This is a genomic window from Mycobacterium sp. SMC-4, assembly GCF_050205565.1.
Taxonomy (GTDB): domain Bacteria; phylum Actinomycetota; class Actinomycetes; order Mycobacteriales; family Mycobacteriaceae; genus Mycobacterium.
The window spans coordinates 1-112,569 of record NZ_JBNMQU010000004.1; the positions used below are offsets into that span (position 1 = coordinate 1).

The 112,569-nt window shown below is 68.4% G+C and carries 111 protein-coding genes, 1 tRNA gene and 1 pseudogene (1 of these 113 only partly in view); 57 read left to right on the top strand and 56 right to left on the bottom strand.

Annotated elements, in window-relative coordinates:
* Nucleotides 1–585, top strand: a pseudogene (locus tag ACQI46_RS08740) (DNA polymerase III subunit gamma/tau); the annotation flags it as partial.
* Between the two features lie 9 nt (nucleotides 586–594).
* Here the strand turns inward: ACQI46_RS08740 and ACQI46_RS08745 are convergent.
* Together ACQI46_RS08745 and ACQI46_RS08750 are read right to left on the bottom strand one after the other, a co-directional pair.
* Nucleotides 595–1,893, bottom strand: a complete 1,299-nt coding sequence (locus ACQI46_RS08745) for a class I SAM-dependent methyltransferase (protein WP_427093595.1) — start codon at nucleotides 1,891–1,893, stop codon at nucleotides 595–597.
* Complete coding sequence (locus ACQI46_RS08750; RefSeq protein WP_427093596.1) at nucleotides 1,890–3,269, bottom strand: FAD-binding oxidoreductase; 1,380 nt, start codon at nucleotides 3,267–3,269, stop codon at nucleotides 1,890–1,892. The genes ACQI46_RS08745 and ACQI46_RS08750 overlap by 4 nt, the downstream gene beginning before the upstream one ends.
* Nucleotides 3,270–3,336: 67 nt before the next feature.
* Between ACQI46_RS08750 and ACQI46_RS08755 the strand changes: the two genes are divergently transcribed.
* Nucleotides 3,337–3,801: an SRPBCC family protein gene (locus ACQI46_RS08755; protein WP_427093597.1), complete on the top strand. Its 465-nt coding sequence runs from the start codon at nucleotides 3,337–3,339 to the stop codon at nucleotides 3,799–3,801.
* Here ACQI46_RS08755 and ACQI46_RS08760 read toward each other — a convergent pair.
* Nucleotides 3,798–4,535, bottom strand: coding sequence for an Rv3717 family N-acetylmuramoyl-L-alanine amidase (locus ACQI46_RS08760; protein WP_427093914.1), 738 nt, complete (start codon nucleotides 4,533–4,535; stop codon nucleotides 3,798–3,800). The genes ACQI46_RS08755 and ACQI46_RS08760 overlap by 4 nt on opposite strands.
* A 115-nt stretch (nucleotides 4,536–4,650) precedes the next feature.
* Between ACQI46_RS08760 and ACQI46_RS08765 the strand changes: the two genes are divergently transcribed.
* From ACQI46_RS08765 to ACQI46_RS08775, 3 genes are all read left to right on the top strand, one after another.
* Entirely contained in the window at nucleotides 4,651–4,983 is a 333-nt protein-coding gene (locus tag ACQI46_RS08765; protein ID WP_427093598.1) for a YbaB/EbfC family nucleoid-associated protein, read from the top strand.
* Between the two features lie 4 nt (nucleotides 4,984–4,987).
* The gene (recR, locus tag ACQI46_RS08770; protein ID WP_427093599.1) at nucleotides 4,988–5,599 is read left to right on the top strand and encodes a recombination mediator RecR; all 612 of its coding nucleotides are present in this window, start codon (nucleotides 4,988–4,990) and stop codon (nucleotides 5,597–5,599) included.
* A gap of 365 nt (nucleotides 5,600–5,964) precedes the next feature.
* Nucleotides 5,965–6,852, top strand: coding sequence for a hypothetical protein (locus ACQI46_RS08775; RefSeq protein WP_427093600.1), 888 nt, complete (start codon nucleotides 5,965–5,967; stop codon nucleotides 6,850–6,852).
* Here the strand turns inward: ACQI46_RS08775 and ACQI46_RS08780 are convergent.
* Together ACQI46_RS08780 and ACQI46_RS08785 are read right to left on the bottom strand one after the other, a co-directional pair.
* Nucleotides 6,833–8,155: a cytochrome P450 gene (locus ACQI46_RS08780; protein ID WP_427093601.1), complete on the bottom strand. Its 1,323-nt coding sequence runs from the start codon at nucleotides 8,153–8,155 to the stop codon at nucleotides 6,833–6,835. The genes ACQI46_RS08775 and ACQI46_RS08780 overlap by 20 nt on opposite strands.
* Nucleotides 8,152–8,532 carry a hypothetical protein gene (locus ACQI46_RS08785; RefSeq protein WP_427093602.1) on the bottom strand — a complete coding sequence of 127 codons (381 nt, stop codon included), beginning with the start codon at nucleotides 8,530–8,532 and terminating at the stop codon, nucleotides 8,152–8,154. The genes ACQI46_RS08780 and ACQI46_RS08785 overlap by 4 nt, the downstream gene beginning before the upstream one ends.
* A 133-nt stretch (nucleotides 8,533–8,665) precedes the next feature.
* Here ACQI46_RS08785 and ACQI46_RS08790 point away from each other — a divergent pair, with 133 nt between their 5' ends.
* Together ACQI46_RS08790 and ACQI46_RS08795 are read left to right on the top strand one after the other, a co-directional pair.
* Nucleotides 8,666–9,880, top strand: coding sequence for a sensor histidine kinase (locus ACQI46_RS08790; protein WP_427093603.1), 1,215 nt, complete (start codon nucleotides 8,666–8,668; stop codon nucleotides 9,878–9,880).
* Nucleotides 9,877–10,536: a response regulator gene (locus tag ACQI46_RS08795; protein ID WP_427093604.1), complete on the top strand. Its 660-nt coding sequence runs from the start codon at nucleotides 9,877–9,879 to the stop codon at nucleotides 10,534–10,536. The genes ACQI46_RS08790 and ACQI46_RS08795 overlap by 4 nt, the downstream gene beginning before the upstream one ends.
* Before the next feature lie 211 nt (nucleotides 10,537–10,747).
* On the opposite strand, the gene ACQI46_RS08800 is transcribed toward ACQI46_RS08795, so the two are convergent.
* Together ACQI46_RS08800 and ACQI46_RS08805 are read right to left on the bottom strand one after the other, a co-directional pair.
* Complete coding sequence (locus tag ACQI46_RS08800) at nucleotides 10,748–11,464, bottom strand: type 1 glutamine amidotransferase (protein ID WP_427093605.1); 717 nt, start codon at nucleotides 11,462–11,464, stop codon at nucleotides 10,748–10,750.
* Nucleotides 11,461–12,684 carry a MurT ligase domain-containing protein gene (locus ACQI46_RS08805; protein ID WP_427093606.1) on the bottom strand — a complete coding sequence of 408 codons (1,224 nt, stop codon included), beginning with the start codon at nucleotides 12,682–12,684 and terminating at the stop codon, nucleotides 11,461–11,463. The genes ACQI46_RS08800 and ACQI46_RS08805 overlap by 4 nt, the downstream gene beginning before the upstream one ends.
* A 79-nt stretch (nucleotides 12,685–12,763) precedes the next feature.
* On the opposite strand from ACQI46_RS08805, the gene ACQI46_RS08810 reads away from it, so the two are divergent.
* Nucleotides 12,764–13,765: a DEDDh family exonuclease gene (locus ACQI46_RS08810; protein ID WP_427093607.1), complete on the top strand. Its 1,002-nt coding sequence runs from the start codon at nucleotides 12,764–12,766 to the stop codon at nucleotides 13,763–13,765.
* Between the two features lie 46 nt (nucleotides 13,766–13,811).
* Here the strand turns inward: ACQI46_RS08810 and ACQI46_RS08815 are convergent, their stop codons facing one another.
* The 9 genes from ACQI46_RS08815 to ACQI46_RS08855 all read right to left on the bottom strand — a co-directional run bounded on the left by ACQI46_RS08815 (nucleotide 13,812) and on the right by ACQI46_RS08855 (nucleotide 21,515).
* Nucleotides 13,812–14,312 (bottom strand): flavin reductase family protein, encoded by a 501-nt coding sequence (locus tag ACQI46_RS08815; RefSeq protein WP_427093608.1) that lies wholly within the window; start codon nucleotides 14,310–14,312, stop codon nucleotides 13,812–13,814.
* Nucleotides 14,309–14,794: an NADPH-dependent FMN reductase gene (locus ACQI46_RS08820; RefSeq protein WP_427093609.1), complete on the bottom strand. Its 486-nt coding sequence runs from the start codon at nucleotides 14,792–14,794 to the stop codon at nucleotides 14,309–14,311. The genes ACQI46_RS08815 and ACQI46_RS08820 overlap by 4 nt, the downstream gene beginning before the upstream one ends.
* 246 nt (nucleotides 14,795–15,040) lie before the next feature.
* Entirely contained in the window at nucleotides 15,041–16,219 is a 1,179-nt protein-coding gene (locus ACQI46_RS08825) for a 3,4-dihydroxy-2-butanone-4-phosphate synthase (RefSeq protein WP_427093610.1), read from the bottom strand.
* A 1-nt stretch (nucleotide 16,220) separates the two neighbouring features.
* A complete protein-coding gene (locus tag ACQI46_RS08830; RefSeq protein WP_427093611.1) occupies nucleotides 16,221–16,364 on the bottom strand; it encodes a hypothetical protein in 144 nt (47 codons plus the stop codon).
* Between the two features lie 122 nt (nucleotides 16,365–16,486).
* Complete coding sequence (leuA, locus tag ACQI46_RS08835; protein ID WP_427093612.1) at nucleotides 16,487–18,298, bottom strand: 2-isopropylmalate synthase; 1,812 nt, start codon at nucleotides 18,296–18,298, stop codon at nucleotides 16,487–16,489.
* Between the two features lie 158 nt (nucleotides 18,299–18,456).
* On the bottom strand, nucleotides 18,457–19,929 hold the full coding sequence (locus ACQI46_RS08840) for an NAD-dependent succinate-semialdehyde dehydrogenase (protein WP_427093613.1): 1,473 nt from the start codon (nucleotides 19,927–19,929) through the stop codon (nucleotides 18,457–18,459).
* Nucleotides 19,926–20,450: a flavin reductase family protein gene (locus tag ACQI46_RS08845; RefSeq protein ID WP_427093614.1), complete on the bottom strand. Its 525-nt coding sequence runs from the start codon at nucleotides 20,448–20,450 to the stop codon at nucleotides 19,926–19,928. Before ACQI46_RS08845 ends, ACQI46_RS08840 begins: the two co-directional genes overlap by 4 nt.
* A complete protein-coding gene (locus tag ACQI46_RS08850; RefSeq protein ID WP_427093615.1) occupies nucleotides 20,450–20,875 on the bottom strand; it encodes an ester cyclase in 426 nt (141 codons plus the stop codon). Before ACQI46_RS08850 ends, ACQI46_RS08845 begins: the two co-directional genes overlap by 1 nt.
* Complete coding sequence (locus ACQI46_RS08855) at nucleotides 20,865–21,515, bottom strand: 3,4-dihydroxy-2-butanone-4-phosphate synthase (protein WP_427093616.1); 651 nt, start codon at nucleotides 21,513–21,515, stop codon at nucleotides 20,865–20,867. Before ACQI46_RS08855 ends, ACQI46_RS08850 begins: the two co-directional genes overlap by 11 nt.
* A gap of 215 nt (nucleotides 21,516–21,730) precedes the next feature.
* Here ACQI46_RS08855 and ACQI46_RS08860 point away from each other — a divergent pair, with 215 nt between their 5' ends.
* On the top strand, nucleotides 21,731–23,218 hold the full coding sequence (locus ACQI46_RS08860) for an aldehyde dehydrogenase family protein (protein WP_427093617.1): 1,488 nt from the start codon (nucleotides 21,731–21,733) through the stop codon (nucleotides 23,216–23,218).
* Here ACQI46_RS08860 and ACQI46_RS08865 read toward each other — a convergent pair.
* A complete protein-coding gene (locus ACQI46_RS08865) occupies nucleotides 23,191–24,231 on the bottom strand; it encodes an Lrp/AsnC family transcriptional regulator (RefSeq protein ID WP_427093618.1) in 1,041 nt (346 codons plus the stop codon). The two genes, ACQI46_RS08860 and ACQI46_RS08865, sit on opposite strands and share 28 nt — an antisense overlap.
* 89 nt (nucleotides 24,232–24,320) lie before the next feature.
* Between ACQI46_RS08865 and ACQI46_RS08870 the strand changes: the two genes are divergently transcribed.
* From ACQI46_RS08870 to ACQI46_RS08890, 5 genes are read left to right on the top strand one after another with little or no spacing between them, the layout of a single operon-like run.
* Entirely contained in the window at nucleotides 24,321–25,391 is a 1,071-nt protein-coding gene (locus ACQI46_RS08870; protein WP_427093619.1) for an LLM class flavin-dependent oxidoreductase, read from the top strand.
* A gap of 22 nt (nucleotides 25,392–25,413) precedes the next feature.
* Nucleotides 25,414–25,572, top strand: a complete 159-nt coding sequence (locus ACQI46_RS08875; protein ID WP_427093620.1) for a hypothetical protein — start codon at nucleotides 25,414–25,416, stop codon at nucleotides 25,570–25,572.
* The gene (locus ACQI46_RS08880) at nucleotides 25,569–27,026 is read left to right on the top strand and encodes a cytosine permease (RefSeq protein WP_427093621.1); all 1,458 of its coding nucleotides are present in this window, start codon (nucleotides 25,569–25,571) and stop codon (nucleotides 27,024–27,026) included. Before ACQI46_RS08875 ends, ACQI46_RS08880 begins: the two co-directional genes overlap by 4 nt.
* A gap of 14 nt (nucleotides 27,027–27,040) precedes the next feature.
* A complete protein-coding gene (locus ACQI46_RS08885) occupies nucleotides 27,041–27,334 on the top strand; it encodes an EthD family reductase (protein WP_427093622.1) in 294 nt (97 codons plus the stop codon).
* The gene (locus ACQI46_RS08890) at nucleotides 27,331–28,968 is read left to right on the top strand and encodes an amidohydrolase (protein ID WP_427093623.1); all 1,638 of its coding nucleotides are present in this window, start codon (nucleotides 27,331–27,333) and stop codon (nucleotides 28,966–28,968) included. Before ACQI46_RS08885 ends, ACQI46_RS08890 begins: the two co-directional genes overlap by 4 nt.
* A 1-nt stretch (nucleotide 28,969) precedes the next feature.
* Here ACQI46_RS08890 and ACQI46_RS08895 read toward each other — a convergent pair whose 3' ends face one another.
* From ACQI46_RS08895 to ACQI46_RS08930, 8 genes are all read right to left on the bottom strand, one after another.
* Nucleotides 28,970–29,638, bottom strand: coding sequence for a helix-turn-helix domain-containing protein (locus ACQI46_RS08895; RefSeq protein WP_427093624.1), 669 nt, complete (start codon nucleotides 29,636–29,638; stop codon nucleotides 28,970–28,972).
* Nucleotides 29,639–29,649: 11 nt separating this feature from the next.
* Nucleotides 29,650–30,855, bottom strand: coding sequence for an NAD(P)/FAD-dependent oxidoreductase (locus tag ACQI46_RS08900; protein WP_427093625.1), 1,206 nt, complete (start codon nucleotides 30,853–30,855; stop codon nucleotides 29,650–29,652).
* Nucleotides 30,852–32,207 (bottom strand): FMN-binding glutamate synthase family protein, encoded by a 1,356-nt coding sequence (locus ACQI46_RS08905; protein ID WP_427093626.1) that lies wholly within the window; start codon nucleotides 32,205–32,207, stop codon nucleotides 30,852–30,854. Before ACQI46_RS08905 ends, ACQI46_RS08900 begins: the two co-directional genes overlap by 4 nt.
* Nucleotides 32,207–32,902 carry a protein glxC gene (locus tag ACQI46_RS08910; protein WP_427093627.1) on the bottom strand — a complete coding sequence of 232 codons (696 nt, stop codon included), beginning with the start codon at nucleotides 32,900–32,902 and terminating at the stop codon, nucleotides 32,207–32,209. Before ACQI46_RS08910 ends, ACQI46_RS08905 begins: the two co-directional genes overlap by 1 nt.
* Entirely contained in the window at nucleotides 32,890–33,795 is a 906-nt protein-coding gene (locus tag ACQI46_RS08915; RefSeq protein ID WP_427093628.1) for a glutamine amidotransferase, read from the bottom strand. The genes ACQI46_RS08910 and ACQI46_RS08915 overlap by 13 nt, the downstream gene beginning before the upstream one ends.
* A 38-nt stretch (nucleotides 33,796–33,833) precedes the next feature.
* Entirely contained in the window at nucleotides 33,834–35,144 is a 1,311-nt protein-coding gene (gene glnT, locus ACQI46_RS08920; protein ID WP_427093629.1) for a type III glutamate--ammonia ligase, read from the bottom strand.
* 116 nt (nucleotides 35,145–35,260) lie between these two features.
* Nucleotides 35,261–36,514: an ammonium transporter gene (locus ACQI46_RS08925; RefSeq protein ID WP_427093630.1), complete on the bottom strand. Its 1,254-nt coding sequence runs from the start codon at nucleotides 36,512–36,514 to the stop codon at nucleotides 35,261–35,263.
* Between the two features lie 103 nt (nucleotides 36,515–36,617).
* A complete protein-coding gene (locus tag ACQI46_RS08930) occupies nucleotides 36,618–37,208 on the bottom strand; it encodes a nitroreductase family protein (protein ID WP_427093631.1) in 591 nt (196 codons plus the stop codon).
* An 86-nt stretch (nucleotides 37,209–37,294) separates the two neighbouring features.
* Here ACQI46_RS08930 and ACQI46_RS08935 point away from each other — a divergent pair, with 86 nt between their 5' ends.
* The 10 genes from ACQI46_RS08935 (at nucleotide 37,295) to egtE (ending at nucleotide 47,384) form a co-directional block, all read left to right on the top strand.
* Nucleotides 37,295–38,560, top strand: a complete 1,266-nt coding sequence (locus ACQI46_RS08935) for an aspartate kinase (protein WP_427093632.1) — start codon at nucleotides 37,295–37,297, stop codon at nucleotides 38,558–38,560.
* Between the two features lies 1 nt (nucleotide 38,561).
* Nucleotides 38,562–39,611, top strand: coding sequence for an aspartate-semialdehyde dehydrogenase (locus ACQI46_RS08940; RefSeq protein WP_427093633.1), 1,050 nt, complete (start codon nucleotides 38,562–38,564; stop codon nucleotides 39,609–39,611).
* Nucleotides 39,612–39,672: 61 nt separating this feature from the next.
* Nucleotides 39,673–40,725: a DUF4185 domain-containing protein gene (locus ACQI46_RS08945; RefSeq protein ID WP_427093915.1), complete on the top strand. Its 1,053-nt coding sequence runs from the start codon at nucleotides 39,673–39,675 to the stop codon at nucleotides 40,723–40,725.
* Nucleotides 40,726–40,872: 147 nt separating this feature from the next.
* On the top strand, nucleotides 40,873–41,301 hold the full coding sequence (locus ACQI46_RS08950; protein ID WP_427093634.1) for an organic hydroperoxide resistance protein: 429 nt from the start codon (nucleotides 40,873–40,875) through the stop codon (nucleotides 41,299–41,301).
* Nucleotide 41,302: 1 nt separating this feature from the next.
* Nucleotides 41,303–41,950 carry a sensor domain-containing protein gene (locus tag ACQI46_RS08955; RefSeq protein ID WP_427093635.1) on the top strand — a complete coding sequence of 216 codons (648 nt, stop codon included), beginning with the start codon at nucleotides 41,303–41,305 and terminating at the stop codon, nucleotides 41,948–41,950.
* A 102-nt stretch (nucleotides 41,951–42,052) separates the two neighbouring features.
* Nucleotides 42,053–43,315 (top strand): ergothioneine biosynthesis glutamate--cysteine ligase EgtA, encoded by a 1,263-nt coding sequence (gene egtA / locus ACQI46_RS08960; RefSeq protein WP_427093636.1) that lies wholly within the window; start codon nucleotides 42,053–42,055, stop codon nucleotides 43,313–43,315.
* Nucleotides 43,312–44,640: an ergothioneine biosynthesis protein EgtB gene (gene egtB, locus ACQI46_RS08965; RefSeq protein WP_427093637.1), complete on the top strand. Its 1,329-nt coding sequence runs from the start codon at nucleotides 43,312–43,314 to the stop codon at nucleotides 44,638–44,640. Before egtA ends, egtB begins: the two co-directional genes overlap by 4 nt.
* Nucleotides 44,633–45,322 carry an ergothioneine biosynthesis protein EgtC gene (gene egtC / locus ACQI46_RS08970; protein WP_427093638.1) on the top strand — a complete coding sequence of 230 codons (690 nt, stop codon included), beginning with the start codon at nucleotides 44,633–44,635 and terminating at the stop codon, nucleotides 45,320–45,322. Before egtB ends, egtC begins: the two co-directional genes overlap by 8 nt.
* Nucleotides 45,322–46,296 carry an L-histidine N(alpha)-methyltransferase gene (egtD, locus tag ACQI46_RS08975; RefSeq protein ID WP_427093639.1) on the top strand — a complete coding sequence of 325 codons (975 nt, stop codon included), beginning with the start codon at nucleotides 45,322–45,324 and terminating at the stop codon, nucleotides 46,294–46,296. The genes egtC and egtD overlap by 1 nt, the downstream gene beginning before the upstream one ends.
* The gene (gene egtE, locus ACQI46_RS08980) at nucleotides 46,293–47,384 is read left to right on the top strand and encodes an ergothioneine biosynthesis PLP-dependent enzyme EgtE (protein ID WP_427093640.1); all 1,092 of its coding nucleotides are present in this window, start codon (nucleotides 46,293–46,295) and stop codon (nucleotides 47,382–47,384) included. Before egtD ends, egtE begins: the two co-directional genes overlap by 4 nt.
* Here egtE and ACQI46_RS08985 read toward each other — a convergent pair.
* Both ACQI46_RS08985 and ACQI46_RS08990 read right to left on the bottom strand, forming a co-directional pair.
* Complete coding sequence (locus ACQI46_RS08985) at nucleotides 47,362–48,672, bottom strand: aspartate aminotransferase family protein (protein WP_427093641.1); 1,311 nt, start codon at nucleotides 48,670–48,672, stop codon at nucleotides 47,362–47,364. The genes egtE and ACQI46_RS08985 overlap by 23 nt on opposite strands.
* 3 nt (nucleotides 48,673–48,675) lie before the next feature.
* Entirely contained in the window at nucleotides 48,676–50,241 is a 1,566-nt protein-coding gene (locus tag ACQI46_RS08990; RefSeq protein ID WP_427093642.1) for an APC family permease, read from the bottom strand.
* Nucleotides 50,242–50,491: 250 nt separating this feature from the next.
* On the opposite strand from ACQI46_RS08990, the gene ACQI46_RS08995 reads away from it, so the two are divergent.
* The 3 genes from ACQI46_RS08995 to ACQI46_RS09005 are packed head-to-tail and all read left to right on the top strand — an operon-like array spanning nucleotide 50,492 to nucleotide 53,063.
* Entirely contained in the window at nucleotides 50,492–51,514 is a 1,023-nt protein-coding gene (locus tag ACQI46_RS08995) for a phosphotransferase enzyme family protein (protein WP_427093643.1), read from the top strand.
* 7 nt (nucleotides 51,515–51,521) lie between these two features.
* Entirely contained in the window at nucleotides 51,522–52,298 is a 777-nt protein-coding gene (fabG, locus tag ACQI46_RS09000; protein ID WP_427093644.1) for a 3-oxoacyl-ACP reductase FabG, read from the top strand.
* A gap of 3 nt (nucleotides 52,299–52,301) precedes the next feature.
* The gene (locus tag ACQI46_RS09005; protein WP_427093645.1) at nucleotides 52,302–53,063 is read left to right on the top strand and encodes a GntR family transcriptional regulator; all 762 of its coding nucleotides are present in this window, start codon (nucleotides 52,302–52,304) and stop codon (nucleotides 53,061–53,063) included.
* Here the strand turns inward: ACQI46_RS09005 and ACQI46_RS09010 are convergent.
* The 3 genes from ACQI46_RS09010 to ACQI46_RS09020 all read right to left on the bottom strand — a co-directional run bounded on the left by ACQI46_RS09010 (nucleotide 53,005) and on the right by ACQI46_RS09020 (nucleotide 55,566).
* Nucleotides 53,005–54,231 carry a cytochrome P450 gene (locus tag ACQI46_RS09010; RefSeq protein ID WP_427093646.1) on the bottom strand — a complete coding sequence of 409 codons (1,227 nt, stop codon included), beginning with the start codon at nucleotides 54,229–54,231 and terminating at the stop codon, nucleotides 53,005–53,007. The genes ACQI46_RS09005 and ACQI46_RS09010 overlap by 59 nt on opposite strands.
* 3 nt (nucleotides 54,232–54,234) lie before the next feature.
* On the bottom strand, nucleotides 54,235–54,807 hold the full coding sequence (locus ACQI46_RS09015; RefSeq protein WP_427093647.1) for a TetR/AcrR family transcriptional regulator: 573 nt from the start codon (nucleotides 54,805–54,807) through the stop codon (nucleotides 54,235–54,237).
* An 87-nt stretch (nucleotides 54,808–54,894) separates the two neighbouring features.
* Nucleotides 54,895–55,566, bottom strand: a complete 672-nt coding sequence (locus tag ACQI46_RS09020) for an SAM-dependent methyltransferase (protein WP_427093648.1) — start codon at nucleotides 55,564–55,566, stop codon at nucleotides 54,895–54,897.
* Between the two features lie 206 nt (nucleotides 55,567–55,772).
* Between ACQI46_RS09020 and ACQI46_RS09025 the strand changes: the two genes are divergently transcribed.
* Nucleotides 55,773–56,333 (top strand): hypothetical protein, encoded by a 561-nt coding sequence (locus ACQI46_RS09025; protein WP_427093649.1) that lies wholly within the window; start codon nucleotides 55,773–55,775, stop codon nucleotides 56,331–56,333.
* Nucleotides 56,330–57,346 (top strand): PrsW family intramembrane metalloprotease, encoded by a 1,017-nt coding sequence (locus ACQI46_RS09030; protein WP_427093650.1) that lies wholly within the window; start codon nucleotides 56,330–56,332, stop codon nucleotides 57,344–57,346. Before ACQI46_RS09025 ends, ACQI46_RS09030 begins: the two co-directional genes overlap by 4 nt.
* On the opposite strand, the gene ACQI46_RS09035 is transcribed toward ACQI46_RS09030, so the two are convergent.
* Nucleotides 57,337–58,821, bottom strand: a complete 1,485-nt coding sequence (locus ACQI46_RS09035) for a glutamate--cysteine ligase (protein WP_427093651.1) — start codon at nucleotides 58,819–58,821, stop codon at nucleotides 57,337–57,339. The two genes, ACQI46_RS09030 and ACQI46_RS09035, sit on opposite strands and share 10 nt — an antisense overlap.
* 112 nt (nucleotides 58,822–58,933) lie before the next feature.
* On the opposite strand from ACQI46_RS09035, the gene ACQI46_RS09040 reads away from it, so the two are divergent.
* On the top strand, nucleotides 58,934–60,595 hold the full coding sequence (locus ACQI46_RS09040) for a catalase (protein ID WP_427093652.1): 1,662 nt from the start codon (nucleotides 58,934–58,936) through the stop codon (nucleotides 60,593–60,595).
* Between the two features lie 3 nt (nucleotides 60,596–60,598).
* Here ACQI46_RS09040 and ACQI46_RS09045 read toward each other — a convergent pair whose 3' ends face one another.
* Complete coding sequence (locus tag ACQI46_RS09045) at nucleotides 60,599–61,294, bottom strand: class I SAM-dependent methyltransferase (RefSeq protein WP_427093653.1); 696 nt, start codon at nucleotides 61,292–61,294, stop codon at nucleotides 60,599–60,601.
* A gap of 17 nt (nucleotides 61,295–61,311) precedes the next feature.
* On the opposite strand from ACQI46_RS09045, the gene glpK reads away from it, so the two are divergent.
* A complete protein-coding gene (gene glpK / locus ACQI46_RS09050) occupies nucleotides 61,312–62,829 on the top strand; it encodes a glycerol kinase GlpK (protein ID WP_427093654.1) in 1,518 nt (505 codons plus the stop codon).
* 3 nt (nucleotides 62,830–62,832) lie between these two features.
* Here glpK and ACQI46_RS09055 read toward each other — a convergent pair whose 3' ends face one another.
* Together ACQI46_RS09055 and ACQI46_RS09060 are read right to left on the bottom strand one after the other, a co-directional pair.
* Nucleotides 62,833–64,467, bottom strand: a complete 1,635-nt coding sequence (locus tag ACQI46_RS09055) for a peptide chain release factor 3 (RefSeq protein WP_427093655.1) — start codon at nucleotides 64,465–64,467, stop codon at nucleotides 62,833–62,835.
* Nucleotides 64,468–64,617: 150 nt separating this feature from the next.
* Nucleotides 64,618–65,475 (bottom strand): oxidoreductase, encoded by an 858-nt coding sequence (locus tag ACQI46_RS09060; RefSeq protein WP_427093656.1) that lies wholly within the window; start codon nucleotides 65,473–65,475, stop codon nucleotides 64,618–64,620.
* A gap of 107 nt (nucleotides 65,476–65,582) precedes the next feature.
* Between ACQI46_RS09060 and ACQI46_RS09065 the strand changes: the two genes are divergently transcribed.
* Nucleotides 65,583–66,914 carry a carotenoid oxygenase family protein gene (locus ACQI46_RS09065; protein WP_427093657.1) on the top strand — a complete coding sequence of 444 codons (1,332 nt, stop codon included), beginning with the start codon at nucleotides 65,583–65,585 and terminating at the stop codon, nucleotides 66,912–66,914.
* A gap of 1 nt (nucleotide 66,915) precedes the next feature.
* On the opposite strand, the gene ACQI46_RS09070 is transcribed toward ACQI46_RS09065, so the two are convergent.
* Nucleotides 66,916–67,734, bottom strand: coding sequence for an RDD family protein (locus tag ACQI46_RS09070; protein WP_427093658.1), 819 nt, complete (start codon nucleotides 67,732–67,734; stop codon nucleotides 66,916–66,918).
* A 27-nt stretch (nucleotides 67,735–67,761) separates the two neighbouring features.
* On the opposite strand from ACQI46_RS09070, the gene ACQI46_RS09075 reads away from it, so the two are divergent.
* Nucleotides 67,762–68,754 carry a stage II sporulation protein M gene (locus ACQI46_RS09075; RefSeq protein WP_427093659.1) on the top strand — a complete coding sequence of 331 codons (993 nt, stop codon included), beginning with the start codon at nucleotides 67,762–67,764 and terminating at the stop codon, nucleotides 68,752–68,754.
* A gap of 72 nt (nucleotides 68,755–68,826) precedes the next feature.
* Here ACQI46_RS09075 and ACQI46_RS09080 read toward each other — a convergent pair whose 3' ends face one another.
* The 6 genes from ACQI46_RS09080 to ACQI46_RS09105 form a co-directional block, all read right to left on the bottom strand.
* Entirely contained in the window at nucleotides 68,827–69,714 is an 888-nt protein-coding gene (locus ACQI46_RS09080; RefSeq protein WP_427093660.1) for a hypothetical protein, read from the bottom strand.
* A gap of 166 nt (nucleotides 69,715–69,880) precedes the next feature.
* Nucleotides 69,881–71,212: a DUF58 domain-containing protein gene (locus ACQI46_RS09085; RefSeq protein ID WP_427093661.1), complete on the bottom strand. Its 1,332-nt coding sequence runs from the start codon at nucleotides 71,210–71,212 to the stop codon at nucleotides 69,881–69,883.
* Between the two features lie 11 nt (nucleotides 71,213–71,223).
* Nucleotides 71,224–72,144, bottom strand: coding sequence for an AAA family ATPase (locus tag ACQI46_RS09090; protein ID WP_427093916.1), 921 nt, complete (start codon nucleotides 72,142–72,144; stop codon nucleotides 71,224–71,226).
* Between the two features lie 38 nt (nucleotides 72,145–72,182).
* Nucleotides 72,183–73,334: a DUF4350 domain-containing protein gene (locus ACQI46_RS09095; RefSeq protein WP_427093662.1), complete on the bottom strand. Its 1,152-nt coding sequence runs from the start codon at nucleotides 73,332–73,334 to the stop codon at nucleotides 72,183–72,185.
* On the bottom strand, nucleotides 73,331–73,978 hold the full coding sequence (locus ACQI46_RS09100; RefSeq protein WP_427093663.1) for a DUF4129 domain-containing protein: 648 nt from the start codon (nucleotides 73,976–73,978) through the stop codon (nucleotides 73,331–73,333). Before ACQI46_RS09100 ends, ACQI46_RS09095 begins: the two co-directional genes overlap by 4 nt.
* 1 nt (nucleotide 73,979) lies before the next feature.
* Complete coding sequence (locus tag ACQI46_RS09105) at nucleotides 73,980–75,143, bottom strand: hypothetical protein (protein ID WP_427093917.1); 1,164 nt, start codon at nucleotides 75,141–75,143, stop codon at nucleotides 73,980–73,982.
* A gap of 85 nt (nucleotides 75,144–75,228) precedes the next feature.
* Here ACQI46_RS09105 and ACQI46_RS09110 point away from each other — a divergent pair, with 85 nt between their 5' ends.
* Genes ACQI46_RS09110 through ACQI46_RS09120 form a run of 3 tightly spaced genes read left to right on the top strand, consistent with a single transcriptional unit; the run spans nucleotide 75,229 to nucleotide 77,595 of the window.
* Nucleotides 75,229–76,215 (top strand): LLM class F420-dependent oxidoreductase, encoded by a 987-nt coding sequence (locus ACQI46_RS09110; protein ID WP_427093664.1) that lies wholly within the window; start codon nucleotides 75,229–75,231, stop codon nucleotides 76,213–76,215.
* Nucleotides 76,216–76,225: 10 nt separating this feature from the next.
* Nucleotides 76,226–76,360 carry a hypothetical protein gene (locus tag ACQI46_RS09115; protein WP_427093665.1) on the top strand — a complete coding sequence of 45 codons (135 nt, stop codon included), beginning with the start codon at nucleotides 76,226–76,228 and terminating at the stop codon, nucleotides 76,358–76,360.
* A gap of 8 nt (nucleotides 76,361–76,368) precedes the next feature.
* A complete protein-coding gene (locus ACQI46_RS09120; protein ID WP_427093666.1) occupies nucleotides 76,369–77,595 on the top strand; it encodes a TerC family protein in 1,227 nt (408 codons plus the stop codon).
* Between the two features lie 36 nt (nucleotides 77,596–77,631).
* Here the strand turns inward: ACQI46_RS09120 and ponA2 (ACQI46_RS09125) are convergent, their stop codons facing one another.
* The 5 genes from ponA2 (ACQI46_RS09125) to ponA2 (ACQI46_RS09145) form a co-directional block, all read right to left on the bottom strand.
* On the bottom strand, nucleotides 77,632–80,133 hold the full coding sequence (ponA2, locus tag ACQI46_RS09125; protein ID WP_427093667.1) for a transglycosylase/D,D-transpeptidase PonA2: 2,502 nt from the start codon (nucleotides 80,131–80,133) through the stop codon (nucleotides 77,632–77,634).
* 119 nt (nucleotides 80,134–80,252) lie between these two features.
* A tRNA-Pro gene (locus ACQI46_RS09130) sits at nucleotides 80,253–80,326 on the bottom strand.
* Nucleotides 80,327–80,478: 152 nt separating this feature from the next.
* Entirely contained in the window at nucleotides 80,479–81,645 is a 1,167-nt protein-coding gene (locus ACQI46_RS09135; protein ID WP_427093668.1) for a PLP-dependent cysteine synthase family protein, read from the bottom strand.
* Nucleotides 81,642–82,616 (bottom strand): metallophosphoesterase, encoded by a 975-nt coding sequence (locus tag ACQI46_RS09140; protein ID WP_427093669.1) that lies wholly within the window; start codon nucleotides 82,614–82,616, stop codon nucleotides 81,642–81,644. The genes ACQI46_RS09135 and ACQI46_RS09140 overlap by 4 nt, the downstream gene beginning before the upstream one ends.
* A gap of 48 nt (nucleotides 82,617–82,664) precedes the next feature.
* Nucleotides 82,665–85,118, bottom strand: coding sequence for a transglycosylase/D,D-transpeptidase PonA2 (gene ponA2, locus ACQI46_RS09145; protein ID WP_427093670.1), 2,454 nt, complete (start codon nucleotides 85,116–85,118; stop codon nucleotides 82,665–82,667).
* 296 nt (nucleotides 85,119–85,414) lie between these two features.
* On the opposite strand from ponA2 (ACQI46_RS09145), the gene ACQI46_RS09150 reads away from it, so the two are divergent.
* Nucleotides 85,415–85,771, top strand: coding sequence for a WhiB family transcriptional regulator (locus ACQI46_RS09150; RefSeq protein WP_427093671.1), 357 nt, complete (start codon nucleotides 85,415–85,417; stop codon nucleotides 85,769–85,771).
* Nucleotides 85,772–85,790: 19 nt separating this feature from the next.
* On the opposite strand, the gene ACQI46_RS09155 is transcribed toward ACQI46_RS09150, so the two are convergent.
* Both ACQI46_RS09155 and ACQI46_RS09160 read right to left on the bottom strand, forming a co-directional pair.
* Nucleotides 85,791–86,927 carry an ArsA family ATPase gene (locus ACQI46_RS09155; RefSeq protein ID WP_427093672.1) on the bottom strand — a complete coding sequence of 379 codons (1,137 nt, stop codon included), beginning with the start codon at nucleotides 86,925–86,927 and terminating at the stop codon, nucleotides 85,791–85,793.
* 13 nt (nucleotides 86,928–86,940) lie between these two features.
* Complete coding sequence (locus tag ACQI46_RS09160) at nucleotides 86,941–87,984, bottom strand: ArsA family ATPase (protein ID WP_427093673.1); 1,044 nt, start codon at nucleotides 87,982–87,984, stop codon at nucleotides 86,941–86,943.
* 48 nt (nucleotides 87,985–88,032) lie between these two features.
* On the opposite strand from ACQI46_RS09160, the gene ACQI46_RS09165 reads away from it, so the two are divergent.
* Genes ACQI46_RS09165 through ACQI46_RS09175 form a run of 3 tightly spaced genes read left to right on the top strand, consistent with a single transcriptional unit; the run spans nucleotide 88,033 to nucleotide 89,446 of the window.
* Nucleotides 88,033–88,194 (top strand): hypothetical protein, encoded by a 162-nt coding sequence (locus ACQI46_RS09165; RefSeq protein ID WP_427064629.1) that lies wholly within the window; start codon nucleotides 88,033–88,035, stop codon nucleotides 88,192–88,194.
* Nucleotides 88,191–88,652: a RidA family protein gene (locus tag ACQI46_RS09170; protein ID WP_427093674.1), complete on the top strand. Its 462-nt coding sequence runs from the start codon at nucleotides 88,191–88,193 to the stop codon at nucleotides 88,650–88,652. The genes ACQI46_RS09165 and ACQI46_RS09170 overlap by 4 nt, the downstream gene beginning before the upstream one ends.
* A gap of 8 nt (nucleotides 88,653–88,660) precedes the next feature.
* A complete protein-coding gene (locus ACQI46_RS09175) occupies nucleotides 88,661–89,446 on the top strand; it encodes an MBL fold metallo-hydrolase (RefSeq protein WP_427093675.1) in 786 nt (261 codons plus the stop codon).
* Nucleotides 89,447–89,548: 102 nt separating this feature from the next.
* On the opposite strand, the gene crp is transcribed toward ACQI46_RS09175, so the two are convergent.
* The gene (crp, locus tag ACQI46_RS09180) at nucleotides 89,549–90,223 is read right to left on the bottom strand and encodes a cAMP-activated global transcriptional regulator CRP (protein WP_005138643.1); all 675 of its coding nucleotides are present in this window, start codon (nucleotides 90,221–90,223) and stop codon (nucleotides 89,549–89,551) included.
* Nucleotides 90,224–90,327: 104 nt separating this feature from the next.
* Nucleotides 90,328–90,672: a hypothetical protein gene (locus tag ACQI46_RS09185; RefSeq protein WP_427093676.1), complete on the bottom strand. Its 345-nt coding sequence runs from the start codon at nucleotides 90,670–90,672 to the stop codon at nucleotides 90,328–90,330.
* Nucleotides 90,673–90,884: 212 nt separating this feature from the next.
* Here ACQI46_RS09185 and nth point away from each other — a divergent pair, with 212 nt between their 5' ends.
* From nth to marP, 4 genes are read left to right on the top strand one after another with little or no spacing between them, the layout of a single operon-like run.
* Nucleotides 90,885–91,565 carry an endonuclease III gene (gene nth / locus ACQI46_RS09190; RefSeq protein ID WP_427093918.1) on the top strand — a complete coding sequence of 227 codons (681 nt, stop codon included), beginning with the start codon at nucleotides 90,885–90,887 and terminating at the stop codon, nucleotides 91,563–91,565.
* A gap of 13 nt (nucleotides 91,566–91,578) precedes the next feature.
* Entirely contained in the window at nucleotides 91,579–92,229 is a 651-nt protein-coding gene (locus ACQI46_RS09195) for a TlpA family protein disulfide reductase (RefSeq protein WP_427093677.1), read from the top strand.
* Nucleotides 92,226–93,008: an NUDIX hydrolase gene (locus ACQI46_RS09200; RefSeq protein ID WP_427093678.1), complete on the top strand. Its 783-nt coding sequence runs from the start codon at nucleotides 92,226–92,228 to the stop codon at nucleotides 93,006–93,008. The genes ACQI46_RS09195 and ACQI46_RS09200 overlap by 4 nt, the downstream gene beginning before the upstream one ends.
* Entirely contained in the window at nucleotides 93,005–94,195 is a 1,191-nt protein-coding gene (gene marP / locus ACQI46_RS09205) for an acid resistance serine protease MarP (RefSeq protein WP_427093679.1), read from the top strand. The genes ACQI46_RS09200 and marP overlap by 4 nt, the downstream gene beginning before the upstream one ends.
* A 28-nt stretch (nucleotides 94,196–94,223) precedes the next feature.
* Here marP and ACQI46_RS09210 read toward each other — a convergent pair whose 3' ends face one another.
* Both ACQI46_RS09210 and ACQI46_RS09215 read right to left on the bottom strand, forming a co-directional pair.
* Nucleotides 94,224–95,183 (bottom strand): alpha/beta fold hydrolase, encoded by a 960-nt coding sequence (locus ACQI46_RS09210; RefSeq protein ID WP_427093680.1) that lies wholly within the window; start codon nucleotides 95,181–95,183, stop codon nucleotides 94,224–94,226.
* Complete coding sequence (locus ACQI46_RS09215; RefSeq protein ID WP_427093681.1) at nucleotides 95,183–95,686, bottom strand: phage holin family protein; 504 nt, start codon at nucleotides 95,684–95,686, stop codon at nucleotides 95,183–95,185. The genes ACQI46_RS09210 and ACQI46_RS09215 overlap by 1 nt, the downstream gene beginning before the upstream one ends.
* Nucleotides 95,687–95,883: 197 nt before the next feature.
* Between ACQI46_RS09215 and ACQI46_RS09220 the strand changes: the two genes are divergently transcribed.
* On the top strand, nucleotides 95,884–96,540 hold the full coding sequence (locus ACQI46_RS09220; RefSeq protein WP_427093919.1) for a serine protease: 657 nt from the start codon (nucleotides 95,884–95,886) through the stop codon (nucleotides 96,538–96,540).
* Here the strand turns inward: ACQI46_RS09220 and acs are convergent, their stop codons facing one another.
* Complete coding sequence (acs, locus tag ACQI46_RS09225) at nucleotides 96,541–98,502, bottom strand: acetate--CoA ligase (RefSeq protein WP_427093682.1); 1,962 nt, start codon at nucleotides 98,500–98,502, stop codon at nucleotides 96,541–96,543.
* A gap of 87 nt (nucleotides 98,503–98,589) precedes the next feature.
* Between acs and ACQI46_RS09230 the strand changes: the two genes are divergently transcribed.
* Complete coding sequence (locus ACQI46_RS09230; RefSeq protein ID WP_427093683.1) at nucleotides 98,590–99,381, top strand: oxidoreductase; 792 nt, start codon at nucleotides 98,590–98,592, stop codon at nucleotides 99,379–99,381.
* Nucleotides 99,382–99,862: 481 nt separating this feature from the next.
* On the opposite strand, the gene ACQI46_RS09235 is transcribed toward ACQI46_RS09230, so the two are convergent.
* Complete coding sequence (locus tag ACQI46_RS09235) at nucleotides 99,863–100,717, bottom strand: HAD-IB family hydrolase (RefSeq protein ID WP_427093684.1); 855 nt, start codon at nucleotides 100,715–100,717, stop codon at nucleotides 99,863–99,865.
* A 430-nt stretch (nucleotides 100,718–101,147) separates the two neighbouring features.
* On the opposite strand from ACQI46_RS09235, the gene ssd reads away from it, so the two are divergent.
* From ssd to ACQI46_RS09275, 8 genes are all read left to right on the top strand, one after another.
* A complete protein-coding gene (gene ssd / locus ACQI46_RS09240) occupies nucleotides 101,148–102,245 on the top strand; it encodes a septum site-determining protein Ssd (RefSeq protein WP_427093685.1) in 1,098 nt (365 codons plus the stop codon).
* Nucleotides 102,242–103,417 (top strand): TadA family conjugal transfer-associated ATPase, encoded by a 1,176-nt coding sequence (locus ACQI46_RS09245; protein WP_427093686.1) that lies wholly within the window; start codon nucleotides 102,242–102,244, stop codon nucleotides 103,415–103,417. Before ssd ends, ACQI46_RS09245 begins: the two co-directional genes overlap by 4 nt.
* A complete protein-coding gene (locus ACQI46_RS09250) occupies nucleotides 103,414–104,199 on the top strand; it encodes a type II secretion system F family protein (protein WP_427093687.1) in 786 nt (261 codons plus the stop codon). The genes ACQI46_RS09245 and ACQI46_RS09250 overlap by 4 nt, the downstream gene beginning before the upstream one ends.
* Nucleotides 104,196–104,762 carry a type II secretion system F family protein gene (locus tag ACQI46_RS09255; protein WP_427093688.1) on the top strand — a complete coding sequence of 189 codons (567 nt, stop codon included), beginning with the start codon at nucleotides 104,196–104,198 and terminating at the stop codon, nucleotides 104,760–104,762. The genes ACQI46_RS09250 and ACQI46_RS09255 overlap by 4 nt, the downstream gene beginning before the upstream one ends.
* A gap of 25 nt (nucleotides 104,763–104,787) precedes the next feature.
* Nucleotides 104,788–104,988: a DUF4244 domain-containing protein gene (locus ACQI46_RS09260; RefSeq protein ID WP_427093689.1), complete on the top strand. Its 201-nt coding sequence runs from the start codon at nucleotides 104,788–104,790 to the stop codon at nucleotides 104,986–104,988.
* A gap of 68 nt (nucleotides 104,989–105,056) precedes the next feature.
* The gene (locus ACQI46_RS09265) at nucleotides 105,057–105,314 is read left to right on the top strand and encodes a TadE family type IV pilus minor pilin (RefSeq protein ID WP_427093920.1); all 258 of its coding nucleotides are present in this window, start codon (nucleotides 105,057–105,059) and stop codon (nucleotides 105,312–105,314) included.
* The gene (locus tag ACQI46_RS09270) at nucleotides 105,277–105,645 is read left to right on the top strand and encodes an Rv3654c family TadE-like protein (RefSeq protein ID WP_427093690.1); all 369 of its coding nucleotides are present in this window, start codon (nucleotides 105,277–105,279) and stop codon (nucleotides 105,643–105,645) included. The genes ACQI46_RS09265 and ACQI46_RS09270 overlap by 38 nt, the downstream gene beginning before the upstream one ends.
* Before the next feature lie 37 nt (nucleotides 105,646–105,682).
* Nucleotides 105,683–106,885 carry a serine/threonine-protein kinase gene (locus ACQI46_RS09275; protein ID WP_427093691.1) on the top strand — a complete coding sequence of 401 codons (1,203 nt, stop codon included), beginning with the start codon at nucleotides 105,683–105,685 and terminating at the stop codon, nucleotides 106,883–106,885.
* On the opposite strand, the gene ACQI46_RS09280 is transcribed toward ACQI46_RS09275, so the two are convergent.
* A complete protein-coding gene (locus ACQI46_RS09280; protein WP_427093692.1) occupies nucleotides 106,886–107,947 on the bottom strand; it encodes a PAS domain-containing protein in 1,062 nt (353 codons plus the stop codon).
* 9 nt (nucleotides 107,948–107,956) lie between these two features.
* Nucleotides 107,957–110,317, bottom strand: coding sequence for a DEAD/DEAH box helicase (locus ACQI46_RS09285; protein ID WP_427093693.1), 2,361 nt, complete (start codon nucleotides 110,315–110,317; stop codon nucleotides 107,957–107,959).
* A 299-nt stretch (nucleotides 110,318–110,616) separates the two neighbouring features.
* Here ACQI46_RS09285 and ACQI46_RS09290 point away from each other — a divergent pair, with 299 nt between their 5' ends.
* From ACQI46_RS09290 to topA, 3 genes are all read left to right on the top strand, one after another.
* Nucleotides 110,617–110,820 carry a cold-shock protein gene (locus ACQI46_RS09290; RefSeq protein WP_006243848.1) on the top strand — a complete coding sequence of 68 codons (204 nt, stop codon included), beginning with the start codon at nucleotides 110,617–110,619 and terminating at the stop codon, nucleotides 110,818–110,820.
* Between the two features lie 119 nt (nucleotides 110,821–110,939).
* Nucleotides 110,940–111,530, top strand: a complete 591-nt coding sequence (locus ACQI46_RS09295) for a hypothetical protein (RefSeq protein ID WP_427093694.1) — start codon at nucleotides 110,940–110,942, stop codon at nucleotides 111,528–111,530.
* Nucleotides 111,531–111,669: 139 nt separating this feature from the next.
* Nucleotides 111,670–112,569, top strand: the beginning of a protein-coding gene (topA, locus tag ACQI46_RS09300; RefSeq protein WP_427093695.1) for a type I DNA topoisomerase. Its footprint extends 1,917 nt past the window's final position; the window shows 900 of its 2,817 coding nt (coding positions 1–900); the start codon lies at nucleotides 111,670–111,672; its stop codon lies off the right edge, out of view.

Below are 112,569 nucleotides of genomic sequence, written 5' to 3' on the forward strand. Positions count from 1 at the left end.
CCCCAGCGCGCCCCAGAGCCGCCGCGCCCAGCACCGGAACCCGTTGCAGCCGAACCGTCTTCACCGCCGCCGGTCCGTCCCCCGGCCGCCCCGGCCGTGGAAGCGCCCGCCACCACACCGGCGGCCGCCGTCGCGGCCGGTCAGCCCAACGCAGCCGCTGTGCGCAGCATGTGGTCGACGGTTCGGGAGAAGGTGCGCGAACGCAGCCGCACCACCGAGGTGATGCTCGCCGGAGCGATCGTGCGCGCCGTCGAGGACAACACCCTGGTGCTCAGTCACGAATCGGCACCGCTGGCCCGTCGTCTCACCGAGCAACGCAACGCCGAGGTCATCCGGGAAGCACTCAAGGACGCGCTCGGAGTCAACTGGACCATCCGCTGCGAAGCGGGCGCTGCGCCGACCCCTGCGGCACCGGCCGACGAGCCGCGCCGTGCCCCGGCCGAGCCTCCACCGCCGCCCGAGGAGGACGTGGAGGACATGCTCGCCGAGGCCAGCCACGCCGAAGCCGCGCCGCGCCGCGATCCCGAGGAAGCGGCGCTGGAGCTGTTGCAGAACGAACTCGGGGCGCGTCGCATCGAGGGCTGAGCGGCCGCGTCAGGGCGTCCACCACGGGCGCAAGGGCAAGCCGCCGTCACCGCCACGATCGTCGAGCTTGACGCCCAGCACCTGGTGCAGCTGAATCGCGTTCTGCTCGAAGCCCACTCGCGAGGCCGCCAGATACAGCCCCCACACCTTGGCAGTGGCCAGGCCGACCTCGGCGACCGCTTCGTCCCAGTGCTCGACGAGGTTGCGGTTCCAATCGCGCAACGTCAACGCGTAGTGGTGGCGCAGGTTCTCCTCGTGCAACACCTCCCACCCGACGTCCTGCATCTCGGTGATGATGCGCCCCGACCCTGTCAGTTCGCCGTCCGGGAACACGTAGCGGTCGATGAATCCGCCGGCAGAGGTGTTGTGCCGATTGTTGTTTCGGGTGATGCAGTGATTGAGCAGCAGGCCACCCGGCCGCAGCCGAGACTTCAGGAACTCGAAGTACGCCGGATAGTTGGCCACCCCGATGTGCTCGGTCAGACCGATCGAGGACACCGCGTCGAACTGCGTCTCCGCCACATCGCGGTAGTCCATGTGGCGGACCTCGCCCAGGTCGCCCAGGCCCTCCTCGGCGATCGCCTTCTGCGCCCACTCGGCCTGGTTCTTCGACAGCGTCACCCCGATGGCCCGCACGCCGTGCCGAGCGGCGTACCGCACCATCCCGCCCCAGCCACAGCCCACGTCGAGCAACCGGTCGCCGGGGGAGAGGTTCAGTTTCTCGAACACCAACCGGTACTTGTTGTCCTGGGCCTCGTCGAGGGTCGCGTCCTGGTCCGGATACGTCGCGCAGGTGTAGGTCATCGACGGGCCCAGGACCCACTCGTAGAACCTGTTCGACACGTCGTAGTGGTGATGGATCACCTCGGCGTCACGAGTCTTGCTGTGCCGCAACCCCTCTGCAACGCGACGCCAGCGGGGGAGGGCCTCCTGTGGCGGCGGTGCGACCGGCTTGAGGCGCTCCAGCCCGATCGACCGGACGATATTGGCCAGCACCCGTGCCGGCGGCCGCTTGAACTCCAGCCGGTCGGTCAGTGCGGTCAACACCGGGTAAGGGTCGCCCGGATGCACGCCGTGCAGCGCCAGGTCCCCGGAGATGTACGCCCGCGCCAGCCCGAGGTCGTTCGGTGCGGTGGCCAGGTACGTGGTGCCCCGCGGGGTCAGCAGCTCCAGTCCGAGCTCGGCGTCCGGTGCCCCGGCGCTGCTGCCGTCATAGGCGCTGAAGCGCAACGGGGATCGTCCGCCGGCCAGCAACTCGAGAATCTCGGCGAGGGTGAGTTTGCCGCTGGTGTGATGAGCCGTTGTCATTGCCGTCGCACCGCTTTCGCATACAAATCGAGAAACCGGGAGTCTGGGTCGTAGGTCTTCTTCACGGTGTTGTAGACCTCGCCGCCGTAGAGTTCGTCGAATTCCTCCCGCGAGTAGAACGAGTCGGAGTACAACGACTTGTGCCCGTCGAGGTCGCTGACCTTGCGCTCGATCAGTTTGTTGGTGTGCCCTTCCTCGGGTCCGACGGGCACCGACGACCAGAAACCCACGTTGACGTACGTCTGCTGCGGCCGGATCGGGTACAACGGCCAGCCGGCGTCGTCACGGAGTCGCAACGGACACAACCACATCGGCTCGATGGGCACGTTGTCCAGGAACCACTGCAGGAACTCGACGGTCCGGCCGGTCGGTACCTCGATGTCCTGCACCACCCGCTCACGCGGTGGGCGGCCGTTCCGCTTCTCGATGCGGTCGGCGATGTCGAAGCGCTGATCGTAGGCGATCAGCTTCCAGTAGACACTGCTGCGCCGGTACCGGCGCGGCCACCAGCGGCGGATCCGCGGGTTCTGTGCGCCGAACGCACGCGAACACCAGAACCAGTCGGTGTCCCACCGCCACAGGTAGTCGTGCACGGTGAGCCGGTCATGCTTCTCCCCGTCGGAATGCTGGATGGAGCGGTAGTAGATGTCCTGTCCGGTGTAATCGCTGACCGGGCCCGGGGCGGCCGTCCGCACCCCGAGGCACAGATAGCTCTCGTCGGCGCTGAACACCACCCCGTCGACGTAGTCCACGGGATCGCCGTCCAGACCGCGGGTTTCGACCACCCGGGCCATGGTCTCCATCAGGGCGTCCAACGAGTGAAAGCGGATGTGGCGCAATGCCACGAACGGCTCGACCGGCTCCAGCTCGATCTTCAGCCGCACGGAATAGCCGAGCGTGCCATAGGAATTGGGGAACGACCGGTACAGGTCGGTGTTCTCGTCGGGCGCGGCGCGCACGATCTCGCCGGTGCCGGTGAGGACGTCCATCTCCAGCACCGACTCGTGCGGCAGGCCGTTGCGGAACGACGCCGACTCGATGCCCAGCCCCGTGACCGCGCCGCCGAGGGTGATGGTCTTCAGCTGTGGAACCACCAGTGGCGAAAGGCCGTACGGCAGTGTGGCAGCGACCAGATCCTCGTAGGTGCACATGCCGGCGACGTCGGCGGTGCGGGCGTCGGCGTCCACCTCGATCACACCGGTCAAACCGGACACATCCAGTCCCGGCGCGTCGGTCTTGGCGCGGGCACGAAACAGATTCGACGTCGGTTTGGCGAGACGGACGGTGGCATCGCCAGGGATCGCGCGGTAGCTGGCCAGCAGCCGCTGTACCCCCTGCGCATGCCCAGCCCGTGATTCAGTCCAGGCAGCAGGCACACATATACGCTAGTCCGCAGAGACACGGGATGCGACTGCATCCGCAACTGACGAGGAGTGTGCACCGATGGGACAGGTCAGCGCGACGAGTTCGGTTCTGATCGATGCCGATCCGGCGACGGTGCTGGCCGCCGTTTCGGACTACGAGGCGATGCGCCCGAAGATCCTCTCCGAGCACTACAGCGGTTACCAGGTGCTCGAAGGCGGTCAGGGCGCCGGCACGGTCGTGCAGTGGAAACTGCAGGCCACCAAGTCACGCTCCCGCGACGTCAAGGCCAACGTCGACGTGGCCGGCCGCACCGTCATCGAGAAGGACGCGAACTCGTCGATGGTGACCAACTGGACCGTCGCCCCGGCAGGCCCCGGATCGTCGGTGACGGTGAAGACGTCCTGGCAGGGTGCCGGCGGCATCGGCGGGTTCTTCGAGAAGACCTTCGCCCCGATCGGGCTGCGCAAGATCCAGACCGAGGTGCTCGGCAACCTCAAGCGCGAGGTCGAGGGCACCATCGGGATCGAGGGCGTCCAGGGCTAGCCCTGGGTGCTCAGGAACGCCACGATCCCGCGCACCACCGCGTCGGCGTATTTCTGCCGGCCCTCCGGCGTCTTCATCAGCGCCGAGTCGGCAGGGTTTTTCATGTTGCCCAGCTCGACGAGGATCGACGGGAATTGCGCGAGATTCAGCCCCGCGATGTCCGAGCGCGGGTTCAGGCCTGAAGAGCCGATGTAGGTCGACGGCGGAATGCCCGATGCCTGCAGCTGGTCGCGCATCACACGCGCGAACTGCACCGACGGACCGGCTTGGGCCGCGTTGAGCGGCGGCGACGAATACAGCACGTGGAATCCGCGCCCGGTGGGCGGACCACCGTCGGCGTGGATCGAGACCACGGCATTGGGACGCAGGGCGTTGGCCATCGCCGCGCGCTCGTCCACGCAGGGCCCGGGCCCGGAGTCGTCGCCGCGGGACATCGCGGTGCGCACGCCAAGCCCGGTCAGGGCCTGGCGGATACGCAGCGTGGTGTCCCAGGCGAAGGAGTGCTCGGTGAGGCCGTCCGCGGCGGAGGTGCCGCTGGCCTGGCAGTCCTTGGTGCCACCGCGGCCGGTGGGCACTTGACGGCTCAGGCCTGCCATCGAGGCCTGATGACCGGGATCGAGGAACACGATCTTTCCGGCGACGGCGGACGGGGCGGCGTGTGCGGGAACAGAGACTGTGGCGGCGGTGACGAGCGCGGCCACCGCAGCGGCCCCGACACGCAGGAGGGCTGGCACGGGCACGGCGACACCGTAGCCGTGGGCCGGACTACCCTGGAAGTCCGAAGTGCCGCTTGTGGACGAGCGCAACCAAGTCGAGACCGATACGCAACCAAAGCAAAGAGGATCAGTCATGCAGCCCGGTGGCCAACCCGATATGTCCGCACTGCTCGCCCAAGCTCAGCAGGTGCAACAACAGCTGATGGAGGCGCAGGAAGCCCTCGCCAACGCCCAGGTGCACGGCCAGGCCGGCGGCGGACTGGTGCAGGTGACCATGCGCGGCAGCGGCGAGGTGGTCGCGGTGTCGATCGACCCGAAGGTCGTCGACCCGTCCGATGTGGAAACGCTGCAGGACCTCGTGGTCGGTGCGATCGCCGACGCGGCCAAGCAGGTCACCATCCTCGCCCACGACCGCCTCGGTCCTCTGGCCGGCGGCATGGGTGGCCTGGGCATCCCAGGGATGTGACTTTTTGTTCGAAGGACCTGTCCAGGATCTGATCGACGAGCTGGGCAAGCTACCCGGCATCGGCCCCAAGAGCGCTCAGCGCATCGCGTTCCATCTGCTCTCGGTGGAACCGCCCGACATCGACCGGCTGACCGCGGTGCTCAACCGCGTTCGCGACGGCGTCACGTTCTGCGCGGTGTGCGGCAACGTCAGCGACGAGGAGCGCTGCCGTATCTGCAGCGACCCGCGCCGCGACGCGTCGCTGGTGTGCGTGGTCGAGGAGCCCAAGGACGTCCAGGCCGTCGAGCGCACCCGCGAGTTTCGCGGCCGCTACCACGTGCTCGGCGGTGCGCTGGACCCGCTGTCGGGTATCGGTCCTGATCAGCTGCGTATCCGCGAGCTGCTCAACCGCATCGGTGAGCGTGTCGACGGCGTCGACGTCGCCGAGGTGATCATCGCGACCGATCCCAACACCGAGGGCGAGGCCACCGCTACCTACCTGGTGCGGATGCTGCGCGATATCCCCGGGCTGACGGTCACCCGCATCGCGTCCGGCCTGCCGATGGGCGGGGACCTCGAGTTCGCCGACGAGCTGACTCTGGGCCGGGCGCTGGCGGGCCGCCGCGCGATGGCGTAGCCGCGGGTCTGGGGTCGCGTCAGTCCGGTTGGGTCTGGGGTCGCGTCGGTCCCGTCCGTCCCGTTGGGTCTGGGGCCGCGTCGGTCCCGTCCGTCCCGTTGGTCACCTATCCGCTTTTTGCAGGGCCTTACTCGCACTTTCTTTGAGAAAAGCGGATAGGTGGGGCAGGTGATGCTCCACCGGTGCTGTGTCGGGGGTCGGCCGGTCCGGTTGGGTCTGAGGCCGCGTCAGTCCTGTTGGTCCCACGGGACACACCTATCCGCTTTTTGCAGGCCCTTACTCGCATTTCCTCTGAGAAAAGCGGATAGGTGGGGCAGGTGATGCTCCATGCGCTGCATGTCGGTGGGCCTTGGCACGATACCCGCATGAGTGAGGTCATTCTGGGCGGCGAAGCCGTCAGGGCGGGCGTGGTGACCAGACACGAGCTCGCACGTTGGTACACACCGCTGTACCGAGGGGTGTTCGTTCGCAAGGGTGCCGATGTATCGCTGCGTGACCGTGCGATCGGGGCGTGGCTGACCACCAAGCGCAAAGGCGTGGTCGCGGGGGTGGCAGCATCCGCTCTGCACGGAGCGTCCTGGGTCGATCCCGACATCCCGATCGAGGTGACCGGCGTGAAGAGCCGTCCGCAACCGGGGCTGATCACCCGCACAGATGGGCTTGACGACGACGAGATCGTTCATCGTTGCGGCCTTCCGGTCACCTCCCGCATCAGGACCGCGTTCGACCTAGGCCGGCTGCTGCCCCGTGGCGAGGCACTCGCGCGTCTGGATGCGCTGATGTGGAACCAGGAGTTCTCGACCGACGAAGTGGCCGAACTCGCCGACCGCAGACCCCGGGTCCGTGGGCTGGGCCAACTCCGTGACCTGTTGCCGCTCGTCGATGGAGGTGCGGCCTCACCGCGTGAGAGCCTGATCCGACTGTGGTTGTGCGACTGCGGCTTTCCGCGTCCGCAGACCCAGATTCCCGTCCTCGACGGCTCACGGCCGGTCGCGTTCCTGGACATGGGCTGGCCGCAGTACCAAGTGGCCGTCGAATACGACGGCGATCACCACCGTAAGAACCGCCAACAGTACGTCAAGGACATCGCGCGGGTGCGCATGCTCGAGGAGCTGGGCTGGATCGTCATCCGGGTGATCGCGGAAGATCCGCCGGCGCAGTGGCTCGCCAGAACCGAGGCCGCGCTGACATTGCGCGGCTGCCGTCTGGAAGTCGCCGAGGTGCAGCGGTTGGTCAGGACGCTCGCCGCGTAGCAGTTGTGAGCTGTGCGGCCAGCCGACGGTATCCGTGCAGGTTCACCACGCCGCGACGCTCGGGAGGCTCGTGGAGCCGCAGGTCCGGGTAACGGGTGAACAGCTCACGCAACGCTGTCGCGCCTTCGCTGCGGGCCAGCGCCGCGCCCAGGCAGACGTGGATGCCGGTGCCGAATGCCAGGTGCTCCTTGGCGTTCGGTCGGGTGATGTCGAACCTCTCCGGCCGGTCGAACACCTGCGGGTCGCGATTGGCGCCACCCAACAGCAAGACGATCACCGCACCCTTGGGAATCTCGCGACCCATGATCTCGGTGTCGTGGAGCGCGGCTCGCGCCGCGATCTGGACCGGGCTGTCGTAGCGCAGGATCTCCTCGACGGCCGTCGGCCACAAGGCCGGGTTCTCCTGCAACAGCGTCAACTGGTCAGGATGGGCGAGCAGCGCCGCGATGCCGTTGCCGATCAAGTTCACTGTGGTCTCCACCCCGGCGCCGATGAGAAGCGCTGCATTGGAGATCAATTGGCGTCCGGACAGGTGGCCGTTTAGTGCGAGCCGCCGCAGCGGTGTCTCGGTCGCCGGCGGAGCCAGATCGGGATCCGAGCCCTCGACATGCATGCGCCGGAAATGCTCGCGCAGATAGTCATCGACGTCGACGAGCCCGTCGATCGCGGCGCGGAACGGCCTCCACCCAATGCCGATGTCGAGCATCGCGGAGACCGTGTTGCCCCAGTGCAGGATCCGCGACCTGTCCCCGTCCGGTACCCCGAGCATCTCCGAGATCACCGCGGCCGGCAGGGGCGCCGCGTAGTCGGCGATCAGGTCCACACTCGCGTGCCGGCCGAGGCCGTCCAACAGGCTCGAGGTCAGCTCGCTGATCCGCGTCTCCAGGCCCGCGATCGGCTTCGGAGCGAAACTGTGCGCGACCAGACGTCGCAGCTCGGTGTGCTGCGGTGGGTCGGCCATCAACATCGACGGCGGCTCCACCGGGTTCGGCAACGCCGGGTCGACGCGTCGCACGAGCCGGAGCAGCCAGTCGGGCAGTCCCGTCTCCGACGGATCCGCCACACCGAAGGCACGGTCCCGCAACACTGTTCGACACACCTGGTGATCGGCGCTCGCCCACACCACCGGTGTTCGCAGCAACGGGCCCGCGTCGCGGACCTCCTCGATAAGTGACAGGCGGTCACCGTGTCCGAGCACGAGCCGGGCCAACGGCTCACCGCCGCGCGCCCGCATCGTCAGGAATGCCCGCGGTACGCCGTGCACGGCGGCCCAGCGCAACCAGACCGCCGGCCGGGACCTCATGCGACGGTCAGTCCGCCCGGATGCGGACCAGCGTAGTAATCGACCATCTGCTGCTCGCCGCGGTCGAGAGCTCGCACCCGCACCGATCTGCGGGCGGCGATGTCGAGGATCGCCCGCAGCCCGGGATGCGCCGCCGCGAGTTCGGCGCGCGCCTGTTCGGCGGGAACGTCGTCGTAGGCCGCCTGGTCGAGCTTGGCGGCCAGCATCGTGATCCATCGGTGCCGCAGCGCCAGCAGCAGGCCCTCCTCGTCGCCGAAGAGTCGACGTACTTCGACGGATCGTGCCGCGTTGTCCAGCGCGCGGGGGGCGTCGGTGGCGGCGTGTTCAACCATGTCGGCCATGAAGGCCATTCGCTCGTGCAACTGTGACCATGTCATGGCTCGACGCTATGAGGATGGGCCGCGGGAATCGTCGTGCCGCGGTCCGATCTTGAACTCCTACCGTGGTAGGAGGCCTGTTGCCTACCGCAGTCTGATGTCACCGAGGGCCCCGCGACCATAGACTGACACGATGCTGGCTGCGGTGAAGCGCCGTTTCCGGCGCTATGTGCGCCGGAAGGGCGAGATGATGCCGGGCGGCTTCTCCTGGCGCATCGTGGTGAGCATCGACGTGACCCTGTGGGCCGTCGCCGTGGTGGCGCTGCTGCAGCGACCCGCATCGCAGTGGTGGATCGGTGTCCTCGGACTCGTCGTCGCCTACGCGCCGTACATCGCGTTCTTCATGCTGGACGTCACCGTGGAGCCCCCGTTTGAGGCCTTCGCGCTCGGACTCGCCTGGATGGTGGCGATCTCGGTCTGGCTTTTCGCCATGTCGGCACCGATCGAGGGCGACTTCGCCCCCGTGCTGCTCGGCCTGGTGACCGGAGTAATCGGTTCGATGACATCGTTGCGGGGCGGAATGGTGGCTGCAGGCACTGCGGCCGCGATACTCGGCGCGGGTGTCGCGCTGGACCGCATCGACACCCCGTGGCTGTATCTCAGCTTCATCGGGATCGGTTGGCTCGTCGGGTATCTGATGCGTATTCAGCAGCAACTGCTGATGGAGCAACGGCAGGCGCAGCAGCAGCTGGCCGAACACGCCGCCACCGACGAGCGCCGGCGCATCGCCCGCGAGGTCCACGACGTCATCGCGCACTCACTGAGCGTCACCCTGTTGCATGTCACCGGAGCGCGCCGCGGTCTGCAGCAGGACCGCGATGTCGACGAAGCAGTGGACGCGCTCGAGCAGGCCGAGCGGCTGGGGCGACAAGCCATGGCCGACATCCGCCGCACCGTCGGCTTGCTCGACGACGCTGTGGGAAAGGTCGCGCCGGAGCCCGGTGTCGCCGACATCCCGCTGCTCGTCGACGACTTCGTGCGAGCGGGCCTCGACGTCGATGTCGAATTCAGGGGTTCGCAGGAGCGCATCTCGGCGACGGTGGGGCTGGCCTTGTACCGCATCGCGCAGGAATCACTGGCCAACATCGCCAAGCACGCACCCGACGCGCACGCGCAGATGATGCTGGCCGTGTCATCGTCTTCAGCGACGCTGACGGTGACCAACCGGCTGCCGGTTCCAGTGGCCACGGTGACAGGCAGTGTCGGCCGTGGGATGCACGGAATGCGCCAGCGCGTCGAACAATTCGGCGGCACGATCAGCGCCGGCCCGTTGGACGACCATTGGCTCGTCCGGGCGACGATCCCGTTCGACGACGGATCATGCATGTTCCGGGGCTGCAGCGTATGACCGGCGACACCATCGGAGCGCTACTGGTCGACGACCAGGAGTTGGTCCGCTCCGGACTCAGGCGGATCCTGCGTCGCAAGGACGGTATCGCCGTGGTGGGGGAGTGCGCCGACGGGGACGAGGTTCCTGCTGCTGTCGCCGAGTACCGGCCCGATGTCGTGGTGATGGACCTGCGAATGAAGCGGGTCAACGGAATCGAAGCGACGCGCCGGCTCACCGAGGCAGGCGGGCCGCCGGTGCTGGCGCTCACCACGTTCAGCGATGAAGAATTGCTCTCCGGTGTGATACGCGCGGGCGCAGCGGGTTTCGTCCTCAAGGACTCACCTGCTGAGGAGTTGATCCGTGCAGTGCATGCGGTGGCACGCGGTGACGGCTTTCTCGACCCGTCCGTCACAGCGCGGGTGCTCGACACCTACCGGACAGTGGCCGAGGAACCCGTCGGCGTCGAGGTCGACGACCTGACGCCGCGCGAGCTGGACGTGCTGCGGCTGATGGCCAAGGGTCGGTCCAACGCCGAGATCGCCGATGAACTGGTCATTTCGGGAGTCACGGTCAAGAGCCATATCGGCCGAATCTTCCTCAAACTGCGGTTGCGCGACCGTGCGGCAGCGATCGTCTACGCATACCAGCACGGGATCGTGGCACCGCGCGCGTGAGCCCGTCTGTGGATCCGCCTGCGCGCGGGCCCGCTAGGACTCGTCGATGCGCCGAACCGTCACCGGGAACTCGTCGGCCACCGCCCACGCTGTGCACTCACACCGCCGCCAGAACGTCCCGTCCCAGACGTCGTCGTACCAGCGCACCATCATCGGGCACCGTTGCCCGTGATCACAGGTGCCCGCAGCACAGGCGGTGCACTCGACCACCTCACACCCGCCGAGGTGCGGCCAGCCGTTCCCGACGCAGCTGCGTGACCTCCGGCAGATCCAACGGGGCCAGCGGCCCGACCACCTTCGCCAGCAGATGGTCGGCCAACTCCGGGTTGCGCGCCAGGCAGCACCCGTGCAGGTAGGTCGCGACCACCGAGCCCTGCACGGCACCGTCGTAGCCGTCACCGGCGCGGTTGCCCGCACCCTTGGTCACCGCGCCCAATGGCCGGGCTTCGGGTCCGAGAACTGTTCCGCCACGGTGGTTTTCGAAGCCGGTGAGTGGTTCGGTCAGGCCGTCGATCAGCGGTGTGGCTGCGACCTCGCCGATGCTGCGCTGCTCCTGCGGTGACGTGGTCGCGTCCAGCAGTCCGACGCCGTCCACGCGCTCACCGGCCGAGGTTTCATACCAGTGGCCCAGCACCTGGATGGCCGCGCAGATCGCCAGCACCGGAGCGCCGCGCGAAACCGCTTGCTGCAGACCGGGATAGCGGGACAGATGCTTGGTGGCCAGGCGCTGAGCATAGTCTTCGGCGCCCCCGAGGGTGTAGAGGTCCAACTCGGCGGGCACCGGATCGTCCAGCGTGATCTCGACGATCTCGGCGCCGATTCCCCGCAGCCGCAGGCGCTGTCGCAACACCAGCGAGTTGCCGCCGTCCCCGTAGGTGCCCATCACGTCGGGGAGCACCAGACCGATCCGCACCGTCGACTCACTCATTGAGGCAACCGCCTGTTCAGTTGCAGGAACGCCGTGTAGTTGGCCAGCACCTCGACGTGGCCGGGCGGGCACGACGCGATCGCGGCCATCGTGTCGTGTACCAGCGTGTGCTCGACGCCGGCGTACCCGAGGCGCACGGCCAAATCGGTGCCGCGCTCCCCGGCAGCCACGACCGGGACATTCTCGAAGTCTTCGAACCGCACATCCCACAACCAGGACAGATCTTCTCCGTCGGGCACCTGCCCGTTGACCGAGATGACCACGCCCGCGGCGTCGCGGTCGAGCATTGACAGCGCTTCCTGCCACCCGGCCGGATTCTTCGCCAACAGCAGCCGCACGGTGTGCGGACCCACCTGCACGGTCCGGTAGCGGCCCGCGACCTCGTCGACGGCCGACACCGCGGCCACCGCCGCAGCGGGATCGGCGCCCAGCGTCACCGCGGCAGCCACCGCCTGCGCGGCGTTGCCGCGGTTCACCGCGCCGGGCAACGTCAGCGTCATCGGCAGCTTCAGCCCGTCAGGCCCGTAGAGGTGGGTGTCGTCGAACCACCAGTCCGGGTCGGGCCGCTTGAAGTCGCTCCCGGTGGAGTGCCAGTGCCTGCCGTCGCGGACGATCACCTCGCCCGAGCGGGGACAACTCACCGAGTCGCTGGCCCAGCTGCCGCCCGCGGCTACCCAGACCGTGTGGGGGCTGTCGTAGGCCGCCGACGTCATCAACACGTCGTCGCAGTTGGCCACCACCACCGCAGCGGGATGACGGGCCAGCCCGGCCCGCAGGGTGCGCTCGATGTGGTTGATCTCACCGACGCGGTCGAGCTGGTCGCGGGACAGGTTGAGAAGGACGATCACCGACGGGGTCACCGCGTCGCTGACGTGGGGGACGTGCATCTCGTCGACCTCGAGCGCGGCCAGCGGCGCGTCCGGGGACAGCGCCAGCGCGGCGACCAGACCGGCGTCCATGTTGGCACCCTCGGCGTTGATCGCGACCTCGCCGAGCGTGCCCAGGGCGGCGGCGGCCATCCGGGTGGTGGTCGACTTGCCGTTGGTGCCGGTGATGACGATCGTGCGGCGGTTCCGGCCCAGCTGCGCCAGCAGCGAGCGGTCCAGCGTCATCGCGACCAGCCCGCCGATCATCGCGCCCGCTCCGCGACCGGTGACCCGCGAGGCCCACCGCGCCGCAGCACCTGCTGCGAGCGCGACCCGTCCGCGCCGTGTGACCATTCCCGGCAGTCTAGAGAAGCGTCCGACACGCGGCCTGATGGAGCACGGCTTGTCAGCGGCGCGTGCCATCCTCGGGGGTGTGAGCTCAACTGTGGCGACCCGCTGGGGCAGACCAGCAGATGAGCCCGGCTCAGGTTGGGCGGTCGTCGACGTCGAGACCAGCGGTTTCCGTCCCGGCCAGGCGCGGGTGGTCAGCGTCGCCGCGCTGGCCCTCAGCGACGACGGCAACGTCGAGAACAGCCTGTACACCCTGCTCAACCCGGGTGTCGACCCTGGCCCCACCCACGTGCACGGTCTGACGGCCGAGATGCTCGCCGGTCAACCCACTTTCGGTGACGTCGTCGCCGACCTCGCCGAGGTGCTGCGCGGCCGCACCCTGGTTGCCCACAACGTCGGGTTCGACTACGCGTTTCTGGCGGCCGAAGCCGAGCTGGTGCACGCCGAACTGCCGGTCGATTCGGTGATGTGCACCGTGGAACTGGCGCGCCGGTGTGACCTGGGCCTGGACAACCTGCGTCTGGAGACGCTGGCCGCGCACTGGGGTGTCACGCAGATCCGGCCGCACGACGCGCTCGACGACGCGATGGTGCTGGCACAGATCCTCAAGCCGGTCCTGGTGCGTGCCCACGAACTGCGCAAGTGGCTTCCGGTGCATCCGGTGACGCGGCGCCGGTGGCCCAACGGCCGCGTCACCCACGACGAGCTGCGCCCTCTGAAGGCGCTGGCCGCACGGATGCCGTGCCGGTACGCCAACCCGGGACGCTTCGTCGCGGACCGGCCGCTGGTGCAGGGCATGCGCGTGGCGCTGGCCGCCGAGGTCGACCACACCCACGAGGAACTCGTCGAACGCATCGTGGCCGCCGGGCTCGCCTACACCGACGCGGTCGACGCCCACACCTCGCTGGTGGTCTGCGACGACCCCGTGCCGGCGCAGGGCAGGGGCTACCAGGCCGGCGAGTTCGGTGTCCCGCTACTGGGCAGCGACGAGTTCCTGCAGCGGCTCGACTCGGTGATCGGCGGTTCGGCCATCGAGGAATTCGTCGAGCAGTCGCCGGCGGGCGACCAGTTCGCGTTGTTCTGAGCGTCCACCGGGTGACGTGCCACGTCGCCTCCGGCAGTTCAGACCGTCAGGCAGTGGGCGCCAACCCGTGGAAGCCGCTGCGGTGGAACACCATCGGGGCCACATCCGGGTAGATCGCCAACGCGACGATCTGCAGTACCACGATCTCGTGGTCGCCGGCCTCGACCCGCTTGAACGGCGCGCACTCCAACCACAGCGTCGAGCCGTGCACGAACACCGCACCCGTCTCGGTCGCCTCCCAGGCGACACCGCTGAACCGGTCCCCGGTCTTCGCCGACAGCGACCGTGCGACGGTCCCGTGTTCACTGGCCAGCACACTGAGCCCGAGGCGGGGTAGCCCCGCCAACTTAGGCCAGGTGGTCGACGTGTTGGCGACGCAGACCGACACCAGCGGGGGATCCAGGGACACCGATGTGAACGAACTCGCCGCCATCCCCTCGGCGACGCCGTCGACCAATCCGCAGAACGCCGTCACACCGCTGGGAAAGCACCCGAAGGCTTGACGCAGCACCGCCTGGTCGAACTGTCCTTCCACGGCGGGAATCATGCCGGCACCTTCGGCACGAACCGCCGCGCGATCTCGAGCCACACGTCGAGTTCCGGTGCCGTCTCGTACTCGGAGTCGATCAGATAGAGGCTTGGGGCGGGGCAGCTTGCACCGATCTCCACCAGCACCGGCCGCAACGTCAGCTCGGGGGCCAGCGCGTGCGTGGGGGAGCCGCCGAGCATCAATGGAAACGTCGTGATCTGGTTCAGCTCGCCCTGCCCGAACTGGTCGAGGAACAGCTTGAGAAGTCCGGTGTAGGTGGCCTTGAACGTCGGGGAAGCGATCACCAGGCAGTCCGCCGACTTGACGATGTCCTTGGCCTGCGCCACGTTCGGATCGCCCCAACCCAGCAGGCCCGCCCCGAGGTCGACGACGTCGATCACATGGTCGGGGGCGGTGCCGGTCAGCTTCTCTGCGACCAACTCCGCGGCGGCCCGCGTCCGAGACATCGGCTTCGGGTTCCCTACGACAACGACGGGCATACATTCACCTTTCCGGTCACCGGCCATTCGGCGCGCACTTCAGCAGTCAAGGTGAGACACATTTCCATGATCTGCTGACCGGGTAAACCCTGCGTTGCGCCGAGGCCGACCCGGAATCGCGCGCGGTGGCGCACCATCGTCACGCGCTGCGATAGGCGGTGGCGGAAAAGGAGATACGGTCGCTGCGTAACCGCAGTGGGGAAGGTCTCGCGCCTGTCCCGTTACGCGGCACAGTTCGCCGGCCTCTCAGAAGACAGCCTGCAGGTGTCCACCATGTCCCTGGCCGCCCGACAGCGGCAGGGTCTCGGTGATCTCGAGTCCGTACGACTCCAGTCCCACTCGCTTGACGGGATTGTCGGTCAGCAGCCGCATTCTCCGGATGCCCAGTTCACCCAGGATCTGCGCGCCGACGCCGTAGTCGCGCGCGTCGGCCCCGGACCTTGTTCCGCATCCATGGTGGCTGCACAACTTCTGCAAGAGGGCTGTTCCCGTAGCCTCGTGGCCGCGCAGGTAGACCACGACACCGCGGCCTTCGGCGGCGACCAGCTGCAGGGCGCCGCGCAGCTGGGCGCCACAGTCACAGCCAAGGGATTGGAAGACGTTGCCAATCAAGCATTCCGAGTGCACCCGCACCAGAGCGGGGGTCGGTTGCAGACCCGATACGTCCCCCATCACCAGCGCGACGTGTTCGCGGCCGTCGAGCACCGACCGGAATCCGTGCGCCTGGAACTCGCCGTGTTCGGTGGGCAGCCGGCTGACCGCCTTGAACTCCACCAGACGCTCGGTCCGGCGGCGGTTGGTGATCAGGTCGGCGACGGTGACGAGGTGAAGATCGTGGCGCGCCACGAATGACCGGAGTCGCTCACCGCAGGCCACCGTCCCGTCGTTGTTGAGGATCTCACCGGTCACCGCGACCGGCGACAGACCCGTCATGCCGACCAGATCAACCGCCGCTTCGGCGTGTCCGGCGCGCTGCAGTACCCCTCCGTCGGAGGCTCGCAACGGGAAGACATGACCGGGCCGGCTGAGGTCGCCTGCGCACGTTGCGGGATCGGCCAGCAACGCGATCGTCGCGGCGCGGTCGGCCGCCGAGACGCCGCTTCCGACAACGTTTCTGGCGTTGACCGAGACGGCGTGGTCCACGCCGCGGACGTCGTCGGTGACGGCGATCATCGGAGGCAACTGCAGACGGTCCAGCTCGGCCGAACGCATCGGGACCGACAGAATCCCTCCGGTATGGCGGACCATGAAGGCGATCCGTGCGGAGTTCGCGTGGGCTGCGGCGAGCAGGAGACTGCCCGGTTCGTCCGGGTTCTCCCCGTCGACGACGACGATCATGCGGCCACCGCGCAACGCCGTGACGGCGTTGTCGACCACCGCGTGCGGGCCGTCAGTGCCGTGCCCGCGCAACCTGATCAGTGACATCTCAGAACCCGCGCAGGTGGTCGCGCGCCATCTCGACGTAGAAGTCGCCGGTGAGGTCCCTACCCCCGTCGCCCCACGGTCCGTTCCACTCGTCGGCGACGAAGTTCAGGAACCACGCCAGATGGAACTTCCCGCTGCCGGTCATCGATTTCTCCCCTCACCGTGTTGCCCGCCAAGGCAAACAGGGGAGCGTTACTGCGCGGTGACGTCGCAGTACCACCGGTGTTGCGCGGGATCAGCCCGCCGCATGAAGGCCGAACGGGCCGGTCAGCTGCGGGCGGCGCGGTTAACCGCCGACACCACAGCCCGCAGTGAAGCCGTGGTGATGGAGGTCGCGATGCCCACACCCCAGACGATCTTCCCGTCGATCTCGGCTTCCACGTAGGCCGCGGCCTGGGCTTCCTCGCCAGCCGACATCGCGTGTTCGGAGTAGTCCAGCACGTTGACCCGAATGTCCAGCGCGCCCAAAGCATCACAGAACGCCGCGAGCGGGCCGTTGCCGGCGCCGACGATCTCCCGCTCCTCGCCGTCGACCTTGACGACCGCGGTGATGCTGTCGGTTCCGCCGTCGATCTCGGCGGCGTCGACGCGCTGACGGATCCGTTCCAGCGGGCGCACCGGTGCCAGGTACTCCTCGTAGAACGCGTCCCACATCTCCTTGGGCGACACCTCGCCGCCCTCACCGTCGGTGATCTTCTGGATCGCCTGGGAGAACTCGATCTGCAGCCGACGCGGCAACGCCAGGCCATGGTCTGCCTTCATGATGTAGGCCACGCCGCCCTTGCCGGACTGCGAGTTGACCCGGATGACGGCCTCGTAGGTGCGGCCGACGTCCTTCGGGTCGATCGGCAGGTAGGGGACCTGCCACAGGATGTCATCGACGTCCGAACCTGCCTCGTCGGCAGTGACTTTCATCGCGTCCAGACCCTTGTTGATGGCGTCCTGGTGGCTGCCGGAGAACGCCGTGTACACCAGATCGCCGCCGTAGGGGTGACGCTCGGGTACGGGCAGCTGGTTGCAGTACTCGACGGTGCGGCGTATCTCGTCGATGTTGGAGAAGTCGATCTGCGGGTCCACACCGCGGGAGAACAGGTTCAGGCCCAGCGTCACCAGGCACACGTTGCCGGTGCGTTCACCGTTGCCGAACAGGCAGCCCTCGATGCGGTCTGCTCCGGCTGCGTACCCCAATTCCGCTGCAGCGACGGCGGTTCCGCGATCGTTGTGCGGGTGCAGGCTCAGGATGATCGAGTCCCGCGGAGTCAGGTGGCGGTGCATCCACTCGATCGAGTCGGCGTAGACGTTGGGGGTGGCCATCTCGACGGTCGCGGGCAGGTTCACGATCAGCGGCCACTCCGGCGTCGGCGCGATGACCTCGGCGACGGCGTTGCACACGTCGACGGCGTACTCCAGCTCGGTGCCGGTGTAGGACTCCGGTGAATACTCGAAGCGCCACAACGTGTCCGGGTACTTCTTGGCCTCCTCGACGCACATCCGCGCGCCGTCGGTGGCGATCTTCTTCACGGCGTCGCGGTCGGCACGGAACACCACGCGACGCTGCAGGATCGACGTCGAGTTGTAGAAGTGCACGATCGCGCGCGGGGCGCCCTGGCACGCCTCGAAGGTGCGCTCGATCAGCTCGGGACGACACTGCGTCAGCACCTGGATGGTGACATCGTCGGGGATCGCACCCTGCTCGATGATCTCGCGGACGAAGTCGTAGTCGGTCTGGCTGGCCGACGGGAACCCGACCTCGATCTCCTTGTAACCCATCCGCACCAGCAGGTCGAACATGCGGCGCTTGCGCTGCGGGCTCATCGGGTCGATCAGCGCCTGGTTGCCGTCGCGCAGGTCCACCGCGGCCCACATCGGCGCGGTGTCGATGACCTTGTCGGGCCAGGTCCGGTCCGGCAGGCGGATGGGTTCGACTTCCTCGGTGAAGCTGCGGTACCGGCCCACCGGCATCGACGAGCCGCGCTGCGTGTTCCAGGAGGGTTGGCCGGGATTCGGCGCTCCGGACGGGGTGGTGATGGTACGTACCGAGCTGTAGGCGTCGGTGCTCGGATTGAAGTTCTCAGTCATGTCGGTGCTCCGGGGTTTCGAGAAGGACTTCAGACCGGCGCATCGCGAACACCCGCGACGGGAGGCCGGTCTGGATCAGACCCCGTCGCGGCGTCCGAGAAGGAGCACCCGCTGCACCCGAAACACTGTACTCGCGCCGGTCGCGACGGCCAAACCGGTCAGAACCTGGCGCGAATCGGCGTCGTGACCAGCTTGGTGACCAGGTATTCGTCGATGCCGGCGTGGCCGCCTTCCCGTCCCAGACCGGATTCCTTGACGCCGCCGAACGGGGTCGCGGGGTCGGACACCAGGCCGGTGTTGAGCCCGACCATCCCCAGTTCGAGGGCATCGCTGACGGCCATCGCGGTGTCCAGATTCTCGGTGAACAGGTAGCCGGCCAGACCCCAGGGTGTCGCGTTGGCTGCCGCCACCACCTCGGCGGTGTCGGTGAACGGCCGCAGCGCCGCGACGGGACCGAAGATTTCCTGACGGCAGATTTCGCTGTCGTCGGCGACCCCGGTGAGCACCGTGGGCGGATAGAAGAAGCCGGTATCGGGGACGTCGGGTGCGGTGACGGCGCGGGCGCCCAGGGCGACGGCGCCGTCCACGAGGCCGGCGACCTTGTCGCGGCTGGCGGCGTCGATCAGCGGCCCGACCTGGGAGGCCGGATCGAGACCCGGCCCGACCACCTGCGTGGTCATCGCCTCGGCCAGCCGGGCGGAGAACTCGTCGAGCACATCGGCGTGGACGAAGAACCGGTTGGCCGCGGTGCAGGCCTCGCCCATGTTGCGCATCTTGGCGCGCATCGCCTCGGCCACCACGAGGTCGAGGTCGGCGTCGGGGAACACGATGAACGGCGCGTTCCCGCCGAGTTCCATCGAGGTCCTCAGCACTGTCGAGGCGGCCTGCTCCATGAGCTTCTTGCCGACCGCGGTCGAGCCGGTGAACGACAGTTTGCGAACGGTGCCGCTGCGCAGCAGAGGCTCGGTCAGTTCACCGGCGCGTGACGTCGGCAGCGTGTTCAGCACACCGGGCGGCAGTCCGGCCTCGCGGAGGATGTCGGCGAGCAGCAGCGCCGTCAACGGTGTCTGCGGGGCCGGCTTGTGGATCATCGTGCAGCCCGCGGCGACCGCGGGGGCGATCTTGCGAGCCGCCATGGCCAGCGGGAAGTTCCACGGCGTGATGAGCACGCACGGGCCGACTGCGGAGGCAGACACCACCGAGCGGCTGTTGCCATCCGGGTTGGTCTGGTAGCGGCCGTCGATACGAACGGCCTCCTCGGCGAACCACCGCAGATACTCCGTGGCGTACCGGACCTCGCCCCGGGCTTCCTCGATCGGCTTGCCCATCTCGCTGGTGATCACCACAGCGACATCGTCGATGCGGGCCAACAGGATTCGGCGCGACTCGGTGAGGATGTCGCTGCGCTGCCTCGGAGAGGCATGCCGCCAGGTGCTCTGGGCGCGCACCGCGGCCTCGAGAGCGCGCCTGCCGTCGGCCGGCGATGCATCGGCGACCTCCGCGATGATCCGGCCGGTCGCGGGGTCCTGCACCGACATGGTGCGCTCTTCCTCGGCGGGTATCCAATCACCGCCGAGGAAGAGCAGTCTGGGGGCCGCATCGATCGGACCGGCCTGGGATACGTTGCTCACTGGGGTTTTTCCTGTCCGGTCGTGGCGAGTTGCAGGGCGGAGCCGTCGTAGAACCGAGCGTCGGCGTAGATCAACGGCGCCGAGTCCGCCGCCTGCGCGCTGAGCACATCGCCGAAGAACACGGTGTGCGAGGAGGTTCGCACCCGGGTACTGATCTCGGCCTCCAGATGTGCACAGGAGCCGGCGAGGACCGGCATGCCGTGCGGTCCCGGGTGCCACGCCAGGCCGGCGAACTTGTCGTCGGACTTGGTCGCGAATCGGGCCGCGACGTCGATCTGATCGTGCGCGAGCAGGTTCACCGCGAACCTGGTCGCCCGGAACAGCACGTCGTGAGTGGACGAGGACCTGGCCACGCACACCAGGATCGTCGCCGGAGAGACCGTGACGCTGCTGAACGCGTTCACCGCGAGCCCGCGCGGGCGGCCGTCGTCCATCGTCGTGACGACGGTGACCCCGGTGGCGAACTTGCGGTGGAACGCCTTGATCTGTTGTTCGGGCGATACCTCGGTGTCGGTGGTCATCACGCCTCCCATAGGTTCACGACGCCGAGACTGGCGAAAAGGTCTGTGTGGTCCCAGTTCTCCCACTCCTCGGCGATGCGGCCGTCGGCTACCCGGGAGAACGTCATGCCCGTGACCACCACCGGTCTGCCGGTGACCGGCAGATCGTAGAAGGGGCCGGAATGAGTGCCGGTGCTGCGCCAGTGGGTGGCGACGAGATCGCCGTCGGCGACGATGTGTTCGATGGTGGTGCGCAGGTCCGGGAACGCTGTGCGTGCCAACAGAATCGACTTCTTGAGGGCCTCCGCGGAGGTGTCGCCGATCCGCCCGTGCCGCACGTAGTCGTGGGTCAGCAGCACGTCGAGCTCATCGACGCGGCCGGTGTTCCAGATGTGCTGGGCGGCGCGGACCGCCAAGTCGACGGATCGAGCTGTCTCAGCGTGCATCTCGGCTCCCGCCGGCTGTGCCGGGTGATATCGCGATGCGGTGGGTGAACCCGAACTCGACGGCGGCATCGCGGGTCAGGATGTCGCCGTCGTCGTCGACGAGGCGGCACGCCATGGCCACCGGGGCGTGACCCGCTGCACGCACGAAGTCCACGGCCAGCTCCCACACCCGTCGGCGACCGGCGTAGCCGTCGTCGCTGCAGCGGATCGGCAGCACGTGCCCGGGCCGGATCAGGTCCGCAGGAGCGGTCCCCGGATCGGCGAGAACCCGGAGCGTGTGCGCACGATCCGCGGCCGAGATGCCGGTTCCGATACCCGCGGCTGCGTCGACCGCGACGGTGAAGCCGGTGCCGCGGTCCTCGATGGAGAGCACCGGCTGGTCGGGGATGCGTAGGCGGTCCAGATCTGCGCTCGGCATCGCTGCGTGGATCAGTCCGCTCGAGTGGCGGATGGCGAAATGCAGCGATGCCGCGGTGACGGTGGCGGCGGGCTGGACGAGCACCGCGCCGCCGGGGTGGTCCAACAGGACCGCCGGTTCGCCCTGTCGCAGGGCGGCGCCGACCGAGTGGCTGAACAGCGGCGCCAGTTCGTTCCGGCCGGCGGGCGCACGGCGTTCCGGCAGGTCGGCGACCATCGTCATGGAGGTTCCCCTCGTCGTCGTGGAGATCGGCCGCCGGCGGGACAGTGAGTCCCAACGCAGGCGCCGGTAAACCGAATGTAACGCATTCCGGTCATGTAAATCATCTGAGATACGAAAAACGGTCTTGATCCAGAGTGATTTAACGCATAACGTGACCGTCGTTCCGAACCGGTGTGGCTCGGGGCGAGATCACGTCGACATCGAGGAGCCAGATCGTGACAACCGCGGCATCCCAGAGCCTCTCCAGCGAGAGCGCGCGCGCTTTCGTGGCCGGCGTTCACGGTGGAGTGGTGCACGGCGAGCGCCTCGAGCTGACAGGCGAGGGTCTGACCACCGTCGACCCGTCAACCGGCCAGGCCATCACCACCGTCGCCGACAGCGGTGCCGGCATCGTGGACGCGGCAGTACGGTCGGCGGCCGACGCGTTCGCCGGTGAATGGGGTGCCCTGTTGCCGGGCCAGCGCGAGGCCGCGCTGAACCGACTGGCCGATCTGATCGAAGCCCACGCGACCGAGCTCGCCGAGTACGACGCGCTCGAGGGCGGCAAGCCGGTGTCGTACGTCGAGGCTGTCGACATCCCGCTGGCCGTCGAACAGTTCCGGTACTACGCGGGTTGGCCGACCAAGCTGACCGGCGCGGTGGTTCCGGTCAACACGCCGGACAGTCACGTCTACACCCGTAAGGTTCCGCTCGGCGTGGTCGCCGCGATCACCCCGTGGAACTTCCCGTTCTGTCAAGCCGCGATCAAGGTCGCACCCGCGCTGGCAGCGGGAAATACCGTGGTGCTCAAGCCTTCCGAGCTGACCTCCCTGTCGTCCCTGCGGCTGGCCGAACTGGCACTCGAAGCAGGCTTGCCCGCCGGAACGTTGAATGTGGTGACGGGCACCGGCGCCACCACCGGTCAGGAACTGATCTCCCACCCCGGGATCGCGAAGATCTCGTTCACCGGATCCGAGCGCGTCGGCCGACATCTCGGCGCGGAGGCCGGGAGGTCGCTCAAGCACATCTCACTGGAGTTGGGTGGCAAGAATCCCCACGTCATCTTCGCCGACGCGGACATCGCGAAAGCCGCCGCGGCAGCTGCGGTGACGGCGTTCTTCTATTCAGGGCAGGTCTGTTTCAGCGGCTCCCGGCTGATGGTCGAACGCTCGGTGGTCGACGACGTGCTCGACATCGTGGCCGGGCACGCCCGTTCCCTCGTCGTCGGGCCCGCACTTGACCGCGACGTCACGATGGGGCCGCTGGTGTCGGCCGAGCACCGTGAGAAGGTCGAGCGTTACCTCGACACCGTCGAGGGGACGACGGGGCATGTCGAATTCGGCGGTTCACGCCTTTCCGGTTCCGGCTACTTCCTCGAGCCCACCGCTGTCGTCGATCCCAGCGACACCGATCCCGTTGTCGCAGAAGAGATCTTCGGACCCGTTCTGGTCATCCAGCCTTTCGATTCCGTCGAGGAGTTGCTGCCCCGTGCCAACGGCGGCAACTACGGTTTGACCGCCGGCGTTTGGACCAACGATGCACGCAAGGCCCACACCGTGGCGCATCGGCTGCAGGCCGGCCTCGTGTGGGTCAACACCTACGCCGACTACAACGCCGCGGCCCCGTTCGGCGGCGTCAAGAGCTCGGGCATCGGGAGGGACTGCGGACCCGAGGGTCTGGAGAAGTACCTCGACACTCAGACCGTCTGGATGTCGTTGTCGTGATCGGCGGTCGAAGCCGGCCGTCGAGGGCGGATGGCTTTGTAGAACAGCGTGAGATACATCCACGACTCGACGGACGCCACTCCTTCGATGAGACGAATCTCGTTGTCCAACACCGACAACAGCGATTCACCCGTCTCGGTCGCGACCTCGGCGAGCACGTCGAACCGGCCGGCGGTGATCGCCACATAGGACACCGCGTTCAGTCGCGTGAGCGCCTCGGCGACGTCTTCGGCACGCCCTCGTACGCCCAGCTTGATTCCCACCCAACTGGTGAACCGGTATCCCAGTCGCAGCGGGTTGACGATGCACATCACCCGCACGGCGCGGGACTCGACGAGCTTGGCGTAGCGCAACCGCACCGTCGCCTCGGACACCCCCAGCCCCGATGCGATGTCGCGGAACGCAGCACGACCGTCGGCCGCGAGATGTGCCACGACGGCGCGGTCGACGGAATCCAGCGGATTGGGACGCACACCGTCGATGGCCGTGCCGCGGTCGGGCCCGGCGAACCTGGCTTGCTGATAGTGCAACCGCAGGTAGGGCAGGATCTCCACGGACCCGACACCGGCCACCGCGCCGATCGCGCCGAAGGCGGTGTCGTACAACTGCTGCTTGTCGGTGCACACCACTTCGGCCTGGATGGCAAAAGGGCCGGAAGTGACTGTGACATAGTCGATCTCCGGCACCGAGACGAGTTCATCGGCGATGTCCATCGGCAGGCGGGTGCCGTCGACGGTGATCAGAACCAATGCAAGGCAATGAAATCCGAGCGAAGCGGGGTCCGTCACCGCGGCGATGGTGATGTAGCGCGAGTCGAGCAGTCGCGAGACACGCCGGCGAACCGTCTTCTCGGTGACCTGCATCCGCCGCGCGAGTTCGGTGTACGGCATCCGGCCGTCGAGCTGAAGCAGGGCGATCAGCTCGAGGTCGGTGGCGTCCAGATCGGTGGTGTGCGTGTCGGATTGCAGCGTCTGGGCGATCTCCAGACCGGAACCACCGCGGACTCCCGTCACCGCCCCGACTTTCGCGACATGCCGAAAACACTACAAGACGTCGCGACACGCGACGGACGCAAACACCACCACCAGGAAGGGACCACGCGATGCGCGTAGGACTACTGCAAGAAGGCGATCTGACCGGAACCACGGCCTATGACCGCTACCACCAGCTCATCGACGAGGTGATCCTGGCCGACGAACTCGGGTTCTCCACCTGGGGCACCTCCGAGCAGCACTTCAGCCCGCCGAGCTTCTCGGTCGCAGCACCCGAGGTGCTCTATTCGGCGATCGCGATGCGGACCAGCCGGATCAAGCTGCGCACCATGGCGTCGGTGATGCTCAAGTGGAACCACCCGATCCTGGTGGCTGAGCGGCTGGCCACCCTCGACATCGTTTCCCGGGGACGGGCCGAGGTCTGCACCGCGCGGTCGAACAACCTCACCACCCTGGGCGCGTTCGGCGTCGACCCGTCCGAGACCCGCGACCAGTGGGAGGACGGGATGGACGTGCTGATGAAGGCGATGACCGCCGAGAAGCTCGAACACGACGGGCCGGTCTGGCAGATCCCGTCGGTCGAGGTCGTGCCCAAGCCGTACACGAAGCCCCATCCGGCGGTGTCGGTGGCGGCGTCGAGCGCGCAGACCCACACCAACGCCGGCGTCCGCGGCATCGGTGCGATCACCTTCGACAACTACTTCGGGTTCGACTATCTGCAGGAGTGCCTGGACGCCTACCGGACCGCCTTCGACGGAGCCGACCACTCGACGGTCGCGGCGCCCAACGACTACCGCGGCCTCTACGTCGCGACCGCCTACTGCGCCGAGACCCGCGAGGAAGCTCTGTCGACGGCCCGCGACATCGCGATGGAATACTTCAAGTTCATCCTGAACCTCTACATCCCGTTGTCGAAGAACCCGGGTTACACCTACCTGGACACTCTCGAGGCCTTGATCGAGCACCAGGACGATCTCGACTGGCTGTGCAGCTACACCCCGTCGGTCATGATCGGCACCCCCGATGATTTCATCGAGCGGATCCGCCGTGTCGAGGCGATGGGAATCGACGAGGTGCTCCTGCGGATCGACGGTGTCGGCCACGAGAACATCAAGCGCTCCCTCGAGCTGATCGGCCACGAGGTCATCCCTGTCGTCGACCCTGCCCACGCAGGCAAGTAGCAAGTCAGAGAAAGCCGACACCATGTCCGACCGATTGCCACCCGAGTTGTTGAGCCGCTGCCAGGCGATAGCCGATGAGGCGAATCAGGGCGCGGCTCTGACCGCGAGCGACTATGCGCTGCTCGCCGTCGTGACCATTGCCATCCCCGCGTTGATCCTCGTGTTCGGCGTCCTCCTGTGAGCGTCGGGGATTACAAGCTGGCCGAGGAGAACGGCTGGCCGCTGTTGCGCAGCGAGCGAGGTTTCGGGAAAGTGGCCATCTTCCTGGCCGCCTTCTCCGCCGCGATGGCCACCTGGTGCTTCAGCATCGGGGGTTTCGTCTCGTACTACCTGAGTGCCTCGTCGGGCACCTTGGCCATCCTGGCGGGATCCCTGTTGGGCATTCTGCTGGTCACGCTGGCGACGTTGCCGATGTGCTCGAAGTACGGCATCGACTCGGTGGTGGCCAGCCGTGCCCAGTTCGGGCACCGCGGATCGTATGTGTCGATGCTGCTGGTCTACTGCTCGGCGATGGGCTGGACGGTGATCCTGTTCATCTACAAGGGCCGTGCGATCGCCGAACTGCTCGTGTCGTTCGGCGTGATGGACCGCCGCTACCACGGATTGTGCGTCGCCGTCGTCGGTGTTCTCGCGGTGTTTCTGGTTCTCGCGCTGATTCGCAAAGGTCCCGAGTACGTCCGCAGCCGCGGACCCGTCATCGCCGTCATGGTCGCCGTGATGAGTCTGGTCGTGCTGCTGCTGCTCCTGCAGCGGGTGGGCCTGCGGGGCGTCTTGGACGCGGTACCGCTGGCCGCGTACGACGGGACGGCGGGCAACTGGACCAGCGCCATGGAGGTCCTGATCGCCAGCAACCTGTCCTGGTGGGCCTACATCGGTGCGATCGTGCGCACCAATCCCAGTGCGCGCGCGTCGTTGTGGCCGGTGGTGATCGGGTTCGGTCTCGGCGTCGGCCTCGGATCGCTCACCGGGCTGTACACCGGTCTGGTGGTCACCGATTCCGCCGGCGATCCGACCTCGTTCCTGCTGAGCCAGGGCGGTGCGCTCGTCGGCGGGCTGATGCTGATGTTCCTGCTGGTGGCCAACGTGGGAACGGCGATGATGGGCATCTACGCGTCCAGCCTGGCGGTGCGCCAGATCCCGCGGGCCGAGAGGCTGTCGTGGCAGATGACGATCTTCCTGGTGTCGATCCCGGTCATGGTCGTCGTCGCGCTCTTCGCGCAGTCGGCGGACTCGTTCTTCGCGATCTTCCTGGCGTTCCTCGGTGTGGCCTTCGCGCCGATGTGCGGCATCCAGATCGCGGACTGGTATCTGCTGCGCAACCAGCGTTACGACGTGCTGTCGCTGTACCTGTCGGACCGTTCGTCCAAGTACCACTACTTCGCCGGTTTCAACCCCGTCGGGTTCGTCGCGTTCGCCGCGGGTGTGGTGACCTACATGTACCTGCTCGACCCGGTCACCTATGTCTACCGCAGTCCGTTCCAGTACCTGACCGCGACGTTCCCGGCCGCGTTGGTCGCCGGGTCGGTGTACGTGGTGGGCGTCGTGTTGTTCCTGCGCCCGCGCGGCATCGGCGGCTACCGCGACGCGACCGTCGGCGAGACGACCCCGAAAACGCTTACCAGCACCTCAGATTGACGAAAGGTCTTCCCATGCATGACGTGATCGTTCTCTACAACCGTCCCGCCGACCCCGAAGCGTTCGACGCGCACTACCGCAACACGCACATCCCCCTGGTCGACGAGCTACCGAACCTACGCGAATTCGCCTGGGGCAAGGTCGTCGACGGTGACGTCTACCTCGTGGCGCGCATGACGTACGACAACGCCGCCGAGGCTGCCGCGTCGATGGAGTCTGCGGCGGGCGTCGCCGCGGTCGACGACCTGGGCAACTTCGCGCATGCGGGCGTGACGGTGCTCAACGTCGACCGAGGTGACGGGCGTTGAGCGCCGTCACCATCCTGCGGGCCGCCGCCGTGCTGGCGATGACCGGCAACGAATTCGACGGGCCCGGCGGTGTTCTCGTCAAGGACGGTCGGATCGAGGCGGTCCTTCCCGCGGCTGCCCTCGACGCCGCCACACCGCAGGACGCCCGCGTCGTGGATCTGGGCCACCGCACACTGATGCCCGGCTTCGTCGATCCCCATGCGCACGCCGAAGTGGCCGCCAAGGCCGTCTACGAGATGGCCGATGTGCGCGCACCGGGCTGCCCGAACATCGCGGCGGTGCTCGACGCACTGCGCAGTCAGCGGGATCGGGCTCGCGACGGTTGGCTCGTGGCCCAGGCCAACCTGTTCTTCGACCAGAAACTCGAGGACCGGCGCTTCCCCACCCGCGACGAACTCGACTCGGTCAGCACCGATCTGGCGATCGTCATCCGGGCCGGGGGACACCTCAGCATCCTGAACAGCAAGGCGATGGAGCTCAGCGGCATCGACGAGCAGTACCGTGCCGTCGACTACAGCGTCACCGGCAAGCCGTCGGTGCAGCGGGATGCCGCAGGCCGTCCCACCGGTGTGGTCACCGAGATGGACAAGCTGCTGCCGCTGCCCAAGCTGAACCCCGACGAGATCCGCGTCGCGGTCGAGCGTGGGATCGCCGAGTTGTTCACCGCCAACGGGGTGACCACGATCGGCGAGATCTCCGACACCGTCGACGGCGGACTGCGGGTGTACGACGATGCCATCGCGGCGGGCCGGATGGCCGCGCGGATCCACGTCTACCTGTGGACGCCGGGCACCGTGTCCCTCGAAGAGGCCTGTGACCACCGGCAGTGGGCGCAGCTGCGCAGCGACCCGTCCCGGCTGTCGATCGTCGGGGTGAAGGCGTTCGCCGACGGCGGCTATTCCGCTGCGCGCGCGGCGCTGACCCGTCCGTACGCCCATGACGGCGGACACAACTGCGGCGAGGTGGCCCTGTCCACCGAGCAGATCGTGGAGCTGGCGCGGCGCACTCAGGCCGCCGGGCTGCAGTTGGCGGTGCACGCCAACGGAGACCGGGCCCAGCTGGAGGTGTGCCACGCGCTGGCCGCGGTGGAACGCGCCGCGGACGGTCCGCGCATCCGCGTCGAGCATGCGGGCAACTTCGTGCCGGACTACGAGACGCTGAGCAGCGCCTGGACGAAGGCCGGAATCGTGCCCGTTCCGCAGCCGGTGTTCATCTACAACTTCGCGGAGTTCCTGCCCGAGTACGTCGGCGACTACAGCCGCGAACGCCAATTCCCGCTGCGCCGGATGATCGCCGACTCATGGCCGGTGTCCGGAAGTTCGGATGTGTGGGTCGGTTCGGAGATCGGGCAGACCAACCCGTTCCTGAGCATCGCCAGCGCCGTCAACAGGCGCACATTCCACGATCAGCCGCTCGGTCCCGACGAAGGCGTCAGCGTGTATCAAGCCCTTCGGATGCACACCGTCGGCGGGGCGTACGCCCTGGGCGAGGAAACGACGCGCGGGACCCTGGAGCCGGGCAAGCTCGCCGACCTCGTCGCCGTGGACCGCAATCCGCTGGAGACCGCGAACCTGCTCGACGTGCAGGTCGACGAGGTGTACCTCGGCGGGGAGCACGTGCACAGCAGACGCTGAGTCAGACCTGCGAGTCCGGGAACGCGATCACCGACAGGAAGCGGATCGGCACCTCGATCAGGTCGACGGGCCCGTGCGCGCCCTCGCCGTCGATCTGCAGCGAATCGCCGGGATGCAGCCGGTACACCGAGCGGCTGTGGCTGTAGTCCATGACGCCTTCGAGCATGTAGAGGAACTCGGTGCCGGGATGCTGGAACAGCGGGTAGGTCTGGCTCTTGCCCGACAGCGTGACCTCCAGGCACTCCAGCCGCTTGTGCTCGCCGCGCAGCGAGCCGAGCAGCTGGTACTCGTGGCCTTCGCGCGTGCCTTCCCGCACGATGCGCGCACCGGCGCCGGCCTTGGTGAACGCCGCGGGCCGCTCCACGTCGGCGCCGCGGAACAAACTGGTCACCGGGACGTCGAAGCCCTTGGCCAGTAGCGCCAGGGTCGACAGGCTGCACGAGGTCTGAGCGTTCTCGATCTTGCTCATCATCGCCTTCGAGATGCCGACCCGGGCCGCCGTCTCGGCGACCGTCAGCCCCTGCTGCTGGCGCAGCAGCCGCACGTTGCGGCCGATGGCCGCCTCGATCTCGAGCTCTTCGACCGGGGCCGCCGGATCGCGGTCACGTGCAGTGCCCGACGTGTTGCGCAGCAGCGCGTCGTGGTGACCGGGTTTCTCGCGAGGGGACACAGGTTCCCTGTCTAACGCATCTGGCCCGCCCCCACATACGGGTACGGCGTGACCAGCGGTTCACCGTCGGCGAACCGGGTCAGCCGGAAGTCCGACGCGGGAATCCGCGGATCCCGGCTGTACCCGTCGATGACCAGGTCGGCGACCAGCCGACCGACTGCCGGGGCGATCTTGAAGCCATGGCCGCTGAAGCCGGCGGCCACCACCAGGTTGTCCAGGTGGGTGTGCGAGATCACCGGGTTCCAGTCGGGCGTGACGTCGTAGCAGCCGGCGTAGCTGCTCGAGATCGACGCCTCCGCGAAGCCGGGGAACCGGGTGCCGACCTTGTCCACGGTCAGGTCGATGAACGCGTCGTCGGCCCGATTGAGGTAGTCGTCCGGATCGGCCTCGTCGATGGCGCCGTAACTCGGCAGGTCGCTGTTGCCGAACAGGATCTCCCCTCCGACCTCGGGTCGCACGTACTGCAGTGCCACGAGGTCGGAGAACACCGGCAGACGCCCGACTGCCGCCTCGTCGATGCCCGGGTCGATCATCACGATCTGCTCGCGCACGACCCGGATCGGTACGTCGACGCCGTACGGCGCCAGGAACGGTCGCGACCACGCCCCGGTCGCGACCACCACGGTGCCTGCGCTGATCTCGGTGCCGTCGGCCAGCCGCACCCCGGTGACGCGGTCTCCGTCCACCTGCAGTCCGGCGACCGCGGTGCCCTGGCGCACCCTGGCGCCCGCGGCACGCGCGGATATCGAGAACGCCTGCGCGGTCTGATACGCATCGCCGTAACCGCCGCGCGCCTCCCAGCCGAACGCGGCGAACGGGGTCAGATCGGCGTACGGCCACAGCGCCGCCACTTCGGACTTGTCCATCTCCTCGGTGTCGACCCCCACGGCACGTTGGGCGGCAAGGCTTTTGCGTAGTGCGTCGACGTTGGGTTCGCCGACGCCGACGACGTACCCGGTCTGGCGGAAACCGATGTCGGTGCCGAAGATGTCGTCGGCGGCTTCGAAGACCTCCAACCCGACAGCGGCCATCGCGGCCAGCGAGCTGACCCCGTAGTGGCAGCGCACGATGCCGCTGGACTTGCCGGTCATGCCGGAGCCGACGGTGTTGCGTTCGGCGACGACGACGTCGGTGACACCACGCTCGGCCAGCGCCCAGGCCGCCGCGCACCCTTCGAGCCCGCCACCGACGATGACGACGTCAGCGGTGCTGCTCACAGTCCGGCCCCCGGAATCCAGTTGGTGCCGGCCAGCGGCACCCGCGCCATCGCGGCGGCCTCGATGCTGACCGCGACCAGGTCGTCGGGTTCGAGGTGGCACACGTGCGACTTGCCGCAGGCGCGCGCGATGGTCTGCGCCTCCATGGTGAGCACCCGCAGGTAGTTGGCCAGTCGCCGCCCACCTTCGACCGGGTCGAAGCGGGCGGCCAGCTCGGGATCCTGGGTGCTGATACCTGCCGGATCGCGACCGTCCTGGAAGTCGTCGAAGAAACCGGCTGCGCTGCCGAGCTTTTCGTATTCGGCGGCGTGACGGGGATGGTTGTCACCGAGCGCGATCAGCGCCGCGGTGCCGATGGCGACCGCGTCGGCGCCCAGCGCCAGCGCCTTGGCGACATCCGCGCCGTTGCGGATCCCGCCGGACACGATGAGCTGCACTCCTTTCCTTCCCGTCGCTCCGCTCCTATGCACCCCGAGCTCTTGGAGAGCCTGCACCGCCTGCGGGATCGCAGCCAGGGTCGGAATGCCGACGTGCTCGATGAACACCTCCTGGGTGGCGGCGGTGCCGCCCTGCATGCCGTCGACCACCACCACGTCGGCGCCGGCGTGCACCGCGAGCTTGACGTCGTAATAGGTGCGGGTGGCGCCGACCTTGACGTAGATCGGCTTCTCCCAGTCGGTGATCTCGCGAAGTTCGTTGATCTTGATGGTCAGGTCGTCGGGCCCGGTCCAGTCCGGGTGCCGGCACGCACTGCGCTGGTCGATGCCCTCCGGCAGGGTACGCATCGCCGCAACCCGCTCGGAGATCTTCTGCCCCAACAGCATTCCGCCGCCACCGGGTTTGGCGCCTTGTCCGAGCACGACCTCGATCGCATCGGCCTTGCGCAGGTCGTCGGGGTTCATGCCGTAGCGCGACGGCAGGTACTGGTACACCAGGTACTTGCTTTGCCCGCGTTCCTCCGGCGTCATCCCACCGTCGCCGGTGGTCGTCGACGTCCCGGCTTCGCTGGCCCCGCGGCCGAGCGCCTCCTTGGCCGGCCCGGACAGCGCGCCGAAGCTCATTCCCGCGATGGTCACCGGGATCTCCAGGTGCAGCGGATGTTTGGCGAACCGGTCGCCGAGCACCACATCGGTGGCGCAGCGTTCGCGGTAACCCTCCAGGGGGTATCGCGACATCGACGCGCCCAGGAACAGCAGATCGTCGAAATGCGGCAGCGGGCGCTTGGCGCCCCAGCCGCGAATGTCGTAGATCCCGGTGTCGGCGGCACGCTGGATCGCCGCGATCGTGGCACGGTCGAAGGTGGCTGACTCACGGAGCCCCAGACGGGCCCGGTCATCGCTGGTGTAGGTCATCAGTAGGCACTCGCATTGTCGACGTGGAAGTGATAGAGGGTGCGGGCTGACCCGTAGCGGGTGTAGGAGCGGGTGTCGTCTCCCTCGAATCCGGCGTTCTTGAGCAGCAATTCGAGCTCACGGTGGTGCTCTTCACGCATCGGTTTGGCGACGCAGTCCGCGCCGAGCGAGGCGACGTCGCCGCGCACGTACAGGCGGGCCTCGTATATCGAGTCACCGAGGGCCTCACCGGCGTCCCCGCGGATCACCAGCCGGCCGGCCTGGGCCATGAAGGCGCTCATGTGGCCGACGTTGCCGCCCACCACGATGTCGACGCCCTTCATCGAGATGCCGCAGCGTGCCGCGGCGTCGCCTTCGATCACCAGCAGGCCGCCGTGCGCGGTCGCGCCGGCGGACTGCGAGGCGTTGCCTTTGACCCACACCGAACCGCTCATCATGTTCTCGGCGACGCCGGTGCCGGCGTTGCCGTCGATGACGACCTCGGCGTGCTGGTTCATGCCGGCGGCGTAGTAGCCGACGTGCCCGTCGACGGTGACCCGCACCGGTGCGTTGAGCCCGACGGCGACATTGTGTGCGCCGGCCGGGTTCGCGATGACGAAGTCACCCTGCAGATCCGGGGCGTGCAGTGCGGTGTTGACGTCGCGTAACAAGGTTTCGCGGAGGTCGAAGCGGGTGGGCTTCTTCAACGCGTCCATGCGTACACCACCTCGGGCTCGGGTTCCCAGATGCGGGCTTTCTCGACACCGGGCAAGCCGGCCAGCGCGCGGTACTCGCTGCCCATCGCGACCCAGTCGTCGGTCTCGGCGATCACGGCCGGTTTACAGGCGATCGCGTCGCGCACCACCGCGAAGGAGTCGCGATTGGACACCAGCAGGGTGTAGAACCCGTCGAAGGTCGCGCACAGCTGTTTGAGCGCCGTCTCCACGTCGCGGCCGTCGGCGAGCTGTGCGGCGATGAACCGGGCGCCTACCTCCGTGTCGTTCTCGCTGTCGAAAACCACACCCGCGGCGCGCAATTCACGGCGGATGGTCGCGTGGTTGGCGAACGAGCCGTTGTGCACCATGCACTGGCCTTCCCCGACCGCGTAGGGGTGGCAGCCCGCAGGAGTCACCGCGGACTCGGTGGCCATGCGGGTGTGTCCCACGCCCTGCCAGCCCTGCGCCCCGGCCAAACCCCAACGGTCGGTCAGTGCGCGGGGATGGCCGACGCCCTTGAGGACCGCGAGGTCGGCGCCGAAGCCACCGATGAGTGCGTCCGGGTACGTCGCCCGCACCGCGGCCAGCAGGGTTTCCGACTCGACGTCCGCCGAAAGCAGGTAGCTGCCGTCGACGGTGACGGCGTCGACGCCGCTGCCCAGCGCCTCCGACAGTGCCGGGATCACCGATCCGCCGGTATCGGCGGGCTCGGCGAGGTCGATCACCGACACGCACCCGCGGCCCGGCGGGGACCATGTCGGATCGCCGTAGACGGCGACGCCGGCCGAGTCGCTGCCCCGATCACCCATCTCGCAGAGCATTCCCGTGAGAAGTTCCCCGAGCTGCGGATAGAGGTCGGGGCTCCGCAGGTGTAACCCGACGATCCCGCACATGTGTTGATTCCCTTCGGTTTCGGTGTATCTGAAGTCGGTCAGAACGCGGTCAGGTAGTGGTCGATCTCCCACGGGCTGACGCTGCTGTGGTAGGCGAAGAACTCGTCGCGCTTGACCTTCGCGAAGTACTCGGCCACTCCGTCACCGGCGGTGTCGAGCACTCCGGTGACCAGCGGATCCTCTTCGAACGCCTCGATCGCGTGCAGCAGGGTGAGCGGCAGCGTGCGGGCGCTGACCCCGCCACCGACCGCGCCCGGGTCGGTGCTGCGCTTGATGCCGTCCAGGCCGGCGCCCAGGGTCGCCGCGATCGCCAGATACGGGTTGGCGGCGCCGTCACCGCCGCGCAGTTCGATACGGTCGCTGTCGGGCACCCGGATGTAGTGGGTGCGGTCATTGCCGCCGTAAGTCGGCAGCCGGGGTGCCCACGATGCGCCGGAGGCGGTCGATGTCGCGCCGGTGCGCTTGTAGGAGTTGACCGTCGGTGCGATGACCGCTTGCAGCGCGCACGCGTGCTCGAGGATTCCGCCGATGAAACCATAAGCGGCGGCAGACAATCCGAGGCCGCGCTCGTCGGGAACATCGCCGGGGAACACCGGCGTGCCGCCACTGGTCAACGACAGGTGCAGGTGCAGTCCGCTTCCGGTCTTGTCGGAGAACGGTTTCGGCATGAAGGTGGCGACCATGCCTCGCTCGGCGGCGATCATCGACAGCAGGTAGCGCAGCGTGACGACGCGGTCGGCGGTGGTCAACGCGTCGGCGAACTTGAAGTTCTGCTCGAACTGACCGTTGCCGTCCTCGTGGTCGTTGGCGTAGTTGGACCAGCCCAGTTGGTTCATCGCGGTGGACACCGCGGTGAGGTGGTCATACATCCGCGTCACCCCCCGCGCGTCGTAGCACGGTTGGGCGGCGGTGTCGGCCGCGTCGGCCACCACCACACTGCCGTCGCCGTTGCGGCGCAACAGGAAATACTCGACCTCGGCACCGATCCACGGTTCGTAGCCGGCGTCGCTGCAGCGCTGGATCAACGACTTGAGGATGACGCGCGGAGCGTACGGCCACGGCGCGCCGCTGACGTGCGGGTCGCAGTGCACGATCGCCAGGCCGTCTTTGAGGAACGGCACGGGGGTGAACGACTCCGGATCGGGCATCGCCATCAGATCGGGATCCTTGGGCTCCTGACCCATGGCGCCGACCGCATAGCCGGCGAAACCGACTCCCTCGGTGGCCAACTGATCCACCGCTTCAACGGGAACCAGCTTGGCGCAGGGCTTTCCACGAAGATCGACGAACAACGCCAGGATGAACTTCGTCCCGGACTCCTCGGCGAGGCTAGCGAGGTCACGAGGCATGGACAACCACCTTCAGGTCTCTTGGTGTGAATCAACGTATCACTGCATGAAACAGCGCGCATGTCGAAACGGCCGGCGCCGGCCCGAACGGGACCAGCACCGGCCGTGGCAACCGGTCAGGCCGGTTGCATGTCGTACGACGACTCCCGGTGGAACTTGGCATCGATGCCCTGTTCCTCTTCATCCGGCGAGATACGTATGCCGATCGTCTTTTTCAGTACGAACGCGATGACGAACGCGATCGCGAACGAGTACGCCATCACCGCGCCCGCCGCGACGGCCTGCCGCCACAGCTGGTCGAAGCCGCCGCCGTAGAACAGACCGTTGATGCCGTTGGGCATGCCTTCACTGGCGAAGAAGCCGACCAGCAGGGTGCCCACGACGCCGCCGACGAGGTGCACGCCGACCACGTCGAGCGTGTCGTCATATCCGAAGCGGGACTTCAGCGCGACCGCGTAGACGCACACCGCGCCGGCGATGGCACCGACGAGGATCGCGCCCACCGGTGTGACCGCGCCGCACGCCGGGGTGATGGCGACCAGACCCGAGATCGCGCCCGAGGCGGCACCCACGCCGGTGACATGACCGTCGCGGAACTTCTCGACCGCCAGCCAGGCCAACACCGCCGCACAGGTCGCCGCGAACGTCGTGACCATCACGATCGCTGCCGAATTACCTGCGGCCAGAGCGGATCCGCCGTTGAACGCATACCAGCCGGCCCACAGCAGCCCGGCGCCGAGCAGGGTCAACGGCACGTTGTGCGGCTTACGCAACTGGCCGAAGAGCGCGGACTTGCCGAGCACGATGGCGACCGCCAGTGCCGCGGCACCGGAGTTGATGTGCACGGCGGTGCCGCCGGCGAAGTCAGCGGCACCCAGGGTGTTGGCGATCCAGCCGCCCACGGAGTCCTCGGTGACCACACCGTCGAACGCGAACACCCAGTGCGCGACGGGGAAGTACACCAGCACCGCCCACAGCGCGGCGAACGTCATCCACGCACCGAACTTCATCCGGTCGGCCACCGCGCCGGAGATCAGCGCGACGGTGATCGCGGCGAACAGCGCCTGGAAGACCGCGAACAAACTGATCGGTAATCCGTCGACCGTGGTCATCGGCTCGAGCAGATCGGTCATGCCGAGGAACTCGGTGACGTCGCCGACGAAGCCCCCGTACGAGGTCCCGAACACCATCGAGAACCCGAACAGAACCCACAGCACGCCGACAAGCGCGACGGCGCCGAACGTCATCATCATCATGTTCGTCGAGCTCTTGACCGACACCATGCCGCCGTAGAACAGCGCGAGGCCGGGAATCATCAGCGTCAGGCCGATGACACAACAGAGTATGAACGCCGTCGTCCCTGTATCCATAGAATCTCCTGCAGTGTGCGGCTCCACGGACGAGCCGTTCACTGACAGTTACCGCCGTTTCTGTTACAGAGGCGGTCCTGCTTTGTTGCGGACCGGTAAATCGTCAGGCGTCGCCGAGCGGCCAGTTCAGCACGATGTCGCTCAACGGCAGCCGCTCGCGCGGGCGGCGGTCCCGCTCGGCCATCTCCGGCGCGACGGCGTCGTAGTCGCCCAGACGACCCACCGCCACGACCACCAACGGCCGTAGTTCACCCAGTTCCAGGTCGCGGTGCAGCGCGACGGGATCGAAGCCCGCCATCGGATGCACGGCAAGCCCCCGCGCCACCGCTTCGATCGACAGGTTCGCCATCGCGGCGCCGACGTCGACGGCGCTGTAGAGCGCGGTGCGTTCGTCCTCGCCCTCGTCGACGCACAACACGATCAGTGCGCTCGCCGCCCGCGCGTAGCTGTTGCCGCGGCGCAGCGTCGCAGCGATGGTGACGAAGGTCTCGTCGCCGCGCCGGCCGACCAGGAACCGCACCGGCTGCCGCCCGCCCCAGGTCGCGGCCCACCGCGCGGCCTCCAGCAGTGCCAGCAGGTCAGTGCGCTCCAGCGTCGCGTCCGGATCGAACGCCCGCGGACTCCACCGCGCAGCGATCGGCGGATGAATGCCGACCTCGGTGTGCGCCCGACGGCCAGACGGGTCCTCAACCACCTGCCGCACGCTACCGGCGGAAGAAACCACTCGCGTCCAACCTCTATCCTTTATGGGATCTCCAAAGCTTCCGGAAGGGTCGTGCAGTGGCGCTCGTGGTGCAGAAGTACGGCGGATCCTCGGTGTCCGACGCCGAACGTATCCGCCGCGTGGCCGAGCGAATCGTCGAAACGAAGAAGGCCGGCCACGACGTCGTCGTCGTCGTCTCGGCGATGGGCGACACCACCGATGAACTCCTCGACCTGGCCAAACAGGTCAGCCCGGCACCCCCGGCCCGCGAACTCGACATGCTGCTGACCGCCGGCGAGCGGATCTCCAACGCACTGGTCGCCATGGCCATCGAGTCGCTCGGCGCCCAAGCCCGCTCGTTCACGGGATCCCAAGCCGGCGTCGTGACCACCGGCATCCACGGCAACGCCAAGATCATCGACGTCACCCCCACGCGTCTGCGCGCCGCACTCGACGAGGGCCAGATCGTTCTGGTCGCCGGCTTCCAGGGCGTCAGCCAGGACACCAAAGACGTCACCACGCTGGGCCGGGGCGGCTCGGACACCACCGCCGTCGCGGTCGCCGCGGCGCTGGGCGCCGACGTGTGCGAGATCTACACCGACGTCGACGGCGTCTACACAGCCGACCCGCGCATCGTCCCCAACGCCCACAAGCTCGACACCGTCTCGTTCGAAGAGATGCTCGAGATGGCCGCGGCCGGCGCCAAGGTGCTCATGCTGCGCTGCGTCGAATACGCCCGCCGCTTCAACCTGCCCATCCACGTCCGGTCGTCGTACTCCGACAAGCCCGGAACGCTCGTCACAGGATCGATGGAGGACATCCCCATGGAAGACGCCATCCTCACCGGAGTCGCCCACGACCGCGGCGAGGCGAAGGTCACGGTGGTCGGCCTGCCCGACGTGCCCGGCTACGCCGCGCGCGTGTTCCGCGCGCTCGCCGAAGCCGACGTCAACATCGACATGGTGCTGCAGAACATCTCGAAGATCGAGGACGGCAAGACCGACATCACCTTCACCTGCTCGCGCGAAAGCGGACCGGGCGCGGTAGAGAAGCTCGTCTCGCTGCAGGACGAGATCGGCTTCACCCGGGTGCTCTACGACGACCTGATCGGCAAGGTGTCGCTGATCGGCGCCGGCATGCGGTCGCATCCGGGCGTCACGGCGACGTTCTGTGAGGCCCTGGCCAAGGCGGGCATCAACATCGACCTCATCTCGACTTCCGAGATCCGGATCTCGGTGCTGATCAAGGACACCGAACTCGACCGCGCGGTCGCCGCGCTGCACGAGGCGTTCGGTCTCGGTGGCGAGGAAGAAGCCGTCGTCTACGCCGGAACGGGGCGCTGACATGGGACTGTCCGTAGGTGTGGTGGGGGCGACCGGCCAGGTCGGCCAGGTCATGCGAACCCTGTTGGAACAGCGCAACTTTCCCGCCGACGAGGTCCGATTCTTCGCGTCGGCGCGCTCGGCCGGCAAGAAGCTGGAATTCCGCGGACAGGAAATCGAGGTCGAGGACTCCGAGACTGCCGATCCGTCCGGACTCGACATCGCCCTGTTCTCGGCCGGGGCGACGATGTCGCGGGTGCAGGCGCCCCGCTTCGCCGCCGCCGGCGCCGTGGTGGTGGACAACTCCTCGGCGTGGCGCAAAGATCCCGACGTTCCGCTGGTGGTGTCGGAGGTCAACTTCGAACGCGACGTCGCGCCGCGCGTGCGCTCGCTGCCCAAGGGCATCATCGCCAACCCGAACTGCACCACCATGGCTGCGATGCCGGTGCTCAAGCCGTTGCACGACGAAGCAGGGCTGACCCGCATGATCGCCTCGACCTATCAGGCCGTGTCGGGCAGCGGGCTGGCCGGCGTGGAAGAGCTCTTCGGTCAGGCCAGTGCGGTCGTCTCCGACAGCCGCGACCTGGTGCACGACGGACGCGCCGTGGACTTCCCGGCTCCGGACAAGTACGTCGCGCCGATCGCGTTCAACGTGGTTCCGCTGGCCGGGTCGCTGGTCGACGACGGCTCCGGTGAGACCGACGAGGATCAGAAGCTGCGCAACGAGAGCCGCAAGATCCTGGGTATCCCGGAACTCGCGGTGTCCGGCACCTGCGTGCGCGTCCCGGTCTACACCGGGCATTCGCTGTCGCTGAATGTCGAGTTCACCCAGCCCATTTCGGTGCAGCGCGCCACCGAGATCCTGGCCGCGGCACCGGGCGTGACGCTGGTCGACGTACCGACACCCCTGGCCGCCGCCGGCGCCGACGAGTCGCTGGTGGGACGCATCCGGCAGGACCCGGGGGTGCCCGACGGTCGGGGCCTCGCGTTGTTCGTATCCAGCGACAACCTGCGAAAGGGTGCGGCGCTCAACACCATTCAGATCGCCGAGCTGTTGGCCGCAAGCCTCTGAAACCTTGCGCCGAGACAGCATCCCGCGCGGCATCCTGGCGGTGCTCTGTGTGTGGAGTGCAATGGCGGCGGGGCCCGTGGCGGGGGCGACACCGGTCCAGGTTCCGCCGCTGCTGCCCGGGCAGGTGCTGCGCTTGGCGCCGGCGGCGGGAACCGGGACCGCGACAGCGGATTACGGTATCGGCGCGACGGATCTGTGCGAGTTCATGGAGTTCCCCAGCGGGACCCTGCAGGTGTGCGGAGACAGCTTCGCCGGCCAGGGCGTGGGATTCGGCGGCTGGTTCTCGCCGATCGCGCTGCACGTGGTCGGCGAGTCACTCGACGAGGGTGAGGTGCGCTACGACGGCGTCACCGGCGTCTTCGATCCTCTGCTGGCCGACCCGGCACCGCCCGGGGCTTCGCAGCTGCCCGCCGGCGTCATCGAGATCAACCGCGAGAACTACCTGATGGTGACCACCACCCGGGAACTCCGTCCGCAGAGCTCCCGGCTGGTGAAAGCCGTTGCGGGCCAGACCCGTTGGGCGACCGTGCCCGGATCGCTGCGCGAGGCGGGGTTCGCCGGCGGCGCCCAGTCGCAGATCAGCGGCTACTACGACCCGATCCCGACGGCCGAATCAGCGCGCGGATGGGTCTACATCCTGGCCAACAACTTCGACCGCAGCGGGCCGGTGTCGCTGTATCGCGCCACCCCTGACGAGTTCACCGACCGCGCCGCCTGGCAGGGCTGGACCGGCACCGACTGGGGCGGGCCGGCTGCGCCGCTGTGGCCCGACCGGATCGGCGAGATCAGCGTCCGCCAGATCGACGGCGCCGCGGTGCTGTCCTACTTCAACGCCACCACCGGCAACATGGAGATCCGGGTCGCCAAGAACCCGACCCAGCTGGGCGTCGCGCCGGTGACGACCGTCGTCGTCGCCGCCCCGTGGCCCGAGCAGGCGGAGATCCTGCCGCCGCCGCAGGACAACCGGCTGGCCCAACCGTACGGCGGGTACATCTCGCCGCGCTCCACTCTGGACGACGTCCGCGTGTTCGTCAGCCAGTGGAACACCACACCGCGCGGCGGGAGCCCGTACCGGGTCATCCAGTACGCGGTGAACCCGTTCAAGCCGTGGTGAGCGTTCGCTGCACGGGTTGCCCGAGGCACGCGTTGCCCCAGCGGCCCCACCTATCCACGATTTGCAGGGAAAGTACGAGTGCGGCTCTGCAAAACGTAGATACGTGAGACCTGTGGGACTCGAGCGACCTTTGGCATGATCGAGAAGATGAGCATCGATGTCGTCTACACCGCAGAGTCCACCGCCACCGGAGGCGGCCGCGACGGCCACGTGAAATCGGCCGACGGCAAGATCGACCTCGACACCCGCCCGCCCAAGGAGATGGGCGGCAGTGGGGAAGGGGTCAACCCCGAACTGCTGTTCTCGGCCGGCTACGCCGCGTGCTTCCTCGGGGCGCTGCGGCTGGTCGCCAAGAACGAGAAGGTCACGCTCGACGAGGCCAGCGGGATCACGGCCAAGGTCGGCATCGGCAAGGGTGACGACGGCGGTTTCGGGCTGACCGTCGAACTGACCGGCTACCTGCCCGGTCTCGAGCAGAGCGCCGCCGACGACCTGATGGAGAAGGCGCACGGCGTCTGCCCGTACTCCAAGGCCACGCGCGGCAACATCGACGTCTCCCTGCGCGCGAAGGTCTGACGTGCGGGCTGCACTCGCCGCTGCCGCCACGCTCGGCGTCGCCGCGGCGCTGCTGTCGGCTGCCCCGGCCGCGGCGCGCCCGTCGGACCCCGGCGTGGTGAATTACGCGGTGCTGCCGAAAGGTTCGGTGGGCAACATCGTCGGCGCGCGGATGGGCTTCGAGTCCACGTTCGCGCGTCCGTTCCAGGCGTTCTGGGTCGACAACCCGGTGTGCAACAACTGGGCCGACATCGGCCTGCCCGAGGTGTACAACGACCCAGACCTCGCCGCGTTCAACGGCGCGGTCGCCCAGACCTCGCCGACGGACACGACGCACCTGGTCAAACAGGCGGTCGGGGTGTTCGCCACCACCGAGGCCGCCGACCGCGCGTACCGCCGCGTCGTCGACCGCACCACCGGCTGCGCAGGACAGACCACCGGAATGCACCTGGACAACTTCACCACCCAGGTGTGGACCTTCACGGGCGCTCCGGCCGGCGCCGCCGACGCCGACTGGGTGAAGCGGGAAGCAAACACCGACCGACGCTGCTTCGTCACCACCCGCAAACGCGAGAACGTGCTGTTACAAGCGAAGGTGTGCCAGCCCGGCAACGGCGGCCCGGCGGTCAACGTGTTGGCCGGAGCGATGCAGAACACCCTCGGACAGTGAACCGTCATCCGCAGGTGATGAATTAAAGCCTTCGACCTTGTCGGTCCCTTCGCCCAAGATGGAAGCCACGCATCGATCGACCCCGGAAGGGGGCGGCTGCCCATGGCCCGCACCACCACCCGCGCAGGAATCGAATACGAGAGTCTGAACAGCGCTGACGCGGCGATCGCGCACATCGTCGACCGATGCCTGACCGACGGCCCGGTCGGTCGCGTGGGGCTCGAACTGGAAGCCCACTGTTACGACATCGCCGATCCGGCACGTCGACCCAGCTGGACCAGGCTGACCGCGGTGATCGCCGAACTGCCGGTCCTGCCCGGCGGCAGCATCGTCACCGTCGAACCGGGCGGCGCGGTAGAACTGTCCGGCCCTCCGCTGCCCGACCCGGTGGCCGCGGTCGCGGCCATGGCGACCGACCGCGCGGTGCTGCGCGGCTGCTTCGCCGAAGCAGGGCTGGGTCTGGTCTTGCTCGGCGCCGACCCGCTGCGCCCCGCGGGACGGGTCAACCCCGGAGCGCGTTACCAGGCGATGGAGACGTTCTTCCGCGCCAGCGGTACCGGCACGGCCGGTGCTGCGATGATGACCGCGACGGCCTCCCTGCAGGTCAACGTCGAGGCCGGTCCACACGCGCAGTGGGCACAGCGAGTGCGGCTCACCCATGCGCTGGGCCCCACGTTGATCGCCATCGCCGCCAACTCCCCGGCGCTGCACGGCGAGGTCACCGGCTGGCAGTCGTCGCGCCAACGCGTGTGGAGCCAGCTGGACGTGGCCCGTTGCGGGCCCATCCTCGGCTCGGGTGACGATCCCGCCGACGACTGGGCGCACTACGCGCTGCGGGCACCGCTGATGCTGGTGCACGCCCCCGGACCGGAGCCGGTGCGCGACTTTGTGTCCTTCGCCGACTGGGCCGACCGGCGCGTGCTGCTCGCCGGGCGTCGACCCACGATCGCCGACCTCGATTACCACCTGACGACGCTGTTCCCGCCGGTGCGGCCCCGCGGCTTCCTCGAGATCCGCTACCTCGACAGCGTGCCGGACGCGCTGTGGCCCGCCCTTGCGTTCCTGACCACCACACTGCTCGACGACCCCGTCGCGGCGGACATCGCCGCCGAGGCCACCGAACCGGTCGCCACCGCCTGGGACCGGGCCGCCCAGGTCGGCCTCGCAGACCCGGCCCTGCACCGGGCCGCGCGCCGATGCGTCGACGCCGCCGCCCAGCGGGCCCCCGCCGCCCTGCAGGAATCGATGGAGCTGTTGACACGTTCGGTCCATCAGGGACGCTGCCCGGCCGACGACTTCACCGACCAGGTCGCCGCCCACGGCATCACCGCCGTGGTCGGCCGACTGGCACGAGGGGAACTGTGACCACACGCGAAACGCTCGCCGACGAACTCGCCCGCGCCCGCGACCGCACGCTCGGCCTGGTCGACTTCGACGACGCCGAGGTGCGCCGCCAGTACGACCCGCTGATGAGTCCGCTGGTGTGGGACCTCGCGCACATCGGGCAGCAGGAGGAGTTCTGGTTGCTGCGCGGCGGAGACCCGAACCGTCCCGGCCTGCTGACGCCGCAGATCGATTCGCTCTACGACGCTTTCGTGCATTCGCGGGCTGCGCGCGTCGACCTGCCGTTGCTGCCGCCGGCCGATGCGCGCGGCTACTGCGCGACCGTGCGGGGCAAGGTGCTCGACGTCCTGGACACCTTGCCTGACGACCACCCCGACCTGTTCACCTACGGCCTGGTGGTCAGTCACGAGAATCAGCACGACGAGACGATGTTGCAGGCGCTGAACCTGCGGGCCGGTGCGCCTCTGCTCGACCGCGGCGCACCGCTACCGGCGGGACGCCCCGGCGTCGCCGGGACGTCGGTGCTGGTGCCCGGTGGCCCGTTCGTGCTCGGGGTGGACGCCGCCGACGAGCCGTTCGCGCTGGACAACGAACGCCCCGCGCACGTCGTCGACATTCCCACGTTCCGGATCGGCCGGGTTCCGGTCACCAACGGTGAGTGGCGCCAGTTCGTCGACGACGGCGGCTACCACCAGCGCCGCTGGTGGTCCGCCGACGGGTGGGCACACCGGGAAGCGGCCGGGCTGACCGCTCCGATGTTCTGGAACCCCGACGGCACCCGCACCCGATTCGGACACGTCGAGGACATCCCCGCCGACGAACCCGTCCAGCACATCACGTTCTTCGAAGCCGAGGCCTATGCCGCATGGGCCGGTGCCCGGCTGCCCACCGAAGCGGAATGGGAGAAAGCCTGCGCGTGGGATCCGGCCACCGGGACCCGGCGCCGATACCCCTGGGGCGCAACACAACCCGATGACACGCTGGCCAACCTCGGCGGTCAGGCGCGCCGCCCCGCGCCGGTGGGCGCCTACCCGGACGGCGCATCGGCCTACGGGGTCGAACAGATGCTGGGCGACGTCTGGGAGTGGACCACGTCGCGGCTGCGGCCGTGGCCGGGGTTCGCCCCGATGATCTACCAGCGCTACTCGCAGCCGTTCTTCCACGGAGAGGGCAGCGGCGACTACCGGGTCCTGCGCGGGGGCTCCTGGGCTGTCGCGGCGGACATCCTGCGGCCCAGCTTCCGCAACTGGGATCACCCGATCCGCCGGCAGATCTTCTCGGGGGTGCGGCTCGCGTGGGATGAAGGCGATGAGCCGCTTGCGCGAAGAGCAGATGAGCATGTGTAGGCACCTGGGATGGTTGGGCGCGCCGGTGTCGGTGGCGTCGCTGACGCTCGATCCGCCGTCGGGGTTGCTCGTGCAGTCGTATGCGCCGCGCCGACAGAAACACGGCCTGATGAACGCCGACGGATGGGGCGTCGGCTTCTTCGACGGCGACACACCCCGCCGGTGGCGCAGCGCGGCACCGCTGTGGACCGATGCGTCGTTCGCATCGGTGGCCCCCGCCCTGACCAGCCGGTGCGTGGTGGCCGCGGTCCGCTCGGCCAGCGTCGGGATGCCGATCGAGCCGACGGCGTCGGCGCCGTTCACCGACGGCCGGTGGCTGCTGTCGCACAACGGCCTCGTCGACCGCGCCGTGCTGCCGCTGTCACGGCACACCGAATCCACCAACGACAGTGCGCTGCTGGCTGCACTGATCTTCGAGCGCGGCATCGACGCGCTGGGCGAAACTGTCGCGGCGGTGGCCGCCGACGACCCCAACGCCCGACTGAACATCCTCGCCGGCAACGGATCTCGCCTGGTTGCCACCACCTGCGGAGACACCCTGTCGGTGCTGCGCCGCGACGACGGGATCGTGCTGGCCAGCGAGCCCTACGACGACGACCCGGCGTGGCAGGAAATTCCCGACCGCCACCTCGTCGACGTGGTCGGTGCGCGCGTGACGATGACCCCGCTGAAAGGACTGTGATGGGTTCCCCCACTTCGACGCTCACCAACCACCTGGCCGCCGACGCCGCCGCCACGGCGTTGCGTCGTGACGTGCGCGCCGGTCTGGCGGCACAACCGAAATCGCTGCCGCCCAAGTGGTTCTACGACGACGTCGGCAGCGATCTGTTCGACCAGATCACCCGGCTGCCCGAGTACTACCCGACCCGCGCCGAAGCGCAGATCCTGCGTACCCACGCCGGCGACATCGCCGCCGCGTGCGCCGCCGACACCCTTGTCGAACTCGGCAGCGGCACCTCGGAGAAGACGCGGATGCTGCTCGACGCGCTGCGTGACCGCGGTTCGCTGCGCCGATTCATCCCGTTCGACGTCGATGCCGGCATCCTGCAGTCTGCATCGGAGGCCATCGAGCGGGAGTATCCCGGAATCGAGATCGCCGCGGTGTGCGGGGATTTCGAACAGCACCTCAGCGAGATCCCGGCGCATGGGCGTCGGCTGATCGCGTTCCTCGGTTCGACCATAGGCAACCTGACCGCAGGCCCGCGCGCCGACTTCCTGGCCGCCGTCGCCGATCTCATGGGCCCCGGCGATGCGTTCCTGCTCGGCACCGACCTGGTCAAGGACACCGAGCGGTTGGTGCGGGCCTATGACGACACCGCCGGAGTGACCGCGCGATTCAACCGCAACGTGCTCGCGGTGATCAACCGCCAACTGGGTGCGGACTTCGACCTCGACGCGTTCGACCATGTCGCGAAGTGGAACGACGCCGAGGAGCGTATCGAGATGTGGTTGAAGTCGGCTCGGGCGCAGCAGGTGCGCATCGATGCACTCGACATGGACGTGAAGTTCGACGCCGGCGAGGAAATGCTGACCGAGGTGTCGTGCAAGTTCCGGAAATCCGGCGTCGATGCGGAACTGTCGGCCGCGGGGCTGCGTCGCACCCACTGGTGGACCGACGACGCCGGCGACTTCGCGCTGTCGCTGTCGGTGAAATGACACTCGCACAGCAGTGGCGGGCCGCGCGCCCGCCGGTCGCCGGGGTGCACGTCGACAATGCCGCCTGTTCGCGCCAGAGTCGGGCGGCCATCGACGCGGCCGCGCACCACGCCCGCCACGAAGCCGAGGTCGGTGGCTACGTCGCGGCCGAGGCCGCCACACCAGCCCTCGACGCGGGCCGCGCCGCGGTGCGGGCGCTGACCACGATGCCCGACGCAGACGTCTTCTTCACCACCGGCTCCGGCCACGCCCTCGACGTGCTGCTGAGCACCTGGACGGGCGAACGCCGACTGGCCTGTCTACCCGGCGAATTCGGCCCCAACCTGGCGACCATGGCCCGGCACGGATTCGACATCGACGTCCTGCCGGTCGACGCCGACGGTCGGCTGGACAGCGATGCCGCGGGTCGAGCACTGGCCGCGCGCCCACCGGCGCTGGTGCACCTCACGATGCTGGGAAGCCACCGCGGCACGGTGCAGCCGGTCCGCAAGATCGGCGCGGCGTGCCGCGATCTCGGTCTCCCGCTGTTCGTCGACGCCGCACAGGGATTCGGGCATCTCGACTGCACCGCGATCGGTGCCGACGCGCTCTACACATCCTCGCGCAAATGGACCGCCGGACCGCGCGGCGTGGGACTGCTGGCCACCCGCCCCGGTCTGCTGTCCGAGAGCGAGCAACTGCGGCTGCGGCACGCCGAGGCGAACGTCGGTCTGCACGTCGCTCTCTGCGTCGCGCTGGGGGAGGTGCTGGCGTTCGGTCCGGATGCGGTCCAGACCCGCTTGCGGGAGGTCGGCGCGATGACCCGGACCGCGCTCGCCGAGGTGGCGGGCTGGCGGGTTTGTGAGACCGTGGGCGAACCCAGCGCCATCACCACGCTGCTGCCGCCCGACGGTGTCGATCCGATGGTGGTCCGTGCCCAGCTGATCGCCGACCACTCGATTGTGACCACCTACCTGGGCATCGAGCGTGCGCCCCGTGAAATGACCCGGCCGGCGCTGCGGATCTCACCGCACGTCGACGTCACCGACACCGACCTGGCCACCGTCGCCGCCGCGCTGGACACCGTCACCCGCGCAGCGCGGCGCTGAACTCGGTGCAGAACCAGTCCACATCGGCCATCGAGAACACCAGCGGCGGACGCACTTTCAACACGTGACCGTCAGCACCGCACACCGAGATCAACACGCGACGGTCGCGCATCGCATTGACCAGATCACGCGCACCGGCCCGGTCCGGGGCGCCGCTGTCGCGGTCGCGCACCACTTCCACACCCACATACAGGCCGGTGCCACGCACCTCGCCGATCCTCGGGTGCTCGGCGCACAGCCGGGTCAGCTCGTCACGCAGCACCCCGCCGATGCGCGCGGCATGGGTCATCAGCTGCTCGTCCTCGATGACGTCGAGCACCGCGGCAGCCGCGGCCATCGACACGGGGTTGCCGCCGAAGGTGTTGAAATAGGGGACTGCCCGGGCGAATTCGGCCAGTACCTCGCGGCGCGCGGCCATGGCCGCCACCGGAAGACCGTTGGCCATCGGCTTGCCCATGGTCACCAGGTCGGGTGTCACCCCGTGGCGGCGGAAACCCCACATCGCATCCCCGGTGCGGCCGAAGCCGGGCTGCACCTCGTCGGCGATGAACAGCCCACCGGCTGCGCGCACCGCCGCGACCGCCGGCGCCAGCACCGACGGGTCGGGGTAGATGCCGTCGGAGGAGAAGATCGTGTCGGCGATCAGCGCGCTGACCCCCAGACCGGCGGCCTGCAGATCCGCGATCGCGGTCTGCACGTCGGAGGTGAACTTCGCCGCCACGTCGCGGCGCGAGCGGTAGCTGTCGGGCGCCGGAACCGTACGCACATGCGCACCGACGGCCGCCGCACCGCCCAGCGACGGCGAAATCTCCGTGACCGCAGCGGTATTGCCGTGATACGCATCGCGGGTCACGATGATCCCACGCTTGCCGGTGTACCGGTGGGCCACCCGTAACGCCAGGTCGTTGGCTTCGGACCCGGTGCACGCGTACATCACCTGATCAAGTCCGACCGTGGCGAGCAAGCGCTCGGAGTACTCCACGATGCTCTCGTGCAAATACCGCGTGTGGGTGTTCAATGTCTCGGCCTGACGGGCCATCGCGGCAACCACGTGCGGATGGCAGTGCCCGACGCTGACCACGTTGTTGTACGCGTCGAGGTAACGCAGCCCGTCCGCGTCGAACATGTGGCTGCCACGACCGCGGACCAGATGCACCGGCCGCTCGTAGAACAACCGGTACGCCGGGCCCAGCAGGCGAGTGCGCGCCTCGATGTGCCGCTCGATGCCAGGGTCGGTCGACACACCCCCGTCGTAGCTGTTGGAATCCATGATGTTGGAAAAACCCATGGGTCAGCGTTCGTGTGCTTCGTCGAGGACCGTCCGGCCCAGGTCGGCATAACGCTGCGGATCCCTGTACTTCAGGAAGAGCGCCCACAGCACACCGCCGACGCCCACCACACCGACCACGAACGGGATCGCCGAGAACACCCAGTCCGACGCGGCGGCACCGGCCGCGAACGACGCGTTCTTCGCCAGCAGATAGATCACGTACGACATGCCCAGCCCGCCCAGCAGCGGGGCCAGGAACGTCTTGAACCAGTGCGCCGTCTCGGGATGCCGCTTCTGCACGTGGAAGTACGAGATCACCGAGAACGCCGCGAGCGCCTGCACGATCATGATCGCCGTGGTACCCAGCAGTGCCATCAGGCCGTAGAGACCGGTGTAGGGGTCCCGTCCGGTCAGATCGAAGAACAGCACGACCGCGGCGGCGAAGCCGGTCTGCACGAAGCCGGCGATGTGTGGCGAGCCGTGCACCGGGTGGGTGGCGCCGATGGTCCTGCGCATGCCGGGAATGACGTTCTCCCGCCCGATCGCGTACAGGTAGCGGGCCGCACAGTTGTGGAACGCCATACCGCAGGCGAACGACCCCGACATCAGCAGGATCTTGAACAGGTCGACCGCCCACTGGCCGATATTGGCCTGCACCGGACCGAAGAAGATGTCGCCTGCCGTGGCCGAATCCTGCGCCAGCGCAACGGCATTCTGCGGTCCGGTCCCGACGATCGCCAACCACGAGATCAGCACGTAGAACGTGCCGATACCGATCACCGAGCTGATCACCGCGATCGGGATGATCTTCTTCGGGTTTCGCGACTCCTCGCCGTACATCGCGCTGGACTCGAATCCGACCCACGACCAGAACGCGAAGAACAGACCGACACCGGCCGAGCCGGCCACGGTGATCATGCTGCCGTCGACACCGGCCACCTCACCGGAGAGGCTCTGAAAACCGTTGACCGGGTTCAACGATCCCAGCGCCCACCCCTGCGGGCCGCCACCGGCGAAGATGACCGAGACCGCCATCATCGACAGCATGACGATCTCGGTGATCAGGAACACCGCCAGGACCTTGGCCGCCAGGTTGATGTCGAAATAGGTGAGCACGGCGTTCACGGCGAGCATCAGCACCGCGAAGACGATCCACGGCACGTCGAGGCCGAAGAACGAATTGAACAGGTCGGTGCCGAAGAACGAGAAGATACCGATCAACGATGCTTCGAAGACCATGTACGCCAACGCGGTCAGGAATCCTGCGCCGAGACCCACCACGCGCCCCAGCCCGTGCGAGATGTAGCCGTAGAAGGCGCCGGTCGCGGTGATGTGCTTGCTCATCGCGGCATAGCCGATGGCGAACAACGTCAGCACGATCGTGGCGACGAAATAGCCCGCGGGAGCGTAGACACCGTTGCCGAAGCCGACCGCGATGGGCACGTTGCCGACCATCGCCGTGATCGGGGCGGCGGTGGCCACCGCCATGAACAGCACGCCGACGAGTCCGACGGCGTTGGGCTTGAGGCGTTGGATGCCGTCCGACGATGGCCGGGCCGATGCCGGCGGATCGATGATGTCGCTCATGAGGGGTCCTAATCTGTCCCGAGTGGGGGAATCCGGCCGGTATTTGGTCTGGCCGTACCGTGTCGACGACGACGATGTGGTGCGACACCGGCCATTCCTACCGCCCGCCGTGGCCCTCGGCAACTCGAAAAAGCGCAGTACAGAGTGTGTTTCGTTACGTTCTTGTTTCGCGCGGACCCGTTTCGCTACGGCTCGGTTAAACGCGTCTTTTTGGTCTGCCGTCCCGCGCGGATTGGCCCACACTCAACCCATGCCCGGACTGCCTGCCGACCATGAGCTGTTCGCACGGTCCGCGCTGCGCTGTTACGGCCGTGACCCCCAGACCCCGCTGCGGCTGCTGAGCTTGTCGGAAAACGCCACCTACCTGGCCGAGGGAAACGGGGATCACCAGCCGCTGGTGCTGCGCGTCCACCGTCCCGGCTACCACAGCCTCGACGGCATCCGGTCGGAGCTGGACTGGATGGCAGCCCTGCGCAGCGAAACACGCGTCCGCACACCGGAAATGGTGCCGGCAGAGGACGGCCGTCCGGTGGTCACCGCGAATGTCGGTGAGCGTGAACTGCATGTCGATGCGGTCACCTTCATCCCCGGCTGTACCGCCGAAGACGCACCGGTCGCAGTCGGATTCGCCGACCTGGGCGAACTCACCGCACTGATGCACGAGCACAGCCTGCACTGGCAGCGGCCCGCGGGATTCACGCGGTTCCGCTGGGGACTCGACGACATCCTCGGCGCCGATGCCCGCTGGGGTGACTGGCGCGTAGCCCCCTCACTGACCACCGCGGACCGCGTGTCCATCGAGGCGGCGGCCGACGAGATCACTGCCCGGCTGATCGACTTCGGCACCGACGCAGACCGATTCGGCCTGGTGCATGCCGACCTGCGGCTGGCTAACCTGATGATCGACCCTGCCAACCAGGATGCCGGAATCACCGTGATCGACTTCGACGACTGCGGATGGTCCTGGCATCTGGTGGATCTGAGCTCGGTGCTGTCCTGGATCGAAGACAGCCCGGCGGTTCCGGACATCATCGCGGACTGGCTGCGGGGCTATCACCGTGTCCGCACCCTGCCTGATGCGCACCTTGGGCTGATCCCGACCTTCGTGATGCTGCGCCGCATCCAACTGACCGCGTGGATCGCCTCGCATTCCGATGCCGACGCCGCAATCGCCGTCGGCGCCGAGTACGCGCGCGGTACCGCCGCGTTGGCGCAGCGCTACCTGAACGACCCGACGTGGCTGCGCGACGCCGTCTGCGCGCCGACCCGATAGGAGAGACATGTTCGACCTGCAAGACCGAACCGTGCTGGTGACCGGCGGCAGTAAAGGGATCGGGCGCGGCATCGCCTCGGTGTTCGCCCGCGCCGGCGCGCACGTGGCCGTTGCGGCCCGCACGGCAACCGATCTCGACGCCTGCGTCGCCGCGCTCAACGAGCTCGGGCCGGGCAGGGTCGTGGGCGTGGTCGCCGACGTCAGTGACCGCGCGGCGTGTGACACGATGGCCGCGACCGTGCTCGACGCCTTCGGCGGCCTGGACGTGTTGTGCGCCAACGCCGGGATCTTCCCCGACGCGCCGTTGGCGACCATGACGGCCGAACAACTGAACGAGATCTTCGCCGTGAACGTCAACGGCACCTTCTTCGCCGTGCAGTCCTGCCTCGACGCCCTGATCGCCTCGGGCCGCGGCCGGGTCATCCTGACCTCGTCGATCACCGGACCCATCACCGGCTTTCCCGGCTGGTCACACTACGGCGCCACCAAGGCCGCACAGCTGGGCTTCATGCGGACCGCCGCAATCGAATTGGCGCCGCACAAGGTGACGGTCAACGCGATCCTGCCCGGGAACATCATGAGCGAGGGCATGGTCGAGATGGGGCAGGACTACATCAACGGCATGGCGCGGTCGATCCCGGCCGGTGCGCTCGGTGAGCCCGAGGACATCGGCCACCTGGCCGCGTTCCTGGCCACCCTCGAGGCCGGTTACATCACCGGGCAGGCGATCGCCGTCGACGGCGGTCAGGTGTTGCCGGAGTCGCTCGACGCCGTTGCGGGGTGATTCGTGGAAGGTTCGAGCGGCGGACCGATAGCCGAGGACGTGCGTCGGCGGATCCTGTCCATGCTGGCCCAGGGCACGCTGCGGCCGGGGTCTCGGCTCGGCACCGAACGTGAGATGGCCGAGGCCTTCTCGGTGTCGCGTGCGACCCTGCGCAGCGCTCTGTTGCCGCTGAGTCAGGCCGGGGTGTTGGAACGCCGCACCGGACGGGGCGGCGGCACCTTCGTGTGGGCCGACGTCGTCGAGCGCAACGCTGCCGAACTGGCCGGTCTGCCCGCCCGGCTGCACAGCGGCGGCCACACCAGCACCACGAGGGTGCTGTCCACCGACCGTCGGCCGGCGACCGGTGTCGAGGCGCAGGCGCTCGAATTGGCGGACGGCACAGAGGTGTTCACGGTACGGCGGCTGCGGTACGCCGACGGGGTAGCGCTGTCGCTGGATTCGTCATGCTTCGTCGCCGACCGGATGTCCGACCTGCTCGAGCAGCCGCTGGGCGGCTCCCTGTACGAGCTCCTGCGCGTGCGGTACGGACTGACGCCGGCCACCACGACCGAGACCATCGAGGTGGTCAGCGCCAGCCCGCGGGAGGCGGAGTGGCTGTGCATCCCGCAGCGCAAACCTCTGGTCGCGATCACCCGGGTGACCCGAGACGACACCGAGCGTCCCTTCGAGTACGCCTATGACCTGTTCCGGGCCGACCGGATCCGGCTCACCGCGACAAGTCGCTGTGCGGCGGTGGCGGTACAGCGGTCGATTCACAGCGCGTGAGCCGCACCGGCATCTGCTTGACCCCCGGCACCATCGTCGCCTGCATCCGGGTCACGGGGCCGTCGAGGGCGATGTGGTCGAACCTGGCCAGCAGTTCCTCGAACAACACCTGAGCTTCCAGTCGCGCGAGCTGGGCGCCCAGACACGAGTGCTCGCCGCATCCGAATGACAAGTGGGGGTTGGGGTTCCGGGTGATGTCGAGAGTTTCGGCGGTGGCGCCGAAGATCTCGGGATCGCGGTTGGCCGAACCGTAGAGCATCGTCACGAACTGGCCCTGCTCGATCAGCCGGCCGCGGATCTCGACATCGGCGGTGGCACACCGTGACATGTTGGCCACCGGGGAGGTGAAGCGCAGGAGTTCTTCGACCGCAGAGGGCATCAGCTCCGGATGCTCGCGAAGCAGCCGCAGCTGCTCAGGGTGCTCGATCAGTGCGAGCGTCCCCAGCGCGATGAGGTTGCGCGTGGTCTCGTTGCCGGCAACCAGCAGCAGGAAGCAGAACTGGAGCAGGTCGGCGTCGCTGAGCCGGATGCCGTCGACTTCGGCGGCGACCAGGACCGACAGCAGATCGTCGGCGTCGGTCACCTCACCGCTACGGCGGGGAGCGATCAGTTCCTCGAAATATGCGTACAACTCGCCCATCGCCACGAAAGTGTCCATCTCCACCTCGGGGTCGTCCATGCCGACCGTGGCATCCGACCAGCGACGGAACCGCTCCCAGTCGCTGTCCGGGGCGCCCAGCAACTCGGCGATCATGCGCGTCGGCAGCGGAGCGGCGATCTTCTCGGCGAACTCCACGCCGCCCGACGGATCGATGGCGTCGAGTGCTGTTCGTGCGAAGCTGCGCAGCTTCGGTTCCAGCAGCGCCACCTGGCGCCGCGTGAACCCCGAGTTGATCAGCTTGCGCAGCCGGCGGTGGTGCGGCGGGTCGGTGAAGATCAGGTTGCCGTCCAGCGCCGGCGCCTCGATGGCAGGGTCGGGCACCGTGATGCCTCGGGCCGACGAGAACAAGCTCGGGTGGGTGGAGACGTACCGGATGTCCTCGTACTTCAACAGCGCCCAGAATTCGTGTTCGGCGTTCCAGCACACCGGGTCGGTCTCGCGCAGCTCGCGGTAGGCCGGATACGGGTCGCCGGCGTAGAAGGCCGGCGAGTGCAACGGGTGGGCCATCGTTCACTCCTTTGTGTGCAGAAGGCCGGTGAGGATCACCTCGAGTCCGCGGCCGAACAGCGCCTCGGCGTCGGCGGCAGAGGTCAGTCCGGCCGTACCGAGGTGGTGGTGCAGCTGCACCGATCCGAGCAGGTGGATGTAGAGCACGACGTGCGCGTCATCGATCCGCTCTGCCGGCCAACCGGATTCGGCGAGGATCGCCTTGGCGGTGCGGTCCATCGCATGCGCCGACCCGGTCAGCGGGCGCTGCTGGAGCAGGGCGGCGATGCCGGGCATGTCGACCATCGCGTGCCAGGCGTTGGTGTAGAGCGCCACGATGCGCTGCGTCCAGTCGCCGTCGGTGGGTACCGCGATGCTCTCGACGACGGATTCGGCCAGCAGATCCAGCAGTGCCGCCTTGTCTTTGACGTGGTAGTACACCGACGACGGTGACGTGCCGGCCGCGGCGGCCAGCGCACGCATCGTCACATTCTCCACACCGACGCGACGCGCCAGATCGAGCAGATGTCCGACCAGGTGCGCGCGGTCCAGTGCGCCATACGGCAGCACGGAGGTCGCACGCCGGGGTCGGACCATTGGCAGCCCTTTCGAACAGTGTTCGGTTTCGAACGTTGTTCAGATTGAAGCAGTGGGGTGCCGTGCGGTCAAGGGGTGGTGCGCCGGTCAGTCCGCCTTGTGCGCCGACAGGAGGAACGCTTGCAGGCGCAGCCGTCCGTTCTCGTCGAGCAGATTCAGCGGCGGCGGCGGTCCCGGTGTCTTCGGGACGTTCGAGTGGATCAGGGCCGGCCGGATGTCGTCGATCACCCAGTACGGTGAAACCGCTTCGCGCAGTTCGAGTTCGGAGACCTCGTTGGGTCCCGGGCTCATCTCCTCGGGGAACGCCCCCTTGGCGAACGCCAGCACGAAGTAGCCGGCGCCAGGGGCGGCCGCCCGGTGGACAGACCGCAGGTATGCGTCACGCGATTCGACGGGTAGCGAGTGGAACAGCGTGCTGTCGACGACGGTGGAGAAGCGGCCTTCGAAGCCGTTCAGTTCCGTGATGTCGGCAGCGACGAACGTCGCCCGCTCGGCAAGCCCGCGCCCGGCTGCCGCGGCGGTTGCCGCGGCGATCGCGGTCGGGCTGATGTCGACACCGGTGACCGTGTAACCATCGGCAGCCAGCGCCAGCGAGAGTTCCGCGTGCCCGCAACCGGCGTCGAGCACCTCGCTGCGGAACTTGCCCGCCCGCCACAGCGCGGCGAGTTCCGGTTGCGGCTCACCGATACTCCACGGCGGATCGCCCTCGAAGTTGCCTTCGCCGCGATACGCGCTGTCCCAGTCCATCACTTCGGCCATGTCCGCCACGGTACCCCGCCGATCGCAGCTAATTCGGGCGTGAGAGCTGAGGTTTGCCGACAGGCGCGCAAACCGATCGATCGCCCCGTCCGCGCGGCTCGAACAGCGAGATCTGGCGAGAAGTTCTGAGAAATGCCGCGTACGTCAATTTTGCCTGCTAATCTCCGTCGCGCGGGTAGCGAATTGTCGAGGGGGCAATGAAGTCGATGGTGATTCAAGGGGATGTCCAGGTGGGCCGGCGGCGGCTCACCGATAAACGTGCCGCGTTCTTTCTGGTCCTCGGGATGCTCGCCGTTCCCGTCATCCCGGGATTGTTCGCACCCCATGGCGATGACCAGACGTCACCGGTGGACGCGGAATCCGTCCAGCTGGCAACAGAATCCGGACTGGTGGTCACCGCCGTGCCGCCCGACGGCTGGGACGTCGAGCAGGCCCCCGGCGGGGTGGTGTGGAGGTCCGGGGACGCCTTGGTGCTCATCGAAGCCCACGACCTCGATGGCCGCGACGTCGACGCGATGGGGGAGCGACTCATGCAGATGAACCGCAGGAGCGGCTTCTCGCCGGCATACGACGGTGGCAGGGCTCAGACCGGTGACGGCAACATGACGGGCCAGACCTGCGTCGTCACGACGGTGGGAATGTCCGGGACATGCGCGGTGATCGCTGACAGCGACGTGGTGGTGTTCGCCCAGAGCCTCGGGGACGTCGACGACCCCGCGTTGCCGCTCGACGAGGTCCTCGCCGTGATCGGCAGGGCAGAGCAGTGAGCACCCTGCCCGTGCGACCGGAGGTCGTATACCGTCCGCAGTCCGCAGTGTTCTGGGTGTGGGCCGGCGCCGTCCTGCTCGGGTTGGCCATGTACATCAGCGGTTCAGGCTGGGGGCTCGTCGAAACCAGGCAGGCGCACTTCGTGCTGGCGCCGTTGTGGTGCGGATTCATGATTTTCCTGGTTTGGCTCATGACGCGATTCGATCCCTTCCGCGCCGCGGTGCGCTATCCGCAGATGCTGGCAGCGGGGACGGCGCTCGGTGCGACCATCGCGCTGGCCATGGCCGTATCAGGCAACGCGTCGCTGGAGCGAGCCTGGGCGACGGTGCTCGACCCGGTGACGTTGGCGCGGTGGGCGCCCGCGCTGACGGCGCCGCTGGTCGAAGAATCCGCAAAACTGGCCTGTGCCGCAGTGATTCTGGTGCTGTGCGCGTCGGTCTGCACGCGCATCAGCCAGGCGCTGCTCGTCGGGATGTTCGTGGGGTTCGGCTTCGACATCATGGAGGACCTGAGCTACGCCGTCGTGGCTGCGCTCGACAGCCTGGACTCGGATCTGGCCGGTGCTTCCCTGCAGACGGCGGTCCGGTTCGTCACGTCGATCCCGTCACACTGGTCCTTCACTGCACTGACGTCCGCCGGTTTGATGCTGCTCCTCCCGTCGTTCAGCAACCCCGACGGATGGAGCCGGATGCGGCGGGTGGGCACCGCGGCGGCACTGATGGCGGCAGGGCCCCTCATGCACTTCGTGTGGAACGCACCGCTTCCCGGCATCGCAGGTTCAGAACTGGTGAAGATGGCGTTCAACATCGCAGTCTTCCTGACCGTTGCCCTGCTGCTGCTGCGCCAGGAACGCCGCTGGGTGATCGCCCACAGCGACAAGGCCATCCGCGCCGGATTCTCACCGGAGCTCGTCGCATCCCTGCCGACATGGCGCAGTCGACGGAAGTTCCCGGGTAAGCGCAAGCAGGTGCGTCGGCAGCAGCGCGCCGCGCTCGCCGCGATTCAGGCCTGACCCGGCACTTCCCACGTGTGCACGGGCTCGTTGCCGTGCATGTGACCGCAGTACAGCCGCAGCATCTCGGCCAGCGCGTCGGGCCGGCTCAGGCCACGGTTCTGCAGCGCGTCGACCGTCGCGGCCTGCCATGTCGCACCGTTGCGGCCGGTCTTGGCGCGCCCCTCGATCACGCCCAGGTAGCGGTCGCGCACCTCGGCGGACACCTCCCAGCGCCGCAACCCCTCGTCGGCCATCGGCAGCAGCCGGCGCAGGATCAGTTCGTCGGGCATCACCTCGCCCAGACCCGGCCAGTACATCCGCGAGTTCATCCCGTACTGCGCGGCCTGCAGGAAATTATGTTCTGCCGCAGCGAAACTCATCTGCGTCCACACCGGACGGTCCTCCTCGGACAGCGTGCGCAGCATCCCGTAGTAGAACGCCGAATTGGCCATCATGTCCACGACCGTCGGACCGGCGGGCAGGACGCGGTTCTCCACCCGCAGGTGCGGACGGCCGTCGACGATGTCGTACACCGGCCGGTTCCACCGATAGATCGTCCCGTTGTGCAATCGCAGCTCCGACAGTCGCGGAGTGCGGCCGGCCGCCAGCTCGGCCACCGGGTCCTCGTCGGAGAGTTCCGGCAGCAGCGACGGGAAGTAACGCACGTTCTCCTCGAACAGGTCGAAGATCGAGGTGATCCATCGCTCGCCGAACCACACCCGCGGCCGCACCCCCTGCGTCTTGAGCTCCTCCGGGCGGGTGTCGGTGGCCTGGGCGAACAACTCGATGCGCGTCTCGGCCCACAGGTGGTGGCCGAAGAAATACGGCGAGTTGGCGCCCAGCGCCAGCTGCGGACCTGCGAGCACCTGCGCGGCGTTCCAGTTGTTCGCGAAGTCGGCGGGGGACACCTGCAAGTGCAATTGCATGCTGGTGCAAGCTGATTCGGGGGCGATGGTCTCCGTCTGCAGGCTCAGCCGTTCCGGCCCGGCGATGTCGATCATGATGTCCTCGCCGCGCGCGGTGAAGATCGAGTCGTTGAGTGCCTGATAGCGCGTCGACTCGCTCATCCAGTGCCCGGACAGGTGCTGCGGCATCAGCGTCGGCAGGATCCCCACCATCACGATGTGGGCGTCGCTGAGGTTGGCCTTGGCCTCCGCGGCGTTGAGGCTCGCGCGCACCTCGTCCTCGAGGTCCAGCGCCGACCGGCCCGGCAGCCGCCGCGGCGGCACATTGAACTCGATGTTGTAGGCGCCAAGCTCGGTCTGATAGGCGGGGTCGGCGATCGACGCCAGCACCTCCGCGTTGCTCATCGCGGGCTGGTACTGCGAATCGACGAGGTTGCATTCGATCTCCATGCCGGTCAGCGGCTTCTCGAAGTCGAAGCTGGACTGCGTGAGCATCGTCTCGAACACATCCAGGCACAGCTGCACCTTGCGGCGGTACTCGCGCCGGTGCTCCCGGGTGAATTCGGTCCGCTTGAGTTCCTCGCCCACGGGACCGATGCAACAGCGTCGATGACGTGGGCGCAAGTTCCGGTCGCCGCGTTTGCGACCGCCCCATTCGGGTAGCGCCCGGGGAGCGGGCTTCCACGAGAGGAATATCACCATGACCGATGTCGCGCACCAAGGCTCCGACGCCGGTGACAGCCGTGACGTGCTGACCGACCGGCAAGGCCATCCGATCTTCGACAACCAGAACCAACGCTCCGTCGGCCCCCGCGGCCCGGCGACGATGGAGAACTACCACTTCCTCGAGAAGATGAGCCACTTCGACCGCGAACGCATCCCCGAACGCGTCGTGCACGCTCGCGGCGCCGTCGCATTCGGATACTTCGAGGCCACCGGCAAATGGGGTGACGAACCCATCGAGCGCTACACCCGGGCCAAACTGTTCAACACCCCCGGCAAACGCACCGATCTGGCCATCCGGCTGTCGACCGTGATCGGCGGGCGGGACTCGTCGGAGGTCGCGCGCGACCCCCGCGGGTTCGCGGTCAAGTTCTACACCGAGGACGGCAACTGGGACCTGGTCGGCAACAACCTGGCCGTCTTCTTCATCCGTGACGCGATCAAGTTCCCCGACGTCATCCACTCGCTGAAACCGGATCCGGTCACCCACCATCAGGAGCCAGCCCGCATCTTCGACTTCATGTCGCAGACGCCCGAGTCCATGCACATGATCGTGAATCTGTTCTCGCCGCGCGGCATCCCGGCCAACTACCGCACCATGCAGGGGTTCGGGGTGAACACCTACCGTTGGGTGAACGCCGAAGGGCAGACACATCTGGTGAAGTACCACTGGATGCCCAAGGCCGGAGTGAAGAGCCTGACCGAGGCCGACGCCGCGGCGATCCAGGCGACCGAACTGGGCAGCGCCACCAAGGACCTCTACGAGGCCATCGAACGCGGCGACTACCCGGAGTGGGAACTGCTGGTGCAGGTGATGAGCGACGACGAGCACCCCGAACTCAACTGGGATCCGCTCGACGACACCAAAGTCTGGCCGGAGAACGAGTTCCCGCCCAAGCTGGTCGGCCGAATGGTCTTGAACCGCAACGTCGACAACTTCTTCAACGATGCCGAGCAGTTGGCGCTGGGCACCGGCGTGCTCGTCGACGGACTGGACTTCTCCGAGGACAAGATGCTGATCGGGCGCACGTTCTCCTACTCGGACACCCAGCGCTACCGGGTCGGACCGAACTATCTGCAACTGCCCGTCAACCATCCGAAGAACGCCAAGGTCTCGACGAACCAGCAGGGCGGGCAGATGCAGTACGGCATCGACAACGTCGGCGCCAACCCCCACGTCAACTACGAGCCGTCCATCACCGGCGGGTTGCGCGAAGCCCAAGCGCCGACCGTCGACGAGTACGGGCCCGAGTTCACCGGTCGCATCACCCGGAAACGGATTCCGCGCACCAACGACTACGAGCAGGCCGGCCAGCGGTTCCAACTGATGGAGGAGTGGGAGAAGGACGACCTGGTGGCCAACTTCGTCACAAATATCGGCGAAGCCACCCGGGAGGTTCAGGAGCGGATGGTGTGGCACTTCCTGATGTGCGACGACGAATTGGGGCTGCGGGTCGGCGAGGGGCTGGGCATCACCGTCGACGATGTGCGTGATCTCGAACCGCTGCAATCCCAGACCCTGTCCGACGAGGAGCAGCAGCGCCGGCAGAACCTCGGCAAGAACGGACCCCGCGACGTCGCGGATCTGAAGATGACGCACTGCGTCCCCAACGAACGCGTGGTGCTGGCGGGCTCGTGACCGTCAGGCCCGCCGGGCCACCATGATCTGCGGTCCGAGGCACCCGCCACGCAACCGAACCTCGATGTCGGGGTCGGCGTGGCGGGCCAACGCCCGCAACGCCGACGGGCTGTAAGCCCGCAGTGAGCTGATCACCTCGCCGCGGACGAACGGCAGCAGCGGTGCCCACGGCAGCATCGTGGCCAGAAGCACCAGGTGCAGCGGCGCGGGCGGACGCGGCAGGTCGATCACCAGCAGCGCGTCGGCGACCCGGGTGCCCTCGGCGATCACCCGGGTCGCCGCCTCGGGGTCGAGGCGGTGGAACGACAGCACGAACACCGCGAGGTCGAACGAGTTGTCGGGGGCGTCGATCGCGGTGGCGTCGCACTGCCGGACCTCGGCACGGCGGTGCGCGCCGAGCTCACCTTCGGCCATCGCCGCCACCGCGGCGGCGTCGACGTCGGTGACCGTCACCTGCGCCGTGGGATGCCAGTCCAGCAGCAGCCGCGACACCGCGCCGCGTCCGGCACCGAGCTCGAGGATCCTCGGGTCGGCGACATCGGCGACCTCGTCCAGTGCGATCTCGGCGAATCCTCCGGCGTCACCGAAGACCTCGCGGCCTCGGTATCCGCGCCGATCGGTCTGCAGCAGCCGGTCCAGGAGCGACGCGTCGGGCCCCCCACGCGGCATGGTGGCGATATCAGCTGTGCGGGTGCCCATTGGTCCATGATGGACGAATGGCCGACTTCGTCGCTGCAATCGACCAGGGCACCACCAGCACGCGGTGCATGATCTTCGACCACGACGGTGCCGAGGTGGGCCGTCACCAGCTCGAACACGAACAGATCCTGCCGAAGGCGGGCTGGGTCGAGCACAACCCGGTCGAGATCTGGGAACGCACCAGCGCGGTGCTGGCCTCGGCGCTGAACAACACCAAGCTGACCGCCGGTGACCTCGCGGCCCTGGGCATCACCAACCAGCGGGAGACGTCGCTGGTGTGGAACCGCCGGACCGGCCGGCCGTACTACAACGCGATCGTCTGGCAGGACACCCGCACCGACCGGATCGCCTCCGCGCTGGACCGCGACGGCCGCGGCGACGTGATCCGGCAGAAGGCCGGGCTGCCGCCGGCCACATACTTCGCCGGCGGCAAGCTGCAGTGGTTGCTCGAGAACGTCGACGGGCTGCGCGCCGACGCCGAGAAAGGTGACGCGATATTCGGCACCACCGACACCTGGGTGCTGTGGAATCTGACCGGCGGGCACCGAGGCGGGGTGCACATCACCGACGTCACCAACGCCAGCCGCACCATGCTGATGAACCTCGAGACCCTCGACTGGGACGACGAGTTGCTCGGGTTCTTCGACATTCCGCGTCAGATGCTGCCCGAGATCCGTCCGTCGTCCTGCGCCCAGCCGCACGGGCTGACCCTGGAGACCGGGCCGGCCGACGGCGAGATCCCGGTCACCGGGATCCTCGGTGACCAGCAGGCCGCCATGGTGGGGCAGGTGTGCCTCTCGGCCGGCGAAGCCAAAAACACCTATGGCACAGGCAATTTCCTGCTCATCAACACCGGCGAGGAAATCGTGCGCTCGGAGAACGGGCTGCTGACCACATTGTGTTACCAGTTCGATCAAGCGAAACCCGTTTACGCCCTTGAAGGTTCGATCGCGGTGACCGGTTCGGCGGTGCAGTGGCTGCGCGACCAGCTCGGCATCATCAGCGGCGCATCGCAGAGCGAGGCACTGGCCCGCCAGGTCGAGGACAACGGCGGGGTGTACTTCGTGCCGGCTTTCTCGGGACTCTTTGCGCCATACTGGCGTTCGGACGCACGCGGCGCCATCGTCGGCCTGTCCCGGTACAACACCAATGCCCATCTGGCCCGCGCCACCCTCGAGGCGATCTGCTACCAGAGCCGGGACGTGGCCGACGCGATGGCCGCCGACTCCGGGGTGACGCTGGAAGTGCTCAAGGTCGACGGCGGCATCACCGCCAACGATCTGTGCATGCAGATCCAGGCCGACGTGCTCGGCGTGGATGTGGTCAAACCCGTTGTCGCCGAGACCACCGCGCTCGGTGCCGCCTACGCCGCCGGTCTTGGAGTGGGCTTCTGGGACGGGGCCGACGACCTGCGCGCCAACTGGCAGGAAGACAAGCGCTGGACGCCGCAATGGTCCGACGACCAGCGCGAAGCCGGCTACGCCGGGTGGCGCAAGGCCGTCGAACGCACCCTGGACTGGGTGGACGTCGACTAGGAACTACTGCCCTGCGGCGACCAATTCCCGCAACCGCACGTCGGGGTTCTCCCGCTGCACCGTCTCCAACCGCCACTTCGTCGCGAACACCGCCAGCAGCGCGCCGTCGGTGCGGGTGAACACCTCGACCGAGGGCAGGCGGGACAGCAGCTCCACATCCTCGGGTTCGCACAGCCGGGCCACGGTGTAGGGCAGCGGCTCCAGCTCGATCGGCGCGCTGAACTCCGCACTCATGCGGTGGGCGGCGACCTCGAACTGCATCGGCCCGACCGCGGCCAGCACGGGTGCCTGATCGCCGCGCCGGTCCGACCGCAGCACCTGCACGACACCTTCCTGGTCGAGCTGCTCGATGCCCTTGCGGAATTGCTTGTGCTTGCTCGGATCGGTGCCGCGCGCCACCGAGAAATGCTCCGGGGAGAAGCTGGGGATCGGCGGATACTGCACCGCGACGTCCTGGTAGAGGGTGTCGCCGGGCCGCAGCGCCGCGGCGTTGGCCAACCCGATCACGTCGCCCGGCCAGGCCGTGTCCAGCGTCGAGCGCTGCTGGCCGAACACCGACTGCGCGTACTTGGTGACGAACGGCTTGCCCGTGGCGGCGTGGGTCAGCACGTCACCACGCTCGAACGTGCCCGAACACACCCGGGCGTATGCGATGCGGTCCCGGTGCGCGGAGTCCATGCCGGCCTGCACCTTGAACACGAAGGCCGAGAACGGCGCGTCGGCGTCGCGGCGGTCACCGTTCACGTCGACCTGACCGCCGGGTGACGGCGCCAGCGCCGCCAACACGTCGAGCAACTGGTTGACACCGAAATTCAGTGCGGCAGAAGTGAACAGCACCGGCGTCGAGCTGCAGTCGCGGAACGTCTCGGCGTCGAAGTCCGCACCGTCGGCGCTGAGCAGCTCGGACTCCTCGACCGCGGTGTCCCAGTCGTCGCCGGCCGCCTCGTGCGCCCGGTCCGGGTCGATGTGTTCCTCGGGAGCGGCGGTGGCGCCGCCCGCGGTACGGGTGAACCGGATGAACTTGCCGGTGCGGCGATCCAGCACGCCCTTGAAGTCGCCGGCGATGCCGACCGGCCAGGTCAACGGCGTGGGTCGCAGCCCGATGCGCTCCTGGATCTCGTCCATCAGTTCCAGGGCATGGCGGCCCGGGCGGTCCCACTTGTTGATCACGGTGATGATCGGGATCCGGCGGTGCCGGCACACCTGAAACAGCTTGAGCGTCTGTGGCTCCAGGCCCTTGGCTGCGTCGATGAGCATCACCGCCGAGTCGACGGCGGTGAGCACCCGATAGGTGTCCTCGGAGAAGTCGGCGTGGCCCGGGGTGTCGAGAAGATTGATGATGCAGGTGTCACCGGAGGCTGTGGTGTACGGGAACTGCAGCGCGGTCGACGTGATCGAGATGCCGCGCGCTTTCTCCATCTCCATCCAGTCCGACACCGTGGCGCGGCGGTTTCCCTTGCCGTGCACGGCGCCGGCCTCGGTGATCGCCTTGGCATGCAGCACCAGCGCCTCGGTCAGCGTGGACTTGCCCGCGTCGGGGTGGCTGATGACCGCGAAGGTGCGGCGACGGCGCGCCTCGGCGGAAACTTTGTCGGAACGGGGTCCGGCCGTCGCGGCCGACCCGGGGGAATTCGTCATTATGCTGGCGATTTTATTGGCCGCTGGGGTTCAAGCGTTAATCGCTGGTGTTGTTGGTCCCTCTGGCCCCGTTGGTCGCACTGATCCGCTTTTTGCAGGGGTCTACTCGCACTTTCTCTGAAAAAGTCGCAGGTGTGGGGCGGAAGTGACTCAGGCCGCGGTGCCATCCAGCTCGCGCTTGGTCTGCTTGTCGAGCTCGATGTCGCGCACCGCGGTGTTCGCCTCGAGGTGCGCCACCGACGACGTGCCAGGGATCAGCAGCACGTTGGGCGCCACCGACAACGTCCACGCCAGCACGATCTGGGCCGGGGTGCGGTTCAGCTTCTGCGCTTCGCGGACCACCGCGGCATGGTTGAGCACCGGATTGTCGGGCAGAAATCCCGAGCCCAGCGGGAAGAACGGCACGAACGCGATGCCGCGCTCGGCACACAGGTCCAACACCGGCTGCGAGGTCCGGTCGAGCAGGTTGTAGGCGTTCTGCACGCACACGATCTCAGTGCGGTCCAACGCGATTCGCAGATGCTCGACGGTGATGTTGCTCAACCCGATGCCGGCGATCAGTCCCTCGTCACGCGCGCCGATCATCGTCGTCAACTGCCGGTCGAACAGCTCGCGGTCGACTTCGGTGTCGAACAGCCGCAGGTTCACCGCCGCCAGCCGGTCGGTGTCCAGCGTGCGCAGGTTCTCCTCAAGCTGCCTGCGCAGGCTGTCGGGCTCCTGGTCCGGCAACCAGTTGGCCTGCTCGTCGCGCTTGCCTCCGACCTTGCTCACCAGCGCCAGGTCCTCGGAGTAGGGGTGCAGAGCCTCGCGGATCAGCTCGTTGGCGACGTTCGGTCCGTAGATCTGCGCGGTGTCGATGTGGTCGATGCCCAACTCCACGGCGCGGCGCAGCACGGCCACGGCCTGGTCGTGATCGCGGGGTGGACCGAAAACGCCGGGTCCAGGAAGCTGCATGGCGCCGAATCCGACGCGGCCGACCGAGTACGCACCGAGCTGATAAGAGTCCATGGTGCTTACCTACACGAATCCGCGGTGGTTTCTTCCCGGTAATCCGTCTTCGACCGGAATTGCAGCTGTTCGTCATTAGGCTGGGACGACGAGCCTGGGAGATGTCCATGAGCGAAACCACAAGCAGCGCGGCGTCGATCTTCGAGGTGGGCAACTACGCACCGGTCGCCGACGAGCTCACCGAATTCGACCTGCCCGTCGACGGCGCGATTCCGCCCGAGCTGACGGGCTGGTACCTGCGCAACGGCCCCAACCCGCGGGTGGCCACCGGCCACTGGTTCACCGGCGACGGCATGATCCACGGTGTGCGCCTGGAGAACGGGCGGGCCGCCTGGTACCGCAACCGGTGGGTGCGCACCGACAGCTTCGTCGAGGACTTCCCGCTCTACAACGCCGACGGCACCCGCAACCTGCGTGCCAGCGTGGCCAACACCCACATCGTCAACCACGCCGGTAAGACCCTGGCGCTGGTCGAATCGTCGCTGCCCTACGAGATCACCGATGAACTGGAGACCGTCGGCGCGTACGACTTCGACGGCCGGCTGGTCGACTCGATGACCGCGCACCCGAAGATCTGCCCCGACACCGGCGAAATGCACTTCTTCGGCTACGGCAACATCTTCACCCCGCACGTCACCTACCACCGCGCCGACGCCGACGGCACGCTGTCGGTCAACCGCGGCCTCGACGTCCCGGCCCTGACGATGATGCACGACTTCGCGCTGACCCCGAACCATGCGGTCTTCATGGACCTGCCGATCGTGTTCGACCTCGACATCGCGATGCGCGGCACCGGTGACATGCCGTACCGCTGGGACGACGACTACGGCGCCCGGCTGGGACTGTTGCGCCGCGACGACCCGTTCGGTGAGGTCCGGTGGGTCGACATCGATCCGTGCTACGTGTTCCACGTCGCCAACGCGTACGAGACCAGCTCAGAAACCGGGGAGTCCCTCGTCCTGCAGGCGGTGCGCTACCCCGAATTATGGCGCGACAACGGTGGATTCGACGCTGAAGGCGTGCTGTGGACCTGGACGGTGGACCTGACCACCGGGAAGGTGACCGAAAGCCAGCTCGACGACCGCAGTGTCGAGTTCCCCCGCATCGACGACCGGCTGGCCACCAAGGCGGCGCGGTACGCAGTGTCGGTCGGGAACCGCAACTGGGTGCGTCATGACCTGACCACGGGCGACGCGGTCGAACACCGGTTCCCGGCGTCGGGCCCCGGCAACCCCGGAGAGGCGGTGTTCGTGCCGTCGACCGCGGGCGCGGCCGACGAGTCCAGCGGCTGGTACCTGGGCTACGTCTACGACGCGGCGCGCGACGGCAGCGACCTGGTGATCCTCGACGCGTCCGACTTCACCGGTGATCCCGTGGCGACAATCCATCTGCCGCAACGTGTTCCGTACGGCTTCCACGGCAACTGGATCGCAGGCTGAACTAGGACGGCGGTGTGAAGCTGGGCCACGTCGACGGCTGCTGCGGGGGACCGCCCGGCGGGACCGACTGCGGGTGCAGGCGCAGCAGCTCGCGGCGGTGACGCTCGGCGAGGACGGCGGAGAGCACCATGGCCGGTGGGGCGCCCGGCGGCGGTGGCGGCGAAATCTGAGCGACCACCTCGGTGGCGATCCGATAGGCCATCTCGTCGCGCACCTGCGGCTGCAGCTGCGGGGCGCGCGCGAGGAATTGGCGTGCCAGCTCGGCCTGGCCGGGGCGCAGCCCCGACAACTCGAGCGCTGACGCCCACGACGCCAACTGCGGCGGCATCACCGGCGGCGGTGCCATCTTTGGTGCGCGTTCGCTGATCACCACGGTGCCGGCGAAGATGTCGCCGATACGCTTTCCCTTCGAGGAGAGCAGACTGCAGATCACGGCCGGACCGCCGGTGAGCATCCAGATCTCGATGGCCCCGGCCAGGGCGCGGAACAGCGCCTGGCGAAAACGCTCCGGGCTGCCGTCGTCGGACACCACCCGCAAACCCATCACCATCTTGCCCAGCGTGCGACCCCGGGTGACGGTCTCGAAAATCACCGGATAGCCCACCAGCGCCAGCACCGTGAAGATGAGAAGGACGGAAGCCGAGAACGCCTCGTCCATCTCCGAGAGCGTCAGCGCCCACAACACCACACCGAGGACGTAGACCAGCAACACCACGATGACGTCGATCAGCACCGACAGCGCCCGCACCGGTAACTGGGCGATCTGGATGTCCAGAACCACCGCGTCGCCCGTCACCACGGGCTGTTGCTGGCCGACCATGCTCGCCACGCTACTAAAATCCAGCTGATGGATGTCGACGCGTTCGTTCAGGCGAACCGACCGTCATGGGACCGGCTCGAGCACCTGGTCAAGAACCGTCGAAAGCTGAACGGAGCCGAGGTCGACGAACTCGTCGACCTGTACCAGCGGGTCTCGACCCATCTGTCGATGGTGCGGTCGGCGTCCTCGGACGGCGTGCTGGTGGGCAAGCTGTCGGCTCTGGTGGCCAGGGCCCGCGCCGTGGTCAGCGGCGCGCACGCGCCCCTGCGGCAGGAGTTCGCACGGTTCTGGACCGTGTCGTTCCCCGTCGTCGCCTACCGCGCGTGGCGGTGGTGGCTGGGGTCGGCGGTGGCGTTCTTCCTCGTGGCCGCGGTGATCGGCGTGTGGGTGGCGACCCACCCCGAGGTGCAGGCCACGGTCGGCACGCCGGCCGAGATAGCGCAACTGGTCAACCACGACTTCGCCGACTACTACAGCGAGCATCCGGCCGGGTCGTTCGCGCTGCAGGTCTGGGTGAACAACGCGTGGGTGGCCGCGCAGTGCATCGGGTTCTCGATCCTGCTGGGCATCCCGATTCCGTACGTCCTGTTCCAGAACTCGGCCAACCTGGGCGTGAGCGGTGGTCTGATGTTCGCGGCCGACAAGGGCGATGTGTTCCTGGGCCTGCTGACGCCGCACGGGCTGATCGAGCTGACCGCGGTGTTCCTGGCCGCCGGGGTCGGCATGCGGCTGGGCTGGACGGTGGTGGCCCCGGGTGACCGCCCGCGCGGGCAAGTGCTGGCAGAGCAGGGCCGCGCGGTCATCGCCGTGGCCGGCGGGTTGGTGGCGGTGCTGCTGGTCGCCGGGGTGATCGAGGCGTTCGTGACGCCGTCAGGGTTGCCGACGTTCGTGCGCATCGCGATCGGCGTCGCCGCGGAGCTCGCGTTCATCGGTTATGTCGTGCACTTCGGTCGCAAGGCCGCGGCGGTCGGGGAGACGGGCGACATCGACAACGCGCCCGACGTGGTGCCGACGGGCTGAGTTTCTTCCGCGAGCAGACGCAAACTCGCGTTCTTTCGGCCCGCGGCGTGCGACTTTGTGTCTGCTCGGCGGTCAACCGGTGTAGCCGCCGCGGGCGAGGTGGGCCAGGAGCCGGTCCGCCATGAGCTCGGGGCGCAGGCGGACGTCGGTCACGATGATCGGGATGACTGTCCACCCCGTGCGCTGGATCCCGGCGAACCGCTCCTTGTCCCGCAACATCTCCTCGCGGCCCGCATGCCACTCGATGCTCTCGTACTCCGCCGCAACCCCGTAGTCAGGCCAGGCGAAGTCCACTCGCCACCGCTGGCCCTCGTCGCCCTCGATGACGTACTGAAGCTCCGGTACCGGTACGCCCCGATCGAGCATGGCCAGGCGGGCTTCGCTCTCCAGCGCCGATTCGGCGCGGCCGTCCGCGAACGGAAGAAGGCTCCGCACGGCCACGATCCCGCGCCGACCCCATTGCTCACGCACCGCTTTCACGAGGTCGGCAGGACCGCAGAGCCCTGAGTGCAGCGCGGCGTCGAGCGTGGCCAAAGCCCGGGGACGCTTGAGCTGACGTGCAACTTCGACAGCTGTCCACGCGGGCGCCGTGGCCAGTCGACCCTGCACGATGTTCAGCGGCGCGCCGAGCCTCTGATGGACCATCAAGCCGATCGCCGGCCGCACCCGCCTGCCGGGGTCGAGCACGTGGACAGCCGATATGGCCTCGGTATCGAAGCCGTAGAGCCAGGCGGCCGTGCCCAGACACGCGACCGCGCGCTGGCCGAGGTACACGTCCAGCGCCGCGAGCCGGCCGAAATAGTCCGGCGGGTGGCGAGCGTAGACGCCGTGCCAGACACGGATCAGCTCGCCGCGTCGGACCCGCACATCGAGTTGTTGACGGGTCATGACGCTCAGCAATTCGCGGGTGGCGACGTAGCCGGCGTTGGGATCGAAAAGCTCGGTGACTGCGAGTTGCATGAGCGAAATCGTCACGCCCGCAGCGCGGCTCGCCGATACACAATCTGCTCCGGCTGGGGATCAACCCCCGTCTGTGGACAACGCGACGGTTTGGCGAGCAGACAGAAACTCGCGCGATCACGGCTGAAAGCGTGCGAGTTTGTGTCTGCTCGCGAAGGGAGAAGCGTTACAGGCGGCCGGCGGCCTTCATCGCCAGATAGTGGTCGGCCAGCTCAGGAGCCAGGTCGTCCGGAGCCGCGTCGACCACCTCGACGCCGTGGCTCCGCAACCGCGATGCCACGTCGCGCCGATCGTTGCGCGCCCGCTCGGCAGCCGCCGCGTCGTACACCGCCACCGCATCCGAGCGTCCGGCCGCGAGCGCGTCGACCCGCGGGTCGGCCACCGCTGCGAGCACCACCCGATGCTTGGCGGTCAACGACGGCAGCACGCTCATCAACCCCTCGTCGATCGCCGACGCGTTCAGGTCGGTCAGCAACACCACCAGTGCACTGCGCCGCACCCGCCGCTGGATCGCGGCGACCATCGCGCGCGGATCCGACTCCACCAACGCCGGTTCCAACGGCGCCATCGCATCGACCAGTCGGGCCAGCAGATCGGTCCGCCCGGCGTTGAACACCCCGGCGCGCGTGGTTCGGTCGTGAGCCAGGAAGTCGACGTGGTCGCCGGCGCGGGCGGCCAGTGCCGCCAGCAGCAGCGCCGCGTCCATCGACCAGTCCAGCCGCGGCCAGCCGCCCTGACCGGCCTCCCCGGGCCGGGTCGGGTCGACACCGACGCGCCCGGCCGAGGTGCGGCCGGTGTCGAGCACGATCACCACCCGGCGGTCCCGTTCGGGACGCCACGTGCGCACCACCACGTCGGCCCGGCGTGCGGTGGCCCGCCAGTCGATCGAGCGGACGTCGTCGCCGACGACATACTCACGCAGCGAATCGAATTCGGTGCCCTGTCCGCGGATCAGCACCGGTGTCATGCCTTCCAGCTCCCGCAGCCGAGCCAGCCGCGACGGCAGGTGCTTCCGGGACAGGAACGGCGGCAAGATCCGGATCTGCCACGGAACCCGGTGCGACGCCTGCCGGCCCGCCAAGCCCATGGGCCCGATCGAGCGCGCAGTCACCAACGCCGAGACCTGATCGCCGCGACGCACCGGGTTCAGCTGCGTCTGCACCGTCACGCGTTGGCCGGCCGCAAGATCGACCCCATGCCGGCGGGGCTGCGCGCACGCGCTGGGTGCCCAGGCGTCGCGCACGGCGCCGCGGAACCGGAGCCGGCTGCCGTTGGTCACCTCCAACACCGCGGCGACGGGCTGGCCCAGCCGCGCCGAGGTCTGGCCGCTGCGGGTCAGCGTCAACCCGCGCGGACTGGCCGCGAGCGCGACATCCACCACCACAGCGACGGCCAGCGCGGCCAGCAGCACCGCGAACGTCGCCGCCGGACTGGGGGAGACCACCACCGGCACCGCGCACAGCAGTGCGATCAGTGCGGCGCGATCGGTCAAAACCATTGGGAGTGAACCTATCTCGGTACCGGCACCGCGGCGAGAATGCCCTCCAGCACGCTGTCGGCGCCGGCGCCTTCGAGCTCGGCCTCCGGGCGCAGCCCGATGCGATGCCGCAGTGTGGGCCGCGCCATCGCCTTCACGTCGTCGGGGGTCACGTAGTTGCGTCCGGACAGCCACGCCCACGAGCGCGCGGTGGCCAACAATGCGGTGGCGCCGCGCGGTGACACCCCGAGCTGCAGCGACGGCGAATGCCGTGTGGCGCCGACGATGTCGACGATGTAGCCGAGGATCTCGTTGGCCACCAACACCTGCTGTACCGCCTCGCGGCCCGCCGTCAACTCCGCGGGCCCGGCCACCGGCTGCACCGTCGACAGATTGCGCGGGTCGAAGCCACGGGCATGCCGGTCCAGGATCGCGATCTCCTGATCACGCGGCGGCAGCGGCACATTGAGCTTGAGCAGGAACCGGTCCAGCTGCGCTTCGGGCAGCTGGTAGGTGCCCTCGTACTCGATCGGGTTCTGGGTGGCGGCCACGATGAACGGATCGGGCAGCGGCCGGGGGACACCGTCCACACTCACCTGGCGTTCCTCCATCGCCTCGAGCAGTGCGGCCTGCGTTTTCGGTGGGGTCCGGTTGATCTCGTCGGCCAGCATCAGGTTGGTGAACACCGGTCCGGCACGGAACTCGAACTCGGCGGTCCGCGCGTCGTAGACCAGCGACCCGGTGACATCACCGGGCATCAGGTCGGGCGTGAACTGCACCCGCTTGAACTCCAGCCGCAGCGCCGCCGCCAACGTCCGCACCAACAGCGTCTTGGCCACGCCCGGAACACCTTCGAGCAGCACGTGGCCACGGCACAGCAGCGCGACGACCAGTCCGCTGACCACGGCGTCCTGCCCGACGACCACCTTGCCGATCTCGTTGCGCAATGCCATCAGCGCGGTGCGGGCGGCTTCGTGAGTGGGGGGCTGCGTCACGACTGTGCGACCTGCCTTTCGATGTCGTCGAGTGCGCGGGCCAAGTTCACCAAGTCGGTGTCACTGACCGGCGCGGTCCCGTAGAGCGTATGAGAGATGGCCTGGGCATCGCCGCCGCAGCGCTGCGCGACGGCATGAACGACGGCGGTCGGAGCCGCACCCGGATGCAGACCCAGGCGAGGCATCATGCGTTGCAGTGCGGCCGTGCGCAACGCGGCGGCCGCGCGGTTGCGGGCTCGGCGGGACCGGTAGAGCCGACCGCGGCCTTCCACGGTCTCCGAGGCGCGCACCACGACAGGCAGCTGTTCGGGCACCAGCGGTCCGAGTCGGCGTCCACGCCAGAGCGCCAGCAGCACGACCACCACGACCAACTGCCACACCAGCCAATGCACCTGCGACGGGATCAGGTCGAATATTGAAGCATCGCCGCGGCTTTCGCTGCCCTCGCTGCTCTGCGGCGCATACCAGATCATCCGCTGATGCGTACCGGTGAGATTCAGGGCCAGCGCCGCGTTGCCCTCGTCGAGCAGGCCCTCGTTCGTCACGAACGACGCGCTGCCGACCACGGTAACCGTGCGGCCGTCGTCGTCTCGGTAACGTGCCAGGACACCGTCGTAACAGCGCGTCACCGGTGTGTTGTCCACAGCCTCATAGGAATCCGCGGCGTCGAACGCGACGGTGCCGGCCCGGGTCGCCTCGCGGAGGTCGCAGTCCGGCGCGAGACCCCCGAACTCGACCGATTCGGTGCGACGCAGCTGCGGGGCGAGCTGCTCCCGCGTCTTGCCGATCGGCTCGAGCACCAACCGATCGCCGGGCACCTCGGCCAGCCGGCGCAGCTGCTCGTCGTCGAACAGATGGAATGTCTGCGCCGCGACCAGCAGGGTGTCGGGACGGGCGGCACGTTCGACATCGGCGACGGTGTCGGCCACCACGACCGTGACACCCTGGTCGCGTAGCAGCGCGATCAGCGCGTGCGCGCCCTCGGCCGACGTCGCCCCGGCGTCAAGGCGCCCGCCCGGGCGGGCCGCGGTCGCGAAGACGGTCAGCGCCGCTACGGCCACGACGACCACCAGCGCGAACACCACCCAGCGGGCGGCGCGCACCCGTTGGCGCACCGTCGGGCCCACCGCCGTCGACGTCTGCGTCATCGCACCGGCGCCCAGGGCTGCGGTGCGTCGGGCGACGCACCGGGGGCCGAGACCTTCGCCCCGGCCAGGTCGTCGTCGAGCGCGGCGACCATCGCGTACTGGTCCGACGAACCGGGGCGCTGCCCGTAGGTGATGTCGTTGAAAGCCCTTGCGGCCGCGATGAATCGGTCCGACATCGGTGGCAGCAGGACGCCCGCCGCCGACGCGAGCTCGGTGGCGGTGCGGCCGGGATTCGGCTCGAGCACACCGTTCTCCTCGAGCCGGCGCGCCACCGCGCGCACCCGGTGCCGGACGGCGGCAGACCAGTCTTTCTCGGCGGCATGACGTTCGGCGATGGCCCGATGCTCCGCCGCGCTGAGCACAGCGTCGCCGAACAACGTGACCTCGGAGCTGCGCTCGGTGCCCATCGCCCGCCGCGCGACGCGGATCGCCACCGCGACGGCCACGACAGCCAGAAGCACCAGCACCACCACGGTGACCCAGCCACCCGGGATGTCGGCGGCACCGGCAGCCAGCCGGTACAACAGCTCGTCGAACCAGGCGAGGAGACGGTCGGTCAGCGACGGCTTGGGATAGATCAGCTTGTCCAGTTCCTGCTGCGCGGCATCGCGCGCGTCGTCGCGGTCGAGGTCTACAGGAGCCACGTCACCGCCGGCCGGTCAACCACAGATCGTCGGTGGAGTCGGGCCGCGCGGCGGGGTCCACCGCGGCGCCGGTCTGCAACACCAGGTCGAACGCCTCGGAGCGGATGCGCCGATCGGCGTACTGCAGCACCACCACACCGGCGTTGAACGGCCCGGTGATGATCTGGCCGACCGCACTGCCCACAGCGATCAGCACGAGCGCGACCATCGCGGCGGTGGCCGAGACCGTGGTGCTGAACAGGAGCTGGCCACCGAAGGTGAACGGGATGGACACCGCGACCGCGACGATCTGAGCCACCACCATCGCCAGCAGCCGGATGCCGAACACCCGCCAGAAGTCCCCTTTGACCAGGGTGAACGACCGCCTGATCGAGGAGATGACATCGCGCCGTTCGAGCACGATCACCACCGGTGCGAAGGTGATCATCACCGCGACGTAGACGATCAGCCCCAGCGTCACCAGCCCCAACGGCAACCCGACCGACAACGCCGCCCAGCCGTTGGCCGCCTGCGCGACCACCGCGACGACCACGACGAACGCGCCGAGCGCCAGAAGCGTCGCCAACAGGGTCAGCACCGCGAAACCGATCAGCGCCCAGAGCCGCGGCCGCAGCCGCTGCCACGCCTCACCGATCGAGATGCCCGCACCGAACACCGAACGGCCGATGACCACCGTCAACAAGCCGCTCAGCAGGATGGTCGACAAGCCCGTCGCCACCGAGGCCGCCGCGCTCGACGCGATCGACGCCAGGTTGGCACCGCTGGTCGCGATCAACGATCCGGCGTCCGCGTCGCTTTCCAGGGACTCGGAAAAGGCCAGCGGCCACACCGAAAGCGCCAGCCCCAGCAGCTGCGTGACGACCACGACGATGGTGGTGAGCCCGAGGGTGGCTTTGGGGTTGGCCCGCATGGACGCGATCGCCCCGTTGAAGATGTCGGCCAGTACCAGTGGACGCAGCGGCACGATGCCCGGCTTGAGCGCCGGCGGCGGTCCGTAGCCGGGGGGCGGATAACCGGGGGCACCATAGGCGGGCGGACCGTAGCCCGGCGGACCGTATCCCGGCGGCGGGTAGCCGTAGCCGGGCGGCGGATAGGCGGGTGGGACGCCAGGGGCCGGGCCGCCCGATGGGCGGTGTCCGCCGGCGTCGTTGGTCATGGCACCCATCTTGTCGAGCACCGGGAGAAATGACAACGCGGTGACCTTGACCCCCGACCCGTTTCGCATCGGGGCACGCGGGTACTAGCCTCCCATGACCCGATTCGGCTACACGTTGATGACCGAACAGAGCGGTCCCAAAGACCTTGTCCGCTACGCGGTTTCGGCCGAGGACGCCGGATTCGACTTCGAGGTGTCCAGCGACCACTACTTCCCGTGGCTGGCGTCGCAGGGGCACGCACCGTACGCGTGGTCGGTGCTCGGCGCCGTCGCGCACGCCACCGAGCGTGTCGAGCTGATGACCTACGTGACCTGCCCGACCATCCGCTACCACCCCGCGGTCGTGGCGCAGAAAGCCGCGACGCTGCAGATCCTGGCAGACGGCAGGTTCACCCTCGGTCTGGGCAGCGGCGAGAACCTCAACGAACACGTCGTCGGGCAACGGTGGCCGACGGTGGCGCGCCGGCACGAGATGCTGCGCGAGGCCATCCAGATCATCCGCGAGCTGCACACCGGCGAGATGGTCGACTGGAAAGGCGAGTACTACGAGGTTGACTCGGCGCGGATCTGGGACCTGCCCGACGTGCCGGTCCCGATCGCGACGGCGGTCTCCGGGGAGCGGTCCATCGAGCGCTTCGCGCCGCTGGCCGACCACCTCATCGCCGTCGAACCCGACAAGGGCATCGTCGATGCCTGGCATGAGACGCGCCGGGCCACCGGTCTGCCCGGCGACGTCCGGGTGATCGGACAGATCCCGATCTGCTGGGATCCGGACCGCGAGGCGGCCGTCGCGCGCGCCCACGACCAGTTCCGCTGGTTCGCCGGCGGATGGGCGGTCAACTCCGACCTGCCGACCACAGCCGGATTCGACGGCGCCACCCAGTTCGTGCGCCCGGAGGACACCGCCGACTCCATCCCGTGTGGACCCGACCTCGACGCGATTGTCGAGGCCGTACGCAAATACTGGGAAGCCGGCTTCACCGACATCGCTCTGGTGCAGGTGGGCGGCGAGAGCCAAGATGAGTTTCTCAGCAAGGCAGCAGGGCCGCTGCTGGACAAACTGCGCAGCGCCGCCGGATGAAAGGGTGTCGATGACACGGGGCAAAGGCATCTACGACGACGAGGACGACTCCGAGGCCTCGGCGAAGACACGCAGCGAGGACCCTGACCGCATCGAGGAGAAGACCCCCGACGTGGACTCGGGCTCCGGCGAACCCACCGCCTGAGAGCCACGATGGACGTCCCGACATGGGTGTGGGGCCTGACGATCGCGTTCATCGTCGGACTGCTCGCGTTCGACTTCTTCTTCCACGTCCGCAAGGCCCATGTCCCGACGCTGCGGGAGGCCGCGGTGTGGTCGGCGCTCTACGTGGGCATCGCGATCGCCTTCGGTCTCGGGGTGCTGGTTTTCGGTGGCGGCAAGGCGGGGTCGGAGTACTTCGCCGGGTACATCACCGAGAAGGCGCTGTCGGTCGACAACCTGTTCGTCTTCCTGGTCATCATCGCCAGCTTCCGGGTGCCGCGCGAAGACCAGCAGAAGGTGCTGCTGTTCGGCATCGTGTTCGCGTTGATCGCCCGTACCGGTTTCATCTTCCTGGGCGCGGCGCTGATCAACACGTTCGCGTGGGTGTTCTACGTGTTCGGGCTGATCCTGCTGCTCACGGCCGGCAACCTGCTCAAGTCCGAACGCGACGACGACGACCGCGAAGCCGACAACTTCGTCATCAGGCTGGCCAAGAAGTTCATCCGCACCACGGAGCACTACGACGGCGACAAGCTGGTGACCGTCGTGGACGGCAAGCGCATGCTCACGCCGATGCTGCTGGTCATGGTCGCCATCGGCGGCACCGACATCCTGTTCGCGCTGGATTCGGTTCCTGCGATCTTCGGCCTCACCCAGGATGTGTACCTGGTGTTCACCGCGACTGCGTTCTCCCTACTCGGGTTGCGGCAGCTGTACTTCCTGATCGACGGTCTGCTCGACAGGTTGGTCTATCTCTCCTACGGGCTGGCGACGATCCTCGGGTTCATCGGCGTGAAGCTGATCCTGCATGCCCTGCACGAGAACAACGTGCCGTTCATCAACGACGGCGAGCACGTCCCGGTGGTCGAGGTCAGCACCTCGATGTCGCTGATCGTGATCCTGGGCGTACTGGCCGTCACCGTGCTGGCCTCGTTGCTCAGCCCGAAAGGCAAGGCCCAGACCGCGATCCGCAACGCACGCCGCCACGCGAAGGCGTACCTCGATTCGGAATACACCAAGGACCCGGCCGAACGTGAACGCATCTTCGATGCCCTGCTCAGGGAGCGCGACCAGATTCTCGAGTTGGGCCCCAAGTACCGGCAGATGGTGCGCGACGAGAAAGCGCTGACCGACCTGCTCGACCGCGCCGCCGCCAAACACGACGAAGCCGTCGACCGCGGCCAGGCCGAGCCGTTCACACCAAAAGGATTGACGTAGAACCGGATTCGCTGCCCCGCCCGGTGTGCAGACGCTTCACGGCGGCGGCGGCGGCGGCGCCGGCGGTGGCGCCGGTGGCGGTGGTGGCGGCGCCGGTGGTGGCGGCGGAGGCGGGCCCCACGGCAAGACGATCGGCGGCAGGCCGGGGACCTGGATGACGTTGGGAGGTGGGGGCGGCGGCGCCGCGGGTGCTGCCGCCGGCGGCGGCGCGCTGGGCGGCGGTGGCGGCCGGTAGACCGGTGGGGGGATGCCGTTGCTGGTGAGTATCGTCACGATCGACCCCGGGATGGTCTTACCTCGCGGGCTCGTGCCCAGGATGGTGCCCCTCGTAGAGGTGCTGTTCACCGACGTCGGCTGCGCGGCGACCTGAAACCCGTTGTCAGTCAACTTCTTCCGCGCCGCATCCAGCTTGAGTCCGGTCACGTCGGGCACCTCGCCTCTGGGGCTGCCCTCGACATAGAGCGGATCGGTGGGCGGCATGGCCACCGGACCGAAGTCCTCGGCGATCGGTTTCATCGCCTGGTACCAGGTGCGGGCCGGTTCGGTTCCGCCGTAGAGGTCGCCGTCACCGCACTTGCGTAGCGGGTACGAACACAGACCCGACGGTGACGGGGAGTCGTCGAAGATGTAGTTCGCGGCGGCGTACCGATTCGTGAAGCCCAGGAACCCCGAGGACCGGTGCGACTCCGTCGTGCCGGTCTTGCCCGACATCGGCAGGTCCCACCCGACCGTTCCCGCCGCGCTGGTGGCCGTTCCGCCGGTATGGTCCTTGCCCAGCGCATTGGCCAACGTGTTGGCCAGCCCCTCGGGTACGACCTGCTCGCAGGCCGCAGTGTTGAGCGGCACCTCGTCGCCATGGCGGTCGAAGACCTTGGCGATCGGGCTCGGGGGACACCACATGCCGCCAGATGCCAACGTCGCGGCCACATTCGACAACTCCAGCGCGTTGAGCTCCAGCGGCCCGAGCGTGAAGGACCCCTGGTTCCGACGCTTCACGAAGTCAGCGAGGCTTTCGTTGCTGTCCGGGTCGTAGTCGCGAGCGGTCCCCGGCTCGGCGTACGAACGAAGCCCGAGCCGGACCGCCATGTCCACCGCACGAGGCACGCCGATCTGGGAGATCAACTTGGCGAACGCGGTGTTCGGCGATTTCGCCAGCGCCTCGGTCACGTCCATCTGTCCGGCGAACCCGGAGACGTTGCGCACACACCACGTCTTGCGCGGACAACCCGGTCCGGTGCTGTCGCCCAACCCGGTGGCCTGGAAGAACTGGGGCACATCGAGTTTGGTCTTGATGCCCATCCCCATCTCCAGCGCCGCGGCGGTGGTGAAGATCTTGAAGATGGAGCCGGCGCCGTCGCCGACGAGGGAGAACGGCTGCGGCTGCACGGTCTGACCGGCCCCGAGGTCCAACCCGTACGTGCGGTTGTCGGCCATCGCGACGACCTCGTGTGCCTCCTTGCCCGGTCTGATCACACTCATCACACTGGCCACGCCGGGTGCGCTCGGGTCGGCGACCTTGTCGATCGATGATTTGACGCTGCGCTGCACCTTCGGCTCGAGCGTTGTGCGGATCAGGTAGCCGTTGCGCGCGACGTCCTGCGGGCTCAGACCGGCCCGGGCCAGGTACTGAACCGCGTAATCGCAGAAGAAGGCGCGGTCACCCGCGGCAATGCAGCCCTGCGGAAGCTGGGCGGGCCGGGCAAGCACCCCCAGCGGCTGCGACTTGGCGGCGCGGAGTTCGTCGGCCCGGTCGGGCAGGTTTTCCATCATGGTGTTGAGCACCAGGTTTCGCCGTTGCAGGGCCGCATCGGGGTTGGTGTAGGGATCCAGTGACGCCGGTGACCGAACCATCCCGGCCAGAAGTGCTGCCTGCTGCCAGTTGAGGTCGACCGCGTCGATGCCGAAGTAGGTCTTCGCGGCATCCTGAACCCCGAATGCCCCGTTGCCGAACGACACCAGATTCAAGTAACGGGCCAAGATCTCGGACTTGGGCAGCGCCACATCCATGGCCAGGGCAGCCCGGATCTCGCGCAGCTTGCGAGCCGGGCTGATCTCGACGGCGGCGCGCCGCTCGGCGTTCGTCTTCGCCGTCACCAGCAGGTTGAAGTTCTTGGCGTATTGCTGCTCCAGAGTGGACCCGCCCCGGGGTGACTCGACGCCTTGCAGATATCCGGCCAGACCGGTGAGTGTGCCCTGCCAGTCGACACCGTTGTGGTCGGCGAATCGCTTGTCCTCGATCGCGACGATGGCCAACTTCACCGTGTCGGCGATGCGGTCGCTGGGCACGTGCCATCGACGCTGCTCGTAGAGCCACGCGATCGGATTCCCCTCGGTGTCGACCATCGTGGAGACGAGCGGGGCCTCGCCTTCGAGCAGGAGTCCGGATTCTTCGCTGGCCGAGTCGGAAATGCCCATCAGAGTGGATCCGACGCCTCCGACGAACGGGAACATCAGCGCGGCGACCAGCAGCCCGGCCAGCAGGCAACATCCTGCGAGTTGGGCGATGACAACCCGTTTTGCCCGACGGCTGTCGCGCATGGTGTCAGCTTATGGCGGCTCGCGGCGGCTGATGGGCGGATCGGTGCGGCCCGGCAAGATCACCACAAGAACAAGGCCCCGACCGGGAATCCGGTCAGGGCCTCTCCTTGTCACACGAGTCGGGGTGGCGGGATTCGAACCCACGACCTCTTCGTCCCGAACGAAGCACGCTACCAAGCTGCGCCACACCCCGCGTGAAGCCACGACAGCGTATCGCATCGGCGGCCGTTGAAGCCAAACGCCCACCCGCTGCGGAATGAATCCGGCCACCGACGGTGTTGTCCAGTCTGACCGACCAGGTGCGTGGGAAACGAGGCGAGAGATGACTGGGCTCGGAGCGTCGATCTACGTGGGATTTTTCGTGCTGGCAGCGCTGTGGCTGTTCCTGACCTCTGAGGGGCCGCTGATCCGCAACTCCGACAGCGGCCAGCAGCCGGACCGTTCGAACTCGGCCAAGACCTCGGCCGGCTCGGACAGCGCCATGCCGTGGCTGGCCAGCCACTCGTCGCAGAAGTAGGTCTCCGCGTAGCGGTCGCCGCCGTCGGCGAGCAGCGTCACCACCGACCCCCTGCAGCCCTGCTCGGCCATCTGCGCCAGGAGCCCGAACGCGCCCCAGATGTTCGTCCCCGTCGACGGACCGACCCGCCGCCCCAGCACCCGGCTGACGTGATGCGCCGCGGCCACCGACGCCGCGTCCGGCACCGCCACCATCACATCCACGACGCCGGGCAGAAATGACGGCTCGACACGTGGCCGGCCGATGCCCTCGATCCGCGACGACGCGCCCGTGACGACGTCGGGATCCCCGGTGGCATACGACGGGAAGAAGGCCGAGTTCTCCGGGTCCACCACGCACAGCTTCGTCGGATGGCGGCGGTACCGGATGTAGCGGCCGATGGTCGCACTGGTGCCACCGGTGCCCGCACCCACCACGATCCACTCCGGGATCGGATGCGTCTCCTGCGTCATCTGCTCGAAGATCGACTCGGCGATGTTGTTGTTACCCCGCCAATCGGTGGCACGCTCGGCGTGGGTGAACTGGTCGAGATAATGCCCGCCGGTCTCGTCGGCCAGCCGCTGCGCCTCGTCGTACACCTGGGCCGACTCGCGCACGAAATGGCAACGGCCACCCTGGGATTGGATCAACGCCACCTTGGCCGCACTCGTGGACTCCGGCATCACCGCGATGAACCGCAACCCGAGCATCGCCGCGAAGTACGCCTCCGAAACCGCAGTGGAGCCCGACGACGCCTCGATCACCGTGGTGTCTTCGCCGATCCAGCCGTTGCACAAGCCGTACAGGAACAGCGAGCGCGCCAACCGGTGCTTGAGGCTGCCGGTGATGTGCGTCGTCTCGTCCTTGAGATACAACGCGAGATCACAGTCGGCTGCCCACGAGGGCAGCGGGTAGCGCAACAGATGGGTGTCGGCGCTGCGGCGCGCGTCGGCCTCGATGAGCCGCACCGCATTGTCGACCCAGTCTCGGGACGGGCGACAGCCCGCGCGGCTCACCGCGCCGATACGGTCGGGTGCGACTGGCCGGCCTTCGAACCGGCATCCGAGCCGCCCGTGGGCGCGGCCACCAACGTCAACAGCGTCGCCTCCGGACGGCAGCAGAAGCGCAGCGGCGCGAACGGCGACGTGCCGATACCGGCCGACACATGCAGTTGCGTGTGCGCGCCCCACCGCGACGGACCCTTGGCGCGCGACCGGTCCAGCTCGCAGTTGGTGACGATGGCGCCGTAGAACGGAAGGCACAGCTGCCCACCGTGGGTGTGGCCGGCCATCACCAGCTGGTAGCCGTCGGCGGCGAAGCGGTCCAGCACGCGCGGCTCCGGCGAATGGGTCAGGCCCAGCGTCAGATTGGCCGCAGCGTTCGCCGGGCCCGCGATGGTTGCGTACCGGTCCCGCGACAGGTGCGGGTCTTCCACTCCGGCAGCCGCGATGTGCAGACCCTTGACCTCCAGCTCGCGCCTGGTGTGGGTCATGTCCAGCCAGCCGCGCTCGGTGAACGCCGCCCGCAGGTCCTGCCAGGGCAGCGGCTCGCCGTGGATGCGGTGGGTGGGTTTGGTCAGGTAGTTGGCCGGGTTCTTCAGCCGCGGCGCGAAATAGTCGTTGCTGCCGAACACGAACAACCCGGGCACCGCCAGCAGATCACCGAGCGCCTGCACGACCGCCGGGACCGCCTTCGGATGGGCCAGGTTGTCGCCGGTGTTGACCACCAGATCCGGCTCCCACCGCGCGAGGTCGCGCAGCCAGGCTTGCTTGCGGCGCTGCGTCGGACGCATGTGGATGTCGCTGATGTGCAACACCTTCAGCGGCGCGGAACCGGGGGAGAGCACCGGCATGGTCGTCTCACGCACGACGAAGGCGTTGCGCTCGATCAGCGACGCATAGCCGATTCCCGCGACGAGCGTGCCGAACGTTGCGGCCGCGGTGGTCTTGAGGATCGATCCGGGTGAACCAGAAGGCACAGCAGGCATCAACCCAGCCTACTGCCACCGGCTGCCATCCACCGATCTCCCTGCTGATCAGCCCGGCGGTGGAGGTGGCGGCGGACCCAGCACCGGCACCGTGATCGGCGGCAGACCCGGAATCTGGATCACCTGCTGACCGACCGGAGGCGGCGGTGCCCCCGGGATCCCCACAGTCGGCGGCGGCGGTGGCGGTGCCGGCGCGATGCCGTTGGACACCTGGATCGTGATGATCGACCCGGGAATCGTCTGCCCGCTCGGCGAGGTCCCGACGACCGTGCCCCGCGACGACGTGCTGTTGACCGACGACACACCCTCGGCCACCTGGAAACCGGCCTCCCGCAGGCGCTGGCGGGCGATGTCTTCCTTCAGGCCGGCCACACTCGGCACCCTGGACCCGGGGCCGCCCTCGACGTAGCGCGGGTCGGTCGGCGGCAATACCACCTCGCCGAAGTTGGTGGCGATCGGCTTCATCGCGGTGAACCACGTCCGGGCCGGCTCGTTACCGCCGAACAGGTTGCCCGACCCGCACTGGCGCAGCGGGAACGAGCAGAGCTCGGTGGGGGCGGTCGAGTCGTCGTAGATGTAGTTGGCCGCGGCGAGCTGGTTGGTGAAACCCAAGAACGCCGAGGACCGGTTGGACTCGGTGGTTCCGGTCTTCCCCGACATCGGCAGGTTCCAGCCGACGGAGGACGCCGCCCCGGCCGCCGTGCCGGCGCCGGTGTCGTCCTTGCTCATCGCCACCGCCAACGTGTTGGCCAGGCCCTCGGGCACCGCCTGCTCGCAGGTCTCGGTGGTCACCGAGACCTCCTCGCCGCGGCGGTCGTAGATCTTGTCGATGGGATTCGGTGGGCACCACATGCCGCCGGAGGCCAACGTCGCCGCGACGTTGGACAGCTCCAACGCGTTGACCTCGATCGGACCCAACGTGAACGAACCGATGTTCTGCCGTTTGACGAAGTCGGCGAGGCTCTCGTTGCTCTCGGGATCGTAGTCGCGCGCGGTGCCCGGCAGCGCATAGGACCGCAGACCCAGCCGCACCGCCATGTCCACGGCGCGCTGCACCCCGACCTGTGCGATCAGCTTCGCGAACGCGGTGTTCGGCGACGTCGCCAACGCGTCGGTGACGTTCATCGTGCCCCGATAGTTGCCGGCGTTGCGCACGCACCACGTGGCAGGCGGACATCCCGGGGTGTCGCTGCTGCCCAGGCCCTTGGCCTGGAACTGGCCCGGCGCTTCGAGCTGGGTGTTGATGCCCATGCCCATCTCCATCGCCGCGGCGGTGGTGAAGATCTTGAACACCGAGCCGGCACCATTGCCGACCAGCGAGAACGGCTGCGGCTGCATCGTCTCGCCGGCATCGAGGTTCAGGCCGTAGGTGCGGTTACTGGCCATCGCCAGAACCGGATGGTTCTCCTTGCCCGGGCGGATCACGCTCATCACGCTGGCCACGCCCTCGAGATCCGGGCTGGCGAAATTGTCGATCGCCGACTTCACCGTGTTCTGCACGTCGGGGTCCAGCGTCGTCTTGATCATGTAGCCGCCCTTGGCGACCTGGTCCTTGCTGATGCCGGCCCGCGCCAGATAGTCCAGCGCGTAGTCGCAGAAGAAGGCGCGGTCACCAGCGGCGATGCAGCCGCGCGGCAGCTCCTTCGGCCGTGGCAGCACTCCGAGCGGCTGCTGTTTGGCCACCCGCAACTCGTCGGCGTACTCGGGCAGGTTCTCGATCATCGTGTCCAGCACGACGTTGCGGCGTGCCAGGGCGCCGTCGGGGTTCGTGTACGGGTTCAGGGTGCTGGTCGATTGCACCATCCCCGCCAGCAGCGCCGCCTGCTGCCAGTTGAGTTCCGAGGCGTTGATCCCGAAGTAGGTCTGGGCTGCGTCCTGGACGCCGAACGCCCCGTTGCCGAACGACACCAGGTTCAGGTACCGCGTCAGGATCTCCGGCTTGGTGAACGTCTTGTCCAGAGTCAGAGCCATCCGGATCTCACGCAGCTTGCGCGCCGGGGTGGTCTCGATCGCCGCGCGCTTCTCCGCGTCGGTCTGGGCGATCACCAGCAGCTGGTAGTTCTTGACGTACTGCTGCTCGATGGTCGAGCCGCCGCGGGTGTCCGGATTGCCCGACAGGTAACCCGACAGGCCGGTCAGCGTGCCCTGCCAGTCCACGCCATTGTGCTCGGCAAATCTCTTGTCCTCGATCGAGACGATCGCCAGCTTCATCGTGTTGGCGATTTGCTCGGTCGGCACCTCGAAGCGTCGCTGCGAGTACAGCCACGCGATCACGTTGCCCTTCGCGTCGACCATCGTCGACACCGCCGGCACCTCACCCTCGACCAACTGGGCCGAGCCGTTGGCGACGACGTCGGACGCGCGGTTGGACATCAGCCCTATTCCGCCGACGACCGGAAACATCAAGGCGGCGGCGATCACACTGGCCAACAGGCAGCACCACGCCAACTTGATGACCGTCACCGATTTCGGCGGTGGCGGTGTATCGGACTCCTCCGGCATGCGTACAAGAGTAACGACGATGCAAAGTCGGTCCCCGCCAGAGCAGCGACAACGCATTGCGGCACCGCGTGCCAAATGCCTGGATGCGGCACTGTACCGGCCTGACGGCACGGTCGTCCCAAAAACGTGGTCACGAACGTATTGCGCAAACCGGGCCTGACCACCTAAATTGAGCGCACAGTGCGATACAGGTCACACCCGGTACTCGCAGTGTGGCGCAGATCGCACCCCCGCGATCTACGTCTGTGTCCATCGTCTGCGTTGTCGGGGCGCGGCCAGAACGAAGAGGATCGCTGGTGTCAGTTACAAAGCCCGCCGTGCGTAAGGCCACCGTGAATCCGTCGGCTCATTCCACCCTCCACGGAGCTGAAGCCGAAGCTCGAATCGCGTGGGTCTCCCAGGCGCGCTGCCGGCAGACCGATCCCGACGAGCTTTTCGTACGCGGTGCCGCCCAACGCAAGGCGGCCGTGATCTGCCGGCACTGCCCGGTCATCGCCGAGTGCGGCGCCGACGCGCTGGACAACCGCGTCGAGTTCGGCGTCTGGGGCGGCATGACCGAACGCCAGAGACGTGCTCTGCTCAAGCAGCATCCCGACGTCGTTTCGTGGGCTGACTTCTTTGCCGCCCAGCGCAAGCACCGTAGCGCTGGCTAAGTCCTGATCCTGCGGTGACCTAACCCGCGGCCGCAGCGGCCTCGCCGGTGATCTGATCGGCGATGGCACGCAGCGCCTCCAAATCCGAAACGTCGAACGGCAACGACGGCACACCCACCAACGCGACGTGCGGATTCGCGCCGGTGAACCGCGACAACAGCCGAACCTCTCGCTTGGCCGTCGACGCCCGATCCGAGTGAATCCGCAGCGCGGCCGCAGCCACCGAGTCCGGCCGCGTCTGCTCCAGGACCTCGGCCGCCTCAGCGGCCTTCTCCGCGGTCAGATCGCACAGCGTCGGGTGCGTACGGTTCAAGATCAGCCCGGCCAGCGGCATGTGCTCCTCGGAGAGCCGGTCGACGAAGAACGACGCCTCCCGCAGGGCATCGGGCTCGGCTGCCGACACGACGACGAACTGGGTGCCGCGCCGCTTGAGCAGATCGTAGGTGCGGTCGGCCTTCTCCCGGAAACCGCCGAACGTCGCATCCAGAGACTGCACGAAAGACGCTGCGTCCGAGAGCATCTGAGACCCCAGGATCGTCGACATCCCCTTCATCGCCAGGCCCACCGCGCCCGTCACCAGGCGGCCGAAACCGCGGCCGGGAGCCAGCAGCAACCGCCACAGCCGGCTGTCCATGAAGCTGCCCAACCGCTTCGGCGCATCCAGGAAGTCCAGCGCGTTGCGCGACGGTGGCGTGTCGACGACGACCAGATCCCACTTGTCCTCGGCCAGAAGCTGACCCAGCTTCTCCATGGCCATGTACTCCTGTGTGCCCGCCAGCGAGGTGGCCACCGTCTGATAGAAGGTGTTCTCCAAGATCGCATCGGCGCGCTCGGCGCCGGAATACTGCACCACCATCTCATCGAACGTGCGGCGCATGTCGAGCATCATCGCGTGCAGCTCACCGGTGACCTCCGGCGCCAGCGGCACCCGCTGCGGGGTGTTGCCCAGGTCCTTGATGCCCAACGCCTGGGCCAGGCGCTTGGCGGGGTCGATGGTCAGCACCACGACGGTGCGCCCGTACTCGGCCGCGCGCAACGCCATCGCCGCGGCCGTCGTCGTCTTCCCGACCCCTCCCGCGCCGCAGCACACCACGACGCGGTTGGACCGGTCTTGCAGGATCGAGGCCATGTCGAGGGCCGGTGGAGTGGTGCTCATCGTTGTCCTCCGCTCACCGCACGCCCTGGTGGGCGAGCTCTTCGGCCAGTTCGTACAGACTTCCCAGGTCGACCCCGTCGGACAGCGTCGGTAGCTCCAGCCGCGGCACGTCGATCTGCACCAGCTGCTCGGCACTCTCGGTGCGCGCCGTGATGCGCGTCGCGTGCTGAATCGTCTCGGTCAGCAGACCGGCGAAATCGTTGCCCGACAAAGTGATTCCGGCCTGCTCGAGGTCGGCGCGCACCGCGTCGGCATCGATGTCGCCCTCGGCGGCCTTGGCCAGCGCGTCGGCCGGCAGATAGGTCGGGATGTTGCGGTTGACGATGACGCTGCCGATCGGCAGCTTCATCTGCCGCAACTCCTCGATGGCCTCGACCGTCTCCTGGATCGGCAGCGCCTCGAGCAGAGTGACCAGATGCACCGCCGTGGCGTCGGAATGCAGGATCTTGACCACACCCTCGGCCTGCGAATGCACCGGGCCGCCCTTGGCGAGTTCCGACACCGCCGAGGTGACGTCGAGGAACCGGGCGATCCGACCCGTCGGCGGTGCGTCGACCACCACCGCGTCGTACACGCCGTGCTTGGCGCGGTCCTTGTCCTTGTCACCACGGGTGACGATCTCTTTGATCTTCCCGGTCAACAGCACATCCCGCAGGCCCGGAGCGATGGTGGTGGCGAACTCGACCGCGCCGATGCGGCGCATCGCCCGACCGGCCAGGCCCAGGTTGTAGAACATGTCGAGGTACTCGAGGAACGCCGCCTCGGTGTCGATGGCCAGCGCGTTGACCTGGCCGCCGCCCTCGGCCGTGGCGATCTTGACCTCTTCGTACGGCAGCGGCGGCACATCGAAGAGCTGCGAAATCCCTTGGCGCCCTTCGACTTCCACCAGCAACACCTTGCGACCGTTGGCGGCCAGCGCCAGCGCCAGCGCCGCGGCGATCGTGGTCTTGCCCGTGCCACCTTTGCCGGAAACGAAGTGCAGACGGGCTTTGGTCAGGCGAGAGGGCCAGCCGGCCGCCTTGGGACCGGTCGCTGTCCCGTTCGGTGTGGTTGCCACCAGTGCATGCTAGCCATAGGTGCTCCTCCGCCCGATAAGCTCGGGCACATGAGCGAACCGGCCCGCTGGGAATACGCGACTGTCCCGCTACTGACACATGCGACCAAGCAGATCCTCGACCAGTGGGGCGAGGACGGCTGGGAACTGGTGTCGGTGCTGCCCGGCCCGACCGGCGAGCAACACGTCGCCTATCTGAAGCGGCCCAAGTGACAGGCTGGTCCGCCCGACTCGGCGACCTCGGCGTCGCGCTGCCGGAGGTCGTCGCCCCCGTGGCGGCCTACATCCCGGCCGTGCGGACCGGCAACCTCGTCTACACCTCAGGCCAGCTGCCCATGGTGTCGGGCAAGCTGCCGGCCACCGGCAAGGTCGGCGCCGGCGTGACACCCGAGCAGGCCAAGGAGCTGGCCCGGCAGTGCGCGCTGAACGCCTTGGCCGCCGTCGACTCGCTCGTCGGGCTCGACGCCGTCGTCCGGGTGGTCAAGGTCGTCGGGTTCGTCGCCTCCGCGCCCGGCTTCAACGGCCAACCCGGCGTCATCAACGGCGCGTCGGAACTGTTCGCCGAGGTCTTCGGCGACGCCGGTGCGCACGCCCGGTCCGCGGTCGGCGTCTCCGAGCTGCCGCTCGACGCGCCCGTGGAAGTGGAGATCATCGTCGAGGTCAGCGGCTAGCGATACGCGTGAGTGGTCTCGAGCATCCCGCCTACGGCCTCCTGAGGCCGGTGACCGAGACCGCCTCGGTACTGCTGTGCGAAAACCCGGGCCTGATGACGCTCGACGGCACCAACACCTGGGTGTTGCGCGGGCCGGGCAGCGACGAGATGGTCGTCGTCGACCCCGGACCCGACGACAAAGACGAACACATCGAGCGTCTCGCCGAGCTCGGGCCGATCCCGCTGGTACTGATCAGTCACCGCCACGGCGACCACACCGGCGGCATCGACCGCCTCGTCGACCTGACCGGCGCGGTGGTGCGGTCGGTGGGCAGCGGCTTCCTGCGCGGGCTCGGCGGTCCGCTGACCGACGGCGAGGCCATCGACGCGGCAGGGCTGCGGATCACGGTGCTGGCCACCCCCGGCCACACCGCCGACTCGGTGTCGTTCCTGGTGGGCACAGATGCGGTGCTGACCGCAGACACCATCCTGGGCCGCGGCACCACCGTCATCGACTCCGAAGACGGCGACCTGGGCGACTACCTGGAATCACTGCGGCGACTGCGCGGCCTCGGCGTGCGCCAGGTGCTGCCCGGGCACGGACCCGAACTCGACAACCTGGTCGAGGTCAGCGACACCTACCTGGCGCACCGCGAAGAACGCCTCGACCAGGTCCGTGGCGCGCTGGCCGAACTCGGCGAGGACGCCAGCGCCCGAGCCGTCGTCGAGCACGTCTACACCGACGTCGACGAGAAGCTCTGGGACGCCGCCGAGTGGAGTGTGCAAGCGCAGCTGAACTACCTGCGCCGCTGACGCGGCTCGCCGAGATTGCATGTAGCGCGCCGAAACGCGTACTTGACGCGCGTGGAATGCAATTTCGGCGGGTTACCTCGCTCGCGGCCGGATGCTCGCTCGTTACCTCGCTCGGCGGGCCAACCGCTCGCTGTCGCTGATCAACACACTCTTGCCCTCGAGCCGGATCCAGCCGCGATGGGCGAAGTCGGCCAGCGCCTTGTTCACCGTCTCGCGCGAAGCGCCGACCAGCTGAGCGATCTCTTCCTGCGTCAGGTCGTGGGTGACGCGCAGCGCGCCGCCCTCCTGCGTGCCGAAACGCTGCGCCAGCTGCAGCAGCTGCTTGGCCACACGACCCGGCACATCGGTGAAGATCAGATCCGCGAGGTTGTTGTTCGTGCGACGCAGACGACGGGCCAGCACCCGCAGCAGCTGCTCGGCGATCTCGGGACGGTCGGCGATCCAGGCGCGCAGCGCGTCGCGGTCCATCGACACGGCCCGCACCTCGGTGATGGTGGTGGCGCTCGACGTCCGGGGGCCCGGGTCGAAGATCGACAACTCGCCGAACATGTCGGACGGCCCCATGATGGTCAACAGGTTTTCCCGTCCATCAGGGGAGCGGCGGCCGATCTTGACCTTGCCGGAGATGATGATGTACAGCCGATCCCCAGGCTCACCTTCGGCGAACACCGTGTGCCCGCGCGGAAAGTCAACCGGCTGCAGTTGCTTGGTCAGCGCGGAAACGGCGCTGGGTTCCACCCCCTGGAAGATTCCGGCCCTGGCCAGGATCTCGTCCACGTTGCCCCTCTTATAACTGTTCGGTGAATAGACATGCGCGAGCCGACCTCCGAAGCGATCGGTGGGATCAGTCTAGAGGTACAGCGGTTCGTGACCAGCCCACGCTACACAGTGTTGGCGTGGTGGGTCTGCTGAAACCCAGGATTGCCGGTGTGCTCTGCGTGGTGCTGGAAGTACTCCCGGGTCGGCAAACCTGATGCCGGTGTCACGGTGGACAACGCACCGGTGGCCGAATCCACCTCGCCGCGCCGCTGCGCCGCGCTGTGCAACGCCGAGTCGATCCCGTCGCGGGCCAAGGTGTCGACGTCGTCGGCGCGGGCCTGGTCGAGGAACTTCGCGACATCGGCCGCCGAGAACGTGTCCTGGCGCAGCCCCGCCTCGACGCGCTCCAGACCGAAGGTCACCAGCATCAGCAACCCCGGGATCAGCGCGACGAACAACCACGACACACCGCAGAAGTAAACACGCCAAAGGTCTCAGCGGGATCACGAAAAGCCCTCGTTAACGACCGATGCGAGGCCCGGTGCGGCTCGGCGCGTCGCCGGCCACTGCGTACCCTGGCCTGGTGACCGTGCGTGAGTCGAGCGCCCCTGCCCGGCGGGCGTCGAGCAAAAAATGGGACCGCGAAACCCGACTGGGTCTGGTCCGGCGGGCCCGACGCATGAATCGCACGCTCGCCGAGGCGTTTCCGCACGTCTACTGCGAGCTGGACTTCACCAACCCGCTCGAACTGACCGTCGCGACCATCCTGTCGGCGCAGAGCACCGACAAACGCGTCAACCTGACCACCCCGGCGCTGTTCGCGAAATACCGCACCGCGCAGGACTACGCGCAGGCCGACCGTGCCGAGCTCGAGGAACTGATCAGACCCACCGGGTTCTTCCGCAACAAGACCACCTCGCTGATCCGGCTGGGCCAGGAACTGATGGAACGCTTCGACGGCGAAGTGCCCCGAACCCTCGACGAACTGGTCACCCTGCCCGGGGTCGGCCGCAAGACCGCCAACGTCATCCTGGGCAACGCGTTCGACATCCCCGGCATCACCGTCGACACGCACTTCGGCCGGCTGGTTCGGCGCTGGCGCTGGACCGCCGAGGAAGACCCGGTCAAGGTCGAGCACGCCGTCGGTGAGCTGATCGAGCGTTCCGAGTGGACCCTGCTCAGCCACCGGGTCATCTTCCACGGCCGCCGGGTCTGCCACGCGCGCAAACCCGCCTGCGGAGTGTGCGTGCTGGCCAAGGACTGCCCGTCGTTCGGCACCGGACCCACCGATCCGCTGGTCGCCGCGCCACTGGTGAGAGGCCCCGAAACCGAGCACCTGCTGGCGCTCGCCGGTCTGTGAGCCCGCTGCTGGCATGAGTACGTCCGCCCGTTGGAGCGTCGTCGCGCTGGTCGTCGTCATGGCGCTGGCCGCCGCGCTGTGGACCGAACTCGGTGGTGACCGCGACGCCGGGACCGCGTCGACGGAAACCACGTCGGCGCGCGACCGCCGCGATGCCGACACGCCCGAAGCGCTCGCCGAGCCGCGCCGCCGAGCCGACCTGGCGCCGTGCCCGCCGGCCGGATCCGGTCCCGGACCCGAGGCCCTGCGCGGACTGGTCCTCGAATGTGCCGGCGACGGATCCCGCGTCGACGTCGCGGCCGCTCTGGCCGGCCGCCCGGCCGTGGTGAACCTGTGGGCCTACTGGTGCGGACCCTGCACCGACGAACTGCCGGCCATGGCCGAGTTCCAACGCCGCGTCGGACCGGAGGTGACCGTCCTGACGGTGCATCAGGACGAGAACGAACAGGCCGCACTGTTGCGACTCGCCGAACTCGACGTGCATCTGCCGACGCTGCAGGACGGCCGCCGCGCGATCGCCGCGGCGCTGCGCGTCCCCAACGTCATGCCCGCCACCGTCGTGCTGCGCGCAGACGGTAGCGTGGCCGAAATCCTGCCTCGGTCATTCGCGACCGCCGATGAAATCGCCGAAGCGGTTCAGCCGACGATCGGAATGGGTGTGTGACCTGGGGCGACGATGCCGGTGAGCTGAGCCCGGACGCGTCCCCGGCGTGGCTGGCCCCACTGGTGGAACGACCGGACGCCGTCCGCAGCGCCTACCGCCGGCGGGTGCCCGCCGAGGTGCTCGCCGCGCTGACGACAGCCAACGCCACCGCAGCGGTGACCGGGACCCGACGCGACGCCGCGGTGCTGGTGCTGTTCTCCGGACCGCGCGACGGATCCCCGGGCGAGCTGCCCGACGACGCCGACCTGCTGGTCACCGTGCGCGCGTCCACACTGCGCCACCATGCCGGTCAGGCCGCGTTCCCCGGCGGCGCCGCCGACCCCGAGGACCGCAGCCCCGTCGACACCGCGCTGCGGGAGGCCACCGAGGAGACCGGTCTGGACAGCACCCGGCTGCACCCGCTCGCCACGCTGGAGAAAATGTTCATCCCGCCCTCGGGTTTCCACGTCGTCCCGGTACTCGCGTACTCGCCGGACCCCGGGCCCGTCGCCGTCGTCGACGAAGGGGAAACCGCGATCGTCGCCCGCGTCCCGGTGCGGGCGTTCGTCAACCCCGAGAACCGAATCATGGTGTACCGCAAGGAAAATACGCGACGCAGCGCCGGGCCGGCATTTCTGCTCAACGAGATGCTGGTGTGGGGTTTCACCGGCCAGGTGATCTCCGCGATGCTCGACGTCGCGGGCTGGGCCACCGACTGGGACGTCGACAACGTCCACGAACTCGACGAGGCAATGAAGCTCCTGGACCTCGACGGCAGTTACGGTGAAGCCCAACGATGACCGCGTCACAGTGGCTGGACATAGCCGTACTCGCCGTAGCGCTCGTTGCCGCCGTATCTGGCTGGCGATCCGGGGCGCCGGGTTCCCTGCTGGCCTTGATCGGTGTCGCGCTCGGCGCGGTGGCCGGTGTACTGCTGGCTCCGCACATCGTCGACCTCATCGACGGGCCGCGTACCAAGCTGTTCGTCACGCTGTTCCTGATCCTCACCCTGGTGGTGATCGGCGAGATCGCCGGTGTGGTGCTCGGACGGGCCGTCCGCGGCGCCATCCGCAACCCCGGCCTGCGCGTCGCCGACTCCGTCGTCGGGGTGGCCGTCCAGCTCGTCCTGGTGCTGACGGCATCCTGGCTGCTCGGGACCGCGCTGATGTCGTCGCCGCAGCCCAACCTGGCCGCCGCGGTCCGCGACTCCCGGGTGATCCAGGAAGTCGACGCCGTCGCGCCCGACTGGTTGCGGTCGGTGCCCGACCGGCTGTCGTCGCTGTGGGAGACCGCCGGCCTGCACGACGTGCTCAAACCGTTCGGCCCGACACAGGTGGCCGAGGTCGAGGCGCCGGACGCCTCACTGGCGACCTCTGCGGTCGTCGGCGTCACCCGCTCCAGCGTCGTGAAGGTGCAGGGCGTGGCCAACAGCTGCCAGAAGATGCTCGAGGGCAGCGGCTTCGTCGTCTCCCCGCAACGCGTGATGTCCAACGCGCACGTCGTCGCGGGATCCGACAGCGTCACCGTCGAAGTCGACGGCCAGTCCTACCAGGCCAGCGTCGTGTCATACGACCCCGACGCCGACATCTCCATCCTCGACGTCCCCGAGCTGACCGCTGCGCCGCTGCAGTTCGTCGAAGGCGAGGCCCCGTCGGGCACCGACGGCATCGTGATGGGCTACCCCGGCGGCGGCGACTTCCGCGCCACCCCCGCCCGGGTGCGCGAGGTCATCCAGCTCAACGGCCCCGACATCTACCGCACCAAGACCGTCACGCGCACGGTGTACACCATCCGCGGCGAGGTCGCGCAGGGCAATTCCGGCGGTCCCATGGTCAACCGCGGCGGCAAGGTGCTCGGCGTGGTGTTCGGCGCCGCCGTCGATGACAAGGACACCGGCTTCGTGCTGACCGCCGACGAGGTCTCGCGCCAGATGGCCAAGGTCGGCAACCGGGAAACGGTGCCCACCGGCACCTGCATCAACGGCTGATCGGGACCGGCTGATCAGGTCCGGCTGATCACACGTAGATCTGCCGCAGGAACCTCGACAGCTGCGCATTCACCGTCTCCGGGGCCTCCTCGTGCGCGAAGTGCCCGGCGCCGTCGATGGACACATAGCGGCCATGCGGCGCGTAGTGCTGCGTGCGGTACACCGGATCGGCCAACACATAAGGGTCGGCGTCCCCGCGTAGATGCAGCACCGGAACCGAGATCGGGCGCTTCATCGAGCGCATGAACCGTCGACCCTCGGCACGCAACTGGCTACGCACCGCCCACCGCTGATACTCCAACGCCGAATGCGCCGCCGACGGGATCTGGATGGCGCGCCGCGCATGGGACATGGTCTGCGCGAAGTCCTCCGTCGCCGGCCATCCCGAGCCGGCGCGGGACCGCGCCAGCCGCTCCACCTCCGCCGCGTCGTCGCGGGTCAGAACACGCTCCGGCCAACGCGGCACCTGATAGCGCAGCATCCAAGGCAGCAACGCCCGGCCCTGGTCGCCGCGCCGCAACGCCGAGCTCCGCAGGGCCGCCGGATGCGGTGAACTGACCACCGCGATCGCATGAACCGCGCGCGGGTGCAGGACCGCGGTGGCCCAGCAGACCAGACCGCCGTCGGCGTGGCCGACCAGCGTCGCGGAGTTGTGGCCCAGAGCCCGCACCAGACCGGCGGTGTCGCCGGCCAGCGTCCACCCGTCGTAACCGCGGGGCGGTTTGTCGCTGGCGCCGTAGCCGCGCAGGTCGACGGCGACCACCCGCGCACCGGACAACCCCCGCAGTTGGTGACGCCACGACCACCAGAACGACGCGAACCCGTGCAGCAGGATGACCAGCGGTCGATCGGTCAGCCGCCGGGAACCGTCGAGGGCGCCGGAAGCGCCCTCGGCCTCGACGACATGGAACCGAATGCCGTTGGCGTGCACATCGAGATGCCGCCACGGCCCGTCGATGCGGACGACCGACGGGTCGGGCGGGGCCATTACCAGCCGGACGGGTCGGCCGTCGCCTGCTTACCGTCCGTCGTCGCCACGGCCCGCTTGTCCGCGCCCGGCGTCAGCGCCTCGGGCAGCTCCCGGACCGATTCGATGGTCTTGCGCGGCCCGCGGATCCGTCGCACCTTCAGATAGCCGAACAGGGCCAGGATGCCGGTGACGACGACCATGATGCCGAACACGATCAGGAACGCCGCCCAGCGCCACAGCCACTCGTCGAGCAGTTCGGCGAGGAAGAAGAACAGGAAGAACGTCGAGTAGAACAGCGTGACCAGCGCGGCGATGAAGAAGGCGCTGCCGGTCAGACCCTTCTTCACGTCGCGGGTGATCTCCGCCTTGGCCAGCTCCACCTCGGCCCGCACCAGCGTCGACACCTGAGCGGTCGCGTCCTTGACCAGGTCGCCGATCGACGGGTCTGGCTTCGGGGCGTGCGGGTCCACCAGCGGTATCGATGTCACGGTGTCGGGCACGCCGTTCTTACGATCGCTCACGCAATCTTCCTTCCCGCCGGAACTGAGGCGCGGTTCATGGCCATCGGTTTGGTTCATGGTGCCATGTGGCGTACCGCTGAACGAGGCCGCAGTGACGTTAGACTGCCGACGTTGCAGGAGATGGCGGGTCGGGCACATCGATTGGGGTTTCATTCGTGAACATCGGCGGCCGCTGTCGTGTCCTTCGCGCGCTCGTCGTGGCGGTGGCCGCGTGGGCGACATTCGGCGTCGTCCCGGCCGCCGCGGCGCCCGCGGTGACGCTGGGCGGCGGATCCGGTCTGGTGGTCAACGGCGAGACGCTGTGCACGCTGACCGCGATCGGCACCGACAACCGCGGCAGCCTGGTCGGGTTCACCTCGGCGCACTGCGGAGGTCCGGGAGCGGTGGTGGCCGCCGAAGGCGCCGAAGCGGCCGGGCCCGTCGGACGCATGGTGGCCGGCAACGACATCCTCGACTACGCCGTCATCGAGTTCGACCCGCAGAAGGTCAACCCGGTCAGCGAGGTCAAGGGGTTCCGCATCGACGGCCTGGCGCCCGATCCGCGGTTCGGCGACGTCGCCTGCAAGCTCGGCCGCACCACCGGCTACTCGTGCGGCGTCACGTGGGGACCGGGCAAGGAGCCGGGCACGATCGTCAACCAGGTGTGCGGGCAGCCCGGCGACTCCGGTGCCCCGGTGACCGTGAACAACCGGCTCGTCGGCATGATCCACGGCGCGTTCTCCGAGGAACTGCCGACGTGCGTCCTCAAGTACATCCCGCTGCACACCCCGGCGGTGACGATGTCGTTCAACACCCAGCTCGGCGACATCACCGCCAAGGGCCGGCCCGGCACCGGGTTCACCCCGGTCCGGTAGCTATTTGCTCTGGCGGATGGCCTCGAACACGCTGGGATCGACCAGCGTCGAGGTGTCACCGAGCTCCCGGCCCTCGGCCACGTCGCGCAGCAGCCGGCGCATGATCTTGCCGGACCGGGTCTTGGGCAGCTCCGGCACCACATGGATCTCCCGCGGCTTGGCGATCGGGGAGATCTCGCGGGCGACCTCGGCGCGCAGCTCGTCGACCATGTTCTCCTCACCACCGTGCGCACTGGACTTGAGGATCACGAACGCGCAGATCGCCTGACCGGTGTGCTCGTCGGTCGCCCCGACCACCGCGGCCTCGGCCACCCCGGAGTGCCCGACCAGCGCCGACTCCACCTCGGCGGTCGAGATGCGGTGCCCCGAGATGTTCATGACGTCGTCGATGCGCCCGAGCACCCAGATCTCGCCGTCGCTGCCGTAGCGCGCGCCGTCACCGGCGAAGTACCAACCCTGCTCGGCGAACCGCGACCAGTAGGTCTCCTTGAACCGCTCGGGGTCGCCCCAGATGCCGCGCAGCATCGCCGGCCACGGCTTGTCGAGCACCAGATAGCCGGTCTCGTGTTCGCCGTGGTCGGGGCTCGGATCCAGCTGCTTGCCGTCGTCGTCGACGATCTTGGCCGAGATGCCGGGCAGGGCACGCATCGCCGACCCCGGTTTGCACGAGGTCACCCCCGGTAGCGGCGAGATCATGATCGCGCCGGTCTCGGTCTGCCACCAGGTGTCGACGACCGGGGTCTTGTCCTTGCCGAACGCCATCCGGTACCAGCGCCACGCCTCCGGGTTGATCGGCTCACCGACCGAGCCGAGCAGCCGCAACGACGACAGGTCGTGCTCGGCCGGGATCTGGCGACCCCACCGCATGAAGGTACGGACGAGCGTCGGCGCCGTGTAGTAGATCGTCACGCCGTACTTCTCGATGATCTCGAAGTGGCGGTGTTCGGTGGGAGACGCCGGGGTGCCCTCGTAGACCACCTGCGTCACGCCGTTGGCCAGCGGCCCGTACACGATGTAGGTGTGCCCGGTGACCCAGCCGATGTCGGCGGTGCACCAGTACACGTCCTTGTCGGGCTTGACGTCGAAGACGTAGTAGTGGGTGTACGCCGACTGGGTCAGGTAGCCGCCGGAGGTGTGCACGATGCCCTTGGGCTTGCCGGTCGTGCCGGAGGTATAAAGCAGGAACAGCGGATGCTCGGAATCGAACGCCTCGCAGGTGTGCTCGGTGGAGGCCTTGGGCACCACCTCGTCCCACCACATGTCCCGGCCCTCGGTCCACGGGGTGTCGATGCCGGTGCGGCGCACCACCAGCACGTGCTCGACGGGGCTGGCATCGCCGAGCCCCTCGATGGCCTCGTCGACGCCGGTCTTCAGCGACACCGCCGAGCCGCGGCGGAACTGCCCGTCGGTGGTGATCACGAGCTTGGTCTGCGCGTCGTCGATACGGGCCTTCAACGCGCTGGCGGAGAACCCGGCGAACACCACCGAATGCATGACGCCCAGCCGCGCGCACGCCAGCATCGCGATGATGGCCTCCGGAACCATGGGCATGTAGATCGCCACGCGGTCACCGGCCGTCAGCCCCAGCTCGGTGAACGTGTTCGCCGCACGGCAGACCTCGTCCTTGAGCTCGGCATAGGTGATGTCGCGAGCGTCGTCGACGGGCTCCCCGACCCAATGGATCGCGACCCGGTCGCCGTTGCCGGCCTCGACGTGGCGGTCGACGCAGTTGTAGGCCACGTTGAGCTTGCCGCCGACGAACCACTTGGCAAACGGTGCCTCCGACCAGTCGAGCACCTCGGTGAACGGGGTTTCCCAGTCCAGCCGTCGCGCCTGCTCGGCCCAGAACTCGAGCCGGTCGGCCTCGGCCTGGTCGTAGAGCGCCTCGGTGGCGTTGGCGTGCTCGACGAACTCGGCCGGTGGGGGGTAGGACGACGGGATATCGACGTGCGTCTCGGTCATAGTTGTGAGGGTAGTCACTTCGCGCTCTGCTGAAACGACCAACTCGTAACTGGAGCTGCGGACGGCAGGCCGGCCGCGACGAACGTGATGGCTGGCCGGGTCAGCGGTCGGCTAGCGTGTGCGGGCGTGACGAGCAGCCCCGGCCGAGACCCGTTGGCGCCGCTGACCGAATTGCGCGGAGTCGCAGACGCCGCCGAGGAGGCGCGCGAAGCGCTCGGCCGTGCCCACCGGCACCGCACCAATCTCCGCGGCTGGCCCAAGACCGCCGCCGAGGCCGCGCTGCGCGCCGCGCGGGCGTCGTCGGTGCTCGACGGCGGCGCGCTGCAGTTCCCCGCCGAGGGCACCGACCCGGTGCTGGCGGGCGCGCTGCGGGTGGCCGAGGCGCTCGAAGGCGGCGAGGGCGCGCTGGTAGGTGTGTGGCGGCGTGCGCCGCTGCAGGCACTGGCACGCTTGCATTCGCTGGCCGCCGCCGATCTCGTCGACGACGACGCGCTGGGCCGGCCCCGGTCCGACCCCGACGTCGGCCCCCGGCTGGAGATGCTGGCCGCGCTGGTGACCGGCGCGACGCGGGTACCGGCGGCGGTGCTGGCCGCCGTCGCGCACGGGGAGCTGCTGACGTTGGCTCCGTTCGGCAGTGCCGACGGCGTGGTGGCGCGCGCGGTGTCGCGTCTGGTCACCATTGCCAGTGGCTTGGATCCGCACGGTCTCGGTGTGCCGGAGGTGCACTGGATGCGCCGCTCGAACGACTACCAGTCCGCGGCGCGCGGCTTCGCGTCCGGAACTCCCGACGGTCTGGCGGCGTGGCTGGTGCTGCACAGCGAGGGCCTGCACGCCGGTGCGCGAGAAGCCCTGTCCATCGCGCAGTCGATGACCCAGTAGCAAACAAGAAGCGGGCGGCGTCCGAAGTACTTCGAAAAAACTTCGGCGCGCCGCCCGCCAAGCACGGGAGCCCGGTTACCAAGCGTGCGTATCGGGTTGCGTGGGTTGGCCTCGGCGTCGCTGCGAAGCGTTACGACCACCACCCCACCCAAAGGGTGGTCACTGCCGTCCGTTGTTCGCAAGTACGCAGGCCCGCAACGCTTTTACCTCTATCGCGGTATGTGCTCCGCGTGGGTTCCGGGACCTGTGCTAGGAGTCCGGGGTCGGGAGATGGAGCCTTCTCTTCCGGCTCGACCTTGGCCTCGCCCGTCTTCCGTAGTTCCTTTGTACTCCGTGACCGCGATCACAGCAAGTCCTTGGCGCCACGGCGATCCCGGATCGTTATTCGGGGTCGCCAGCTATCACTGTGTGGCCGTCCGCGAAAGTGCCCGCAGCGTCGTCGGACCCGCGTGATCACGACCGTGGATGCACCTTCGCGGACTCAGAACGCGAAGCGGCGCAGCAGCGTGTAGGTCAGCGCGCCGGCGGCCAAGGCGCTGAACCCGACGGCGGCCGTCGTCGCCACCGCCGCGCCCGACGGCGCCGGGATGCGGTCCCGCAGGGGAACCGGTCTGCTGAACGTCCGGATCTCCCAGCCGCGGGCCACGGCCTCCTTGCGCAGCGCGCGGTCCGGGTTGACCACGGTCGGGTGGCCGACCGCCTCGAGCATCGGGATGTCGGTGACCGAGTCGGAGTAGGCGTAGCAATGTTCGAGCGCATAACCCTCGCGCGCCGCCAGCGCGCGGATAGCTGCGACCTTCCCCTCGCCGAAGCAGTAGAACGCGATGTCGCCGGTGTAGCGACCGTCCTCGACGACCATCCGGGTCGCCATCGCGTGGGTGGCGCCGAGTGCACGCGCGATGGGCGCCACGATCTCTTCGCCGGACGCCGAGACGATCACGACGTCGCGGCCGCACAGCTTGTGATCGGCGATCAGTTCTGCGGCTTCGGCGAACACCAACGGGTCGACGATGTCGTGCAGGGTCTCCCCGACGATCGACTTGACCTGTTCGACGTCCCAGCCCGCGCACATCGTGGTGATATAGGAGCGCATGCGGTCGATCTGCTCGTGGTCGGCGCCCGACATCAGGAACAGAAATTGCGCGTACGCAGATTTCAGCACCGCGCCACGATTGATCAGACCCTGATTGAAGAACGGTTTGCTGAAAGCCAATGTGCTCGATTTGGCGATCACGGTTTTGTCGAGATCAAAGAACGCGGCGGTACGGACGGGACGCCCCGGCTCGGCGGCGGGCTCGATCGAGGACGCGCTGGTGGACGGCTCAGATGCGGTCACATCGGTCAGCATAGAGCCGGCAGCTGTGACAGAAGTCGGCAGACTGTACAAATTGGCAGTTCACGACAGGTGTCTGCGACTGTAACCTTTCCCAGATCTACATCACTTTTGGGCATTTCGCTCTTGCGCTGGACCGCCTTCGCGTGTGTATAGTGGGCATCACTCGGCTTATGCCGGGTGTGCATCAGCCCGACCCCCCGGGGCTGATACACGACGACCTCCGCCTCCTCCCCCCCTGGCGGGGGTCGTCCCTTTTGTGGGGTAAAAATTCGCAAACCGGATAGATCAACCGCGCTTATGTGATTGCGGAACGTTGTTTTCGGCTGCTGGCAACGTTTTTCATCCACAAATCAGACTTCGTCCCCAACTTTCGCCCGCTGCGGCACTGGGGGCTTTCGGGTGAGTCGCCGGAGCCATGACGCTGGCTTCCATGCCCACTTCCGACGCCATCCTCGCGCTGTGTGACGACCCGGTGCTGACCGCGGACATCGAACGCGTCGTCGCCGCGGCCGGACTGCAGATGGTGCGGTCCGCAGATCCGGTCGGTCGCCGGGCCTGGACCGCGGCGGCGGCCGTGTTGCTCGATGACGCCGCCGCCGTGCGCTGCGCGGAGCAGGCGCTGCCGCGCCGACCGCGCGTCCTGCTGGTCAACGGGACGATGCCCAGCCCGGCGCAGTGGCAGGCCGCCGTCGCAGTTGGGGCGCAACAGGTTTTGCACCTTCCGGCACAGGCCGACGTATTGATGGGCGTGCTGGCCGATGCAGCCGACGCTGCCCGCGATGCCGCGTCTCGCGGCCCGGTCGTGGCAGTCCTGGCCGGTCGAGGTGGTGCCGGCGCGTCGGTCTTCGCGACCGCGCTCGCGCAAGTGGCAGCGGAATCCCTTCTGGTCGATGCCGATCCCTGCGGCGGCGGTCTGGACCTGCTGCTCGGCAGCGAGACCGAGCCCGGGCTGCGGTGGCCGGACCTCTCGCTGACCGGGGGGCGACTGAACTATCCCGCCCTGCGCGATGCGCTGCCCCGACGCCACGGTGTGGCGGTACTCGCCGGCAGCCGGGTGTTGTCTGGCGACCGATCCAGCAACGACATCAACCCGGAGGCACTCGAATCGGTGATCGACGCCGGCAGCCGTGCCGGAGTGACGGTGATCTGCGACGTGGCCCGTCAACCCATCGCGGCCACCGAGACCGCTCTCGCGCTGGCCGACCTCACCGTCATGATCACCCCGGCCGACGTCCGTTCCAGCGCGTCCGCCGCAGCCACCGCGCAATGGGTCAACTCGGCCAACCCCAACACCGGCCTGGTGATCCGCGGCCCGTCCCCGGGCGGCCTGCGCGCGGTCGACGTGGCCCGCATCGTCGGGTTGCCGGTGCTGGCATCGATGCGTCCCGAACGGGGAATCGACCCGGTCCTCGAGCGGGGCGGCCTGCGGTTGCGGCGGCGCAGTCCGCTGGCCGCTGCGGCGCGCACCGTGGTCGACGTACTGCGCCAGAACCCGCATCTGCAGCGGCGTCCCGAGGCGGCGGCATGACATCGCCGCTCATCGACCGGGTGCGAGAGCGACTCGCAGCGGAGGGCGCCCCGCTGCGTCCCAGCGTTGTGGCGGCGGCCATCCGCGCCGAATCCGGCGGAGTCCTCGGGGACACCGAAGTGCTCAGCAGCCTGCGGGAACTGCAGACCGAACTGGTCGGCGCAGGGATCCTCGAGCCCCTGCTGTGCGCGCCGGGCACCACCGATGTGCTGGTCACCGGCCCCGATGCGGTGTGGGTCGACGACGGGACCGGACTGCGCCGAACATCGGTGCGCTTCGCCGACGACGCCGCCGTGCGCCGGCTCGCGCAACGACTCGCACTCAGCGCAGGCCGACGCCTCGACGAGGCCCAGCCGTGGGTGGACGGCCATCTGAGCACCGTCGGCGGCCAGGGCGGCGGCTCGTTGACCGTGCGACTTCACGCGGTGCTGCCCCCGATCGCAGCCGCGGGTACGTGCCTGTCTCTGCGGGTCCTGCGACCGGCGACCCAGGACCTCGCCGCGCTGTGCAGGTCCGGGGCGATCGACGACGACGCTGCCGCGCTGCTTCACGAGATCATCGCCGCGCGACTGGCTTTCGTCGTCTCCGGGGGCACAGGCGCCGGCAAGACCACGCTGATGGCCGCACTGCTCGGTGCCGTACCCGCCGATGAGCGCATCGTGTGCGTGGAGGACGCCGCCGAACTGGCGCCCCGCCATCCGCATCTGGTCAACCTGGTCGCTCGCGCCGCCAATGTGGAAGGGGTCGGGGAGGTGACGGTCCGGGATCTGGTCAGACAGGCGCTGCGGATGCGCCCGGATCGCATCGTCGTCGGCGAGGTGCGCGGAGCCGAAGTGGTCGACCTGCTTGCCGCGCTCAACACCGGCCACGATGGCGGCGCCGGCACCGTGCATGCCAACAGTCCCGCCGAGGTGCCGGCCCGGTTCGAGGCGCTGGCCGCGCTCGGCGGGTTGGATCGGGCAGCCTTGCACAGCCAGCTGGCCGCGGCGGTCCAGGTGGTGCTGCACGTGACGCGTGACCGCTCGGGTCGCCGGCGGCTCAGCGAGATCGGGGTGCTGCGGCGCGGCGACGATGGCGCCGTCGCGGTGGTGCCGAGCTGGCGTGTCGGCACCGGATCCGACTGTGGTGCGCAGGCATTGGAGGACCTCTTGCGATCGAGGCGGCCCGCGTGAGCGCCGCGGCGCTCGTGCTGGCTCTGGCGGTCGTGGTGAGCCCGGGGCCGGCGCGGCACCGTGTCGCAGGGCTGACGACGTCACCGCGTCGGCGGGTTCGGGTGCCCGTCGGGGTGGTGGCGGGGGTCGGCTGCGCGGCGCTTGCGGTGTGGCTGCCGTGGACGGCGGTGGCGGCCGCCGGTGCGTTGACGGCGACCATTTCGGTGCGTGGACGGCGGCGACGGGCTGCCGCGGAACGCGCCCGAGACGCGCAGACTCTGCAGGGCGCGCTCGACGTCCTGGTCGGTGAGCTGCGGGTGGGTGCCCACCCCGTGGCGGCGTTGGGAACGGCGGCGAGGGAGTCGCGCGGACGCATCGGGAACGCACTGCACGCGGTGGCAGGCCGCGCCATGCTCGGTGCCGACGTGGCCGCCGGTTTGCGCGTCGAAGGCGCACGATCGGCCTCGCCGGGACACTGGGAACGGCTCGCGGTCTGCTGGGATCTGGCGCACACCCACGGTCTGGCGATCGCCACCCTGGTGCAGGCCGCCCACCGGGACATCGCGGAGCGCGAACGCTTCCGCGGCCGCGTGGAAGCCGGGATGGCCGGTGCGCGAGCCACTGCGGCGATCCTGGCCGGGCTGCCGGTACTCGGAGTGTTCCTGGGCCACGCGATCGGTGCCGAGCCGGTGACGTTTCTGGTGTCCGAGCCGGCCGGGGGCTTGCTGCTGCTTGTCGGTGTGGCGTTGATCTGCGCTGGACTGCTCTGGTCGGACCGCATCACCTCAGGCGTGCTCAGATGAGCTGGGCGGCCGTGCTGCTGGCGGTGTCGCTGCTGCTCAGCGGGCCTCGCCCCCGCGCCTGCGCGCAGCGGCCGCGACGGAGCGCGGTCGCCGGGCCTACCCACGACGACGACCCCCTGGCCATCGCGTCGACACTCGACGTGCTCGCAGCCTGTCTGCGCTCGGGGATGGCGGTGTCGACCGCCGCGGGGGCGGTGGCCGCAACGGCCCCGGCCGCGATGGCGGCGGTGCTGCGCCGGGCGTCCGACCTGCTGGCGCTCGGCGCCGACTCGGCACGCGCATGGGACGACTCGGCCGACGGGGCGCACGCCCACCTCGATGCGTTTCTGCGCATGGCGCGTCGGTCGGCCGCCTCGGGCGCCGCCCTGGCGCACGGCGTGGAAGACCTCGCCGCCGGGTTGCGCGCCGAGGCCGCCGACGCGGCGGGCGCCAAGGCCGAACGTGCGTCGGTGCTGATCGCCGGTCCGCTGGGGCTGTGCTATCTGCCCGCATTTCTCTGCTTGGGCATCGTGCCCGTCGTCGTCGGACTGGCCGGCGACGTTCTGCGATCGGGAGTGCTGTGAGCACAGAGGGAAGGGGACATGTCCGATGAAAGAACACCTGAGGGAGTTGCAGGCACGCATGATCGTGCTCGCGGTCGACGACGAAGGGATGTCGACTGTCGAGTACGCCATCGGCACCATCGCGGCCGCGGCGTTCGGCGCGATCCTTTACACCGTCGTCACCGGCGACTCGATCGTCAGCGCGCTGACCAACATCATCAGTCGGGCGTTGAACACCAACGTCTGAGCGGTGAGGCCGGTGGTGTCACGGTCGAGGCCGCGTTCGCGGTGCTGTCGCTGGTGGCGGTACTCGCGATGTGTCTGGCCGGTCTCACGGCACTGTCGATGCAGCTGCGCTGCATCGACGCCGCGCGGGAGGCAGCGCGGCTCGCGGCCCGCGGCGACCATGCGGTGGGCATGCGTGCGGCCCGTGAGATCGCCCCGGACGGCGCGGTCATCGAGGTATGGCCCGACGGCGAATTCGTGGCCGCCACCGCCTCGGCAACCTCGCGGCTGCTGCCCGGACTCCGGATCAGTGCGCGCAGCGTCGCGGTGGTCGAGCCGGGCGTCTGACGAGCGCGGCGCGGCTAGCGTCATCGCCGCGGCGATGATCGCGACGGTCCTCTCGGTCACAGCACTGGCCGGCTCGCTCGGTGCGGCCGCCGTCGCCCGCCACCGCGCCCAGGCGGCCGCCGATCTGGCGGCCTACAGCGCGGCGGTGCGGTTGCCGGCGGGCCCCGATGCGGCGTGTGCCACGGCCCGCACCGTCGCCGAGGCGATGCGGGCGACAGTGTCGGACTGCCGGATCGACGATCTCGACGTCACCGTCGACGTCGAAGCGGCGGTGCACCTGCGATGGTTGCCCGGCCCCGCGCGCGCGACCGCCCGCGCCGGACCGGCGTGAGGGTTTACGTCCGGGTAAGGCGGGCTACGCCCCCTCCATGACCGGCCACGACATCCTCGGCGGCCGCTACGAACTCCGCGGCATCCTCGGCCGGGGTGGCATGGCCGAAGTGCGCGACGCCTTCGACACGTTGCTGCGCCGCCCGGTGGCGGTCAAGATGTTGCACCCCAGCCTCGACGACACCCCCGAACACCGGCGCCGGTTCCACGACGAAGCCCGCGCCGCGGCCGCCCTGGAGCACCCGAACATCGTCGCCGTCCACGACTTCGGAGAACACGACGGCAGCCCGTTCATCGTCATGGAACGGCTCCCGGGCACCACCCTGGCCGACGAGATGCGGCGCGGCCCGATGACCCCGTCGCAGGTCCGCGGGATGCTCAACGACGTGCTGGCAGCATTGAACGCCGCCCACCGCGCCGGCGTGCTGCACCGCGACATCAAACCCGGCAACATCCTGGTGTCCTCGACCGGCGACTGTCTCAAGGTCGGCGACTTCGGCATCGCCAAGACCCCCGACACGCTGACCCATACCGCGACCGGTCAGATCATCGGAACGGTCTGCTACATGAGCCCGGAACGGCTCGCCGGTGCCCCCGCCTCGGTGGCCGACGATCTCTACGCTGTCGGCGTCATCGCCTACGAAGCGTTGCTCGGGCGGCGCGCGTTCCCGCAGGACCATCCCGCGGCGGTCGCCCACGCGATCCTCGCGACGCCCCTGCCGCCCCTGACCGCCAGCCGTCCCGATGTGGAACCGCTGCTGGCGGGCGTGATCGAACGCGCCATGGCGCGCGACCCGGCGCAGCGTTTCGCCAGTGCCGATCAGATGCGCGCCGCGCTGGCCGGACACGTCCCCGTCCCGGTCCCCGCACCGCCGCGGACCCGCGTGATGCCGACGCCGGTACCGCCACCTGTGCCTGCGGCCGGGCCGCCCGCACGATCCAAGACGCGTCCGTGGGTGCTGGTCGGAGGAATCGCCGCGGCGTTCCTCGTCGCCGGCATCGCGCTGGCGATGCAACCGTTCTCCTCGCCCCCGCCGGCGAAACCCGCGAGCACCAGCACCACCGTCGCGCCGCCGTCACCGGTGCCGCTACCTCCGGTGGTCGTGCCGCCACCGGTGGTCCAGCCGGTGGAGACCGGCCCGCCCGCACCGCCGGCCGGCAAGCCCGACAAACCGGACAAACCCGAGAAACCGGACAAGCCGGACAAGGACAACGGCCGAGGCCAGGGCAAACGCGACTGACTAGCGGTTGCGGCGCCACCCCGGCATCACCCGGGCCGGACGGGGCTCGCGCCGCTCCACCTCGGCGACCTCCTCGGGCGTCGGCGCCCGCAGCACCGCCAATCCCGCGAGTACGCCGTCCTCGAGATCCACGCGGTGCACCGTGACATGCACCGGCGTCCAGGAACCGTCCCGGTCGGCCAACCGCACCACGCCGGTGGCCGGTCCGGAGACGAACTGCTGCGCCATCGCCGCCGTCACGTCGCGGTCGTCGGGATGAATCACCTTCGCGCTGCGGATCCCGGCGCGCCAATCGAAGAACGGCGGCGGGTCGTCCAGCCACTTCAACAACGTCCAATGCGTCGGATCGACCAACGCACGGTGCATGCCCGGCTGGGCCAGCCCGTCGAGGATCCGCTGCGCCAACAGATTCTGCTGGATGCCGTTGCCCTCGCTGACACTGCGCCAGTTCATCGCGCGGCAGATCACCCGGCCGGTGCCGCCGTCGCCGACGTCCAGTAGCGACCGCGACACGAACCCGACGGTGATGGGTTGCCCCTGATAGTCGTTGACGTCCCAGGTGGAGCAGATCGTCACGCCGGGCTCGGGTTTGATCACCATCCCGAGCACCTTGGCCTCGTACGGGTTGAGGTCCCGGCGCGGCAGGTCGTCGACGAAGGCGCGGCCCTGCAGACTCTGCCGGCTCGGGTCCCAGCCGCCCACCCGCAACGATTCGGCGGTGTCGGTGGCGGTGCCCGCGCTCAGATCCCAGATCAACGGGCCGACCAGCGGTCTGGGCGGCGGCTCGCGGTCGACCGCCCCGACCCAGATCTGCACACCGTGAATGACCCCGTCGGACATCTGCACCACCTCGGTGCGGATCACGCAGTCGTTCTTCGGGGTGATGCTGGACAGCCCGCTGCCGGCGCGGACGGTCTCACTGATCGCGGTCTGGATGGCCATCAGATGTGGACTGCGGCGCAACTGGGTCCCGATCGGGATGAGATTACGGGTGTGGACGCCTTCGGCTACCACCACAGGTTCGGCGCCGAGGGTTTCCACGAGCAGCCAGTCCTGGCTCATGGGGCGATCCTACCGAGGCGCGGCTGTGCGCAACCCCGTCACTGCGTCGATTGCCAGGCGCAGCACCGTGATCGCGCCGGCCTTGTCCAGCGGGTCGTTGGCGTTGCCGCACTTGGGGGACTGCACACACGACGGGCATCCAGACGGGCACTCGCACGCCTCGATGGCCGCCGCCGTGGCGCGCCACCAGTCGGTGATGGCCTCGAAACCGCGGGCGGCGAATCCTGCTCCGCCCGGGTGGCCGTCGTAGACGAAGATCGTGGGCAGCCCGTCGACCGGCCCCACCGCCGTGGACACCCCACCGATGTCGCCGCGGTCGCAGCTGGCCACCAACGGCAACAGACCGATCGCGGCGTGCTCGGCCGCGTGCAGCGATCCGGGGACGCGCAGCGGATCGATCCCGTTGTCCTGCAACAATTCCGGGGTGATGGTGCACATCACCGCCATGGTGTCCAAGATGCGCGTCGGCATGTCGAGCTCGACGAAATCGATGACCTCGCCGTCCATCCGGCGCCGCAGGTATCCCGTGACGGTGTTGCTGACCGACACCGGTACCAGACCGACGGTGACGTCGCCGTGCCGGGAACGTTGGCCTTGGCCGGTGACGCTGATGTCGGTGACCTCGCGGGCGAAGGTGGTGTAGCCGGGATCCTCCGGGTGGACGAACGCGACACCGTCCTCGAAATCCAGCGAGTCGACCACATAACTCTCGCCCTGATGCAGATACACCGCCCCGGGATGCACGCAGGCCGGCGCCTGTCCGGCGCCGGCGCTGCCCAGCATCCGGCCGGTGCCGTCCTCCAGAATGGCGATCTGCCCGCCGCTGCCGCCGCGGATGTCCACCGCCGGATGCGGATCCAGGCCCGGGCTCGCGAAATATCCCGCCGGCCGGCGACGCAACAACCCGTCGTCGACGAGGGCGGCGGCCACCTCCTCGGCGTTCCACAGCCGCACCTCGGCTTCGGTCAGCGGAAGTTCGGTGGCAGCGCAAAGCAATTGCGGGCCGAGCACATACGGGTTCGCCGGGTCGATCACCACGCGTTCGATCGGCTTGTCCAGCAGTGCTGCCGGGTGGTGCACCAGGTAGGTGTCGAGGGGATCGTCGCGAGCGATCAACACCACCAGCGCGCCCTGCCCGCGTCTGCCCGCCCGGCCGGCTTGCTGCCAGAACGACGCGACCGTCCCTGGGAACCCGGCCAGCACAACGGCATCCAGTCCGGCGATGTCGACACCGAGCTCCAGCGCATTCGTCGTCGCCAGGCCGCGCAGCCGTCCGTCCGACAGCGCCGCTTCGAGTTCGCGACGGTCCTCGGCCAGATACCCCGCCCGGTAGGACGCCACCTGCTCGACCAGATGTGGTGCGGTGTCGGCCAGTCGGGCCCGCGTGCCCAGGGCGACCAGCTCCGCGCCACGCCGAGACCGCACGAACGTCAACGTGCGCGCCCCTTCGCCCATCAGGTCGGCCATCACGCGCGCCGCCTCCGAGCCGGCCGAACGCCGTACCGGCGCACCGTTCTCGCCGACGAGGTCCTCGATGAGCGCCGGTTCCCACAGCGCAACGGTCCGTGCGCCCTGCGGTGATCCGTCCTCGGTCACCTCCACCACGGTCTGGCCGATCAGTTCCGATGCGGTGATGGCGGGTTCGGCGGTGGTGGCGCTGGCGAAGATGACGGTGGGCGCGGACATCTCGGAGCCGGCGGCCGAGTAGCGTGCGCACAACCGCAGCAGGCGGCGCAGGACCATCGCCACGTTCGACCCGAAAATGCCTCGGTAGTAATGACATTCGTCGATGACGATGTAGCGCAGGTTCCGCAGGAAGACCGCCCACTTGGCGTGGTTGCGCAGTAGCGACAGGTGGATCATGTCCGGGTTGGAGAAGATCCAGCGGGACCGTTCGCGCGCGAAGCGACGCACCTCGGTCGGGCTGTCGCCGTCGTAGGCGGCCGGTGCCACGTCGGCCAGCCCCGGAATGGCCGTCGTCAGCGCGGTTGCCGCCCGCAACTGGTCGTGGCCCAACGCCTTGGTCGGCGACAGATACAGCGCCCGGGCCCGTGGATCCTCGACCATCGCGGTCAGAATCGGCAGCTGATACGCCAACGACTTGCCCGACGCGGTACCGGTGCTGAGCACCACGTGGCGGCCGTCGCGGGCCAATTGCGCTGCGGCGCGCTGATGGGACCACGGGGCCGCGACACCCCGATCACGGAAGGCCTGCACCACATCTGGGTCGGTCCAACACGGCCACGAGTCCACCGCGGCCTGCCGCGCGGGGAGGTCGGCGACGTGGCGCAGAGGCGCTTCGCCGGCGGCTGTCCCGTCCACCGCGCAGGCCAGGAGCTCCCGGCCGAAATCGGCTACCGCCTCTGCCAAACCCGCCCTCCCGCGCGTCGCACATGATCCGTTACGGGGAATTGTTCCCTACACACCAGAGCAGAACACCTCGTCAGACTGTCGCAGCGGCCCCGAACGTGGTTGACTTACCCCGGTCGCAGCTTCTGTGTTCGTGTATCAGCACTCGCAGGAACGACGTTGCGATCGCGGTTCCTGCGAGGGTTGTAGGTCGGGTCGAGTTCCGAGCACTCCACGAAGGTATGGCGGTCGGAACGGGCCCGGTCTTCCGAAGAACGGAGGACCGCACCCGGTGAATACAGAGAAGGAATGTACGAAAGATGCCACAGGGAACTGTGAAGTGGTTCAACGCGGAGAAGGGCTTCGGCTTCATCGCCCCCGAGGACGGCTCCGCTGACGTTTTTGTCCACTACACGGAGATTCAGGGTTCCGGCTTCCGCACCCTTGAAGAGAACCAGAAGGTCGAGTTCGAGGTCGGTCAGAGCCCCAAGGGTCCCCAGGCCACCGGCGTCCGCGCCGTCTGAGCCCACCCGGGTTCACCAAAAGCTCTGCGCAATCCCCGCGTCGTCGCGAAGACGGCGCGGGGATTGTCGTTGCGGCCGGTGCCGCCGATGCGCGCCCTACCTGCCCTACTGTCAGTGCTGTGAGCCAGCTGTCCTTCTTCTCGGCCGAGTCGGTGCCGCCGACGGTCGCCGACCTGACCGGGATACTGGCTGCCTCCGGCCAGGCGGTCGTGGTCGGGGGAGGGCAAGGGCAGGGCGCGCGGCTGTCGGTGGTTGTCGACGCGATGTGGCGCGCCGAGGGGCTCGCGGAGATGATCGCCGACGTCGGCCTGGTCCCGGAGATCGCCCGCACCGACGAGAACTCCCCGCTGGTGCGCACCGCGGTGGATGCCCGGCTGGTCGGTATCGCCGCCGACTGGACCAGGGGAGCGGTCAAGACCGTGCCGCCGCACTGGCTGCCCGGGCCGCGGGAGCTGCGGGCCTGGACGCTGGCCGCCGGGGCGCCGGAGGCCGACCGCTACCTGCTGGGGCTGGATCCGCACGCGCCGGACACGCATCCGGCGCTCGCGTCGGCGATGATGAGGGTCGGGATCGCACCGACCTTGATCGGCACGCGGGGCTCCCGGCCGGCGTTGCGCATCAGTGGTCGGCGACGGCTGTCTCGGCTGGTAGAGAACGTGGGACCGCCACCGGACGACGACGAAGCGGTGGCGCAATGGCCGCAGATATAGCAGTGTCGACCAGACCGGCGCAGGGGGAACCGGTTTGCGTCCGTAGGCGCAGGGTGTCAAATTGGCAGTTGCCAGGGCAGGCAGCATGGATTGAGGTGCCCTGCCTGCGGGCAACAGGAGAAAGTGGAGCAAGACCAAATTGGCTGACGGCGACCGCGCCAGCGGGGGTAACGGAACTGTCCGGCGACTCGTCATTGTCGAGTCGCCCACCAAAGCGCGCAAAATCGCTGGTTACCTCGGCTCCAACTACATTGTCGAGTCGTCGCGCGGGCACATCCGCGACCTGCCGCGCGCCGCGGCCGACGTGCCGGCCAAGTACAAGTCCGAGCCGTGGGCGCGCCTCGGAGTCAACGTCGACGCCGACTTCGAGCCGCTCTACATCATCAGCCCGGAGAAGAAGAGCACCGTCGCGGAGCTGAAGGACAAGCTCAAGAACGTCGACGAGCTCTATCTGGCCACCGACGGTGACCGCGAGGGCGAGGCCATCGCCTGGCATCTGCTGGAGACCCTCAAGCCGCGGGTGCCGGTCAAGCGGATGGTGTTCCACGAGATCACCGAGCCCGCCATCCGGGCCGCCGCCGAGGATCCGCGCGATCTCGACAACGCGCTGGTCGACGCGCAGGAGACGCGCCGCATCCTCGACCGGCTCTACGGCTACGAAGTGTCTCCGGTGCTGTGGAAGAAGGTCGCACCGAAACTGTCGGCCGGCCGCGTGCAGTCGGTGGCCACCCGCATCATCGTGCAGCGCGAACGGGAACGCATGGCGTTCCGCAGCGCCGGCTACTACGACGTCACCGCCGAGCTGGACGCCAGCGTCTCCGACGCGCAGGCCACGCCGCCGACGTTCTCGGCGAAGCTGAACACCGTCGACGGCCGCCGGGTTGCCACCGGTCGCGATTTCGACTCCCTCGGCGCGGTCCGCAAGCCCGACGAGGTGCTCGTCCTCGACGAGGCGGCCGCCAACGCCCTGGCCGCGGGGCTGCAGGGCGCACAGTTGCAGGTCGCCTCCGTCGAGCACAAGCCGTACACGCGGCGCCCG

Coding starts and splice junctions, on each gene's coding strand:
- ACQI46_RS09230 (WP_427093683.1), top strand. CDS start 98,590: ATGGCTGGCCGGGTCAGCGGTCGGCTAGCGTGTGCGGGCGTGACGAGC.
- ACQI46_RS08995 (WP_427093643.1), top strand. CDS start 50,492: ATGCCCGGACTGCCTGCCGACCATGAGCTGTTCGCACGGTCCGCGCTG.
- ACQI46_RS08775 (WP_427093600.1), top strand. CDS start 5,965: ATGAGTGAGGTCATTCTGGGCGGCGAAGCCGTCAGGGCGGGCGTGGTG.
- ACQI46_RS09080 (WP_427093660.1), bottom strand. CDS start 69,714: ATGCAACTCGCAGTCACCGAGCTTTTCGATCCCAACGCCGGCTACGTC.
- ACQI46_RS09140 (WP_427093669.1), bottom strand. CDS start 82,616: ATGCCTGCTGTGCCTTCTGGTTCACCCGGATCGATCCTCAAGACCACC.
- ACQI46_RS08990 (WP_427093642.1), bottom strand. CDS start 50,241: ATGAGCGACATCATCGATCCGCCGGCATCGGCCCGGCCATCGTCGGAC.
- egtC (WP_427093638.1), top strand. CDS start 44,633: ATGTGTAGGCACCTGGGATGGTTGGGCGCGCCGGTGTCGGTGGCGTCG.
- ACQI46_RS09120 (WP_427093666.1), top strand. CDS start 76,369: ATGGACGTCCCGACATGGGTGTGGGGCCTGACGATCGCGTTCATCGTC.
- ACQI46_RS09115 (WP_427093665.1), top strand. CDS start 76,226: ATGACACGGGGCAAAGGCATCTACGACGACGAGGACGACTCCGAGGCC.
- ACQI46_RS09070 (WP_427093658.1), bottom strand. CDS start 67,734: ATGGTCGGCCAGCAACAGCCCGTGGTGACGGGCGACGCGGTGGTTCTG.
- fabG (WP_427093644.1), top strand. CDS start 51,522: ATGTTCGACCTGCAAGACCGAACCGTGCTGGTGACCGGCGGCAGTAAA.
- egtE (WP_427093640.1), top strand. CDS start 46,293: ATGACACTCGCACAGCAGTGGCGGGCCGCGCGCCCGCCGGTCGCCGGG.
- ACQI46_RS09025 (WP_427093649.1), top strand. CDS start 55,773: ATGGTGATTCAAGGGGATGTCCAGGTGGGCCGGCGGCGGCTCACCGAT.
- ACQI46_RS09195 (WP_427093677.1), top strand. CDS start 91,579: ATGAGTACGTCCGCCCGTTGGAGCGTCGTCGCGCTGGTCGTCGTCATG.
- ACQI46_RS08785 (WP_427093602.1), bottom strand. CDS start 8,532: ATGACATGGTCACAGTTGCACGAGCGAATGGCCTTCATGGCCGACATG.
- ACQI46_RS08945 (WP_427093915.1), top strand. CDS start 39,673: ATGGCGGCGGGGCCCGTGGCGGGGGCGACACCGGTCCAGGTTCCGCCG.
- ACQI46_RS09095 (WP_427093662.1), bottom strand. CDS start 73,334: ATGACGCAGACGTCGACGGCGGTGGGCCCGACGGTGCGCCAACGGGTG.
- ACQI46_RS08875 (WP_427093620.1), top strand. CDS start 25,414: ATGTCCGACCGATTGCCACCCGAGTTGTTGAGCCGCTGCCAGGCGATA.
- ACQI46_RS08845 (WP_427093614.1), bottom strand. CDS start 20,450: ATGACCACCGACACCGAGGTATCGCCCGAACAACAGATCAAGGCGTTC.
- ACQI46_RS08855 (WP_427093616.1), bottom strand. CDS start 21,515: ATGACGATGGTCGCCGACCTGCCGGAACGCCGTGCGCCCGCCGGCCGG.
- ponA2 (WP_427093670.1), bottom strand. CDS start 85,118: ATGCCGGAGGAGTCCGATACACCGCCACCGCCGAAATCGGTGACGGTC.
- ACQI46_RS08815 (WP_427093608.1), bottom strand. CDS start 14,312: ATGATTCCCGCCGTGGAAGGACAGTTCGACCAGGCGGTGCTGCGTCAA.
- ACQI46_RS09260 (WP_427093689.1), top strand. CDS start 104,788: ATGAAAGAACACCTGAGGGAGTTGCAGGCACGCATGATCGTGCTCGCG.
- ACQI46_RS09105 (WP_427093917.1), bottom strand. CDS start 75,143: ATGGGTGCCATGACCAACGACGCCGGCGGACACCGCCCATCGGGCGGC.
- ACQI46_RS08940 (WP_427093633.1), top strand. CDS start 38,562: ATGGGACTGTCCGTAGGTGTGGTGGGGGCGACCGGCCAGGTCGGCCAG.
- ACQI46_RS08765 (WP_427093598.1), top strand. CDS start 4,651: ATGCAGCCCGGTGGCCAACCCGATATGTCCGCACTGCTCGCCCAAGCT.
- ACQI46_RS08985 (WP_427093641.1), bottom strand. CDS start 48,672: ATGGGTTTTTCCAACATCATGGATTCCAACAGCTACGACGGGGGTGTG.
- ACQI46_RS08800 (WP_427093605.1), bottom strand. CDS start 11,464: ATGAGTGAGTCGACGGTGCGGATCGGTCTGGTGCTCCCCGACGTGATG.
- ACQI46_RS09055 (WP_427093655.1), bottom strand. CDS start 64,467: ATGACGAATTCCCCCGGGTCGGCCGCGACGGCCGGACCCCGTTCCGAC.
- ACQI46_RS09155 (WP_427093672.1), bottom strand. CDS start 86,927: ATGAGCACCACTCCACCGGCCCTCGACATGGCCTCGATCCTGCAAGAC.
- leuA (WP_427093612.1), bottom strand. CDS start 18,298: ATGACTGAGAACTTCAATCCGAGCACCGACGCCTACAGCTCGGTACGT.
- ACQI46_RS09045 (WP_427093653.1), bottom strand. CDS start 61,294: ATGGGCACCCGCACAGCTGATATCGCCACCATGCCGCGTGGGGGGCCC.
- ACQI46_RS08825 (WP_427093610.1), bottom strand. CDS start 16,219: ATGTCACTGATCAGGTTGCGCGGGCACGGCACTGACGGCCCGCACGCG.
- ACQI46_RS08905 (WP_427093626.1), bottom strand. CDS start 32,207: ATGACCTACACCAGCGATGACCGGGCCCGTCTGGGGCTCCGTGAGTCA.
- ACQI46_RS09265 (WP_427093920.1), top strand. CDS start 105,057: ATGTGTCTGGCCGGTCTCACGGCACTGTCGATGCAGCTGCGCTGCATC.
- ACQI46_RS08790 (WP_427093603.1), top strand. CDS start 8,666: ATGCTGGCTGCGGTGAAGCGCCGTTTCCGGCGCTATGTGCGCCGGAAG.
- ACQI46_RS09245 (WP_427093686.1), top strand. CDS start 102,242: ATGACATCGCCGCTCATCGACCGGGTGCGAGAGCGACTCGCAGCGGAG.
- ACQI46_RS08780 (WP_427093601.1), bottom strand. CDS start 8,155: ATGAGGTCCCGGCCGGCGGTCTGGTTGCGCTGGGCCGCCGTGCACGGC.
- glnT (WP_427093629.1), bottom strand. CDS start 35,144: ATGCCTCGTGACCTCGCTAGCCTCGCCGAGGAGTCCGGGACGAAGTTC.
- marP (WP_427093679.1), top strand. CDS start 93,005: ATGACCGCGTCACAGTGGCTGGACATAGCCGTACTCGCCGTAGCGCTC.
- ACQI46_RS08795 (WP_427093604.1), top strand. CDS start 9,877: ATGACCGGCGACACCATCGGAGCGCTACTGGTCGACGACCAGGAGTTG.
- ACQI46_RS09040 (WP_427093652.1), top strand. CDS start 58,934: ATGACCGATGTCGCGCACCAAGGCTCCGACGCCGGTGACAGCCGTGAC.
- ACQI46_RS08755 (WP_427093597.1), top strand. CDS start 3,337: ATGGGACAGGTCAGCGCGACGAGTTCGGTTCTGATCGATGCCGATCCG.
- egtA (WP_427093636.1), top strand. CDS start 42,053: ATGGCCCGCACCACCACCCGCGCAGGAATCGAATACGAGAGTCTGAAC.
- ACQI46_RS08830 (WP_427093611.1), bottom strand. CDS start 16,364: ATGACCGGCAGCGGGAAGTTCCATCTGGCGTGGTTCCTGAACTTCGTC.
- glpK (WP_427093654.1), top strand. CDS start 61,312: ATGGCCGACTTCGTCGCTGCAATCGACCAGGGCACCACCAGCACGCGG.
- ACQI46_RS08870 (WP_427093619.1), top strand. CDS start 24,321: ATGCGCGTAGGACTACTGCAAGAAGGCGATCTGACCGGAACCACGGCC.
- ACQI46_RS09085 (WP_427093661.1), bottom strand. CDS start 71,212: ATGGTTTTGACCGATCGCGCCGCACTGATCGCACTGCTGTGCGCGGTG.
- ssd (WP_427093685.1), top strand. CDS start 101,148: ATGCCCACTTCCGACGCCATCCTCGCGCTGTGTGACGACCCGGTGCTG.
- ACQI46_RS08885 (WP_427093622.1), top strand. CDS start 27,041: ATGCATGACGTGATCGTTCTCTACAACCGTCCCGCCGACCCCGAAGCG.
- ACQI46_RS09275 (WP_427093691.1), top strand. CDS start 105,683: ATGACCGGCCACGACATCCTCGGCGGCCGCTACGAACTCCGCGGCATC.
- ACQI46_RS09075 (WP_427093659.1), top strand. CDS start 67,762: ATGGATGTCGACGCGTTCGTTCAGGCGAACCGACCGTCATGGGACCGG.
- ACQI46_RS09290 (WP_006243848.1), top strand. CDS start 110,617: ATGCCACAGGGAACTGTGAAGTGGTTCAACGCGGAGAAGGGCTTCGGC.
- ACQI46_RS08910 (WP_427093627.1), bottom strand. CDS start 32,902: ATGGACGCGTTGAAGAAGCCCACCCGCTTCGACCTCCGCGAAACCTTG.
- ACQI46_RS08745 (WP_427093595.1), bottom strand. CDS start 1,893: ATGACAACGGCTCATCACACCAGCGGCAAACTCACCCTCGCCGAGATT.
- ACQI46_RS08805 (WP_427093606.1), bottom strand. CDS start 12,684: ATGGTCACACGGCGCGGACGGGTCGCGCTCGCAGCAGGTGCTGCGGCG.
- ACQI46_RS09210 (WP_427093680.1), bottom strand. CDS start 95,183: ATGGCCCCGCCCGACCCGTCGGTCGTCCGCATCGACGGGCCGTGGCGG.
- ACQI46_RS09280 (WP_427093692.1), bottom strand. CDS start 107,947: ATGAGCCAGGACTGGCTGCTCGTGGAAACCCTCGGCGCCGAACCTGTG.
- ponA2 (WP_427093667.1), bottom strand. CDS start 80,133: ATGCGCGACAGCCGTCGGGCAAAACGGGTTGTCATCGCCCAACTCGCA.
- ACQI46_RS09010 (WP_427093646.1), bottom strand. CDS start 54,231: ATGGCCCACCCGTTGCACTCGCCGGCCTTCTACGCCGGCGACCCGTAT.
- ACQI46_RS08915 (WP_427093628.1), bottom strand. CDS start 33,795: ATGTGCGGGATCGTCGGGTTACACCTGCGGAGCCCCGACCTCTATCCG.
- nth (WP_427093918.1), top strand. CDS start 90,885: ATGAATCGCACGCTCGCCGAGGCGTTTCCGCACGTCTACTGCGAGCTG.
- egtD (WP_427093639.1), top strand. CDS start 45,322: ATGGGTTCCCCCACTTCGACGCTCACCAACCACCTGGCCGCCGACGCC.
- ACQI46_RS09255 (WP_427093688.1), top strand. CDS start 104,196: ATGAGCTGGGCGGCCGTGCTGCTGGCGGTGTCGCTGCTGCTCAGCGGG.
- ACQI46_RS09015 (WP_427093647.1), bottom strand. CDS start 54,807: ATGGTCCGACCCCGGCGTGCGACCTCCGTGCTGCCGTATGGCGCACTG.
- ACQI46_RS08950 (WP_427093634.1), top strand. CDS start 40,873: ATGAGCATCGATGTCGTCTACACCGCAGAGTCCACCGCCACCGGAGGC.
- ACQI46_RS09020 (WP_427093648.1), bottom strand. CDS start 55,566: ATGGCCGAAGTGATGGACTGGGACAGCGCGTATCGCGGCGAAGGCAAC.
- ACQI46_RS09060 (WP_427093656.1), bottom strand. CDS start 65,475: ATGGACTCTTATCAGCTCGGTGCGTACTCGGTCGGCCGCGTCGGATTC.
- ACQI46_RS08850 (WP_427093615.1), bottom strand. CDS start 20,875: ATGCACGCTGAGACAGCTCGATCCGTCGACTTGGCGGTCCGCGCCGCC.
- ACQI46_RS09110 (WP_427093664.1), top strand. CDS start 75,229: ATGACCCGATTCGGCTACACGTTGATGACCGAACAGAGCGGTCCCAAA.
- ACQI46_RS09090 (WP_427093916.1), bottom strand. CDS start 72,144: ATGGCATTGCGCAACGAGATCGGCAAGGTGGTCGTCGGGCAGGACGCC.
- ACQI46_RS08820 (WP_427093609.1), bottom strand. CDS start 14,794: ATGCCCGTCGTTGTCGTAGGGAACCCGAAGCCGATGTCTCGGACGCGG.
- acs (WP_427093682.1), bottom strand. CDS start 98,502: ATGACCGAGACGCACGTCGATATCCCGTCGTCCTACCCCCCACCGGCC.
- ACQI46_RS08925 (WP_427093630.1), bottom strand. CDS start 36,514: ATGGATACAGGGACGACGGCGTTCATACTCTGTTGTGTCATCGGCCTG.
- ACQI46_RS09065 (WP_427093657.1), top strand. CDS start 65,583: ATGAGCGAAACCACAAGCAGCGCGGCGTCGATCTTCGAGGTGGGCAAC.
- ACQI46_RS09165 (WP_427064629.1), top strand. CDS start 88,033: ATGAGCGAACCGGCCCGCTGGGAATACGCGACTGTCCCGCTACTGACA.